Origin of the sequence: Phenylobacterium sp. LjRoot219, assembly GCF_964252995.1 — a bacterium.
In the GTDB taxonomy this organism is placed as follows: domain Bacteria; phylum Pseudomonadota; class Alphaproteobacteria; order Caulobacterales; family Caulobacteraceae; genus Phenylobacterium.
Genome location: NZ_CAXUQI020000002.1, coordinates 572,199 through 682,079, shown reverse-complemented (window position 1 = coordinate 682,079; position 109,881 = coordinate 572,199). Strand labels below are relative to the sequence as shown.

The following is a 109,881-nucleotide window of genomic DNA, read 5'->3' as shown; positions in this document are numbered from 1 at the left end:
CTGAACAACTTCGAGGAGATGCCGGCCTTCGTCGAGCTTGGCCGGCGCCACGCCTGCGATCGCGTGAGCTTCCACCAGATGCTGGACTGGGGAAGCTTCTCGCCCGAGGAGTACGCGGCCCGCGCGGTCCACCGGCCGGAGCACCGCCGCCACCCCGCATTCCTGGCGATGCTGCAGGCTCCCGCCCTGCAGGATCCATTGGTCAACCTGTCCAATCTCACCGAGCTCGCCGCCCATTCCCGGCGCGACGCGAGCCTGGCGACCTGACGGGCGGAGCGAACCATGGCGACGCGGCCGATCGGACAGATCCCCGGCATCCGCGCCGCGCTGGCCGCGCCCTTCAGCCCGGTGCGCGACCTGGTCCAGGACCTGCGCGAAGGCCGGGCGCTGTTCGCCATGGCGCGCGCCCACCTCGGCTTCCTGCCGGTGATGGCGCTGCTCGCCGTGCTCTCGTCGCTGTTCGAGGGGGTCGGCCTGACCCTGGTCATTCCGCTTGTCCAGTCGCTGGGCGACAACGCCCATCCGGCGACCGCCACCGGCTACCTTGGCCTGCTGCAGGGCTTCATCGACCAGTTTCCGCCCGCCAGTCGTACGGCGACGGTGCTGGCGCTGATCTTCGCCGCCGTGGTGGCGAAGAGCCTCTTCAGCTACGCCAACATGGCGGTTCTCGGCGTCGTCTACGGCCGGATCAGCCACAGCCTGCGCACCGCCATCTTCGAGCGGATCCTGTCGATCCCGCTGGCGACGGTCGAACGCCGGCCCGCAGGCAAGCTGCTCAACACCCTCAACAACGAGACCTGGCGGGCGACCGACGCCGTCAACCTGATCTTCGTCACCATCACCAGTCTGGCGACCGCCGTCGTCTTCGCCGGCCTGCTGGTGCTGCTGTCCTGGAAGCTGGCGCTGATCGCCATCGGCTGCATGCTGCTGATCCCGCCGGTGATCCTACTGGTCTCGCGGCGGGCGAAGCGGCTGAGCAAGCAGGCGCTGGAGTGCAACGAGGTCCTGGCGCAGCAGACCTGGTCGACGCTCAACGGCCTGCGGACCATCCACACCTTCGGCCGCGAAGACTACGAGCTGACGCGCTTCGAGAAGATCTCCGACCGCGTGCGCGGGCTGTTCCTGAAGATGGCGCTGGTCAGCGTCACGACCGGGCCGATCACCGAGATCATGGTGGTCGGCGTGCTGGTCCTGCTCATCCTGCTGGTCAGCGCCGAATTCGCCAGCCTGAGCACGCTGGTGGCGTTCATCGCCCTACTCTACCGGCTTCAGCCGAAGCTGGTGTCGCTGATGGGGGTGCAGTCCAGCCTGGCGGGTCTGCACGCCTCCATCGCCGCGGTCAGCGCGGTCCTGCAGGGTCCGCAGCCGCCGATCCGAGCGCCGGTCGCCACGCCGCAAAAGTTCGACGGTCCGGTCTCGTTCCGCCGCGTGACCTTCCGCTACCCGGAGGGCGACGCGCCGGCGATCGCCGAGCTTTCGCTCGCCCTGCCGCAAGCCGGGCTGGTCGCCATCGTCGGCCCCTCGGGCGCCGGCAAGTCGACGCTGCTCGACCTGCTGCTCGGCTTCCAGACGCCGCAATCGGGCGAGATCCGGATCGGCGAAACTCCGCTGACGGACGGGCTGGCGGCCGCCTGGCGCCGCCACGTCGGGGTCGTCAACCAGGACCCCTATATCTTCGACGACACGGTGCGGGCGAACATCCTCTACGGCCGCCCGGAGGCGTCGGAACGCGAGGTCATCCAGGCGGCCCGAGCGGTCGCCGCCGACGACTTCGTCCAGGCTCTGCCGCGCGGCTACGACACCCGCGTCGGCGAGCGCGCCACCCAGCTCTCCGGCGGACAACGGCAGCGGATTGCGCTCGCGCGCGCGCTGCTGCGCGACCCCGCCGTCCTGGTGCTGGATGAAGCGACCAACTCGCTCGACGCGCCGACCGAACGCGTCTTCCAGAACACGCTGCAGGCGTTCGCCAAGCAGCGGGCCGTGGTCATCGTCGCCCACAAGTTCAGCACCGTCGCGATCGCCGACCACGTCGTCGTGCTGCACGACGGCCTGCTGGTCGAACAGGGCGCGCCGGCGGCGTTGCTGCAGGCGGGCGGACCGTTCGCCCGGATGTTCGCCGGCAGCCCCGCCGACCTCCGCGAGACCACCGTCGTGGTGGGGGCGGGCCGCAGATGACCTCGCTCAACCCGCCTTCGCCGTCTCCACGGGTGCGCGAAGCGGTGGCGCGGAGCGTCCTTCACGCGCGCGCCCTGGTCGGCGGCCGCGACTACCAGAGGTTCGTGATCGTCGGCGTCGCGCGCACCGGCTCGACGCTGCTGCTCGATCTGCTGAATGCGCATGGGCAGGTCGTCGCGCTCGGCGAACTCTTCCGCGGCGACGGCGCGATCGGCTGGGACCGCTGGCCGTTCCGCACGCTGCAGAGCCCGAAGCTCTTGCGCTTGCACGAAGCGCGGCCCGTGGAGTTCCTGGAGACAGCGGTGTTTCGGCGGTGGCCGCGCGAGGTCGCGGCCGTGGGCTTCAAGCTCTTCTACTATCACGCGCGCGCCGGTGCCCAGGCGACGGTCTGGGACTACCTCGCGAACGACCCCGACCTCGCGGTCATCCACCTCCAGCGGATGAACCTCCTGGAGCAGTATCTGTCGCTCCGGCTGGCGCACGCCACGAACGTCTGGTCGAGCTTGAAGAGCGCCGCGCCCGCCGAACCCATCCGGCTCAGCGCCGACGATTGCGTCCGCCATTTCCAAGCGGTGCAGGCGCAGGAGGCGGCTTGCGACGCGCACTTCGCCGGCCACCGCATTCTGACCGTCACCTACGAAGACCTCGTCGCCGACCGACCGGCGGCGATGGCGCGCGTCGCCGCTCACCTGGGACTGCGCCCCGGGCCGCTGGAAGCCAAGGTCGTTCGGCAACGCACCCAGCCGCTGTCCCGCGCGATCGCAAATTACGAGGAGCTGCGAGACGTCTTCGCCGGCTCGACCTGGGAGCGCTTCTTTCGCGCGCCGGACACCGCGGCCGGCGAGCAAGAGGCGGCTTGAGCATGGCTGCCGAATATCAAGATCCTGACCGGCGCGTGGTCGACTACGAGGTGTTCTGCCTCGACCCGGAGATCGTCGACCCGTCGCGTTTCCGCCCGCTACGCATCCGGGGGCCGCGCCCCGCGCGCCTCGACGCCGGGGAGTACTTCGTCTGCCTCGGCGCGGCGCAAACGTTCGGCCGCTTCTGCGCCCGCCCCTTCCCGACGCTCCTTTCGCAACGCCTTGGGCTGCCCGTGCTGAACATCAGCCACGGAGGCGCCGGACCATCCTTCTTCAGCCAGCACCCGCAGCCGCTGCTCCGCTATCTGAACGGTGCGCGCTTCGTGGTGCTGCAGGTCATGTCGGGGCGGTCGGAGGGCAACTCACGGTTCGAGAGCCGGGGCGTCGGTCATTACACGCGCCGCTCGGACGGCGCTGAACTGGGCTCCGACGCGGCGTTCGACCACCTGCTCCGCACAGAGTCGCGCGCGGTCGTTTCGCGCGTGGTGCAGGAGACGCGCGCCAACTGGCTGTCCAGCTATCGGCGCATCCTCACCGGGCTGACGGCGCCGACGGTGCTCTTCTGGTTTTCGTCGCGGCGGCCCGACTACCGGCAGAGCTACGACAGCGTCAGCGGCCTGTTCGGGGAGTTCCCGCAGCTGATCGACGCGGACACGCTCCACGTCCTGCGCGCCGAGTGCGACGCGTTCGTTTCGTGCGTCTCACGGCGGGGCTTGCCGCAGAAGCTGTGCGATCGCGAGACCGGCGAAGCGGTCACCATTCGCGACGAGTGGACCGCCACGCCCTGGGAGCTCAACCGGTACTATCCGAGCCCGGAGATGCACCAGGACGCGGCGGAGGCGCTGGAAGCGGCATGCCGCAGAGCCGCCGGGCTCGAGCGATCGAAGGGGGCTGAACCTTCCACCGAGCGCAGAGGAGCGGGCGTGCCGTTCCAGCGCGCGGCGGCGGCCTTGAAGGGCCTCTTCACATGAGACACCTGATCATCAGCCGCGAGCTGCCCCCGGCTTCCTATCCCGCAGGCGGGATCGGGACCTACGTGGCCAACATCGCCAAACTGCTGGCGAAGACCGGCGACACCGTCCACCTGATCGGCGAGCGGTGGGACGGCGCCCCGAAAGCGCGCGAAGCGCACCTGGACGGGCGGATGATCGTTCACCGCATCGGTCCCAGCGACATCCCCATCGCCAACCCGTCGCAAGGCGCCCGGATGAAGCGCGAACTGCAGGGCCTCCGCGAGACCGTTTTTCCCAACCAGTGGTTCGCCTGGAGCGCGGCGCTGCTGGCGGAACGGCTGGTCGAGGAGGAGGGGATCGACCTGATCGAGGCGCAGGAATGGGAAGCGCCCCTCTACTTCTTCCTACTGCGCCGCTCGCTCGGGCTGGGGCCGGATCAGCGACCGCCCTGCGTGGTGCATCTGCATTCGCCGAGCGTCTTCATCCACAAGTTCAACGGCCCCGCCAGACCGCGCGCGAACCTGGAGACGCTGCGCCGGATGGAGGAGTTCTGTATCAAGTCGGCGGACGCCCTGCTCTGCCCCAGCGGCGGATTGGCCCGGGCGGCGGCGCGGCACTACCGCCTCCAGCCGGACTCCATCGAAGTCATCCCGCTTCCCCTCGGCGACGCGCCGCGGATCGAGCGCGACTTCGCGGTCTGGTCCGAAGGATCGATCTGCTACGTCGGACGGCTTGAGCCCCGCAAAGGCGTGATCGAGTGGGTCGAGGCTGCGACCCGGGTCGCCCAGAAGGACGCCGCCGTTCACTTCGACTTCGTCGGCGCCGACAGCTGGAACCTTCAGCAGGACCTGTTGAAGCAGATCGGCCCGGAGCTCGCCCCGCGGTTTCGCTTCCACGGGGCCAGGTCAAAATCCGAGATCGCCCATTACCTCGGCCGGGCGCAGGCCGCCGTCGTGCCGTCCCGTTGGGAAAACTTCCCCAACGTCTGCATCGAGGCGATGGCCTCAGGCCTGCCGGTGATCGCCACGCGCAACGGCGCCATGGCCGAACTGCTGGAGGACGAGCGCAGCGGCTGGCTGGCCGAGGACGCGGGGGTGGCGGGCATGGTCGACAGCCTTGCCGAGGCGCTCAGGCGCTGTCTGGCGACGCCTGGGGCGCGGAAGGCGACGATGGGAGCGGCCGCCGCCCGGACCGCCCGCCGCATTTGCGACAATGACGCCGTGCTCGCCGCGCACGAGCGGTTCCGCAGCAGGGTGGCGGCGCGCGGCGCGATCCGCCTTTTCGCGCCGCGCGCGGCGCCGGACGCGTCGGCGAACGTGGTCGTCTGCGCGGAGACCCTGCTGGTGGCCAAGGGCGTGCTGCGGTCGTTGCAGATGCAGACGAAAGCGCCCAAGGCGATCGCGGTCGTCTACCGGCAGCCAACGCCGGCGGCCTGGCTCAGTGGGCTCCAGCTCGGCGCTGGCGTTGAGGTGGTGCTGGAACATGCCCCCCACTGCGTCGGCACGCAGGGGTGGAACCATGGTTTCACCGTGTTGGCCGCGCGCCAGGCGTCGGACTTCTGGCTCTTCCTGGACGAGCACGATCTCCTGGAGCCGGACTGCATCGAGCGCATGGCCGGCGTCTTCTCCAGCCGGCCGGACGTCGGCGTGGTGACGCCCTGGACGGATCGGACCGGGCCTTGCCGCGGCTTCGATGCGCGTCCCTCCCCGGCCTTGCCCTACCAGATGGCCGCCAACGACGTCGCGCCCGCCAGCGGCTTCCGGGCCGACGCGCTCCATCCCTGTCCGCCGTTCAGGCCCGGCCTGCCGCGCGAGTATGACATCTGGGCGCTGGCCAACGAGGCGATCGTCGGCGGCTGGACCGCGGTCACCCTGCCGGGGCTGTACGCCCGGCGCGAAGCCCCGCCGGCCACGCTGAGCTGGCTCCAGGCGACGTCGCTGCGCGCCATCCGCGCGGAGGCCCTGACCGCCTTCGACAGCGACGAGAACGAACTCGCCCTTCAGCTGGTCGACGCCTACGTGCCCGTGCCGCAGCCGCCGAAGGAGGCGCCGAACGATCAGCGGCTGCGTCGCTATTTCCTCGAAAAGCTCGAAGCGGTGCTGCTCCGGCCCGGGCATGTCATGCGTCGCTGCGTCGGCATGGTGTCAGGCATCTCGCGCGGAGCGTCGTCGCCATGACGCCTGGGGTGTCGGGGCCGCTTCCGGCCATCTCCGTCATCCTCTGCACGCGCAACCGCGCCGCTCTCTTCGACAAGGCGATGGCGAGCGTCGTCGCGCAGGATTTCCCCCGCTCGGCCTACGAGATCGTCGTGGTGGACAACGGCTCGACCGATCATACGGCCGAGGTCGCGCAGCGTTACGCGTCGCAGGCCGAGGTTCGCTACCTGCGCGAAGATCGGATCGGCCTGTGCGTCGCCCGCAACACCGGCTGGCGGAGCGCCGCGGCGCCCCATGTCGCCCTGTTCGACGACGACGCCGTCGCCCAGCCGGGTTGGCTCGCCGCAATCGCCGACGCCTTCGCGCGCTCGCCCGGCGACGTCGGCGTGATCGGCGGGCGCGTGGACCCGGTGTGGCTGGCGCCGCGGCCCGACTGGCTGGCCGACGAGATCGCCGGAGCCTTGACCATCGTCGACTGGGGGCCGGACGAGAAGCCGATCGTCGACCTCCGCCGCGAGTGGCTGGTGGGCGCCAACATGGCGGCCCCGAAAGCGGTCATCGCCGAGGTGGGCGGATTTCATCCCTGGCTCGACCGGGTCGGCGCCAATCTGCTCTCCAGCGGCGACGTGCATCTGCAGATGGAGATCGTGCGGCGCGGGTACCGGTGCCTGTACGTGCCAGCCATGGCCATCGCCCATCTGGCGCCGCCTTCCCGCCTGACCCAGGCCTGGTTCATCAAGCGCTTCTACTGGCAGGGCATCTCCGACGCGGTGATGGAGATCATCGACACCGCACCGTCGCGCAAGCGCCGGGTCGAACTCGCCGCCCGACGGCTGACGCGGCTCGCAAGGTCGCCCGGGAGGTTGAAAGCGCTTTCGCTGCCGACGGCGGAAGCGGCGACGTTTCGGGCCAAGTGCCTCGCCCTCATCGACGTCGGATATGCCTGGGGGATCCTCGGTGCAGCCGGGCGCTGAACGCCCGATCCGGGTGCGGTTTGTCTACACCCCCTACCGGCACTTCGGCGAACACAGCGGTTACCCCTGTTTCGTCCAGCACCTCGATCCGCGCCGCTTCCGCACGGAACGACATGGCGCGGCCGACAGCCACGAGGAGGTTCCGCTCGGCCTTCGGCCGCTGCGGCCATGGCTCCGCGCGACGCTCAAGCGGCGACCGATGCAGTGGTACAAGGTCAGCGACCTGAACGCCGAACTCGCCGCCTTCGGCCGCTGCCTCGCCCAACGGCTGGACCTCGTGCACTTTCTCGACGGCGAGCATTCGGCCCAGTTCCTGCCGCGCCTGCTCGACGCCGTCGGGTCGAAGGTGCTGACGGTGGCCAGCTTTCACCAACCGCCGGAGCTTCTGGAAGAGCTGCTCGACCCGTCCGTTCTCAGCGGCTTCGACCACATCGTGCTCATGTCGCCATCGCAGCGCCGCTTCTTCCAAGGGCGGCTGCCCGACGACAGGATCTCCGTCATCCTGCACGGCGTGGACACCGACTTCTTCCATCCCGACAGCCAGGCGTCGGACCGTCCGACGTTCCGATGCATCACCGCGGGCCATTGGCTAAGGGACTGGGACGTCGTCCGCTCGGTCGCCGAACGGATGCCGGCCGTCGAATTCCACGTCGTGACCGCACGGGAGACGGGGATTGAAGGGCTTCCCAACGTCGTCCGGCATCGCGGGGTCGACGATGAGACGCTCGCCTCGCTGTACCGCGCGGCGGATGTCCTCTTCCTCCCGCTGCTGGACTCCACCGCGAACAACTCGCTGCTCGAAGGCGTCGCCAGCGGCCTGCCGACGATCACCACCGCGCTGGACGCCGTGCGCGCCTATCTTCCCGGGCAGGAGGCCATCCTGACGCCCCCGGGCGACGCCGACGCGGCGCTCGCCGCGCTCAAGCGGTTGCAAGACGATCCGGCGCTTCGTCGGCGTATGGGAGCCTTGGCCCGCGCACGTGCTGAAGCCCTGAGCTGGCGGCTGGTCGCCGCGCAGCACGACGCCCTGTTCACCAGCCTCCTTCAGCACGCGCGAGCGCCAAACGCCTAGTCTTGCGGTGAGCCTCGGCCCATCAGGCCAGCGGACGCCAACGCCTTGGCGATCACCTGCTGGACGTCGGTGGACACGTGAGGCGAGACGGAGGCCATCACGCTCTCGCCCAGCCCCTGTGCGCCGAATGTCGGCTGCTCGGGCGGCGGGGCGCCGACGCGCCATTCATCGGTCGCGGCTGGTTCCGGCGGCGCGAGGCCCCAGAAGCGGGCGATCTCCAGCGACGATGAGACGCCCGCCTCGAGCATGAAGGGCGCCACCTCGCCGATCGGATCGTCGCCGCCTGCGGCCAGGGGCGTGCCGTGGCCGAGACCTGCGAGCAGGTTCAGCTCGATTAGCGGCTCGCCGTCCGCGGCGCGCCACTCCGAGCGGGTCCAGTCGCGGCGGGCGCGAACCGCGTCGGGATGCTCGGCGAGCCCATAGGCTGCGGCCCATTGACGGGCGAGCGCCAGGGCGTTGCTGCTGACGACCGTACCGTCCGCCAGGCCATGCCAGATCGCCAGACGCGGCCTTCGCCGCGGCGCAGGCGCGGCTTGAGCGACCAGCGCGCCCAACTCCCGGCCGCCCAGTTGGGCGCCGCCGTGCATCGCCGCGAAGGCCTCCTGCACATTGCTGGCGAGGCCGAACGGAAGACCGGCCACCACCGCCCCGGCGGCGAAGGTCTCCGGATAGGTGGCGAGCAAGACCGCGGTCATGGCGCCGCCCGCCGAGAGGCCGGTGATGAACACGCGCGCCGGGTCGAGCCGGTGCGTCCGCACCATGTGCTCAATCATCGCGTGGATAGACGCCGCTTCCCCCGAACCGCGGGTGATGTCGCCGGGTTCGAACCAGTTGAAGCAGCGGTTCGGGTTGTTCTCGCTTTCCTGCTCAGGGGCCAGGACCGCGAAGCCCAGACGGTCGGCCAGAGCGAGCCAGCCCGCGGCGCGGGCATGCGGGCCGGCGCGCTGGGTGCAGCCGTGCAGCACGACCACCAGCGGGGCCTCCAGGGCGAGGCTCCCAGGGACATGGACCAGCATCCTGAGGCCGCCAGGATTGAAGCCGAAGCCGCGCACCTCGCTCAGCCCGGCGTCGTCGCCGCTGTCCGACTGTCGCTTCATCGCCTTCCGCAGCCGGGCGAGCCCCGCCGTTGTCGCGCCAAGTCCAGGCATCTGGCAATCCCATTTCCCCGCCGCGCCGCGCGGCCGACCCGACATAATGCTGCAATGCAGCATTCGCTGCGCCGCCAGGACGCTTTTTTCCGACCGCGTCTTCGAAAGCTCAGTCGCGCGCCCGCCGGGAACGCTCCAGCCATGCGTACGCTTTAGCTGCGCACCGCGGCCGAGCCGCTGAAGGAACCCCCATGTCCATATTGGTCTTCGCTATCGTCGTCTTGGTTGTGGCCGCCCTCTTCGCCTGGGCGGTGCAGAAGCTTCCGCTGCCGTCGCCCTTTGGACAGATCATCCAGGCTTTGATCCTGGTCATCGCTGCTGTGGTGATCGCCCAACGCGCCGGGTTGTTCTAAGCGGACGTCTGCCCGGCGTCGCTCACGCCGTCTGCAGCATGCGGCCGTCCTGCTCGCGCAGCCAGTTGTGCGCGTGGGTGGCGGCGATCGCGCCGTGGCCGATCGCGACGCTGATCTGATCCAGCGCGTCGACCACGTCGCCGGCGGCGTAGAGCCCCGGCAGCGCAAGCGCCTGGCCAGCGTCGGTCGGTATGCAACCGGCGTCGGAGAGCCCCATCCCCAGTTGCGCCGCCAGCTCCGAGCGGGGTTCGCACCCCAACGCCGGATAGAGCACGTCGAAGCTGAGCCGGGTGTCGTCCGCCAGGATCACCTGCATTCCGGTCGCGGCCGGTCGGACGTCCACCACCGGCGCATCGCGCACTTGGACGCCGGCGGCGGCCAGTTCGCCACGCTGGGCGTCCGAGAGCTCGCACGCCTCCCGGGCGAGAAGCGTCACCCGGTCGGTATATTCCCGCAGGAAGAGGGCTTCGCGCGCGCCATGGGTGCTGCTCCCCAGCACCGCCACCGCCTTGCGGGTGGCCTCGAAGCCGTCGCAGATCGGGCAGTAGCGCAGGCACGCCAACCGAAGCGCCTCCTCGTGGACCGCCACCGGCAGGTCGATCTCGTTCAGAGCAATGCCGGTCGCCAGGATCACCGAGCGCGCGCGATAGGTCCCCTCGTCCCCGAGCGCCTGGAAGCCTCGGTCCTGGCGCAGCGCTTGGATGCGGTCGCGGCGGATCTCGGCGCCGTAGAGCTGCGCCTGGTCGCGCATCCGCTGCAGCAACTCCGGCCCGGCGACTCCGCCGGGGAAGCCGGGCACATTGCGCGTCAGCGGTATACGCGCCGCGCGGCTCGCCTCGTCATGAACGACCAGGACGCGCCGCCGATATCGCGCGAGATAAACCGCCGCGGTCAGGCCCGCCGGTCCGGCGCCCACAATCAGCACGTCACAATTCTGCTCCGGCCAGCGCATGTGCCCTCCAGGCCGAAGGAGCGCTTGGTCGCCGGGCGAGTTCCAAGCTCGTGGCGCCCGGGGACGGCGCGGCTCACATGAGGAGACCTGGCGAATGAACAGCATTGTGGCCTGGGCGGCCCCGGCGGCGACCATGATCGCCGCCATGATGACCGCCGCCAATCTCGGCGCCCGGGTCACCGGCTGGGGATTCGTCGTCTTCACCCTCGGGTCGCTCGGCTGGTGCGCGATCGCGCTCTCGACGGGCCAGCAGAACCTGCTCTGGACCAACGGCTTTCTGACCCTGGTCAACGGCGTCGGGGTCTGGCGCTGGCTGGGCCGCAAGGCGCGCTACGAGGCGGGCGGTAAAGCCGCCGAGGCCCGCAGCGCCGCCTCGCGCGCCCCGACCCTGATGGCCCTGGGATCGATCGCCGGCGCCAAGCTGACGGGCCCCGACGGCGAGACGATCGGCACCCTGGTCGACGGCATGATGCGCTGCGGCGACGCGGCCCTGGCCTATGTCGTGATGACCGACGGGGGCGTCGCCGGCGTCGGCGAACAGCTCTACGTGCTGGCCGCCGACGAGATCACCTTCGCCGAAGAGCGGATCTCGAGCCGCCTGCCGATCGAGGCGATCCGGCGGCGTGGCCCGGTCCAGCCCGGTCAATGGCCGAGCCGGGTGTGAAACCGCGACCGCTGCGAACTGCTCCCGACGGCCTCGTAATCGCCCACCTTCGCCCCCATCTCTAAGACTTGACCCAACAGCCCGACGCCCAGCCGCTCGCCCCCGACTTCGAGCGGGACCTCATCGCCCTCATTCCGCACATGCGGGCGTTTGCGCGGTCGTTGTGCGGCGACGCCGCGCAAGCCGACGACCTCGCGCAGGACGCGCTCTCCAAGGCGCTCAAGAACCGCGACAGCTATCAGCTGGGCACCAACATGAAGGCGTGGCTCTTCATGATCCTGCGCAACCAGTTCTATTCGGAGAAGCGGCGGTCGTGGCGCGGATCGCAGTTGGATCCGGAGGTCGCCGAACGCACGCTGATCGCCGTCGATGATCCGGAGTCCACGCTGGCGTTGGACGACGTCAGGCAGGCGCTCTTGATGCTGCCGGATACGCAACGCGAGGTTCTGGTGATGGTCGGGGCCGGCGGGTTCTCCTACGAGGAAGCGGCCGAGGTCGCGGGCGTCGCCGTCGGCACGGTGAAAAGCCGGGTCAGCCGCGCGCGGGCGGCGCTGCATCTGATCCTCGAAAGCGGCGCCTTCCGCCGCGACAAGGCTCCAGCGCACGAGGCCATGGCGGCCATCATGGCGGAAGTTCCCAGTCGCTGAGCGGCGCTAATCGCGTCGAAGCGCCGCCCGCCGCTCCTGAAACCAGCCTGGCCGGTCAGGCCAAGGTCCTGACCTTGGGCTCGCGGCTCCATTGCCGGGTGCGCGCCGGCGGCAGGAAGGCCTCCGGTCCGCGCTCGAGACTGACCACCCCCTCGTCGGCGACGACATTGGCCTTGTCCAACAGCGGCTGAGCCGCGGCTGTGAAGCCGATCGCCTTGAGGTGGACGTAGGCGTTTTGCACGAAGTCGATGGCGGCGCTGTCCGCGAGAAGTTGCGCGCAGCCCTCCTCCGACACCACCACGGCGACGGCGTCGAAGATCACCGAGGGCGTGCCCGCCAGCTGGCCGTCGACCGCCAGCGCGCTGCCGCCCTTCAGCTTCACGGCGCCGATCTTCGGGGCGACGATCTTGACGCTGGCGCCTTCGGCTTCGGTGGCTTTACGGATCGCCGTCACGGCGCTGCCGTCCGCGCCGTCGGTGACCAGGACGCCGACCGAGCGCCCTTTCAGGCTCTCCGGATATTTGCCGACGATGCGGAGGGCGGGCGAGGGCTCCATGTCCATTGGCTTGACCGCCGGTTCGGACGCTGCGGGCAGGGTCGCATTCAAGCCCGACGCGACGCGGGCGGCGAGGTCCGGGTCGACGTTCTGCAGGTTGGCCAGGATGCGCGTACGAACGTGCTCGAAGCTGCACTTGGACAGCTCAAAGACCAGGGCGCTGGCCAGGTGCGCCTGCTCGATCGCGGTCTGCGAGCGATAGAACAGCCGGGCTTGGCTGTAGTGGTCGGCGAAGGTCTCCGCGCGCAGCCGGACCTTGGTCGCTGCGGTGGCGGCCGGCGCAGTCCGGAAGCCGCCCTTCGGATCTTCGCGCGGGCCGCCCGCCTCGCCGGCCTCGGCCAGGCTGTTGGGCTCGTAGTTCGCGCGGCCTTTGGGGACCTGCATCTGCATGTGGCCGTCGCGCTGCAGGTTCTGGAAGGGGCAGCCCTTGGCCCGGTTGATCGGCAGCTGGTGGAAGTTGACCGTGCCCAGTCGCGAGAGCTGGGTGTCCTGGTAGGAGAACAGCCGGCCCTGCAGCAGCGGGTCCTCCGAAAAATCGATGCCCGGCGGCACGTTGGTCGGCAGGAAGGCGGCCTGTTCGGTCTCGGCGAAGAAGTTGTCCGGGTTGCGGTCCAGCACCATCCGGCCAATCACCTGGATCGGATGGAGCTCCTCGGGGATCAGCTTCGTGGCGTCGAGGATGTCGAACGGCAGGGCGTCGGCCTCGGCCTGGCTGAGCAGCTGGACGCCGAAATCCCACTCGGGGAAGGCGCCGCTGGCGATCGCTTCGTGCAGGTCGCGGCGGTGATAATCCGGATCGGCGCCGGCGATCTTGACCGCCTCGTCCCAGCAGGTGGACTGGGTCCCCAGCGCCGGCCGCCAGTGGAACTTGACGAAGGTTGCCTCGTCCTTGTCGTTCAGCAGCCGGAAGGTGTTGACCCCAAAGCCCTCCATCATCCGGAAGGAGCGCGGGATCGCCCGGTCGGACATCGCCCACATGATCATGTGGGTGCTCTCCGGCATCAGGCCGATGAAGTCCCAGAACGTGTCATGGGCGCTCGCCGCCTGCGGATAGCCGCGGTCGGCCTCCATCTTCACGGCGTGAATCAGGTCGGGGAACTTGATCGCGTCCTGGATGAAGAAGACCGGGATGTTGTTGCCGACCAGGTCCCAGTTGCCCTCCACCGTGTAGAGCTTCACCGCGAAGCCGCGAACGTCGCGCGGGGTGTCCACCGAGCCGGCGCCGCCGGCGACGGTGGAGAAGCGCGTGAACACCTCGGTGCGCTTGCCCACCTCGGTCAGCACCTTGGCCCGCGTATACTGGGCGAGGGATTTGGTGAGCTCGAAATAGCCGTGCGCCGCCGACCCGCGCGCATGGACGATGCGTTCCGGAATCCGCTCGTGGTCGAAATGCTGGATCTTCTCGCGAAGAACGAAGTCCTCGAGCAGCGAGGGACCGCGCGGCCCGGCCTTTAGCGAGTTCTGATCGTCGCTGATCGGCGCGCCGTGGTTCGTTGTGAGCCGCGCCTCGGGCGCCGACGCGGTCTGGTGGGTCTCGCCACCCGCGCCGGCCTTGAGGCCGCCATTCGCCTGGGAATTCGCCATCGCCATCACACACCAACATCCGACCTTTGCGCGGTCTGAGCGGAGGCAACGCGGAACGCTGGGTTTGGTCGCCGTCTTGACGACTTATCTTCGGACACCCCGTCGGGCGCCGACATTTCCGGGTGCGCGGGAATTCTGCGATGGTCCGCCGCCCCGGGCGGCTGAGAGTGAGCTGATGAGTAACGAATACCGCTGCAACGCCGCGCGCGACGCCGTCGCCACCCAATTTGCGCAGCTGGAGATTCCGCTCCGGTGGACGGACACGGCCTCGCCCCGGCCGATCGACGAACCGATCAAGCCGACCGACCGCGCCACGATGATCCGGCCGATCGATCCGGAAATCCCCCGCGCGGGGCTCGAGGGCGCCGACGTCCGCTGGTGGATGGTTCCCTATTTCCACAAGGGCGACGTTCGGTCGTGGAAGATGATGTCCACCAACGCCCCGCTCGAAACCGTCGACACCTCCCCGACCTTCCGGGAAGCCTACAAGCGGCGGCGCGCCCTGATCCCGACCACGAGCTTCATCGAGTACGCCGAGCCGCCGGGCTGGAAGAAGGGGCGGCCGAAAACGCGGCACGAGATCACCTGGCCAGGCGGCGAGATTCGCTACTTCGCCGGCCTATGGGATCAATCCAGCCCCAGCGACATGGCCGACGGGCTCACGTCCTTTTGTTTCATCACCGGCCCGGGCTGCCCCGACCTCGCGCCGATCCATGACCGAACGCCGGCGATCCTGACGCTGGAGCAGGGGCTCGCCTGGCTCGACCTCGATGGCGCCGGCAAGGCTGCGTTCAGCGAGCCGGCGCCGGCGGGCGCTTACACGGTGACGGTCAGTCCGCGCGAACAGATCATGTCAGCCGCGATGCGCCGCGCGCTGCCCTGAGCGACGACGCCGGTCCCGCCGCCGCCGGCGAGGCGCTTCATTCGCCGGCCTCCACGTCCCACACCAGCGGCAGACGCTTCATGGCGACCAGGCCGGGGACGACGGTGCGATCGGCGCCGGGCTTCATCGTGAACGGCGGGACCCGCCGCAGGAACTCGCCGAGCGCGATGCGCAGTTCGCGCCGCGCCAGGTTCGAGCCCAGGCAGCGGTGCGGGCCGGCGATGAAGGTCAGGTGGCGGTTCGACGTGCGATCCAGCCGGAAGCTGCGCGCGTCCTCGAACTCGGTCGGATCGTAATTGGCCGTGGCGACCAGGCACTGAACCATCTCGCCCTTGCGGATCTGCACGCCGTGAAGCTCGTGGTCCACCTTGGCCATGCGCGCCGAGTTCACGGTCGGGTTCATGCGCAGGAACTCTTCGACCGCATCGGCGTGGGCCTCGGGCTGGTCCCGCAGCCTTTGCTGCAGCTCCGGATCCAGGGCCAGCTGGCGGAACATCAGCGCGCTGGTCGCCGCCACGGTGTCGAGCCCGCCGATCCAGAGGAAGAAGACGATGCCCATGATCTCGTCTTCGGTCAGCGGGCGGCCCTCCACCTCCCCGTGCACGATCCGGCTGGTCAGGTTGTCGCCGGGCGTCTCGCGCATCTCGGCGACGAAGCTGCGCAGGTAGGCGAGGCCGCTCTTGGCGCCCCACTTCATCTGCTCGAGATCGGTCATGTCGTGGAGCATGGCGTAGCCCCAGGACAGAAAATCCTCGAACCGCGCCTCGGGGAAGCCCATCAGCCGCATGAAGACCCGGACCGGGTAGATCCGACCGAAGTCATGGGCGACGTCGCATTCGCCCTTGCCGGCGAAGCCGTCGATCAGCTCCGCCACCACCGCCTGGATGTTGGCGTCGATCTGGGCCACCGCCTTGGGCGAGAACCAGGGGTTCAGCAGGATGCGGTACTTGTCATGCTCGGGCGGGTCAGCCTGCGGCGGCAGCGCCCGGAACGTCTCGCCGATCATGGTCAGGAACGGGAAGATCGCCTCGGAGGAATAGCGGTCGGTGTTCTGGAAGACCTCGCGGACGTCCTCGTAGCGGGTGCAGATCCAGGCGCCGGGCCAGCGGGCGCCCGCCTGCCGGGCCGGAGCGTAGAACACCGGCGGGCATTGCTCGAACACCTCCCACGCCGGCGCGTAGGGATCGTCGAGCGTGGTCGGCCCGAGCATCACGTCGAAGTCGACGATCAGCTCGGGCGGGACGTGGGCGGGGATCGGCAGGGCCGATCCGGCGTGGGCTGCAGTATCCGACATGGCGACTTTCCTTGCTTCCTTCCCGGCAGTCTCTCAGGCGGCGCGCGCCGCCATGGCGCGATCAGCTGATCAGGTTCTCGTCGCGCAGCGTCTCGAGCGCCGCCCGGCGCGCGACGTTCGCCGCCGGGAACCCGGCGTAGGCGGTCGAGTGGTAGATCACCTCCTCGAGCTCCTTGAGCGTGCAGCCGTTCTTCAGCGCGATCGGGAAGTGCACCTTGAGCTCGTCGTGCGCGTGCAGCGCGATCAGGATGCCGAGCGTGACCAGGCTGCGGGCGCGAAGATCGAGACCCTCGCGGACCCAGAGCTTGGCGAACACATTGTCCATCGAGAGCTCGGCGATCTCCGTGCAGAAGTCGGCGCTTTTCTCGGCGCCGATGTCGTCGATCGCCTTGGATTTCCAGCTCTCAAACAGCACTATGGCGGCGCGTCTGCCTTCGTCCTCGGTCACGGTTTCCTCCTGGTTTTTCTGTGAGATCCGACTCGGCGGGGCCTAGGGCGGAAGCCCTTGCAGCCGGTAGGCCTGGACCGCGGTCCCCATCAGCAAGGCGCGGCGCTCGTCCTCCGAATAGGGGCGCGCCAGACATTTGAAGGCGTTCCACAGCACCCGATAAGACATGCAGCGCTTGTCGACCGGGAAGTTGCTCTCGAACATGCAGCGCGACGGCCCGAGCGTGTCGATCGCCTGGCTGACCATCGGCCGATAAAGCGCCGCCAGCTCCTCCGAGGTCGGCGGCGTCGGCCGCTCGCGCAGACCGCGGAACGCCGGCAGCGAGTGGGCCATGAATGGATTGGCCAAGCCGCCGAGCTTCATATGAACGTTGGCGTGCGGCGCCAGCGCCTCGAGGCCGCGCCGCCAGGCCGCCCAGAGCTCGTTTTCCGGCGCTTTCGGCTCCCCGAAGTCGGCGATCGGCGCCAGATGATTGACGATCAGCCGCGCCTCGGGAATGCGGCCGGCCAGCCGTGCGATGTGCTCCAGATGCGCGTGGGTTCGATTGAGCCATGGGGGCGCCTCCTCGACCGCGCTTAACGCCGGAGCGCCCAACCGCCGACCCGCCGGCTCATGCGCCGTCGACGATCGCCTGGACGCTCTCGGCCAGCCAGGTCGCCATGCTTGAATCCGGGCCGCCGCTGTCCGGCACGACGGTGAGCTGGAAGGTGTAGAGAACGAAGCCGCTGCACAGCGCCAGGACCTGCCGCGCCCGCGCCTCGCCGTCCGGCGCGCCCAGCCAGGCCGCCATCGGGACGACCGCAAGCTCCTGCAGCACGCGCGCGGCGATCTCGCGGGCCTCCTCGTGCGCGGTCGCGAGCACGCACATCGCGTGCGGATTCATGTCGTGGTTCGGATCCGTCAGTCGGCCAGCGATGAACGCCCCGTACTGGTCGCGCGGCGGAAACACCGGCTCGGAGCGCAGGGCGTCGCGCAGTGCCGCTTCGAACAGGCCCGCCTTGCTGCCGAAGTAGCGCAACAGGATGGTGGACGAGAGGTCGAGCTCGCCGGCGATGTCTCGTATCCCGCATTCGGAATAGCCTCGCTTCGAAAACACCTGTTTCGCCGCAGCGAGAATTCTCGCCCGCGTAGCCGCGGCGTCGCCCTTGGTCGGTTCTTCAATGGTTTCCATGCGGCGACCAACTTCGGATTGGCGACTGGACAAGGCCAGGTTATCAGTTGATAACATCACATCTAGATAGCGTCTACTATCTAATAAGAGCGCGGGAGGACGAGCATGGCGAATGGACGGTGCGTTGCGATCACGGGCGCCGGGTCGGGCTTGGGCCGCGCGCTGGCCCGCCGTTTTGCTGAGGACGGCGACACAGTGATCCTGCTGGGCCGCACCGGCGCCCGGCTGGAGGCCGTCGCGGCCGAGTTGGGGACCACGGCCCAGGCGATCGTGTGCGACGTCGGCAGCTCGGCTTCAGTGCGAGCCGCCTTCGTCGAGATCGCTGAGCGGCACGGTCGCCTCGACGTGCTGATCAACAATGCGGCGATCTACCAGCCGACCTTCGTCAAGGACGCCACGGACGCCCAGATCGAGGCCGCGCTGACGACGAATTTCGCCGGGCCGATCTACTGCGCGCGCGCCGCCATCCCGCTGATGCGGCCAGGCGGGCAGATCATCAACATCAGCAGCGAGACCGTCGCCCTGCCCCACGCCATGTTCTCGCTCTACCAGAGCAGCAAGGCGGGGCTGGAGCGCTTCACCGAGGCGCTCCGCGCAGAGCTGGAGCCCGAGGGCGTGCGGGTGAACATGGTCCGCGCCGGCCAGATGACCGACGAGGACTCCAAGTCGCCGAGCGACGACCTCGAGGTGCTGCGCCGGTTCGCCGAGGAGAACGCCAAGCGCGGTCTGGATCTCCGCGCCCGGCCGGTCAGCAGCTTCCAGTCCGTCGCCGATTTCATTCGCCTGCTAACCCACCTGCCTGCCGACCTGAACGCGCCGCAGATCGTGCTTGAGGCGCGGCGTCCCTGACGGGCGATCCGAAGACACAGGAAACTTGGTGAGGACAGGCAGATGACCCAGGTGATGAAGGGCGTGCGGATTCTCGAGGTGGCCCAGTTCACCTTCGTGCCCGCCGCCGGCGCCGTGCTGGCCGAGTGGGGCGCGGACGTGATCAAGATCGAGCACCCGGTGCGCGGCGACACCCAGCGCGGCTTCGTCAACCTGGGCGGCCAGAAGGTCGATCCGCTGCGCCACACGCTGATCGAGCATCCGAACCGCGGCAAACGCAGCGTCGGTCTCGATCTCTCGACGGCGGACGGCCAGGCGCTGCTGTACGAGATCGCCAAGACCGCCGACGTCTTCCTGACCAACTACCTGCCGGCGGCGCGGCAGAAGCACAGGTTCGACGTCGAGCACATCCGCGCGGCCAACCCGAACATCATCTACGCCCGCGGCAGCGCCTACGGCGACAAGGGGCCGGAGCGCGAGGTCGGCGGCTTCGACAACACCGCCTTCTGGACCCGCAGCGGCGTCGGCCTGTCGATGTCGCCGGCCGAGCTGGAGGGTCCCCTGTCGCAGGGCATTCCGGCGTTCGGCGACAGCATCGGCGGCATGAACATCGCCGGCGGAATCTCGGCGGCGCTGTTTCACCGGGCGCAGACCGGCCAGGCGGTCGAGCTCGACGTCTCGCTGCTGAGCACCGGCTGGTGGGCCGCCGGCGCGGCGATCTCCCAGGCCACCGAAACCGGCGTCGTCGGCCGCAACCGCATGCCGTCGTCGGGCGCCTCGCCGGGAAATCCCTTCCTGGGCTCCTACCGCACGGCGGACGGCGGCACGATCGTGCTCAACACCCTCACGCCGGGGCCGTACATCCGCGACATCTTCCAGCACCTGGGCGTCCCGGAAGCCGCCGACGATCCGCGCTTCGCCACCGCCGAGGCGCTGATGACCAACTGGGCCGAAGCCAGCGCCCTGTTGGTGATCGCCTTCAGCAAGCAGCCGTTCGCCTACTGGCGGCAGCACCTGAAGACCTCAAAGTGCCAATGGGCGCCGTTCCAGAGCCTGCTGGATCTGACGACGGACGAGCAGGCGCTGGCGAACGACATGATCGTCGAGGTCGAGGCAATCGACGGCGGCGCGCCGATCAAGCTGGTCCGCTCGCCGGTGCAGTTCGACCATGTCACCCACCCGACCGAACGCTCGCCCCAGGCGTCGGAGCACACCGAGACCTTCCTGTTGGAGATGGGCCTCGAGTGGGACCGGATCGAGGCCCTCAAGACCGCCGGCGTGGTCGCCTGAGCTTGCCCCCGGCCCGCCAACCCTGTTGGCGGGCCGCCAGGGTCAGGCCTCGGTGAACGGGTGCGGCAGCTCGCCGGACCGGAAGAGGATCACCGGGTTCTCGTCGTAGTCGCCGAGCTCGGTGTCCGCGGTCGCGGCGAAGGCGACGACGCCGACGCGCAACGGCCCCAGCCGCTCGGCCTTGCGACGCGCCTCCTCGGCGTTCTTGCAGCCCACCTGCTGCTCGGCTTTCAGCCCCCTGCCCCGCCCGCGAACGTAGGACTGCACGATGTAGACGGTTTCCTTGGCCATGGACCTTCACGCGCCGGTTCGGGCCCAAGGTCAACCGTGCAGGCGGCCCGTGACGATCCGGCGCGCAGGCCGGTCCCCGACCGAGGTCAGGTAACCCGCCGCCGCCCTCCGACATGTGCCATAGAGGTAGCGATCCGTGTGCATGGCGGGTCGTCGGGAGACGCCGATGAAACCGCCGCCCAAAAGACCTTTCGAGCCGCAACGCGGCGGCGCCAGCACTACGGTCTACGCGCCGCCCACGCCAAAGGTGTCGCGCCGCAAGCCCGCCAAGGTCCTGACGGCCGCCGAGCGGGCCGCCTTCCTTGCCGCACGCCCCGACCTCAAGCCCAAGCCCTAGGCGATCCTCGCCAGCGCGGGCGATCCGCGGTAGGCCAGACGCATGACGAGCAAGCCTGACGCGCTGCGGCGCCTGATCGACCTGCCTGGCGTGGACGACCTGGAGTACCGGGCGATCCTGAAGCGCGACTTCGCCGAGCCGGAGGCCCGGGCCGAGTTTCCAGAGATCAACGCCTGCGCCGCCGCCCTGTTCGGGCTGACGGCGGACGAGGCCGAGGCGGTGGAGCGGCCGCCGGGCTGGGACGACATCGAGTGCAAGGCGCCCGCCGTGCAGGCCGCCGCCTTCGAGGCCGAGGGCTGGGATGTCACCGACGACAAGCGCCGGCCGCTGCGGGTGCTCGGCCATTTCAGCGCCCCGCTGTGGTTGGCCGTGCGCGGCGTGGCCGGGACCCTGCCCTTCCAGCCGGAGAGCAACGAACCCGAGGCCTGGGTCTCCAAGCTTGCGGCCGAAGCCAAGCGGTTCCGCAAGCGCTAGGCGGCGGGCCGCGGCCGACGCCCGCCGGGGCGCCTCGGCGGGCCTTCAGGCGTTCTTCATCCCGCCACGCGGCAGCCGCTGGAGGATGGAAATGAAGCTCTATTACGCACCCGGAGCCTGCTCCCTCGCCCCGCACATCGTCGCCCACGAGGCCGGGCTCGACGTCCAGCTGGAGAAGGTGGAGTTCCGCTCTGACGGCTCCAAATCGGCCGGCGGCCGCGATTATCGGGAGATCAATCCCAAGGGCAGCGTGCCGGCGCTCGAGCTCGACGACGGCGAGGTGCTGACCGAGAACGCCGTCATCCTGCAGTACCTCGCGTCGCTGGCGCCCCGGGCCGACCTGGGGCCGCCCGCCGACGGCGTGTCGCGCTGGCGCTTCCTGGAACTGCTGAACTTCATCGCCACCGAGCTGCACAAGGGGTTCTCGCCGCTGTTCAAGCAGCCGACGCCCGCGGCGCGGGAGGCGATCGTCCAGGCGCTCGGCCAGCGGTTCGACCTGATGGACCGGCAGCTGGCCGACCGCTCCTACCTGACGGGCGACCGCTTCACGGTCGCCGACGCCTACGCCTATGTGATCCTCAACTGGACCCGCCTCCACCAGATCGACCTGACCCCCTGGCCCTCCCTGCGCGCCTTCATGGAGCGCGTCGAGGCGCGCCCGGCGGTCCAGCGGGCGCGCCGCGAGGAAGGCCTGGACGCGCCCGCGCCATAAGGCGGCGCGGCGCCGTCACCTGCGGCTTGTGAGCTGTACCTCTCCGGGGCCCGAGCGGAACCGGCCGACCGCGGCGGCGTCGAACCCGCGCGCGTGAAACATGCCCAAGGCCGCGTCGCACGCCTCGGGACGGACCGCGAGCAGGAGCCCGCCGCTCGTCTGCGGGTCGCACAAGAGATCTCGCCGCCAGTCCGGCAGGGTGTCCGCCCCGTGCACCGACGCGCCAAAGCTCGCCCAGTTGCGGCCGCTGGCGCCGGTTCGGACGCCGGCCTGGGCCAGCGCCTCGACCCCGGGAAGGACGGCGGGGGCTTCGGCCTCGATCGCCGCCGTCAGGCCGGAGCCGCGCGCCATCTCCAGCGCGTGCCCCAGCAGGCCGAAGCCGGTCACGTCGGTCATCGCGTGCACGCCCGCTAACGCCGCGAGGTCCGGGCCGATGCTGTTGAGCTGGGTGGTCGAGGCGATCAGCGCCGCATAGCCCTGCGCGTCGAGCCGCCCCTGCTTGAAGGCGGCGCTCAGGATGCCGACGCCGAGCGCCTTGCCCAGGATCAGCACGTCGCCCGGCTCGGCCCGGCAATTGGTCTGCACCCGGTCCGGATGGACCAGGCCCAGTGCGACGAGGCCGTAGATCGGCTCGACGCTGTCGATGGAGTGACCGCCGCCGATCGGGATCCCGGCCTCGGCGCAGACCGCGGCGCCGCCGGACAGGATCGCCCGGATCGTCTCGACCGGCAGCTTGTTCACCGGCATGCCGACGATCGCCAGCGCCAGGATCGGCCGGCCGCCCATGGCGTAGACGTCTGACAAGGCGTTGGTCGCCGCGATGCGTCCGAAGTCGTAGGGATCGTCGACCACCGGCATGAAGAAGTCGGTCGTGGCGACCAGGGCCTGCTCGTCGTTCAGCTTCCACACCGCCGCGTCGTCCGCGGTTTCCGTGCCGACCAGCAGGTTCGCGAACGGCGCGGCGGCCGGCGTCGCCGCCAAGATCTGCTGAAGCACGGAGGGCGCGATCTTGCAGCCGCACCCGCCGCCATGGGCGAGGCTGGTCAGGCCGTCCGGGGCTGCGGCGACGACGTCCATCGACGGTCTCCTCCGGTTCAGGCCGGGCCCGAGGTGGGGTATATCAGGGCAAGATGTGCGGTCCCCTGCAAGTCCGATGACGAGCCCGGAGGTGGTGCGCAGCCCGGACGCGGCGACCCGGGCGCAGTTCGATCTCGTCATCGACGTTCGCAGTCCCGGCGAGTTCGCCCTCGACCATGTGCCAGGCGCGGTGAACCTGCCGGTGCTCGACGACGCGGAACGGGCCGAGATCGGAACGATCTACGCCCAGGAATCGCGCTTCAAGGCGCGCCGTGTCGGCGCCGCCTATGTCGCCCGCAACGTCGCGCGCCATCTGGAGACCGCCCTGGCCGACAAGACCGGCGGCTTCCGGCCGCTGCTGTACTGCTGGCGGGGCGGGATGCGCTCGAACGCCATGGCGCTGATCCTCTCTCAAGTCGGGTGGCGCACCGCCGTGCTGGCCGGCGGCTACCGCACCTATCGCCGGGAGGTGACCGCCCGGCTGTACGAAGACGCGCCCGGCATCCAGGCCGTGGTGCTCGACGGCCCCACCGGCTCCGGGAAGACCGCAGTCCTGCACCGGCTGGCCCAGCGCGGGGTTCAGGTGCTGGACCTCGAGGCGCTCGCGGAACACCGCGGCTCGCTGCTCGGCGCCCTGCCCGGGCGGGCGCAGCCTTCGCAGAGGATGTTCGAAAGCCGGCTGCTGGCGGCGCTGGAGGCGATGGACCCCGCCCGGCCGGTGGTCATTGAGGCGGAGTCGAGCAAGGTCGGCCAGCGGATCATCCCGCCGACAGTCTGGCAGGCCATGGCGGCCGCGCCGCAGATCGTGCTGGCCGCCCCAGCGCCCGCCCGGGCGCGCTATCTGGCGGCGGCCTACGGCGGGCTCGCCGCCGACCCGGAGCGGTTGATCGCTCTGCTGCAGCGCCTGCCCAGCCATCCCGGCCCACGGCAATTGGAGAGCTGGCAGAGCCAGCTGGCGGCCGGCGCGCTGGAGGCGCTCGCCGCCGACCTGATCGCGCAGCACTATGATCCCGCCTATCGCCGCTCCAGCCGCAAGCAGGCGCGCGCGCCGCTCGGCGAAGTCGCCATCGACGCCGTCACGCCCAACGACCTCGACCAGGCGGCGGAGGCGGTCGCGCGGCTGCTGGCGCGCCTCGCGCCGCCGCCGCAGTAGAGAAGTCTCCAGCCGCGCTCAGGTCTCCAGGAACGCGGAGGTCACTGCCACATGCTCTTCAGCCGCGCGGCGACGTCGATCCGCGGAGCCGCCGGCTCCTCGCTCGGCGACGTCGGCACGGCGATCGGCCAGGTGGTCTTCTCGAAGTGGCCCAGCAGGCTCTTCGGGATGAAGCGGGTCCGCGAGGCGTAGACGTGGCGATCGCCGAACCTGGGCTGGCCGTGGACGAAGAAGCGCTGCGGCAGCATCAGGTGCAAATCGTCCTTGGCCCGGGTCATGGCCACGTAGAGCAGCCGCCGCTCCTCCTCGAACTCGGCTGAGGCGCCGGTCCCGAGATCCGAGGGCATGCAGCCGTCGACGACGTTCAGGACGAACACCGAGGTCCATTCCTGGCCCTTGGCGGAATGGATGGTCGACAGGATCAGATAGTCCTCGTCGAGCAAGGGGACGCCCGCCTGGTCCGAGGTGGCGTCCGGCGGATCGAGCGTCAGGTCGGTCAGGAACCGCTCCCGCGACGGATAGCCGGTGGCGATCTGCTCGAGCTGCAGCAGGTCGCCGAGGCGCACCTCGCCGTCTTCGTGGATCCGGTCCAGGTGCGGCTCGTACCAGGCCCGCGCCCGCTCCAGCTCCGCCGGCCAGCCCAGGTCGCGCGAGGCGACGTCGGCGATCAGCTCGAGAAAGCCCTGCCAGTCCGGGCCGGCCCGCGGCGGGGCCGGCGCCGAGGCCAGGGCGGTCAGCGGGCTCGGCGCCGCGGAGATGTGGTCCATGACCCGCTGCGCCGAGGTCGGGCCGACGCCCGGCAGCAGCTGCATGACCCGGAAGCCGACCACCCGGTCGCGTGGGTTCTCGACGAAGCGCAGGATCGCCATCACGTCCTTGACGTGAGCCGCGTCGAGGAACTTCAGGCCGCCGAACTTCACGAAGGGGATGTTGCGCCGGGTCAGCTCCACCTCCAGCGCGCCGCTGTGGCTGGAGGTGCGGAAGAGCACTGCCTGCTGCTTCAGCGCCGTGCCCGCCTCGCGCCGCTCCAGCACCTGCTCGACGATGTAGCGGGCCTGGTCGCTCTCGCTGCGCACCGTCACCAGCCTGGGCGGCGCGTCCGAGCTGCGCTCGGTCCAGAGGTTCTTGGTGAAGCGCTCCGAGGCCTGCGCGATCACCGCATTGGCCGCCATCAGGATCGGCTGGGTGGAGCGGTAGTTCTGCTCGAGCGTCAGCACCTGGGCCGGCGGCGAGAAATGGCCGGGGAAATCGAGGATGTTGCGCACCGTCGCGGCGCGGAAGGCGTAGATCGACTGGGCGTCGTCGCCGACCACGGTCAGGCCGCGGCCGTCGGGCTTCAGGGCGAGCAGGATCGAGGCCTGCAGGCGGTTGGTGTCCTGGTACTCGTCGACCAGGATGTGGTCGAAGCGCCCGCCGGCCTCGGCCGCCAGGGTCGGCTCCGACATGGCCTGGGCCCAGTAGAGCAGCAGGTCGTCGTAATCGAGCACGTTCTGGCGCTGCTTCGCCTCGACGTAGGCGCCGAACAAGACCTTCAGCTCCGCCGTCCATTCGGCGCACCACGGGAAGGCCGCTGGCAGCACCGCCTCCAGCGGCGTCTGGCTGTTGACGCAGCGCGAGTAGATCGCAAGGCAGGTCGCCTTCGCCGGAAAGCGGCTGTCGAGCTTGGAATAGCCGAGTTCGTGGCGGACCAGGTTCATCAGGTCCGCCGCATCCTCGCGGTCGTGGATCGTGAAGTTGGTATCGAGGCCGATCTGGGCGGCGATCTCGCGCAGCAGCCGCGCACCGACGCCGTGGAAGGTCCCGGCCCACTCCATGGCCGCGGTCAGCACCGCGGCCTTGTCGCCCATCACCTTGCGGCCGATCCGCTCCACCCGGCGGGTCATCTCGTAGGCGGCGCGGCGCGAGAAGGTCATCAGCAGGATGCGCCGCGGATCGGCGCCGTTGACGATCAGGTGGGCGACCCGGTGGGCCAGGGTGTTGGTCTTGCCCGAGCCTGCGCCGGCGATGACCAACAGCGGTTCGCCGGCCGGCGCGCCGCCCGCCGCCACGCCGTGTTCGACGGCGCGCCGCTGGTTGGGATTCAGGGCGTCGAGGTAGGCGGCCATGGCTTCGGGCGACTCAGAACACTGGAGACCGGCACGATCCCAGTTTCCCGTTTTGTTCGCAAACGCCTTCGCCGCAGCCCTACCCGGCGAGATGCAACCGGGCGCGATGAACCGCGCCGCAAGCCGGTCGTTTGCACAGCCATGATGCGATCCGTCGGCAGGTTCCTGAAGGACAACTCGCTGACCCTGGTGCTCATGCTGCTGTTCCTGATGAGCCTGGCCGGTCAGTGGCTCGCCGGGTGGCGGGTCGAGAACGAGGAACTGCAGCGTCACGGTCCGGCCGGGATCGGCCTGTTCGCCTACCTGCACAGCCCGGGTTTTCTCTCCGCCCTGTTCGAGAACTGGGAGAGCGAGTTCCTGCAGATGGCCGCCTACGTGGTCCTCACGGCGACATTGATTCAGCGGGGATCGTCGGAATCGCGCAAGCCCGACGCCGGTTCGCCGGAAGAGCTTCCAAGCTCCTCGCCGGACGCGCCGCGGTTGGCGCGGGTCGGCGGATTGGCCGGATGGCTTTACGCCCATTCGCTGGGGCTGACGCTCGCGGTGCTGTTCATCGCCTCCTTCGTCCTGCACTGGAGTTTCAGCTTTCGCGCCGCGGCGGCGGAGGCGGCGGAGCACGGCGAGCCGGCCATGACGGCGATCGGCTACCTTGTCGACCCGCAGCTCTGGTTCGAGTCCTTCCAGAACTGGCAGAGCGAGTTCCTGTCGACCGCCGTGCTGGTCGTCCTGTCGATCTTCCTGCGGCAGAAGAACTCCCCGGAGTCCAAGCCGGTCGCCGCGGCCCATGGCGAGACCGGAGCGTGACCGGAACCGCTCAGGGCCCGCGCGCGGCAGCCTGCGGTTGGCTTCACTGGCGCTCGCTGCATGAATTTTGACCGCTTCTTCGCCTGGTCGGGCCCGCTCCGCGGACTCCCTCTGTCGGTGCGCTACCTGCTGGCCACGGCCGTGGTGCTGGCGTTCTTCGCCCTGCGCACCGCCACCGAGGGGACGCTCGGGCACTATCCGTTCCTACTGTTCTTTCCGGCCGTGATCGGCATCGCGCTCGTGCTGGACCGCGGCACCGGGGTGTTCGCCGTCCTGCTCAGCGCCGCGCTCGCCTGGTACTTCTTCATACCGCCCGAAAGGTCGTTCGCTTTGCGGAGCCCTTCCGAGTCCGCGGCGCTCGTCGTCTATCTCCTTGTAGGCCTGTTCCTCGCCGGCGTGATCGAGGCGCTTCGCGCCAACGCCGCACGTCTGCAGACCACCAAGATGGAGCTCGAACGGTCCGACGCGCTGAAGCAGCTCCTGCTCCTGGACGTCAATCACCGGGTCAAGAACCACCTGCTGTCGGTGACGGCGCTGCTGCGCCTGGCCAAGCGCGAGGTCGCCGATCCCGCCGCGCAGCAGGCGCTGGACGCCGCCGCGGGACGCATCGACGTGCTCGGCAAGGTCTACAACCGGCTCCACCTGGGCGAACGGGCGACGGTGGTCTCCTCGCGGGAGTTCCTGGTCTCGCTGGTCGATGACCTGCGCGTCAGCGTCGTCGGCGTCCGGCCGATCGCCCTGCGCAGTCATGTCGAGGAGGTGGAGCTGTCGTCAGCCCAGGCTGTCCCGCTGGGGCTGATCACCAATGAACTGGTCGGCAATGCGCTGAAGCACGCCTTTCCGGACGACCGGCCCGGCGAAATCCTGGTGCGGTTCGAGCACAGCGGCGACTGCTATCAGCTGTCGGTCACGGACAACGGCGTCGGTTCGCCGCAAGACCCCAACGCCGGCGGCGGCACGCGGCTGATGCGGTCGCTGGCGCAGCAGTTGGGCGGCGAGCTTCGCGTCAGCGGCCCGCCGGGCCTGCACGCCGCCCTGACTTTTCCCCTGGAGCCGCCGAACGCCTGATCCGGCCCCGGTTGCTAATGCGCTTTGTCACGGCTCAGCCCTGGCGCCGCTGGTCGCGCCGCCCCATCTAGGGGTCAGCGCCGTCGGGCGTGTGCCGCCACCGCAGCGGTCGATCCCGCCCGATGTGGCGAAGATCCGAGACCATGATGTCCCCGCTCGTTGCAGCGTCCGCGCTCTGTGTGGTGAGCGCTCTCCTCTTGCCGAGGGCCTTCGGCCTGCTCGGCCGGCGGCGGAAGCCACGACCTGCTGCTGAGCTTCAGCCATCCGCTCGGCGCCGACAGGAGGCGACCATGGCCAAAGGCCAGAAGAAATCCAACCGCGAGACCCGCAAGCCGAAACAGGACAAGCCGAAGCCGGCCGCTGCGACGCGCTCGTTCTTGAGCTCGGCGACGGCCGGGGCGGCCCCTTCAGGATCGAAGCGGTGAGCCTGTCCGCCTGGCTGCGCGGGGCGTTTCCGACGGAGGCGGAGGTCCGCGCCGAGATCTGGAGTCTGGGCGCGCGCCATCTCGGATCGCCGCTGGAGGGCGCGCGGGGCGAGCTGAAGTCGCCGGACCTGCCGCGCGAGCGTGCGCAGCTGTTGCGCGCCTGTGTGCGGGAGCTGGAACGCCACTGAAGCCGGCCCGTCGTCCCGCGCGAACTTGCGCGCGGGCGGCGTCGCCAGCCGTGGCTGGCCAGATTTACTTGCGCGCTTTGCGGGCGGCGTAGCGGGCGTCGCGCTTGGCCTTGGCCTCGGCCTTGGTCAGCGCCTTGCGCTCCTTGCGCTCGCCACGCTTGGCGTCCAGCTCGAGCGCGCTCGCGGCCTCCTCGGCCAGGCGCGCGGCTTCGACGGCGTCCGCCGCAGCCTGCTTCTTGGCGACCTTGGCCTCGGTGCGGGCGACCCGCACCTGTTCGAGTTCGTGCTTCCGGGCCTCGGCGCGCGAGACGCCTTCAGGCGCCGTCACGGTCGCCTTAGGGCGAAACTTTGCGAGCAGCGCCGCCTTGGCGTCAGCGGCCCGTTGCAGGCGGTCGGAGAAGCCGGCGCCGTCTAGGGTATTGGTCATGGAGTCTCTCGTTTCGGCGCATCTGGGGCGCTTGGTTTGAAGGCGGCTGAGCAGATGGCCTGAAGGTGGCGGCTGATGCCGCGCGGGGCGAGCAAGGCGTCGACAGCCCGATAGCCGTCAGACTTCAATTGCTGCTTCAGAGTGGCGAGGTCGGGGACCTGGCCAGATCGCGCCAACTGATAGGCGCGTTCAATGGTCGAGAGCGTAATGGTTCAGCAATCGGACGTCGCGGGGAGAAGGAGTGATCCTTCTCCCCGGACAACCGCAATTCTTAGGCGGCTTGCAGCTGGCCAGCGGACATCTTGCCGCTGCGCTGGTCGCGCTCGAGTTCGTAGCCGATCTTCTGGCCTTCGTGGATCGAGCCGAGGCTCGAGCGTTCCACGGCGGAGATGTGGACGAAAACGTCCGGGCCGCCGTCGTCAGGTTGGATGAAGCCAAAGCCCTTGGTCGGGTTGAACCACTTCACGGTGCCAGTCGTCATAGATGTCGTCTTTCAGATGTAAGTTTTCACGCGTCCTGGGATGGACGTGAGATCAAATTTTCGGAGAAGGTCTTGGGAGGCTCGGGGCCCGATCCGAAGAACAAGCGCGGAGGCAACCGAACCAAAACGGCATTCGATTTTGTCAGCATGCCTGAACTTCCGGGCCGACGCCAGATAAATCTCCGAATTTCCGAAATGGCCTGGCGGGACCACCTAAGCGCTGCCGCACTACCGAGGACGAAACGCGTCGGCGCGCGTCAGGTTCCCGGCCCGTCGCGATCCGGCGCGTCCGGCCGCACCGCACGTTGCAGCAGCCAGTCGACCAGCGCCCGCGCCTCGGCGTGGCCCGCGGTGACGCCGACCGCCTCCTCCATCACCAGGATCCGCGACAGCCCGGTGACCAGGACCAGCAGGCCGAGCGGGTCGCAGACGCTGCGGTCGAGGTCCCCGCCCAGCGCCCGCCCCAGGGCCTCGGCCTCGGCCGCGCGCATGGCGTCGCCGGTGCGGACGATCTCGCTGCGGATCTCCTTGCGGTGATTGGCCAGGGCGTAGAACTCGGTGCCGAGACTGGTGTGGGCGGAATCCTTACTGAGGGTCCAGAAGGCCTCCAGCGGCCGCGCCGCGGCCAGCGCGTCGAGCGTCCGCTGATGCGACTGCTCGGCGGCACGCTGGTAGACCGCCAGCAGCAGGTCTTCCGTCGTCGGAAAATAATAGTGGACCAGCGGCGGCTTGAGGCCGGCTTCGAGCGCGACGCGGCGGGTGCTCACCGCGGCGTAGCCTTCCTCCACGATCAGCTTCTCGGCCGTGTCGAGGAGCAGCACGCGTTTCGCCGACCCCTTCGGTCTCGTCCCGGCCATGCCGATCCCTTCGCCCAATGGCGCTGACACCTTGGCTAGCGGCGTGGGCGCGTCGGGGCAAGTCGCCTGTCCCCTCCCGCTTCGCGGCCGGGACCTTGCCGGCGTTCGCCCTTTAGGGGTTAACGGACGTTGCGCCCGGGCGCTCAAGCCGACAAATGGCGCTCCGGCGCCACGGGAGAGACCAATGACGATCGAGAGCGAGGACCAGCTCGACAAGCTGCGGACCGTCGGCGGGCTGGTAGCCCGCACCCTGGCCGCCATGGGCAAGGCGCTGGAGCCCGGCATGACCACCCAGGAGCTGGACGACCTTGGCCGCGCCCTGCTGGAGAAGGAAGGCGCGCGTTCCGCCCCTGAGCTCGCCTACGGATTTCCCGGCGCGACCTGCATTTCGGTGGGGCCTGACTGCGCGCACGGCATCCCGGACGACACGGTGGTGAAGGCCGGCGACCTGATCAATATCGACGTCTCGGCCGAGCTGGACGGGTATTTTGGCGACACCGGCGCGAGCTTCGCTGTTCCGCCGACCAGCGCGCGCATCGAACGGCTTTGCCGCGATGGCCGTCGGGCGATGTGGGCCGGCATCCGGGCCGTGAAGCCTGGCGCCCGGTTGAACGAGGTTGGCCGGTCCATCGAGAGCTTCGCCCGGAAGAACGGCTACAGCCTGGTGCGCAATCTGGCGAGCCACGGCGTCGGCCGTTCGCTGCACGACGAGCCGGCCGAAATCCCCACCTGGCATGAGCCGGGTGACCGCCGGCGGATCTCCGAGGGCCTGGTGTTCACCATCGAGCCGTTTCTATCGCTCGGCGCCGACTGGGTCGAAGAACTGGAAGACGGCTGGACGCTGCGTCCGCCATTGCATCAGGCCACGGTGCAGTACGAGCATACCTTGGTCGCGACCCGCCGAGGGCCGTTGATCCTCACGCTCGCCTAAGCGCTACATCGGCGACCGTCCGCCGCTCGTCCCCGTGAAGGCGGGTCAGGTCGTGCGGTTGCCCATCTCCTCGGAGATGCCGGTGATCGGCGCGTCGCCGGCGATGCGCGCCTGACGGAGCTTGGCCAGGCGGGTGGTCGGCGGCAGCTCGACGGGGACCGGCGGGACCGACTGGCCGCGGCGCTGGGCCTCGTACTCCAGGCGGGCCGTCGCCTTGCGGCGGGTGTCCTCGCTCGGCTGCAGCACCTCCTTGGTGTCCTTGGTGGAGGGATGTTCCGGCAGCGCCCGCTCGACCCGGACCAGGACCGCGTCGCCAGCCGGCGACGCCTCGCCGATGAAGGTGAAGAAGCCGGCGAAGGTCACGCTCGCCTGGCCCTCGCAAACCCACGGCAGGCCGCGCGGCATCGTCAGCCGGAAGCCCGCCTCGACCAGTTCGATCGCCCGCGCCCGCATCGGCGACGGATAGCCGTGCTCGTCCAGCACGCTGAGGTGCGCCGCGGGCACGCGCGCCAGCGCGTCGGCGGCGACCTCCCGCCAGGGCCGCACCGGCCAGGCCGAGGGCTGCATCTTGCCCGACGGCGCCGGGTCGGAGTGCGGATAGGCCGCCGCGGCCGGCGCGCTCCAGACCTGCGGCGGGCCGTCCAGCGCCGCCTGGTTGTCCCACCACCAGATCCGCTCCGGGGTGTTCTCGATGATGATCCGCGACCAGTAGGTCACCGCCTCGCGCGCCTGCGCCCAGGTGACGCCGTGGCTGATGCCCTTGAAGCCGGTCTCCGACAGGTAGCGCACGGTGTTGGCCGCCAGGTCGGCGTCGCGCACCGCCGCGCGCGCGTGGATCGCCACCACCGGCTCGTCGGCCGCGCCCTCGATCAGCAGCCCGACCTTCGGGTCGCGCCGGGCGCGTTCGGCCTTGGCCGGATTGGGCAGGCCCGTGGCGACGTCGATCGTGCCGAGGTCGTCGCTGGGGAAATAGTAGGTGGGCGTATCGATCGGCACGCCGGCGGCGCTGACCGTCGCGAACTCCGCGACGACGCCGGATTCGACGAATTTCCGGATCCGCTCCGGCAGGTCGTTCAGACCGCTCATCCGTTCCTCCCACATCACCGATCCGAGGGCGCTCTCCGACGCCGCGCCGCCATGCTCGCGCGGATCAGACGACCCCACAAACAAAAAGGGCGTGGCCCTGCGACCGCGCCCTTTCGATGATGACGGACTTAGAGGAGGCCCGCGATCAGCCTTCCTTCTTGTTGAGGATGCGCGGCGAGCCCGTGCCCATGAAGGCCGCCAGGTTGCGGTGGGCGTTGGTCACCTTCCGCTCCTGGTGCGGGTTCGGCAGCGCGCCCTTGAAGCCGCGCGACTTCATGCCCTTCTGCACCGCCGCCATGTTCGAGAAGTCCTGGGCCAGCACCATGCCCCACTTCTCGCCGGTCGGTTCGGCGTAGACCCACTCGGTCTTCGGCTCTTGGCCTTCCGGGAAGCGCTCGATCGCATAGGATTCGAAGATGCACTTGTCCGGATTGTCGCCGTACGGCCGCGCGCGATAGCAGAGCGCGAAGGTGATCCCCTGCAGGATGCTCATGTTGGGGAAGACGCTCCAGGCCAGGCCGGCTTCGGCCATCTGTTCGGGAGCGATCGTCGGCCACTCGACGCCGCGCGCCGCATCGTCGGCCCGGGCCGAGGCCAGCCAGTGCTTGATCACGTCCGGCGCCGCCGTGCCTTCCGGCAGTTCGTCGACCAGCCGCTTGGCGGCGTTGACCAGGGTCTCGGTCGTCGAGGCGTTGTTGACCGTGGTGTAGATCTCGTTCTGCAGGTTGTAGGTCGAGACCCGCGGATCGGCGCCCTTGCCGGCGCGGGTGATCGTGCCGCTCTGCTTCATCTTCAGCGCCGGATCGCGCTCGTCGAAGCCGCTGACCCCGTGCAGGCCGTAGGCCTTGGAGTAGGCGTAGTACTGGCCGTGCTCGAGCATCTGGGTGTGGGTGCCCGCCACGTGGTAGGGCTCCATGAAGGCCTCGATCGCGGTCTTCCAGTTGCAGTCGAAGACCACCCACTGGCGCCACTTGTAGCGCATCTTCTCGAACTGGAACGGGCCCAGGACCCGGATGACGTCGCCGAGGTACTCCTGCAGCGACACGGACTCGAGGTCCATGTTGATCCACAGCCAGCCGCCCCAGGTGTCGACCTTCACCGGCGTCAGCGAGGTGCAGTCCTGGTTCAGTCCGCCCTTCCAGTCCTCCTGGTCGAGGATGAAGGTGTTCTTGCCGTCCAGGTCGTAGGTCCAGCCGTGGAAGCCGCAGACGAAGCGGTGCTTCGAGCCAGTGGCGCTGTGCGCGCCGGGCGGGGTGTCGATCAGCCGCCGACCGCGGTGGGCGCAGACGTTGTGAAACGCCTTGAACGCATCAGGCGCGGTGCGGACGACGATGATGGAGTCGTCGCCGATCTCGTAGGTCAGGAAGTCGCCGACCTCGGGAAGTTCTTCGACCCGGCCGGCGTGCTGCCACACCTTCGGCCACAGCCGTTCCTTCTCGGCCTCGGCGTATTCCTTCGAGAGGAAAGCCGTCACCGGATAGGTCAACGTTTCAGCCAGATCCTCAGCGGTGATCTGGACCGGTTCATCGATGTTGATTCCGACCGGCTTGTTCACGATGTCCTCCACAATGATTTTGAGCGCGAAAGCCGGGCGGTCGAGGCGCGGACCAGCGGGCGCGGCTTTCATAACGTCTGGTAGCAACCTGTCGAATTTTGCGCCGCAAGTCATCTCCCGAATGCGCCGCCAGCCGCATCCGCGGCTTGACACCGCCGACGCGATCTTCCGGCCGCGTCGCCTAGAGGTAGGCGCCCGCGACGCAGATTTCACGCCTCCGCGGGGCGGCGGAATGCTCCTGAACCAAACGCCCGGCGTGGCGCCTCGGCGCGCCATGCTCTAACAACGAGGCTTGATCGTGGGGGCTGGCCAGGACCATGGCGCCGGGGAAAGACGCAGCCAATTCTGGCGTCGAGAAGGCCGAGAAGGAAGAGGCTGGGCCGCGGGCGATCCTGCGCGTGCCGGAGGTCCTGATGGCGATCTCCGACAAGCGCGGCGGCAGCACCCTCGCCGAGCTCAGCCAGCGGCTCAAGCTGCCGAAGACCAGCCTGCACCGGCTGCTGCACACCCTGGAGCACGGCGGCTTCCTGATCCGCCAGGCCGGGCTCTACACGCCCGGGCCGGAAAGCTTCCGCCTGGCGCGGCTGATCGCCCAGGCCGCGCCGTCGCAGGATTTTCCGGCCTGCGCGCGGCCGGTGCTCGAATGGCTGGCGCATGAGACCGGCGAGACGGTGACGCTGAACGCGCTGACCGAGCGCGGCACCGAGAGCATCTACATCGACGTCATCGAATCCGAGGCGCCGCTGCGCTTCACGGTCCGCGTCGGCAACCGGCGGCCGCTGTTCAGCGTCGCCTCCGGCAAGGCGATGCTGGCCTTCCTGCCGGCCGACGCCCAGGCGCGCTACCTGGAGCAGACCGAGTTCCTGGAGTTCACCGCCGAGACCACCCACAAGGACGCGATGCCGGCGGTGTTGCGCGCCGCCCGCGAGCAGGCCGTGGTGTTCGACCGCAACGGCATCGTCGACGGCGCCAGCGGCATCGCCAGTCCGGTGTTCGGCCGCGACGGCGCGCTGTTCTGCGCCATCTCGGTGGCCGGCCCGACCGACCGGGTCGAAGCGCACCGCCCGCGGCTCGAACGGCTGGTGCTGGACGCCGGCGAGCGGATCTCGCGGATCCTCGGCTTCAGCGACGAATACCCGCCGCCCGCCGAACCCTGAGCGGCCGGCTCACCGCTCCCACGGCGGCCGGGCCCCGAGCGTTTCGCGCAGGTGGGCGACGAAGGCGTCCACCGCCGGCGGGGTGAAGGCCGCGCGCGGCCGCACCGCGTAGACACCGACGTCCAGCGAGCCCTCGACCTCGGGCAGGATGCGCACCAGCCGGCCGCTGAGCAGCTCGCCGCTGACGTCCCACAGCGAGCGCAGGGCTATGCCGACCCCGGCCACGGCCAATTCGCGCACGACCTCGCTGGAGTTGGTGCGCACGACGCTCTCGCCGGTAACCAAAGCTTCGCGGCCGCCCACCGAAAGCCGCCAAGGCAGACTGCCTCCGGCCGACAGCAGGCGATGGCGGCGCAGGCTGGCGATATCCGGCGGTACGCCCTGGGCGGCGAGATAGGCCGGCGCGGCGCAGAGCACCCGACGGCTGGTCGCCAGCCGTGTCGCCTCCAGGGTCGGCGGCAGCTCGGCGGTGATCCGCACCGCCAGGTCGATGCGGTCCGCCAGCAGGTCGACGTAGGCGTCGGAAAGATCCAGGGACACTGAGATCTTCGGGTGCCGGTCGAGGAACGGCTTCAGCAACGGAGCGACGTGCATCCGGCCGAACGAGGTCGGCGCGCTGACCCGCAACGGCCCCGCCGCGTTGCGCGCCGCGCCGGTCAGTCGGGCCTCCGCCTGCTCCACCGCATCGAGGATGCCGCGGACGTCGCGATAGAAGGCTTCGCCCTGCGCCGTCAGCTCCAGCCGCCGCGTCGTTCGGCGCACCAGCACGACGCCCAGCCGGGTCTCCAGCCGCGCCAGCCGCCGCGAAACCATCGGCGAGGAGAGGCGCAGACGGCGCGCCGCCGCCGCAATGCTGCCGGCGGTCACGACATGGGCGAACAGGGCGAGATCCGGATCGATGGTTTCTTGCATACTGTGCACGACTTCTTTGCGTTTCGTGCATCTACCGCCCGGATGACAGGAGCGGTAGAGGAATCCGCCGCTTCGGGAGGATGACGATGAGCCAGATGATCGAGAAGGCCGGGCTGCAGGTCGCCGAGCCGCTGGTCCGCTTCCTCGAGGACAGGGCGCTGCCCGGCACGGGGGTGACGGCCGAGGCCTTCTGGGCCGGCCTGGCCGACATCTACGCCCGCTTCGCGCCGGAGAACGCCGTCCTGCTGGCCCGCCGCGACGAGCTGCAGGCGCAGATCGACGGCTGGCACGCGGCCCGCAAGGGCCAGCCGATCGACCAAGCCGCCTATCAGGGCTTCCTGCGCGAGATCGGCTACCTCGTGCCCGAGCCGGCGCCGTTCGCGGTCGCGCCGCGTAACGTCGACGCCGAGGTGGCGACGCTGGCCGGGCCGCAGCTGGTGGTGCCGGTGCTCAACGCCCGCTTCGTGCTGAACGCCGCCAACGCCCGCTGGGGCAGCCTCTACGACGCGCTCTACGGCACCGACGCGATCCCCGGCCAGGCTAAGGGCCCGGGCTACGACCCGCCCAGCGGGGCGCAGGTGATCGCCTGGGCCAAGGCCTTCCTCGACGAAGCCGTGCCGCTGGCGGACGGGAGCTGGGCCGAGTTCGCCGGCGGCGACCCGGAGCTCAAGGCCCCGGCGCAGCTGGTCGGCCGGCGCGGCGAGAGCCTGCTGCTGCGCCACAACGGCCTGCACATCGAGGTGGTGGTCGACGGGGCCCACCCGATCGGCCAGGACGACCCGGCCGGCATCGCCGACGTGGTGCTGGAGTCGGCGCTGACCACCATCGTCGACCTCGAGGACTCGATCGCCGCGGTCGACGCGCAGGACAAGGTCGAGGCCTACGCCAACTGGCTGGGGCTGATGAAGGGCGACCTCGAGGCCCGCTTCGAGAAGGGCGGCAAGGTGCTGACCCGCGCGCTCGACGGCGACCGCCGCTACGTCGGCCTCGACGGGGCCGAGCTGGTGCTGCCGGGCCGCAGCTTGCTGTTCGTGCGCAACGTCGGCCACCTGATGACCACCCCGGCGGTGCGGCTGCCGGACGGCCGCGAGGCGCCCGAGGGGATCCTCGACGCCGCGGTCACCAGCCTGATCGCGCTGCACGACCTGAAGCGGCTCGGCCGCTTCACCAACAGCCGCGAAGGCTCGGTCTATATCGTCAAGCCGAAGATGCACGGCCCGGAGGAGGCGGCGTTCGCCAACCGGCTGTTCGACGCGGTCGAGGACCTGCTCGGGCTGGCGCGCCACACGGTGAAGATCGGGGTGATGGACGAGGAGCGCCGCACCTCGGCCAACCTGGCGGCCTGCATCGAAGCGGTGAAGGACCGCATCGTCTTCATCAACACCGGCTTCCTGGATCGGACCGGGGACGAGATGCACACCTCGATGCGGGCCGGGCCGATGATCCGCAAGGTCGAGATGAAGAACGCCGACTGGATCAAGGCCTACGAGGACCGCAACGTGCAGATCGGCCTGGCCTGCGGCCTGTCCGGCCAGGCGCAGATCGGCAAGGGCATGTGGGCGGCCCCCGACAAGATGGCCGACATGCTCGAGCAGAAGCTCGGCCACCCGAAGGCCGGGGCCTCGACCGCCTGGACCCCCTCGCCGACCGCAGCGACCCTGCACGCCACCCACTACCACCGGCTCGACGTGTTCGCCCGCCAGGCCGAGCGCCGGGCCGAGCCGGTCGCCAGCCTCGACCGGCTGCTCAGCGTGCCGGTCGCGTTGGGCCGCAACTTCAGCCCCGACGAGATCCGCGAGGAGCTCGACAACAACGCCCAGGGGATCCTCGGCTACGTCGTGCGCTGGGTCGACCAGGGGGTCGGCTGCTCGAAGGTGCCGGACATCTTCGACGTCGGCCTGATGGAGGACCGCGCGACCTTGCGGATCTCCAGCCAGCACATGGCCAACTGGCTGCTGCACGGGGTGGTCACCGCCGACGAGGTCGAGGCGGCGCTGAAGCGCATGGCGGTCAAGGTCGACCAGCAGAACGCCGGCGATCCGGCCTACCGGCCGATGGCCGGGCGCGAGGCGCAGAGCCTGGCCTTCCAGGCCGCCCGGGCGCTGGTCTTCGAAGGCGTCGCCCAGCCGAACGGCTACACCGAGCCGCTGCTGCACGCCTATCGAGCCAAGGTGAAGGCGGAAGCGTAATCCCAGCTGTCATCCCGGAAGCCGCGTGAGCGGCTGTCCGGGATCCAAGAACACCGGCGTCGCCGGCCTCGGCGCGACCCTCGCCGCGCCGTGTTCTTGGGTCCCGGTCTTCGCTTCGCGAAACCGGGATGACAGCGAGTTCGGCGGGCTACCGCCTCGGATCAATCGTCAGACTGGAGCAGTCCTTGGCTACTTTCGCGCGTCGGCCCAACCCGGTCTTCAGTGACGAATACCGCGCCCTGGTCGCGGTGCTGGCCACCGCCCGCAAACGCGCTGGCGTCACCCAGCGCGGCCTCGCCGACAGGCTCGGCAAGGCCTCCTCCCACGTCCAGCGGATCGAGGGCGGCCAGCGGCGGGTCGACGCGCTCGAGCTCTACCAGATCGCCAAGCTGCTGCAGGTCGACCCCGGCGAGTTGTTCGAGCAGATCGCCGCGAAGCTGGATGAGTTGGAGCCCCTCAGATCGGCAGGCCCGGCCCGGCCTTGATCTCGGACAGCGCCACCGAGGAGGTCACGTCCTGGATCTCCTCCAGCGCCGACAGCCGCTCGAAGAAGAACCGCTCATAGGCGTGGATGTCGCGGGTGACGATCTTCAGCAGGAAGTCGTAGGCGCCCATCAGCACGTGGCACTCGACCACTTCGGGCAGGCCGCGGATCGCCTCGGAGAAGCCGGCGAGGTTGGCGCGGCCGACCGACGACAGCTTCACCAGCGCGAACACGGTCGCGCCGAAGCCGAGTTGCTCCCGATCGAGCAACGCGACCTCGCGGCGAATGACGCCGGCGTCGCGCAGGCGCTGAACCCGGCGCCAGCAGGCCGGCTGCGACAGGCCGACGAGTTCGGCGAGCTCGGCCGTCGAGCGCCGGCTGTCGGCCTGGAGGGCGCGCAGGATCCGCAAGTCCGCATCGTCAATCCCATTCATCTTTTGATCCTAAGGCGCATAGAACTTTCGCGTCATCCGCTATCATCGGTGAGATAGAGAAGAAATCTCACGCGGCGTCAAATAGTCTTCCCGCAGCACATAGGGAGGCCGCCGATGCCCGCCGTCGATTACGTTCGCCATGAGCCGCCGCCGTGCGCCGTCGCACCGGCCTTCGACCTCGCCGTGCGCGTCGGCGACGGCGTCCGCGGGCTCGGCCGGGTGATCAATGTGCTGGCGCTGCTCGACATCACCCCGCTGGAACTGTCCGCCGTCGAGGCTGAGGGCGAGCTCGAAGTGCGGGCGCGGATCACCGCCGAAGGCGACGCTGCCCGGCTCGGGCTGCAGCGGCTGCGGGTCCTGCCCTGCGTCCGCAGCGCCTGGCTGGCGGCGCGGAACGTCGAGGCGGCGCCGTACCTTACGACGGTATGCTGAAGATCATCGGCGAACCCGCGAAATGAACGACTCCGTCCTCCGCAACCGCAGGGCTCTCTCCCTGCATATCCCGCAGCCGGCGCGCCGCCCTGGCGAGCCCGCGGACTTCAGCGGCCTGCGCTTTCCCGCCCCCGGCGAGGCCCGCCGGCCGGACCTGGAGACCCACGCCGCGGACATGCGCGACCTCGCGTTTTCGCTGATCCGGGTGCTCGACGCCGACGGCGAACCGGTCGGGCCGTGGACGCCGGGGCTGACCCGCGACGAGCTGATCTCTGGTCTCAAGATCATGCTGCTGACCCGGGCCTACGACGAGCGGATGTTCCGCGCCCAGCGGCAGGGCAAGACTTCGTTCTACATGCGCTGCACCGGCGAGGAGGCGGTCGCCGGGGCCCAGTCCCTGGCGCTGGAGCGCGAGGACATGTGCTTCCCGACCTACCGCCAGCAGGGGCTGCTGATCGCCCGCGACTACCCGCTGGTCGAGATGATGTGCCAGATCTACTCGAACGCCCGCGACCCGCTGAAGGGGCGGCAGATGCCGGTCATGTACTCCGCCAAGGAGGCCGGCTTCTTCTCGCTCTCTGGCAACCTCGGCACCCAGTTCAGCCAGGCGGTCGGCTGGGCGATGGCCTCGGCCTATAGCAATGACGACAAGATCGCCGCGGCCTGGATCGGCGAAGGCTCGACGGCTGAAGGCGACTTCCACTACGCGCTGACCTTGGCCTCGGTCTATCGGGCGCCGGTCGTGCTGAATGTGGTCAACAACCAGTGGGCCATCTCGACCTTCCAGGGCATCGCTAACGGCGCCGAGGCGACCTTCGCCGCGCGCGGCATCGGCTACGGCGTGCCGTCGCTCAGGGTCGACGGCAACGACTTCCTGGCGGTCTACGCCGCCACCCGCTGGGCCGCCGAACGCGCCCGCTCCGACCTCGGGCCGACGCTGATCGAGCTGGTCACCTATCGCGCCGAAGGCCATTCGACGAGCGACGATCCCACGAAATACCGGCCGGCCGACGAGGCCAGCCTGTGGCCGCTGGGCGACCCGATCCGCCGGCTCGAACAGCACCTGCTGCACAGCGGCGCCCTGACCGAGGCGGACGTCGCGGCGCTGCACACCGAGGCCAAGGCCGCGGTCCAGGCCGCCGGCAAGGAGGCCGAGGCGATCGGCGTGCTCGGCTCCGGCCAGCGGCCGAGCGCCGCCACGATGTTCGACGACGTCTACAAGGAACAGCCCTGGCACCTGCGCCGGCAACGCCAGGAGGCGGGCGTCTGACATGCCGTCGATGACGATGATCCAGGCGCTGAACTCGGCGCTCGACGTGATGATGACCAAGGACCCCGACGTGCTCGTGTTCGGCGAGGACGTCGGCTACTTCGGCGGGGTGTTCCGGGTGACCGAGGGGCTGCAGGCCAAGCACGGCCTGAAGCGCTGCTTCGACACCCCGATCACCGAGGGCGGCATCCTGGCCGCCGCGGTCGGCATGGGCGCCTATGGCCTCCGGCCGGTCGCCGAGATCCAGTTCGCCGACTACATCTATCCCGCCATCGACCAGCTGATCTCCGAGGCGGCGCGGCTGCGCTATCGCTCGGCCGGCCAGTTCAGCGCGCCGCTGGTGGTGCGCACGCCCTACGGCGGCGGCATCTTCGGCGGCCAGACCCACAGCCAGAGTCCTGAGGGGCTGTTCACCCACGTCGCGGGGCTGAAGGTCGTCGTGCCGTCGACGCCGTACGACGCCAAGGGCCTGCTGATCGCCGCCATTGAGGACGACGACCCGGTGCTCTTCCTGGAGCCGAAGCGGCTCTACAACGGCCCGTTCGACGGCCGCCACGACCAGCCGGTGCGGCCCTGGTCGCAGCATCCGGCGAGCGAGACGCCCGAGGGGCATTACCGCATCCCGCTCAGCGAGGCGGCGATCGTCCGACCGGGATCCCAGGCGACGGTGCTGGCCTACGGCACCATGGTGCATGTGGCGCTGACCGCCGCTGAACTCTCCGGCGTCGACGCTGAGGTGATCGACCTGCGCACTCTGTGGCCAGTCGACATCGAGGCGATCACCGCCTCGGTGCGGAAGACCGGCCGCTGCGTGATCGTCCACGAGGCGACCAAGACCAGCGGCTTCGGCGCTGAACTGTCCGCGCTCGTACAGGAGCACTGCTTCTACCACCTCGAGGCGCCGATCACCCGGGTCACCGGCTGGGACACGCCCTACCCCCACGTCTTCGAGTGGGAATACTTCCCCGGACCCGCGCGCCTCGCCGCGGCGCTCCGCCAGGTCATGGAGAGCTGAGCCAATGGCGGAATACGTCTTCCGGACGCCCGACATCGGCGAGGGCGTGGCCGAGGTGGAGATCGTCGCCTGGCACGTGAAGCCCGGCGAGACCGTGGCCGAGGATCAGCCGCTGGTCGACCTGATGACCGACAAGGCGACGGTGGAGATCACCAGCCCGGTCGACGGCAAGCTGGTCTCGACCGCCGGCGAACCCGGCGCGAAGGCCGCCGTCGGCTCGGTGCTGGCGGTGCTCGAGGTCGGGGCCGAGGCGGCGACATCCACGCCGGCAGCCGCACCTGAGCCCACCCGCGCCGTCGAGGCGCCGGTTGCGGCCGCCCCGCCCGCGCCAGCCCCCGCGCCGGTCGCGACGGCTGCGCCGGCCGCCGTGGCGCCGGCCCTGGTCGCCCGCGCCCCGGGCGCCGCGCCGCTCGCCTCGCCGGCGGTGCGCCGCCGCGCACAGCAGTTGGGCGTGCGGCTGCAGTTCGTGCCCGCCACCGGCCCGGCCGGCCGGGTCACCCGCGAGGACCTCGACCGCTTTGTCGCCGCCGGCGAGACGGTCGCCGCGCCGGCCGCCGCGCCCGCCGTGCGCACCGGCGTCGAGGAGGTGAAGGTGATCGGCCTGCGCCGGCAGATCGCCGAGCGGATGAGCGAGGCCAAGCGGCGGATCCCGCACTTCTCCTACATCGAGGAAGTCGACGTCACCGAGCTGGAGCGGCTGCGCGGCGAGCTGAACGCGCAAGCCGCCGACCGGCCGCGGCTGACCCTGCTGCCGTTCCTGATCCGCGCCGTCACCCGCACCCTGCCGCGCTATCCGCAGATCAACGCCACCTATGACGACGAGGCCGGCGTGGTGCGCCGGCACGCCGCGGTGCACCTCGGCCTGGCGACCCAGACCCCGACCGGCCTGGTGGTGCCGGTGCTGCGCCACGCCGAGGCGCTGGACCTGTGGGCGGCGGCCACCGAGATCGCCCGGCTGGCCTCCGCCTGCCGCGCCGGCAAGGCGACCCGCGACGAGCTGAGCGGCTCGACCATCACCCTCACCAGCCTCGGCCCGCTCGGCGGGCTGGCCACCACGCCGGTGATCAACCGGCCGGAGGTGGCGATCCTCGGGCCCAACAAGATCGTCGAGCGGCCGGTGGTGGTCGGCGGCCAGGTGGTGGTGCGCAAGATGATGAACCTGTCGTCCTCGTTCGATCACCGGGTGGTCGACGGTTGGGACGCCGCCGAGTTCATCCAGGCGATCAAGCGGCTCCTGGAGACCCCCGCCCTGCTGTTCGTGGAGGCCCGATGAGCCCGCTTGCCGAAGCCGCGGTGTCCAAGGTCCAGGTGCTGGTGCTGGGCGGCGGCCCGGGCGGCTATGTCGCCGCGATCCGCGCCGGCCAGCTGGGGCTCGACACCGTGCTGGTCGAGGCCGACCGGCTGGGCGGCACCTGCCTGATCCGCGGCTGCATCCCGTCGAAGGCGCTGATCCACGCCGCCGGCGAGTTCGAGGTGCTGCGTCGCGCCCAGGGCGACAACCCGCTGGGCCTGAAGGTCACCGGCGAGGTCGCGGTGGACTTCGCCCAGACCCTGCGCTGGAAGGACGGCATCGTCGATCGCCTGAGCGACGGCGTCGGCGGCCTGCTGCGCCGGGCCAAGGTGCGGGTGGTGCGCGGCTGGGGCAATTTCCGCGACGCGCGCACCTGCGAGGTCACCGGGCCCGACGGCGCGATCCAGGTGATCGAGGCCGAGCACGTGATCCTGGCGACCGGCTCCGAACCGGTCGCCCTGCCGGCCATCCCGTTCGGCGGCGACGTGCTGTCGTCGACCGAGGCGCTGGCGCTGCCCGCCGTGCCCGAGACCCTGGCGGTGATCGGCGCCGGCTACATCGGCCTGGAGCTGGGCATGGCCTTCGCTGCGCTCGGCGCGAAGGTGACGATCGTCGAGGCGCTGTCGCGCATCCTGCCGCAGTACGACCCGGCGCTGAGCGCGCCGATCACCCGCGCGCTGGAGCGGGCCGGGATCGAGGCGCACCTCGACGCCCGCGCGACCGGCTTCGCGGACGGGCGACTGTCCGTCGAGCGCGCCCAGGGCCCGGCGCTGCAGATCCCGGCCGACAAGCTGCTGGTCACCGTCGGCCGGCGGCCGCGGACTGAGGGCTGGGGGCTCGAACGGATGGCGGTCGACCTGGACGGTCCGTTCATCAAGGTCGACGATCGCTGCGCGACCTCGATGCGCAACGTCTGGGCGATCGGCGACCTGGTCGGCGAGCCGATGCTGGCGCACAAGGCCTCGGCCCAGGGCGAGACGGTCGCCGAGATCATCGCCGGCCGCCGGCGCCGGTTCGATCCGGTGGCGATCCCGGCGGTCTGCTTCACCACGCCCGAGGTGGTCAGCGTCGGCGCCTGGCCGGAGCCCGGCCCGGAGGTGATCACCGCGGTCTTCCCGCTGGCCGCCAACGGCCGTGCGCTCAGCCAGGAGGGCGGCGACGACGGCGGCTTCGTGCGCGTCGCCGCGCGCGCCGACGACCATCGCATCCTGGCCTTCGCCGCGGTCGGCCGGCACGTCTCCGAACTGTCCGGCGAGATGACCGCGCTCCTGGAGATGGGCGCGGTGCTGGAGGACGCCGCCGGCCTGATCCACGCCCACCCGACGCAGTCGGAGACGCTCGGCGAGGCCGCGCTGCGCGCGCTCGGCCACGCCATCCACGTGTGACGCGCCGGCGATCCTGCACCAGCACGCGCGCCGCCGCCCGCCTGCCTGCGGACCGCAGCCGGTGGCCGTCTAGGCTCTAGCGACCTGATCAGCCGCCCTTCGCCACCTTCGGCTTCTGGGAGGGATTGAGGATCTTCGCCATCGGCTTTCCCTTGGCGAGGTCGTCGATCAGCTTGTCTAGGTACCGGATCTCTCGCATCAGCGGCTCGGCGACGTCTTCGACGCGAACGCCGCAGACCACGCCGTTAATGTCGGCGCGTGCGGGGTTTGGCGCGGGCGCCTGGCCGAAGAAGGTCTCGAAGTCCGACTTCTCCGCCAAATGCGCGTCCAGCTCCTGCTGACTGAAGCCGGTCAGCCAGAGGATGATCTCGTCGACCTCAGCCTTGGTGCGACCCTTCTTCTCCGCCTTGGCCAGGTAGTGCGGATAAACGCTCGCGAAGCTGGTTGTGTAGATCCGATGCTTGGTCACGATGGCCTGATCCGCCTGGGCGAGCGCTATAGCCTTCAACGGACATTGGCCCTCCCCTCGCCAACTCCGCAACCCGCGGCTTTGCGCAGCCCGCGCTGACCTCCGTCTCACGTTCGCCGGCCCCGACGATTTCGGCTTGCCATATCTATAACTGAATGGTTATGGATCAGACCAATAGCCACCGAGTTATGGATCCGTGCCGACCGATCACGACACCCTGTTCAGGACGCTGGCCGATCCGACGCGCCGGGCCATTTTCGAGCGGCTGTGCCGCGACGGAGAGCAGACGGTCGGGGCGCTGACCGCGCGCGCCGGGGTCTCCCAGCCCGCCGTCTCCAAGCATCTCGCGGTGCTGCGGCAGGCCGGACTGGTGCGCGACCGTCACCAAGGCCGCCAGACCCACTACAGCGCCCAGCCCGGCGCGCTGTCCCCGCTGATCGACTGGACGCACCAGATGGCCGGGTTCTGGGAAGGCCGGTTCGACGATCTCGAAGACCTGCTGAAGAGGATGGATCAATGACTGCTGCGTCGACCGAAGCGCGCTCCGTCGTCGTCGAACGGGACGTGCCGTTCCCGCCGGAGAAGATCTGGCGCGCGCTCACCCAGCCGCACCTGATCGAGGAGTGGCTGATGAAGAACGACTTCGCGCCGGTCGTCGACCACGGCTTCAGCCTGCGCAACGACTGGGGCGCCGTCGCCTGTCGGGTGCTCGCCGTCGAGCCGCACACGACGCTGTCCTACACCTGGGATGCGCTGGGCCTCGAAAGCGTCGTCACCTGGACGCTCACGCCGACCAGCACGGGGACGCTGCTGCGCATGGAGCAGAAGGGCTTCCGGCCGGATCAACGGCAGGCCTTTGGCGGCGCCCAGGCGGGCTGGCCGAAGTTCTTCGACAACCTCGAGCAGGTGCTGGCGCGGACCGAATGACCTCCGCCCGCTCAGTTCAAACCCAAGTCGTCTCCAAGGAGGTCCCATTGAACGGCAACAAGTTGGTCCGGCAGATCCACCGCTGGCTGTCCCTCATCTTTACCGTCGCAGTCATCATCAACATCGTCGCCATGGTCCGGCAGGCGCCCGCCGCCTGGATCGGATTCCTGGCGCTGGTCCCGCTCATTCCGCTGCTGATCACCGGCCTGTACCTGTTCGTCCTGCCCTATGCGACCAGGCGCGCGGCGGCTCCGGGACGCAGGGCGCGGCGCTCCCGCCACGCTAGCTGGGGCTGCGCCGCCAACCTTACCAACTTTTAACATTTGACTGGAGGGGAAGCCTTTAGAAGCGGCGGGCGCGCCCAGGCTCGGGTGGGCCAATTTCAAGAAACTTGGGAAACGTTCGCCGTGGCTCTCCAAACCGCGACCTCGACCGATGTCTCCGCGCCGGACGCGGAGGCGGGCTATCCGTCCCGCCGGCGCGCCTGGTGGACCGTCGGCGTACTCACCGTCCTTAGCTGCCTGTCGCTGCTCGACCGCCAGATCATGGCGCTGCTGGTGCCGGACATCCGCCGCGACCTCGGCCTGACCGACTTCCAGATGGGCCTGCTGCAGGGCGTGGTCTTCTCGCTGTTCTACGTCACCTTCGGCCTGGTGTTCGGCTGGATCATCGACCGCTACTCGCGCCGCAGCGTGATCTACGCGGGCGTCAGCTTCTGGTCGCTGGCCACCGCCGCCTGCGGCCTGGCGGGCAACTTCTTCCAGCTGATGCTGGCGCGCTTCGGCGTCGGCGCCGGCGAGGCGGCCCTGAACCCGGCCGCCTACTCGATCATCAGCGACACCTTCCCGCGGCGGCGGCTCTCGCTGGCGCTGTCGGTGTTCGGCGCCGGGACCTACATCGGCGTCGGCGTCTCGCTGCTGCTCGGCGGCTACCTGATCAGCGCCTTCCCCAAGGAGGGGATCGAGGTCCCGATCCTCGGCCACATCAACGCCTGGCGCGCGGTGTTCCTCACCGCCGGCCTGCCCGGCCTGGTGATCGCGCTGCTGATCTGGACCATGACCGACCCGCCGCGGCGCGAGCGGCTGGCCGGCCCGGCGACCTCGGTCGGCGACACCGTGCGCTACATGCGCTCCCACTGGCGCTTCTACACCGGCCACTTCCTCGGCACCGCGATGCTGGCCGCCTGCGGCTACGGCTTCCAGACCTGGTCGCCGACCTTCCTGCTGCGCAAGTTCGAGATCCCGATCACCCAGGTGGTCAACATCCTGGCCCCGATCAGCGTGATCGGCGGGGTCGCTGGCGGCCTGATGGCCGGGTGGGTCGCCGACCGGCTGTTCGCCCGCGGCGTGCGCGACGCCCACCTGCGCTACTTCATCGCCGCCGGCCTGGCGCAGGCGGTGTTCCTGGTGATGGCGATGACGAGTTCGCGGCTGGAGCTGTTCATCGTCTTCCTGCTGCTGGCCAACCTGATGAGCGGCTATGCCGGCGTCGGCCCCGCGGCGCTGGCCCTGGTGACGCCGAACAACTACCGCGGCCAGATCTCCGCGGCCTATCTGTTCGTGACCTCGCTGCTCGGCACCGGGCTCGGCCCGACCGTCGTCGGCGCCTTCACCACCTATCTGTTCCAGGACGACAGCAAGGTCGGCCTGGCGATCGCGCTGAACGCGGCGATCTGCGCACCGCTGGCCTCACTGCTCTACATCTTCGCGCTGAAGCCGATGCGCGAGGCGGTGGACCAGGTCGAGCGCCGGTCCGCCCCGCCCAGCTCCGCGGCGTAACGCTCAGCGTCGGGGCGGCGGCGAGCCGCCCCGACCGCCGGCCTCAGTGGCTGGCGGCGGCGTGCGCGCCAATCCCAGTCTCCGAGCGCACCTCCTGCTCGTCGAAGCCGGCGCGGTCCTTGGCCCCGGCCGCGCTGCGGTCGGTGACCGAGAACAGCCAGATCCCGGCGAAGGCGAGCGTCATCGAGAACAGCGCCGGCGAGGTGTAGGGGAAGATCGCCGTCTCGTGGCCCAGCACCGCCACCCAGATCGACGGCGAGAGCACCATCAGCACCAGCGCGCTGACTAGGCCGAGCCCGCCGCCGACCACCGCGCCGCGGGTCGTGCAGCCGCGCCACAGCAGGGCTGAGAGCAGCACCGGGAAATTGCCCGACGCCGCCAGGGCGAAGGCCAGCGAGACCATGAAGGCGACGTTCTGGTCCTCGAAGACGATGCCGAGCAGCACCGCCAGTCCGCCGAGCACCAGGGTGGTGATCCGCGACACCCGCAGTTCGCCGGCCTGGTCCGCCTGGCCGCGGCGGAACACCGTGGCGTAGAGCTCGTGCGACACTGCCGAGGCCCCCGACAGTGTCAGCCCGGCGACCACCGCCAGGATGGTCGCGAACGCCACTGCGGAAATGAAGCCCAAGAACAGGTCGCCGCCGACCGCGTGCGCCAGGTGGATGGCCGCCATGTTGCCGCCGCCGAGCAGGCCGCCGCTGGCGGTCAGGAAGGCCGGGTCGGTGGCGACCAGGACGATCGCCCCGAAGCCGATGACGAAGGTCAGCACGTAGAAGTAGCCGATCCAGGTGGTCGCCCAGAGCACCGACTTGCGCGCCTCGCGCGCGTCCGGAACCGTGAAGAACCGCATCAGGATGTGCGGCAGCCCGGCGGTGCCGAACATCAGCGCCATGCCGAAGGAGATCGCCGAGATCGGGTCCTTCAGGAAGTTGCCCGGCCCCATGATCGACAGGCCCTTGGCGGCCGCCTCGTCCGGCCCGGCGCCGGCCTGCGCCGCCAGGATGGTCTTCACCTCGACGGCGCGGCGGAACAGCGCCTCGGGCGAGAAGCCGACGCTGGCCATCACCATCAGGGCCATGAAGCTCGCGCCGGCGAGCAGCAGCACCGCCTTGGTGATCTGCACCCAGGTGGTCGCGGTCATGCCGCCGAACAGCACATAGAGCATCATCAGCACGCCGACCGTCGCCACGGCGTAGCCGTACGGCAGGCCGAACAAGAGCTGGATCAGCTGGCCAGCCCCGACCATCTGGGCGATCAGGTAGAAGATCACCACCACCAAGGTGCTGATCGCCGCGAACACCCGCACAGGCGTCTGCCGGAACCGGAAGGCGGCGACGTCGCCGAATGTGAAGCGGCCCAGGTTGCGCAGCTTCTCGCCCATCAGGAACATGATGATCGGCCAGCCGACCAGGAAGCCGATCGAGTAGATCAGCCCGTCGTAGCCGGCGCTGAAGATCTGCGCGGAGATCCCCAGGAACGAGGCCGCCGACATGTAGTCGCCGGCGATCGCCAGGCCGTTCTGGAAGCCGGTGATGCGGCCGCCGGCGGAGTAGAAGTCGGCGACCGTATGGGTGCGCCGCGCGGCCCAGCGGGTGATCCACAGGGTCAGCGCCACAAAGGCGGCGAACATGGCGATCGCCGTCCAGTTGGTGGCCTGCCGCTCCACCGGCCCCTCCAGGGCCGGCGCGGCGAACGCCGGCGAAGCCAGCAATGTCAGTACAAGGACGATCCGCCTCACGCGCCGGCCTCCGCGACAATCTCGCGGGTCAGCCGGTCGAACTCGCCGTTCGCCCGGACGACGTAGATCGCCGTCAGCACGACGGTGAAGACGATCATGCCGAGGCCGACCGGGATGCCGAGGGAGATGACGCCGTCACCGATCGGCTGGGCGAGGACGGCCTTGTCGAAGGCGATCAGCCCGACATAGCCGTAGTAGGCGACCAGCATCAGCGCCGTCAGCGTCCAGGCCAGCCGGCTGCGGCGGCGCACCAGCAGCGCATATTTCGGATTGGCGCGAATCCGCGCCATCAGTTCAGCGTCCATCGCCCCCCCCGCAATCGAGGAGGCGTGTCCGCGCCCCCGCTCCGAAAGCGGCACTAGATCAAGGCCCTGAACGATCAGTCAAGGCCCGGTCCCGATCGCTGAAGATCCCCGGGATGCCCGTCGCGCCATGCCGCCAGCGGCAGGCGGACGTGGTATCATCGGACAGGAAATAGCCTGGAGGTCGGCATGCTCGCGAACCTCGTGGCGGCTGTTGCACTCCTCGCCGCGCCGGCGGCCGCGGCCGAACCCGCCGCCAGCCAGCGCAGCCGGGACGCGATGGTGGCGAACATCGAGCAGCTGGCGGCGGCGGGCGCGCTCGGCCCATCCCGCCGCCTCGACGGCCGGGTGCTGGCCGCCATGCGCGAAGTTCCGCGCCACCGGTTCGTCCCGAAGCTGCTGCAACCGCTGGCCTACAGCGACACCGCCCTGCCGATCGGCCACGGATCGACCATCTCGCAGCCGTTCATCGTCGCGGTGATGACCGATGTGGCGGCCGTGCAGCCGGGCGACCGGGTGCTCGAGGTCGGCGCCGGCTCCGGCTACCAGGCGGCCATCCTCGCGACCCTCGGGGCCGAGGTGTACACCGTCGAGATCGTTCCGCAGCTGGCGACGAGCGCGGCCGCGCGGCTCCGCGAGCTCGGCTACACGTCCGTGAAGGTCCGGGCTGGCGACGGCTACAAGGGCTGGCCGGAGCACGCTCCGTTCGACGCCATCCTGGTGACCGCCGGCGCGACGCGGATTCCCCAGCCGCTCGTGCAGCAGTTGAAGCCGACCGGCCGGATGGTGATCCCGGCCGGCGACGGGGGCGACCACCAGCAGCTCACCATCGTGACCAAGGCCGCGAACGGCGCGGTCCAGACACGCCGCCTCGGGGCCGTCGCCTTCGTGCCGTTGCGCGAACCCGGGCGATGACCGACGCGCCAGGCGCATCGCCGCGGCCCTCGATCGGCCTCCTGGAGGCGGTGACCATCACCATCGGCATCGTGGTGGGCGCCGGCATCTACCGGACGCCGTCGCTGGTGGCCGGCGCGGCCGACAACGCCGGAAGCGTGCTGCTGGCGTGGGCCGCCGGCGGCCTGATCTCGATCGTCGGCGCGCTCTGCTACGCCGAGCTGGCGGCGAGCTTTCCGCACGCCGGCGGGGACTATCACTTCCTGTCGCGCGCGTTCGGCCGACGCCTGGCGTTTCTCTACGGCTGGGCGCGGCTGTCGGTCATTCAGACCGGCTCGATCGCGCTGCTCGCCTTCGTCTTCGGCGACTACGCCAGCCAGCTCGTGCACCTCGGGCCGTGGTCCGCCTCGGTCTATGCGGCGGGCGCCGTGGCGGCGATCACCGTCATCCAGTGGTGCGGCGTTCGGGCCGGAACCCGCGTTCAGAACTGGCTGACGGGCCTGGAGATCGCCGGCCTGGGCGTGGTCATCGTCGCCGGCCTGATCATCGCGCCGGCCGCGCCGCCTGAGCCGACGGCGCAGGGGACGGGCGAGTTCGGCCTCGTCATGGTGTTCGTCCTGCTGACCTTCGGCGGCTGGAGCGAAGCCGTCTATTTCTCGGCGGAGCTGAAGGGCGCGCGGCGCAGGATGGCGCCGGTGCTCATCTACAGCCTGCTCGTCATCACCGCGCTCTACGTGACGGCCAACGCGGCCTATCTGCGCGCGCTCGGCCTTGCGGGGACGGCGCGGTCCGAGGCGGTGGCCGCCGACGTGATGCAGCTCGCCTTCGGCCCCGCCGGCGCGGCGCTCATCAGCCTGTTCATCGCGACAGCCGCGCTCACCTCGGTCAATGCGACAGTCTTCACCGGCGCACGCTCGGCGTTCGCCTGGGGGCGCGACCACCCCGCCCTGGCCTGGCTGGGCCGCTGGGATCCCGCCGCGGCGACGCCCCGCCACGGGCTCGTCGTCCAGGGGCTGGCGGCGCTGGCCCTGGTGCTGGCGGGCAGCTTTACCCGCGACGGCTTCCGGACGGCGGTGGAGTACACGGCCCCGGTGTTCTGGGCCTTCCTGCTGCTGGTGGGGCTCGCCCTGTTCCGGCTACGCCGGCTCGAACCGCAGGCGGAGCGGCCATTCAGGGTCCCGCTATACCCCCTGCTGCCCGCGGTGTTCGTCGCGACCAACGCCTACCTGCTCTATTCGAGCGTCGCCTATACGGGCCGCGGCGCGCTCTTCGGCCTCGGCGTGGTGGCCGCCGGCGCCGTGCTGCTGAGCCTCCTGCCGACCTCGCGACGGAAGCAGGCGGCGACGGACCGCGGCTCCCCCAGGAGCTGAAGCCCGTCGCGCGCAGGGCTGGTCGTCAGACCGAGCCGGCCTTCTTGGTGGTCGTCGGCTCGTCGGCGCCCGGCATGCCCGGGTGCGGGCCGTAGTCCGGAGAGTCGTAGAAGTCGCCGGTCATGTCGGCCGGCCCGCGGTACTTCAGGCTCCAGTGGCGCCAGGCGAACTTCCAGCCGTCCGCCGTCTCGACGAAGCGCTCGTAATAGACGCCGAGGGTGTGGGCGGTCGCGCCGCTCATCAGCTTGGCGTCCTCGATCACATAGGTGCGGCCGAACGCAGTGCCGTCGCCGACCGTGAGGATCGGCGCGCCGTTCTGGGTGATCACCTTGTCGCAAAGGCCCAGCAGCTTGGCGAACAGCGCCTCGATCTCGCCGCGGCCGCGCACGTGCTGGCCGGCGATCTTCCACTCGCCGTCCTCGGCGAAGCAGGCGGCGAAGCCCTTGGCGTCCTTGCGCCAGACGGTGTCGATGCAGCGGGCCTGCAACTGGCGAATGCCGCTCTCGGCGGCCACAAAATCGGTCATCTTCCCTCTCCTCACAGCGGCGCCGCATAGAAGCAGACGCGGCGCCGGTTCTGAATGCATTTTCTGCAGCCCGCCCCCCGGACCTTAGAGACACAAGCACGGCTATCCCAGCGCGCGTGCTCCGTCGAACACCTGATTGTCCGCCGCCGGCGTCCCCGCAAGATGACCCCGCCAAGCGGTGCTGCAAGTTGCGAGGGCGAGACCGATGAGCGTGCGCCAGGTTCCACCGACAGCGCCCCCGACCTGCGGTCACGCGCGATGTTTCGCCTTGGCCCGGCGAGGGTTCATCGCCGTCGGCGCCGGCGCGGGCCTGGCCTGGGCCTCGGGGCTGGTCCCGAGCAAGTCGGCGGCCCAGACGACGATCAGTCCGGACGAGGCGCTCGCGCGGCTGGTGGCCGGCAACAAGCGCTACGTCGCGGACGACATGACCTCGTACGCCGAAGACCTCGCCATGCAGAAGGCGGACACGGTGGAAAAGCAGGAGCCGTTCGCGGCGGTGCTGTCCTGCGCCGACTCCCGGGTTCCGGTGGAGACGGTCTTCGACCAGACCATCGGACGCCTGTTCGTCACCCGCGTGGCGGGCAACGTCGCCACCACCGAGATCATCGCCTCGCTCGAATACGGGGCCGCGGTCCTCGGGACCCGCATCATCATGGTGCTGGCCCACCAGGGCTGCGGGGCGGTGAAGGCCGCGGTCGGCGGCCAGGCCGTCCCCGGGCAGATCAGCGCGCTCTACGCCCCGCTGCAACAGGCGGTCGCGCAGGGGGGGCGCGACTACGAGGTCACCGCCAAGCTCAACGCCAAGATCCAGGCCAACCTGCTGGGGACCGCCTCCCCGGTGCTCGCGGAGCTGATCAAGAAGGGGAGCCTCAAGATCGTCGCGGGCTACTATGCGCTGGATACCGGAACGGTGACGCTGCTCTGAGCGGGCGGGGCGGCGTGCCGGAGGGAGCCGTGTCAAAGCCGTTCGAGGTCATCGTACCCGCTTCGATGAAGGCGGTATCCGACGCCTACCGCTTCTCGCCCGCCGTGCGGATCAGCGACCTGCTCCACATCTCCGGGATCATCGGGGTCGACGCCCACGGCCGGCTCCTGCCGACTTTCGCAGCCAGGCGGAGAATATCTTCGCGACGCTCGACGATGTCGCAAGCCTCACCTGCTTTCATGCCGGCGACCTGGAGAGCCAGCTGACCCAGGTCGCCGAGGTGCAGGCGGCGCGGCTCGGCGCGCCCTACCCGGCCGTGACGGGCGTCCGCGTTGCGCAACTCGGCCTGCCGGGCGCGCTCCTCGAAATGACCGCCGTGGCTGTCGCGCGAGCCTAGATGGGGTCAGCGCGCGAGGTGGTCGCCAGCGCTGGTCAGCCGCGTCCCGGAAGCGGAAGTTCCGAACTTCCGCAAAGGGTGGAAAGTCCCCGTTGGCGTCCTGCCCGGAACCGGAGGTCGCCGTCGGCTGTCCAGGGTTGCGCGGACGATGGGATCCCCTTTTCCGACCTACTCCCTTTGTCTCACCAATCCAGCACCTCGGGGTTCTCGATCCGCGATCCCGATTGCGAGTCCACTGCGACGCGCGTCAGCCGGCCATCTTTCAGGATCCCGACCATGTAGGCCTGAACGGTCGAGTCGGGGTTGGAGGCGTTTCTCGCGATGCCGGCCACGACCGCCGGTGCGCCCTGCTGTGAGGCTTCGGCCGTGCGGATCGCGTCGGCGAGCGAAATCTTGGCGTCCTGCACGGCGGCCGCGCGCCGTTGGTTCCGCCACGTCAACATCCACGACGGAACCGATGCGCCGGTAAGCTCAACAGCTTGGCCGGTCGGAGTGTCGAGCCGCCAAAACCTGACGTCCGACCCCTTCAACACGATGACGCCGTAGCCCGGAGTACCGGCGACGTTGTTAAAGGTTATCGCGGCCACTCGTCCGCCGTTCAGGGACTCGATGTGGGTCACCGCGTCGGGCAGGGTCTTCGGATCGCCGCTAAAGCCGGTGACGTCGATGCTGAGGTTATTGTTCACCCTGAAGGTCTGGGCGAGAGTTGGCGCTGCAGCGGCCAAGCTGCTGACGGTGGCGATTGCAAGCAGAAGAGCGCGCATGGAGGTCTCCTCGGAGGTTGTGTTCCCCTACCCGGGTTACACCCCTCGGCGACTTCAAAGTCACTCGCGCCGACACCTGAGCTTGGACGGTGGCCCACCTGAGAGCGGACCTCGCGAATGACCGAGACGGTCGCGAGCGCCAAGAGGGCTGGCTCCGAAATCCGGAACTCCGTGGTGCCTCGTTATCGCGTCTCCGCGACATGCACCCCTGCGTACGGCGACCCGCGCTCATAGGAGCACGCATAACCCTTTCGCATGAGGCGTTTGCCAAGAGTACCGCTTGTTTCCCCTGCCCGGGCACGGTTTGAACCACTCGCGCGTAAGCTTCGCATCTCCGAAGCCTGCCCGACGCAATGCCGCCATAGCGTTCCGCTCGTGGCGTGCCCCTGTGTCACTTCATGCCAGATCGGATATCCAACGTAGAAGGCAGCGCCGATCGCGAGCGCGATCAAAAAGTCCTCCTTCTTCGCCCGCCGATCGACAGCAAAGGGCCGCGGACGACCGTCGGTGAGGTCGCGCAATGGATCTAACATCCTTCGAGCTTGCCGCGTCGCCGATTGACGTTCCGCTAAGGGTCGTTAGGGCCAGTTCGCGCGGGACCCGGATGCGGAACCTAGCGAGGTTCCACTGCCCGGCTGGGACCTGACCTCCGCTTCCGGTCATGCGGCGGTGCTCACCGCCTCAGACCGCCCGCACCGGCAGCGCCGTCTTGTAGACCACCGGGCGCAGGGCGAAGCTCGAGGTCACCTGGCCGACGCCGGGGATGCGGGTCAGCTTGCGGCGCAGGAAATCCTCGAACTCGCCGAGCGAGCCGACTAGGACGCGCAGCTGATAGTCCGCCTCGCCGGTCATCAGGTAGCACTCCATGACCTCGGGAAACTCGGCGACGGCCGCCTCGAACAGCGCCAGGTGCCGGTCGTCCTGCTGGTCGAGGCGGATGCGCACGAAGGCGGTGACGCCGAGGCCCACCGCCTCCGGATCGACCAGGGCGACATAGCTGCGGATCACCCCCTCGCTCTCCAGATGGCGCAGCCGGCGCAGGCACGGGCTGGGCGACAAGCCGATCTGCTCGGACAGCTCCTGGTTGGACATCCGGCCGTCGGCCTGCAGCTGCTCGAGGATCTTGCGGTCCAGCTCGTCGAGGCGCGCGGTTGGCATGAGTGAACTGGACCTCAGATCGAGTTGGCAGATTCTGCCAAATATGGGCCATATTGTAGCTGAATTTGCAAGGACCTGTGGCGAGCCGCGGCGCTAAGTTCGCCCCATGACCGACACCATCGCGCCCGACCGCCAGGACACCGTCAAAGCCCTCGACATGCTCGAGACCCGGCTGCGCTGGCTGTCGTCGTGGACCGTGCACAACGCCAACCACCTGCGGGCCAAGCGCGACGGGCTGAAGGTCGGCGGCCACCAGGCGAGCTGCGCCTCGATGACCGCGATCATGTCGGCGCTCTACTTCCATGCGCTGCGGCCGCAGGACCGGGTGGCGGTCAAGCCGCACGCCGGCCCGGTGCTGCACGCCATCCACTACCTGCTCGGCGACCAGTCGCTGGACCAGCTGCAGCGCTTCCGCGGGCTCGGCGGCGCGCAGAGCTATCCGTCGCGGACCAAGGACCAGATCCCGGTCGACTTCTCGACCGGCTCGGTGGGGCTGGGCGTCGCGATCACCGCCTTCGCCAGCCTGGTGCAGGATTACCTGATCGCGCACGGCCAGATGCCCGCGGCCGACGCCGGGCGGATGATCGCGCTGATGGGCGACGCCGAGCTCGACGAAGGCAACATCTACGAGTGCCTGATCGAGGGCTACAAGCACGACCTGCGGAACTGCTGGTGGGTGGTCGACTACAATCGCCAGTCGCTCGACAGCACCACCGCCGACCGGATGTTCCGGCGGTTCGACGACATCTTCCAGACCTGCGGCTGGCGGGTGCTGACCCTGAAGTACGGCAAGCTGCAGCGCGCGGCGTTCCAGCGGCCGGGCGGGCGCACGCTCGAGGAGTGGATCGACAACTGTCCGAACGCCGAGTTCGCCGCCCTCACCTATCAGGGCGGCGCGGCCTGGCGCGCGCGGCTGATGGCCGACATCGGCGACCGGCCCAACGTGGCGGCGCTGCTCGACAGCTTCGACGACGACGCGCTGGCGACGCTGATGACCAATCTCGGCGGTCACTGCGTCGAGACGCTGATCGACGCCTTCGATCAGGCGGCCGACGACATCCCGACGCTGTTCATCGCCTACACCGTCAAGGGCTACGGCCTGCCGCTGGCTGGCCACAAGGACAACCACTCCGGCATGATGACGCCGGACCAGATCGCCCAGCTGCGCGCGTCCCTGAGCATCGCCGAGGGCGAGGAGTGGGAGCCGTGGGGCGGCCTGGGGGCCAACGCCGCGGCGCGGCTGAAGGCCTTCGTCGGCGACAGCCCCTTGGCGCGGACCCGCGCCCAGCCGGCCGCCGAGCCGGTGCCGGTGCCCGCGCGGCTGCCGGTCCCGCCCGGCGCCCAGCAGTCCACCCAGGCCGCATTCGGCCGCATCCTGCTGGACCTCGCCAAGTCCGGCGAGCCGCTCGGCGACCGCATCGTCACCACCGCCCCGGACGTCACCCAGACCACCAACCTCGGGGCCTTCGTCAACCAGCGCGGGCTGTTCCGCCGCCAGGAGCTGGCCGACGTCTTCCAGAAGGCCAAGATCCCCTCGGCCCAGAAGTGGGCGCAGCACGAGGCCGGCCAGCACATCGAGCTCGGCATCGCCGAGAACAACTTCTTCCTGCTGATGGCGGCGCTGGGACTGTCGGCGCCGCTGTTCGGCCAGAGGCTGCTGCCGGTCGGCACGGTCTACGACCCGTTCATCTCGCGCGGGCTCGATGCGCTGAACTACGGCTGCTACCAGGACGCCCGCTTCCTGCTGGTCGGCACCCCGTCGGGCCTGACCTTGGCCGCCGAGGGCGGCGCGCACCAGTCGATCAACACTCCGCTGATCGGCATGGGCCAGCCGGGCTTGACCTATTTCGAGCCGGCCTTCGCCGACGAGCTGGCGCTGATCATGCGCTGGGCCTTCGACCATATGCAGCGGCCGGCCGACGGCGGCTCGGTCTACCTGCGGCTCAGCACAAGGCAGATCCCGCAGATCGAACGCCCGGACGACGGCTGGGAGGCCGACGCACTGAAGGGCGGGTACTGGCTGCGCAAGCCGGGCCAGGACGCCAAGGCCGCCATCGCCTTCACCGGCGCGGTCGCGCCCGAGGCGCTGACCGCCTGGGAGCAGCTGGCCGACGACCTGCCCGGCCTGGGCCTGCTCAACGTCACCTCGCCGGACCTGCTGCACCGCGGCTGGTCGGCCCGCCGCGCCGCCCGCTGGACCGGCAAGAAGCCCGAGCTCAGCCACGCCGAGACCCTGCTGTCGGCGCTGCCGCCGGGCGCCGGCCTGGTCACCGTGCTCGACGGCTCGCCGGGCGCGCTCTCCTGGCTGGGCGGCGTCACCGGCCTGCGCGTCAGCCCGCTCGGCGTCGACCGCTTCGGCCAGTGCGGCGACCTGCCGGATCTCCACCGCACCTATCGGCTGGACGCCGAAGCGATCATTGACGCGACGGCGGAACTGTTCCTGCGAGGCTGACCGCCTTTGCTTCAACCTCCCAAATGGGAGGTTCCCGCCACCCCTCCACGTGCCATCACCTGGGCAACGACAGAGGGATGCGCCGGCGCTTCAGCGCGGCGGAGATTGGCGGAGGAAACCGAGTGGATCTGCAGCTTGCGGGACGGCGCGCGCTGGTGACGGGCAGCAGCAGCGGGATCGGCGAAGCCGTTGCGCGAATGCTTGCGCAGGAAGGCGCCGCGGTCATCGTTCACGGCCGGAACCGCGAGCGGGCTGAAAAGGTCGCCGCGGAGATCCAGGCGGCCGGCGTCGCGATTGGCGATCTCGGCACCGACGAGGGCGCCGCGGCGGTGCACGAAGAAGCCCGCGCCGCGCTCGGCGGATCCATCGAAATCCTGATCAACAACGCCGGCGGCAGCTCCACCGGCAACACCTCGAAGCCGCCGCTGGACATCAAGGTCGAGGACTTTCTGTCGAATTATCACGCCAACATGCTCGGCGCGGTGCGGCTGGCGCTGCTCGCCGTGCCGGACATGGTCACGGCCAAGTTCGGCCGTGTGGTCAACGTCTCCAGCGCCGTGGCGATTCAGCCGAACAATGTCGGCGTCGACTATTCCGCGGCGAAGTCGGCGCTGAACAATTTCACCGTCAGCCTGGCCGGATCGCTGAAGGGCGTCGGCGTCACGGTGAACACCGTCACGCCCGGGGTGATCATGGTGGACGGCCTGGTGCGGTTCGGACGCGCCAAGTTCGGCGACCCCGAGATGTCGTTCGAGGAGATCGCCCAGCGGCTGGCGGACGCGAAGGTGTTCGATCTGCCGCCGGTCGGCCGGCTCGGGCTGCCCAATGAGGTCGCGATGGTGGCCTGCATGCTGGCGAGCCCGGCCCTGGGCTACGTGACCGGGTCGAACTATCGCGTCGACGGCGGACAGGTCCGCTCGGTCGTCTGATGAAAATGGCCGGGCCGACAAGCCACCTCGGCCCGCCGAACAACAGGAAGCGCTCGTAATGGCTCAGAAGACCTATCGCGTGATCCAATGGTGCACCGGCGTCGTCGGCAAGGCGGCGCTGCAGCACTTCATCGAGAACCCGATCTACGACCTGGTCGGCGTCCTGGTCACCAATCCGGAAAAAGTCGGCAAGGACGCCGGCGAGATCGTCGGCCTGCCGCCGACGACCGGCGTGCTGGCGACGAACGATGTCGAGAAGATCATCGCCCTTGAGGCCGACTGCGTGCACTTCGCGCCGATCGTCACCGACGTCGACCTGATCTGCCGCCTGCTGCGGTCCGGTAAGAACGTCGCCTCGGTCGCCGGTCCGTTCTCGCGGCAGCATTACCCGGAGCAGTTCGCGAAGATCGACGCAGCCTGTCAGGAGGGGCAGACCTCCTACCACGCCTGCGGCATTCACCCGGGCTTCTCGGGCGACATCCTGCCGCTGACGCTCACCCGGCTGATGAACCGCGTCGACCACATCCAGGTCACCGAGTTCATCGACAAGATCCGCAACCCGATGGTCTACACCGAGATGATGGGCTTCGGGCGCGACCCGGACGAGCTCCTGGCGAAGCCGAGCCGCTCGCCGGAAGCGCCCTTCGCCTTCGCGGAATCCATGGCGATGGTCGCCGAAGGCCTGGGCAAGACGATCGAGAAAGTCACCACCAAGCTGGAAGTCGCCAAGGCGACCCAGGACATCCCCTACAGCCTCGGCGTGGGCCTGCCCGACACCGGCGTCGTCCGCGAAGGCACGGTGGCCGGCCAGCACTACGAATGGACTGCCTGGGCGGACGGGGCGCCGCTGATCACCTACCATTTCTACTGGACCATGGGCGAACACGTCGAACCGAAGTGGGATCTCGACAGCCGCTATCAGGTGGTGATCGACGGCGATCCGGCGCTCGAAGTGAGGCTGATGGCGCGCCCGGACGCCAATGGCGTGCGCCCGTTCCTGGGTCTGCCGTGGACCGGACTGGTCGGCGCGACGGCGATGGCGGCGATCTGCGACGCCAAGCCGGGCGTGGTCACCCACATCGACCTCGGCGTGGTCCAGCCGCACGGCCTCGTCCGGCGCTGACGCGCCGGCAGCCCCCCGGACTGAACCCGGGTCATCGCCGGACCGCGATGACCCGGGGCTGAGCCGCCACGGCCCCGGCGCGGCCGGCTCTCTAGGGCGTTTCCCACGGCCACCCCAGCATAGCGCCCGAGCGAGCCATCGCTTGCCCGGGTCTATAGCGGGTCGGCGTCGCGCTGACCGCCCCGGTCGCCGCGGCCTTAGCCGAGGAGGCTCCTCATGGCCGAAGACTGGTCCCTCGACGTGCGGAAGTACGTCCCCGACGCCGACCAGGGCGTCATCGACGCGATCGTGCGCTACTGCGGCATAGCCCTGCAGAAGCGGGATTCGTCGCTCGTTTCGTTCACCGAGAAGGTCGAAGTCGACCGGGTCCGCGAGAACTACCTCAAGAAGAAGCTGGGCCTCACCGCCCCGGATTCCGAGCTCGACGCCGGCATCGCTGCGGTGGGCGAGCGCATGAAGGCCGACCACACCAAGAACCGCGTCACGGTCTACTACCTGCTGGCCGAGCGCTTCAGGAAGCTGTCGGTGTTCGGCGGGCGTGACGGGATCGCCGCAGCGCCGGCCGCCGCCTCGGCCGCAGCGATGGGCGTGGCCGCCTCGGCGGTCGCCAGCATGCCCGACCGCCGTCCCGAACGGCCCGCCGCCGCGGCGGTCCCGCCCGCCCAGCCGGCGGCGCAGGCCTTCAGCGCCCGACCCGCCGCGGCCGCCGCCACGCCCGCCGCCGGCGGCATGCCGCGTTGGCTGCCATGGCTCATCCTCGGGATCGCCCTGCTGGCCCTGCTGTGGTGGCTGGTCGCCGGTCGGCAAGCCGCCAGGCCCGTCGCCGAGACCGCGCCGCCCGCCCCAGCAGTCGCGACCGCACCGGCGCCCGCCGCGACCGTCGCTGCGCCGGCCGCCGCGCCCGGCGCGACCACCACCGCGCCGGTCGTCGCCGGCTTCCCGGCCAAGGTCTTCTTCGCCAACGACTCGGCGGTCATCCCGGCCGACAGCGGCCCGGTGATCGAGAAGGCCGCCGCCGCCTTCAAGGCCGACGGCGGCAGGATCGCGGTCACCGCCTACACCGACCGCACCGGCGACCTCGCGCACAATCAGGAGCTGGCGAGGAACCGCGCCGTCGCCGTGCGCGACGCCCTGGTCAACGCCGGGGTGCCGCTGGCCAGCATCGAGATGCGCCCGCCGGCCACGGTCGAGATCGGCGCCGCCAACACGATGGACGCCGACGCCCGTCGCGTCGAAATCGGCCGCATGTAGCTTGGACCGCGGGCCTCCGGCCACGCCGGCGGCCCGCAGCCGCCCTCAGGTGGAGGACCTCCGGCCGCTAGCCCGGGATCGTCTCCTGCACGGTGCGCTCCAGCACCACCAGCGGCGAGGCCCCGCGAAGCAGCACGTCGTGGAAGGTCTTGAGGTCGAACTTCGCGCCGGCCCGGGCCTTGGCCTCCTCGCGCAGCCGCACCCATTCGGTGTGGCCGATCTTGTAGGCGCACGCCTGGCCCGGCCAGACGGCGTAGCGGTCGATCTCGCGCTGCACCCGGCTGCGCGCGTAGCCGGTCTTCTCGACCATGTAGTCGGTGGCCTGCGCGCGGCTCCAGCGCTTGGCGTGCATGCCGGTGTCGACCACCACCCGCACCGCCCGGAACTGCAGCGACTGCAGATAGCCCAGGCGGCCGACCGGATCGCCGTCGTAGGCGCCGAGCTCGTCGGCCAGTTGCTCGGCGTAGAGCGCCCAGCCCTCGGCGTAGGCGGAGAAATTCAGCGCCACCTGGCGCAGCAGCGGGATCTCGGTCGAGGCCCGCGAGATCGCCCCCTCCCATTGGTGGCCCGGGATCGCCTCATGGTAGGTCAAGGTCGGCAGGCTGAACTTCGGCCACTCGGCCGTGTCCTTGAGGTTGATGTAGAACCGGCCCGGCCGCGCGCCGTCCAGCGACGGCGGCGTGGCGTAGCCGTTCGGCGCGCCGGCCTCGATCTCCGGCGGCACGCGGACGATCTCCACCGGCGTCTTCGGCAGGGTGCGGAAGGCGCGCGGCATCTTCCCGCGCATCGCGTCGGTCTGGACGTTCAGCGCCTTCAGCAGTTCGGCGCGGCCGGCGTCGGTGTTCGGGTAGAGCTGATCCGGACGCTTGGCGAGCTCGGCCATCCGCGCGCCGACCGCTCCTTGGGTCAGGCCCTCGGCTTTCAGCAGCAGGTCCATCTGCGCCTCGAGCTCGGCAACCTGCCTGAGCCCGAGGTCGTGCGCCTGTTCCGGCGTCAGCCGGGTGGTGGTCTGGAAGGCCAGCGCGCCGGCGTAGAAGGCCTCGCCGTCGGGGATCTTCCAGATCCCCGGCTCCGGCCGGGCCTGCGGGCGCAGCGCCTCGACCGCGGCGATCTGCCGGTCGAGCGCCGGATAAACCTCGCCGCCGACGATCGCCGCAGCCCGGCGGCCCCAGTCGCCGGCGATCTTCGCCTCCGCCGCCCGCCGGGTCAGCGAGGTGGTCAGGCCGCTCGCCTCCGGCGCCGGGGCGCGCAGCTGCCGCAACTGCGCCAGGGTCGCGTCGAGCACGAAGTCGGGCGCGAGCACGCCGCGCGCGGCGTCCTTGCGGAAGTCCGCGGTGTTGGCGTCGAGCGCGCCGGCGAAGGCCGCGAGCCGGGCCAGATAGGCCTCGGCGTCGCTGGCGGTCTTCACCGGATGCACCGAATCCAGGAAGTCCGGCACGCCCTGATAGGCGCCCGCCAGCTGGCTCAGCACATAGGGCGAGTACGGCGCATAGCCGGCGGTCTCGCCGAACGGGAAACGCTCCCCGCCGTCGACGCCCTGGCGATAGGCGTAGTCGGCCACCTCCAGGTCCGTCCGCCCCATCGGCGACAGCTTCGCCGGGTCGATCGTCGCCAGCCGCGCGAGCCGCGTCTTGTAGGCGGCGATCCAGCGCGCCCGGCCGGCGGAGGACAGGTCGTCCAGCCGGCTGCGCTGGGCGGCGCGCTTGCCGACGTCGACCCCGAACGTCGTCGCGGTCTGCGGCCAGGCGTCGAGGTCCTCCTCCCAGAAGGCGTCCAGCAGCGCCCGCAGCCGGGCGTCTTCGGGCGTCGCAGCCTGCGCCCCGCCCGTCCAGACGCCCGCCAGGGCCAGCGCTGTTGTGCCTTGCAGAAACAGGCGGCGATCCATGGTGCTTTCCCCCGCAGCGGCGACTGCCTGGCAGGGAGCCTAGTGGCTGAGCGCCACCGCGAACAAGGCGCCGCTTGCGGATCGGGGCGCTTCGCCTCGGACCGGGTGTGGCCGCGGCGCCGAGCTGCGCTGAATTGCAACAAAAACAGCGGGGTGTGGCGTGGCCTCTGATTGTCAGCCGCCGCCTCAATCGCTAGTGCGAGTTACTCGCATTCTCTTGGGGCTGACGGTTCATGGGCTATCGGAATTTCGCACTGGCTTCGGCGGCGGCCGCAGCGCTCCTCGGGGCGTCTCCTGCCTGGGCCCAGGCGGCCAATCCGGCGCCGACGTCGGTCAGCGAAGTGGTGGTGACCGCCGGCTCGCAGGTCGAGCTGACCGGCGACTACGCCGGCGGCCAGGTGGCGCGCGGCGGCCGGGTCGGCATGTTCGGCGCGATGGACCTGATGGACACGCCGTTCGTCATCACCAGCTACACCTCGGAGCTGATGCTGAACCAGCAGGCGCGCAGCGTCGCCGACGTGCTGCAGAACGACCCGTCGGTGCGGGTCGCCAAGGGCTTCGGCAACTTCCAGGAGCTCTACGTCATCCGCGGCTTCCCGGTCTATTCGGACGACATGACCTACAACGGGGTCTACGGGATCCTGCCGCGCCAGTATGTGGCGGCCGAGTTCCTCGAGCGGGTCGAGGTCTTCCACGGCGCCAACGCCTTCCTGAACGGCGCCGCGCCGGGCGGCTCGGCGGTCGGCGGCGCCTTCAACCTGGTGCCGAAGCGCGCGCCGGACGCGCCGCTCACCCGCTTCACCGCCGGCTGGGAGACCGGCGGCAGCCTCCTCACCGCGGCCGACGTGGCGCGCCGGTTCGGGCCGGACGGCGACTTCGGCGTCCGCGGCAACCTCGTGCGCCGCAGCGGCGAGACCTCGGTCAAGGACCAGGGCCGCGAGCTGACCGTCGCCGCACTGGGCCTCGACTATCGCGGCGACCGGGCGCGCTTCTCCGCCGACGTCGGCTACCAGGACCACCACATCAAGGCGCCGCGCCCGAGCGTCACCCCGCTCGGCGAGATCCCGGCCCCGCCGGAGGCCTCGTCGAACTTCGCCCAGCCCTGGACCTTCACCGACGAGCGCCAGCTGTTCGGCGTGGCCCGCGGCGAGGCCGACATCACCGACGACCTCAGCGTCTGGGCGGCGGTCGGCGGCCGCGACGGGCGCGAGAAGAACGTGCTTTCCAACCCCTCGGCCTTCGCCGACGGGACCACCACCGCCTACCGCTTCGACAACCGCCGCGAGGACACGGTGATCTCCGCCGACGCCGGGGTCCGGTTCAACCTGACCACCGGCCCGGTCGACCACCGGCTGGTCGGCGCCGGCCAGGCGGTGAAGCTGAAATCGAAGAACGCCTACGCCTTCTCGAGCTTCGCCGGCTTCCCGGGCAGCCTCTATACGCCGACCGTGGTGGCGCGGCCGGCGACCGACTTCTTCATCGGCGGCGTGCTGAACGATCCGCTGGTGACCGAGCGCACCCGCAACACCAGCTTCGCCCTGGCCGACATGATGTCGTTCCTCGACGACCGGGTGCTGTTCACCGCCGGCGTGCGCTGGCAGGAGATCTACACCCGCACCTTCGACTACAACGACGGCTCCGAAAACAGCCGCTACAAGTCCGACGCCTGGACCCCGGCCTTCGCCCTGGTAGTGAAGCCGAACGAGCGGATCTCGGTGTTCGGCAACTACTCCCAGGCGCTGATCCCCGGCCAGACCGCGCCGGACACGGTCGGCGGCGTGCCGGTGCTGAACGCCGGCACGGTGCTCGCGCCGTTCCGCGGCAAGCAGTACGAGCTCGGGATGAAGGTCGACTACGGGACCTTCGGCGGCTCGCTGTCGGCCTTCCAGGTCTCTCTGCCCAGCGCCTTCGTCCAGGACAACCTGTTCCAGAGCAACGGCAAGCAGCGCCACCGCGGCCTGGAGCTCAGCGCCTACGGCCAGCCCGTCGAGAACGTCCGGCTGCTCGGTGGCGCCACCTACATCGACCCGAAAATGACCCGCACCGCGGACGGCGCCCTGGACGGCAATGCGCCGATCGGCGTGCCGGAGTTCACCGCCAACCTCGACCTCGAGTGGGACGTGCCCGCCGTCGCCGGCCTGACGCTGGAAGGCCGGGCGATCTACACCGGCGAGCAATGGGCCAACGCCACCAACACCGTCGAGCTGAAGTCCTGGACCCGCTTCGACCTCGGCGTCCGCTACGCCTTCGAAGCGGCGGACCAGGCGCTGACCCTGCGAGCCCGCGTCGAGAACGTCGCCGACAAGGACTACTGGGCCTCGGCCGGCGGCTACCCGGGAGCGAACTATCTGGTGCTCGGCACGCCGCGCACCTTCATCGTCTCCGCCTCGGTCGACTTCTGATGCTGCGGCAGGAGACCGTGCGCGCCTGGCAGGCGGTCCACACCTGGACCAGCCTGGTGTGCACGGTCTTCCTGCTGATGCTGTGCCTGACCGGCCTGCCGCTGATCTTCCACCACGAGATCGACGACGCGCTGGGCCACGACCGCTGGCGCCCCGCCAACCCCGGGGGGCCGCTGATGACGTACGACCAGGTGCTGGCGACAGCGCTGAAAGCCCGGCCGGGCGAGGCGCCGATCTTCATGAGCTTCGACGACGACCGGCCGGTCGTGAACGTCACCACCGGACCGCGGCCCGACGCGGCCGGCTCGGAGATGCACTTCGCCTCCTTCGACCTGACCAGCGGCCAGGAGGCGCCCCCGATCCCGGGCGGCGGGGTGATGGACTTCATCCTGCAGCTGCACACCGACCTGTTCCTCGGCCTGCCCGGCATGCTGTTCCTCGGCGCGATGGGCCTGGCCTTCGCCGGGGCGATCGTCTCCGGCGTGGTGCTCTACGCCCCCTTCATGCAGAAGCTGCCGTTCGGCGCGGTCCGCGCCTCGCGCTCGCCGCGCGCCAAATGGCTCGACCTGCACAACCTGATGGGCGTGGTCACGGTGGCCTGGGCGCTGACGGTCGGGCTGACCGGCGTCGTCAACACGTTGGCCACGCCGATCGTCGACCACTGGAAGAACACCGAGCTCGCCGCCCTGACCGCCGCCTACGCCGGCCAGCGGCCGGTGGCGCCGAGCGCCTCGCTCGACGCCGCGGTGACGACCGCGCGCAAGGCGCTGCCCGGCATGCAGCTGCAGTTCGTGGCCTTCCCCGGCGGTTCCTACTCCACCGCCCACCACTACGCGGTCTTCTTCCACGGCGACCGGCCGCTCACCAAGCACCTGATCACCCCGGCGCTGATCGACGCCGAGACCGGGGCGCTGACCGCGGTGCGGCCGATGCCCTGGTACGCCAACGCGCTGTCGATCTCCCAGCCGCTGCACTTCGGCGACTACGGCGGACTGCCGCTGAAGCTGGTCTGGGCCGGGCTCGACGTCGTGACCATCATCGTCACCGGCAGCGGCCTCTACCTCTGGATCGCGCGCCGTAAGGTCCGCGCCCGGCGCGCGGCCCCGGTCGCCGCCTGAGATGCGGCGCACCTTCGGTCTTCCCGCCCTGATCGCGCTGTCCAGCGCCGTCGGCCTGGGCGCCGCCCTGCTCGGCGACGGCGTCTGGGACATCCTCGGCGCGGCGCTGCTCACGGCTCCGCTGGCGGTGACCGCCTGGCGCTGGCTCCGGCGGAGCTGACGGCCGCCCGCGCTCGGTTCTCATCTTTCCAACCGGCGCCCGCAAGTTAAGGCTGCGACCCGACCGTCGGGCATGGTGGGTGATCTCGCACGTATCCAGTGTTAGCGTGTGGGACAGCCGCAAAGGCCAGGCGATGCGCAATAACGTCTTCTTCGGATTGCTCGAAACCACGCGCGCCCGCCCCACCTTTCGACTGAGCAGTCGCCCCCACCGGCGGCCAAACCTGACCCTGATCGCCGCCGCGCTCGCGGTTATTGTGGCGGCATTTGGGCAGCCGGCGAAGGCCGCACCGGCCGCCTACCTCGACTGGGTGGTGTTCGCCCCGGGCGGGGTCCAGGCCTGGTCGGCGCGCGCGCCGCTGGTGATGACCGTGTCGATGGGCGCGGCCCCGGCGACACACCTGCTGGCGCGCTCGACCCTGATGGAGGAACAGACCAACCAGCTGTTCGGCGGCGGCGTGCTGACGGTCTGCTCGAAGCCGTTCCTGACCGATTGCGGCCCGGTCGCCGAGGTCGCCGCCGGCCAGCCGGTGCAGCTCTACCTGCACCCGAAGTATCCGCCCGCGCCGGGCAAATACACCGGCACCGTCCAGCTGTTCGCCGCCGAAGGGCGCAGCGAGCCCGCCACGGTGACCGTCTACGTCACCAGCGGGCTCTGGAAGTTCTGGGGGCTGATCGCCCTGGCGCTCGGGCTGGCGGCCTCGGCGATCCTGACCGTCGGCGTGCGCAACGGCCTGCAACGGGCCCAGCTGCTGGCGCCGGCCAATACCCTGGAGGACGCCTTTGCCGACCTCGAAGCCCGGCTGCCCTCGCAGAGCGATCGGGTCGAGCAGACCCGCGACACCATCCGCGCCTGGCGCGAGAACCTCTCGACCCGCCAGCTCGAGGCGGCCGGCTATGTGCCGCGGCGCTTCGCGGTCGCCGCGGCGACGATCGACAAGGCCGCCGCCTATCAGGACTGGCTCAATCGCGGGTCCGCCGCGGCCAGCGCGCTCGACCGGCTGCTCGGCGGGTTCCAGGCGCTGGCGGCCGCCGAGCGGGCGCTGCCGGACGACGCCGATCATTTGGTGCGCTCGACGGTGGAGGCGGCCTGGTCAGAGATCGACGCGTTGTCGGCCAACGCCCGGTCCGACCTGCCGAACGCCGTCGTCATCCCCGAGGTCGACGCAGCGATCGCCGGCGTCCTGACCCAGCTCCGACGCCGGGTTTCCCAGCCGAGCGCCGACCTGCTGCTGCCGCCGCTGCGGCGCAAGTCCGAGCGGATCCGCTTTCAGATCAGCAGCTACAGCCTGGCCACCTGGCTGTTCGTCGCGCTGATCACCTTTGTCGTCGGCGCCTATGCGCTGGTGCTTGCCCGGCCGGAATTCGGCCGGGTGCAGGACTATGTGGTCAGCTTCCTGTGGGCCTTCGCCCTGCCGTCGGCCGCGGCGCAACTGGCGCAGCTGTCGCCGAGCTCGCTGGCGGCGTCGATGGGCGTGGCCCGCCCGACCAGCGGCTGAGCCCCCGGACTGACGGCGTCCAGGGGCTCTCTGCTGTCCTCAGCGCAGCGCGGTCAAAAGCGCGGCGGGCACCAGGCTCGCCGCATCGGCTCGCACCGGGCGCCCGGCGGGCGCGCCATTGTCGTTCGCCGCTGCGTCCGCCGAGATCGAGCGGCTCATCAGCTGGAAGACGGTGCTGCGGCGCGTCCGCACGCCGCGCAGCGCGAACAGGTCCCGCGCGTCGCCCGCCCGATCCACCAGAAAGCGCTCCAGCTCGAGCGAACGCGCGACCTCGCCCGCGCCCTTAATATTCAGCCTTAACGCCCGCCGATCCAGCAACCGGGTCACATACCACGGCATGTGCGTGGGAACCGGGAAGCGATTGTTAGAGTCCACCCCGACGGATCGGTGCTTTTCGATCTGAGACATCACAAAAAACCCTCGCCTGATGCGTGTAATGTGCAGCGAAGATTTACGTTTTGGCAACTCTCTTTTTCGCCATCCAGGCGAATTCTATATAGTTAACTTGCGGGATGAATATTCATCATGAACTCACGCGCGCGCCGTTGAGCAGGGTCGCACGTGGCGCCGACCTGCTTGAGCTGACCGAGGATGATGCGGGAGGGGTGGAACGTCGCCGCAACAGGGCGCGCGGCGGTGAGCCGTATGTTGCGCGAGAGAGCTCCAGAGGTGCTTCTGCGGTGACTAAGCCGTCTTGGTTGCGACGACCCTTTACCGCAGGGCCTCTGCAGGTGACGAGCAAGGCCCGGCTCGTCTGCCAAAACGTGCCCCGTCAGGCTTGGGTTCCTGGGGCGGCGTGACCGATCGCTGGGCTGCGCCAGGCCCGCAACGCCCCACACCATCGGATCATATTGTCTCGCTGGCTCTGCGCCCCGATGGTGGACGCCTCGACGGCCCCTCGAGCGATGGTGGACGGGATGAGAACAGCTGGGCTGGTCCTGGCGACACTGCTGGCCCTCTCGGTGGGCGGCTGCGGGTCGGACAAGCCTGCGAAGCCGCCCCCGCAGGCGATCGCCGCCGCGCATCCGCTGCAGCGCGACGTCGTCGACTGGGACGACTACGTCGGCCGCTTCGAGGCGATCCAGGACGTCCAGGTGATGCCCCGCGTCTCCGGGCAGATCACCCGCATCGCCTTCCGCGAAGGGGTCGAGGTCGCCAAGGGCCAGTTCCTGTTCGAGATCGATCCCCGGCCGTTCCGCGCGGCGCTGGCGCAGGCTCAGGCCAACGCCGCGAAGGCCGCGGCCACGCTCGCCAACGCCCGCACCGAACTCACGCGCGCCAGCGAGCTGTTGCAGGTCCGCGCCGTCAGCCGCGAAGAGTATGAGCAGAAACTGGCGACGCAGCGCTCCGCCGAGGCCGACCTCGAAGCCGCCCGCGCGGCGGTGCAGGCGAGCGCACTGGATCTCGAGTTCACCAGTGTCCGCGCGCCGATCGCCGGCCGCGTGTCCGACAAGCGGGTGTCGATCGGCGACTATGTGACCGCCGGGCAGACCCTGCTCACCCGGGTCGTGACGGTCGACCCGATCTGGTTCAGCTTCGACGGCGCCGAGAGCTTCTATCTCAAGTACATCCGCCAGGCGGAGAGCGGCGAGCGACCTTCGTCGCGCTACGCGCCGAACCCCGTCGAGATCAAGCTGGCGGACGAGGCCAGCTATCGCTGGCAGGGCCGGATGGCCTTCGTCGACAATGCGATCGACACCGCCTCGGGCACGATCCGCGCGCACGCCACGGTGGCCAATCCGCAAGGGCTGCTGGTGCCCGGCATGTTCGGCCGCGCGCGGCTGCTCGGCTCAGGCGCCTACCGCGCCATGCTGGTGCCGGACGAGGCGATCGTCACCGACCAGACTCGCCGCTTCGTCTATGTCGTCGGCCAGGGCGGCAAGGTGGCGATCCGTAACGTCGAGACCGGCCCGCTGGTCGAGGGCCTGCGGGTCATCAAGAACGGCCTCGCGCCAGGCGATCGCGTGGCGCTCGACGGGCTGGCCCGGCTGCAGCCCGGGGCGACCGTCCAGGTGCGGATGACCCAGATCAAGCCGCGCGCCGCCAACGACTCGCCCACCTCGGCGCCGATCACCGCTCCGCAGTCGTTCGAAGCGACCGCGCGGTAGCCGCCGTGCGCTTCCCCCACTTCTTCATCGACCGGCCGATCTTCGCCGCCGTGCTGTCGATCCTGATCACCCTGGTCGGGATCATCGCCTACCCGACCCTGCCGGTCGCCCAGTATCCGGAGATCGCGCCGCCGACCGTGGTGGTCACCGCCTCCTATCCCGGCGCCTCGGCCGAGACGCTGGCGCAGACCGTGGCCGCGCCGCTGGAGGAGTCGATCAACGGCGTCGAGGACATGATCTACATGTCGTCCTCGTCGACCGGCGACGGCACGACCAACATCACCGTGACCTTCCGCCAGGGCACCGACGTCGACCAGGCGCAGGTGCTGGTGCAGAACCGCGTCTCCACCGCCGAGCCGCGGCTGCCCGAAGAGGTGCGTCTGGTCGGCGTCACCGTGCGCAAGAACTCACCCGACCTGCTGATGGTCGCCACCCTGATCTCGCCCGACAATTCGGTGCCGCAGCAGTACCTGTCCAACTACGCCACCCTGCAGCTGATCGACCGGCTGAACCGGGTTCCCGGCGTCGGCGGGGCGCGGCTGTTCGGCGGCCGCGACTACAGCATGCGGATCTGGATCGACCCGGATCGCGCCACCACGCTCAACATGACGGTCGAGGAGGTGATCGCGGCGGTGCGCGGGCAGAACGCCCAGGTCGCCGCCGGCGCCGTCGGCCAGCCGCCGTTCACCCACGGCGGCACGGCGTTCCAGCTCAGCCTGCAGGCCAAGGGCCGGCTGACCACGCCGGAGGAGTTCGGCGGCATCATCATCAAGCGGCTCACCGAGGGCCGGGTGATCCGGCTGCGCGACGTCGCTCGGGTCGAGCTCGGCGCGCAGGACTACAGCGTCGACGCCTTCCTCGACGGCAAGCCGACGGTGGCGATGGCGATCACCCAGCTGCCCGGCTCCAACGCCCTCAGCACCGCCCAGGCCGTGCTGGCCGAGCTCGACGACGCCGCGAAGAGCTTCCCGCCCGGCGTCGCCTATCGCGTGCCGTACAACCCGACCGAATACATCGCCGCCTCGATCGAGGCGGTGCAGCACACCCTGTTCGAGGCGGTGCTGCTCGTCGCCTTCGTCGTGCTGCTGTTCCTGCAGAGCTGGCGCGCGGCGATCATCCCGATCATCGCCATCCCGGTGTCGCTGGTCGGCGCCTTCGCCGCCCTCGCCGCCTTCGGCTTCAGCCTCAACAACCTGTCGCTGTTCGGCCTGGTGCTGGCGATCGGCATCGTCGTCGACGACGCCATCGTCGTGGTCGAGAACGTCGAACGGCTGATGGAGGAAGAGGGCTTAAGCCCGCGCGAGGCCGCGCACCGGACGATGGACGAGGTCTCCGGCGCGCTGATCGCCATCGCCCTGGTGCTGATCGGCGTCTTCCTGCCGACCAGCTTCATCCCCGGGATCTCCGGACAGTTCTACAAGCAGTTCGCGCTGACGATCATGAGCGCGACGGCGATCTCCGCCTTCGTCTCGCTCACGCTGTCGCCGGCGCTGGCCGCGCTGGTGCTGAAGCCGAAGCACGCCGCCCTGCCGGCGCCGGGCTGGCGCGGGACTGCGAGCCGCTTCGCGCGCGGGTTCAACCGCGGCTTCGACCGGCTGTCGGAGCGCTACGGGGCCTACACCGCGCGCGCGGTGCGGACGCTGGGCATCGTCGTCATCGCCTACGCCTGCCTGATCGCCCTGGCCGGGTGGCGCTTCACCGCGACGCCGACAGGGTTCATTCCCGCGCAGGACCAGGGCTATCTGATCACCGCCGTGCAGATGCCGCCCGGCGCCTCGCTGCAGCGCACCGACGAAGTGCTCGGCGAAGCGCAACGGATCGCGCTGCGCAACCCGGCGGCGGAGTCGACGGTGGCGTTCGGCGGTATCGACGGGGCGACCCTGACTAACGCCCCGAACGCCGCGGCAATGTTCGTGGCGCTCAAGCCCAAGGGCGAGCGCGAGCACGCCGACGTGGTCGCCAACCAGCTGCGGAAAGAGCTTTCGGCGATCACCGCCGGCAACATCCTGGTGATCGCCCCGCCCCCGGTGCGCGGCATCGGCACCGGCGGCGGCTACAAGATGATGGTCGAGACGCGCTCCGGCGCGAGCCTGCAGGCGCTGGAGACCGTCGCCACCAACCTGGCGGGGAAGGCCAATCAGACGTCCGGCCTGACCAGCGTCTTCACCCCGTTCGACACCCACACGCCGCGCCTGTACGCCGACATCGACCGCGACCGCGCCGAACAGCTGGGCGTGCCGGTCGAAGGCGTGTTCTCGGCGCTCAGCACCTATCTCGGCTCCACCTACATCAACGACTTCAACTATCTGGGGCGGACCTTTCGGGTCACCGCCCAGGCCGACGCCCCCTACCGCGACGGCGTGGCCGACGTCGGCCGGCTGCGCACCCGCTCGGACGGCGGGGCGATGGTGCCGCTGGACTCGGTGATGAGCCTGCGCAACGACAGCGGCCCCTACCGGGTGGTGCGCTACAACCTCTATCCGGCCGCCGAGGTGCAAGGCGACACCGCCCCCGGCTTTTCCAGCGGCCAGTCGCTGGACACGATGGAGCGGCTGGCGGCGGAGACCCTGCCCCAGGGCTTCGCCTACGACTGGACCGAACTCGCCTTCGAGCAACGCCAGGCCGGCGCGACCGGCGCGATCGCCTTCGCCCTGGCGGTGGCGTTCGTCTTCCTGCTGCTCGCCGCCCAGTACGAGAGCCTGGTCCTGCCGCTGGCGGTGATCCTGATCGTGCCGATGTGCCTGTTGGCGGCGATCCTCGGCGTCAACGTGATGCGGCTGGACAACAACATCCTGACCCAGATCGGGCTGGTCGTGCTGATCGGCCTGGCGGCGAAGAACGCGATCCTGATCGTCGAGTTCGCCAAGCAGAACGAGGAGCGGGGCATGGAGCGGCGCGAGGCCGCCCGGCATGCCGCGGCGACCCGGCTGCGGCCGATCCTGATGACCTCGATCGCCTTCATTCTCGGCACCCTGCCGCTGGTGATTGGCGGCGGCCCCGGCTCGGAGATGCGCCAGGCGCTCGGCGTCGCCGTCTTCTTCGGCATGATCGGCGTGACGCTGTTCGGGCTGCTGTTCACCCCAGCCTTCTACGTCCTCAGCCGCAATTTCGGCGACTGGGCGGCGACTAGGCTGAGGCGGCGTCGGCGGCCGCCTGCGGCCGAGCAACCGACATGAGCCGCGCCCGCCTCTGGCCCTTGCTGCTGGGCGCGGCGCTGGCGGCCGGCTGCGCCGTCGGCCCGAGCTATCGCGCGCCTGGGGCGCCGCCGGCGGCGGCGCTCAAGCTGAAAGAGGCGGACGTCGCCGGCGTCTCGCCCTCGCCGCTGCCGCCGCGCTGGTGGCGGCTGTTCGACGATCCGGACCTCGACCGGCTGGTGGAGAAGGCGCTGGCGCACAACACCGACCTGCGCCAGGCCGCCGCCAACCTGCAACGGGCGCGCGCCGCGCTCTCCGAAGTGCGCGCCGGACGGCTGCCGACCAGCGAGGCCAGCGCCCAGTACAGCCGCGAGCGGGTCAGCGTCGGCAATCTGGGCGCGCTGCCGGTGGACACCGACTTCTACGCCGTCGGCTTCGACGCCTCGTACGAAGTCGACCTGTTCGGCGGCGTCACCCGCTCGATCCAGGCCGCGCGCGCCGACTACCAGGCGGCGCAGGCCGAGGTCGACGCCGCGCGGGTCGCGGTGGCGGCGGAAACCGCGCGGGCCTTCGTCGACGCCTGCGCCTTCGCCGCCCAGGCGGCGGTCGCACGGCAGACGATGGAGCTGCAGGCGAGCACCTTCGACCTCACCAACCGGCTCTACCAGGGCGGCCGCGGCACCGAGCGCGACGTCGCCCAGGCGCAGGTGCTGTTCGAACAGACCCGCGCGCAGGTCCCGACCTTCGAGGCGGAGCGCCGCGCCGCCCTCTATGCGCTGGCCGTGCTGACCGGCGATACGCCCGCCGCCGTCGACGCCGCCGCCGCGCGCTGCACGGAGGTGCCGGCCGCTCGGCGGCCGATCCCGGTCGGCGACGGCCAGGCCCTGCTGGCGCGCCGGCCCGACGTCCGCGCGGCGGAGCGGACCCTGGCGGGCGACGTCGCGCGGATCGGCGTCGCGACCGCCCAGCTCTACCCGAGCATCACCCTGGCCGGGACCGTCACATTCGGCGCGCCGAAGATCGGCGACCTCGGCCGCGAGCAGACGCTGACCTACGCCGTGGGGCCGCTGATCAGCTGGAACATCCCGTTCAACGGCGCGGCGCGCGCCCGGGTGCGCGAGAGCGAGGCTGCGGCCCAGGCCTCGCTGGCCGCGTTCGACGGAACCGTGCTGCGCGCGCTGCAGGAGACCGAGCAGGCGCTCGCCCGGCTGCAGGGCGCCGGCGAACGGGAAGCCGCCCTGGCCCGCGGCGCCGCGGCGAGCGAACGGGCCGCGCGGCTGTCCGACCTGCGGTTCCGCGCCGGGTCCGACAACTTCCTGCAACTGCTCGACGCCGAGCGCGACCGGGCGAACGCGCGCGCCGCGCTGGCCCAGGCCCAGACCGACCGCGCCGCGGCGCAGATCAGCCTGTTCAAGGCGCTCGGCGGCGGCTGGGAATCCGCGCCGGAGATCGCGGCGCGTCCGTTGCCGGCGCACTGAGGCCCGCTCTGCCGCGCACGATCCGATCGACGGGGCCTGCGTGATTATGCTCACCTCGCCCTAGCCCATCAGCAACCTGCGCCGGGAGGCGAATGTCAGCCGTCAGACGGATCTTCGGGTGGCTGGGACGCAAGGCGATCCTCTATGTGGCGATCGTGCTGGCGATCCTGGCGGGCGGGTTTGTGTCGCCATGGCTCAAGCGGGAATGGAACGAGCCCGGCCTTCACCTCGAGCGCGCCGCGCGGCTCGAGACGGCGAAGGAGCGGCTGGAGGCGGCCGGCGATGAAGCCCAACGGCGCCTGTCCGACGCCGCCGCCGCGGCGCAGCGCAAAAGCGTAGGCGAGCTCGATCGCGCGATCGCCGAGGCGGGACGGGCGAAAGCCGCGGCGGAGGGACAGCGGCGCAGCGGCCCGGCCAAGGCGCTCAGTCTGGCGAGGGCGGACGCCGATGTGCTGCTCGAGGACGGCCGACTGGAGCTGGAGATCCAGTATCGTGATCGCGAGATCGCCGGGCTAAAGGCCGCGCGTGACCGGGTGGCGAAGCGCGACCGGCTGGAAGCCTGGCCGACCGACCTCCCTGCGAGACTGACCCAGGCGCAGGCCATGGCTTCCAAGGCGATGGCGTCGTGCCGGTCGGCGACACAGAAGCTGGCGGAATTCGAGGACCGCTGGGAGGTCAAAGCGACCCTCCAACTTTTTGATCAGGAGCGGCACGGCGCTTTGCAGACCGCGGTCCGCGACCGCTGCCGCGCGGCGACGGCGGCTTATCGCAAACAGCGCGAGACGGCGGTCATCCTCCAGCAGCGTGACGACGCCGCGCGAGCCTACCAGCAGGCGGCGGGGTGGGCGGACACCCGGATGCAGGCGGTCACGACCGATCTCGAACGGCAGATCGCCCTAGAGCGCACCAAGGCGCAAGGATCATGGCGGGCGAAGCTGTCGCTTTGGGCGGAGCAGATCCATCTCGCCACCGTGCTCCGGCAGGCCGCCATCGCGCTGGCGCTGATCATCGCCTCGCCGTTTCTCATCCGCCTGGTCTGCTACTTCGTCCTCGCCCCGGCGGCGATGCGGCGGCCCGCGATCCGGGTTCGCCTCCCCGGCGGCCCCGGCGCGGTGATCCCGCCGGCCGATCGTTCGACGACCTCGGTCGGCGTAAGGCTCGCCGCCGGCGAGGACCTGCTCGTGCGGCACGGCTATCTGCAGACCACCAGCGAGGCCGGGGCGAAGGGCACGCAATGGTTGCTCGACTGGCGCCACCCGATCACCAGCATGGCGACCGGCCTGACCTTCCTCAGCCGCATCCGCGGCGAGGGCGAGGTGACGACGGTCTCCGCGGTCCGCGATCCGTTCGCCGAGGTGACGGTGATGACGCTGCCGGACGGGGCGGCCTGCGTGCTGCAGCCGCGCGCCCTGGCGGCGGTCGTGCAGCCGATCGACCGCCGGCTGCGCGTCACCGCCCACTGGCGGCTGGTGTCGCTCAACGCCTGGCTGACGATGCAGCTGCGCTATCTCGTCTTCCACGGACCGGCGCGCCTGGTGCTGCAAGGCGGGCGCGGGGTGCGGGTGGAGCGCGCCGAGCGGGGGCGCATCCTGGGGCAGGCCCAGGTCGTCGGCTTCTCGACCGACCTGGCCTATTCGGTGACGCGCACCGAGACCTTCTGGCCCTACTTCCTCGGCCGCGAGCCGCTGCTCAAGGATCGCGTCGCAGCGGGCGACGGCGTGCTGATCGTCGAGGAAGCGCCGCTGGCGAGCCGGCGCCCGGGCGAGGTCCGCCAGGGGATCGAGGGGATGATCGACGCCGGGATGAAGGTTTTCGGGATGTAGGCTTCATTCGCCAAATCGGACGCGCTGCCGGATATCCCGATACGCCGCCGCTATGAGGGCGCTCAGGGCCGCGGCGTCCGCCGGCTGCTCCGGCCGCAGCTTCACGTGCCGCATGCGCTTGCCGGTCCCCACCAGAAGCCCCGCCGGGTCGTCGAGCATCGCCCCGTGAAAGAAGCCGACGTTCACATGGGCGCTGAACGCATTGACGTAGCCGAACGCAGCGTCGCCCAGGCACGCCGTCGGCGCCCCATCGTGCAACAGCTCGCGAACGTCCGCGCCGCAGCCGCGCATCTGTTCAAACCAGGACTGGGCCATCCGTCGCAGCTCGTCGTCAGGCGCGGCGAACCAGGCCTCGACGCTGGGGTCTCTGCGAACGGCGCTCGGGAACCGCATGAGTTTGCTCACCAGGCCAGAATGTCAGCTGGACGCGTGATGTCGAGGCGCGCGTGAACCCGCGCGACCCGACCGCGGCTTCTGGCGCCCGGCGCCGGGATGGCCCAAATGTCAGCGATGAGCGACCTGCCGCCCGAAGCCCTCACCTCGCCGTCCACGGCGCGCAACCACGAGCCGATCCTGCGGGTCCTGCAGCCGCGCCTGCCGGCCTCGGGCCTGGTGCTGGAGATCGCCGCTGGCGCCGGCGAGCACGCGGTCTATTTCGCCGCGGCCTTCCCGCAGCTGCAGTGGCGGCCGACCGACGCCGATCCGCAGGCGCTGGCCAGCATCGCCGCCTGGCGCGACCATGCCGGAACGCCGAACCTGCTGGCGCCGCTGCGGCTCGACGCCTCCGCCCCGGAAAGCTGGCCGGTCGAGCGCGCCGACGCCGTCGTCAGCATCAACATGATCCACATCTCCCCCTGGGCCGCGACGCAGGGGCTGATGACGGGGGCCGGCCGGGTGTTGCCGCCCGGCGGCCTGCTGGCGCTCTACGGGCCCTACCTCGAGGCCGACACGCCGACCGCGCCCAGCAATCTCGAATTCGACCGCTACCTGCAGGCGCGAAATCCCGCCTGGGGCCTGCGCGACCGCGATGCGGTGGCGGCGCTCGCGGCGACGCACGGGCTGACCCTGGCCGAGCGCATCGCCATGCCGGCCAACAACCTGTCGCTGATCTTCCGCAAGACCTGAGCGGCGCCCCGCATAACGCCGGTTTGACACCCCTGGGCGCGACTCCTAGGCTCGATTTGGCGACGCCAGCGTCACAATATCGAACATCGGGTGGAAACATGAGCGACGCGCTCACCGCGGATGATCCGCGCTACAGCGAGCTTTTCGACGCCGCCAAGGAGGCCGCCGCCTCGAACGACGGCGAGGTCTATGGCGACCTCACCCCGGCGATGAATGCGCTGCGCGACCAAGCCCCCGCGCAAAAGGGCTCGCTGCGCGAACTGCTCGGCCTGCCGGAACATGCCCACGCCTATGACAACGCGCGCGAGCACTACACCATCTTCTCGTTCGCGGCCTGCGACCGGGCGTTCCGCGAGAACCTGCTGTTCTCGTCGGAGGTCTACAAGGAGAGCCCGGGCGTGCGCAGCATGGGCAAGGTGATCCTGTCGATGGTCGGCGACGAACATCGCCGCTACCGCGCCGCCGCCCAGCCGATGTTCCTGAAGCCCAAGGCGATGACGTGGTGGCGGCAGAACTGGATCGACGAGGCGGTCGACGCCCTGCTCGACCGGCTGATCGGCCGCGACACCGCCGACCTGAACATGGAGCTCTGCGCCCGGCTGCCGATGCACGTCGTCACCCGCGGCATCGGCATGGACGGCGACAAGGCGCTGAACTTCCGCGACCACCTGCTGCGGGCCACAATCTCGCGCACGGTGACGATGGAGGAGAAGATGAAGTCGATGGCCGAGGTCGGCCGGATGCTCGGCGAGCTCATCGCCGCGCGCCGGGCGCAGCCGGCCGACGACGTGATCAGCGGCCTGATCGCCGCCGAGTTCGAGCTGGCCGAGGGCGGCACACGCAAGCTCACCGACGAGGAGATCTTCGGCTACTGCCGGCTGATCATGCTGGCCGGCGGCGGCACCACCTGGCGCCAGCTCGGCATCACCATCGACGCGCTGCTGACCCACGGCTTTTGGGACGCCTGCCGCGACGACCGCAGCCTGATCCCGGCGGCGATCGAGGAAGGCGTGCGCTGGCGGCCGACCGATCCGACCTTCATGCGGCTGACCACCGAGGACGTCGAGGTCGAGGGCCTGCGGATCCCCGCGGGCTGCCGCGTCGACGTCTGCCTGGGCGCGGCCAACTGCGACCCGTCGCGCTGGGACGATCCCGACCGCTACGACATCCGTCGCAAGCCGCAGAACCACCTCGGCTTCGCCATGGGCCCGCACCAGTGCCTGGGCATGAACGTCGCCCGCCAGGAGATGGTCTCGGCGCTGAACGGGCTGATGGACCGCTTCCCGAACCTGCGGCTGGACCCCGACGCGGCCGAGCCGGCGCTGGTCGGCGGGGTCGAGCAGCGCGGCATGTCGGCGGTGCCGGTGCGGCTGGCCTAGATCGTCCTGCGCTACACGCCGAGCAGGTCGGCGATCGCGCGGGCGACGTTCTCCAGGGTGTAGGGCTTCTGCAGCACCGGGCGGCCGACGTGCCGCTCGGGCAGGTTGGCCTGCTCGCCGTAGCCCGAGGCGAAGAGAAACGGGACGTTCAGCTCCGCGAGCCGGTCGGCGATCGGATAGCTGGAGCGGTCGCCAAGATTGATGTCCAGCACGGCCACGGTCGGAACCGTCTCCTCGATGGCGTCGAGGCCCGCCTGCACGCTCGCCGCGGTGAGCACCCGCTGCGCCCCCAGGCGCCCGGCGACGTCCTCCGCGTCCAAGGCGATGATCAGGCTGTCCTCCACCAGCAGCAGGGTCTGTCCGGCCAGGACCAGGCGCGGGGCCGCCGCGGCGCGGCCATGGGCGGGGCGCGCGGGGCGGATTGGCGTCAGGCGGTCGGCGGGGGCGTCGGTCACGTGGCGGGCGGGGATGCAGAACCGCGCCTCGACGCCCTGCGGCGCAAAGGTGATCGTCGCCTCGCCCCCCAGGTCGTAGGGAACCGACCGGGCGATGATCGTCGAGCCGAAGCCCTTCCGCTCCGGCGCCTTGACCGGCGGGCCGCCCTGCTCACGCCAGTCGACGATGAGGTCGCCGGCGTCGTTGCGCCGCCAGTCCAGCGTCACCGTGCCATCGACCGACAGGCTGCCGTACTTGGCCGAGTTGGTGACCAGTTCGTGGATCACCAGCGCCATGGTCGCGTAGGCCTGGGGATTGAGTAGCACCAAGCCGCCGGAAACCTGCATCCGGTCGGGTCGATCTGCGAGAAAGGCCGAGGCTTCGGCGTCAATCAGCGCCTGGATCGGCGCCGGTCCCCAGTGGTCGTCGGTGATCTGGTCGTGGGCCCGCGCCAGCGCGTGGATCCGGCCGTCGAGCACCTTGATGAAATCGTCGATGTCGCCGTCGTGGGACTTGGTCTGGCGGATCAGGCCGCGGATCACCCCCAGGATGTTGCGCACCCTGTGGTTCAGCTCCGCGATCAGCAGCTCCTGGCGCTCGCCGGCCTGCCGGCGCTGGGCGGAGGCCTCGTCGGCCATCCGCAGCACGACCTCGATCAGGGTGGCGCGCAGCGTGTCGGCGACCCGCAGCTCCGACGGCGCGAACGGCTTCGAGCGGCCGCGCACCAGCTCCTTCCACTCAGCGAAACTTTCGCGCGGCGTCAGGCGCGGACCGTTCGGACCGTATTCCACCGGCTTGTGCGGATCGCCGCCCCAGCGCACCGAGCGAACGATCTCCTGCCGGAACAGCACGACATAGTCGCGCGCCGCCCGGGAGATCGGGATCGCCAGCATGCCCGCGGCCTGGTCGGCGAACGCTTCGGCGCCCGGCAGGACCGAGGGAATATGATCGGTGGCGAACACCCGTCCGTCGTCGCTGCGCTCGCTCAGCGCGCGGATCAGCCGGCGGAACTCGCCCGGCGGCGGCGTCTGGCCGGAGAAGGCGGCCGTGCCGTTGATCCACACGCCGACGCCGTCCGCCGGGATGGTGTCGGTCAGGATGTCGCCCAGCCAGGCCGGGTCGTTGAGCAGGGGGTTTTCGGAGGCCGCCGCGCCGAGCAGCTGGTCGGAGATTTCCCGCGCACGGCGCTCGAACTCCATCGTTTCGCGCCGCAGCCGGCTCTCCAGGCGCATGGAGAACATCTGGGCGAACAGTTCGCACACGGAGCGCAGCTCGAAGTCGAGGGCCTTCGCGCCGTAGTGATGGCAGGCGAACAGGCCCCAGAGCTTGTCGTCGACGATGATCGAGATCGACATCGAGGCGCCGACCCCCATGTTGCGGAGGTACTCGAGGTGGATCGGCGAGACCGAGCGCAGGATCGACAGCGACAGGTCGAGCCGCCGCCCCTGCGCGTCCAGCTGCGGCATGATCGGCACCGGCGTGGCGTCGACGTCGGCGATCACCCGCAGGAGGTTGCGCTTGTAGAGCGCACGCGCCTGCTTGGGGATGTCGCTGGCCGGGTAATGCAGGCCCCTGAAGGCGCCGATCCCCGGCCGGCACGACTCGGCGACCACCTCGCCGGACTCGTCGACGTCGAAGCGGTAGACCATCACCCGATCGAAGCCGGTCAGGCCGCGCACTACCCGCGCGCCCTCCTGCACGAAGGCCTCGAAGTCTTGCGTGCGATCGACCCGGGCGATCATCGAACGCACGGTGTTGGTCGCGTCGCCGTGCTCGCCGCGGGCCGGCTCGGCCTCGACGACGATGACGTCGCCAGAGACATGCAGAGCCAGGTCGAAAGCGGGCAGATCCTGCTTCAGCCGGCAGCCGAAGATGCGTTCCACCGCGTCGCCGCCGGTGAGCATGGCCGTGCGGTTGCGGATCGCGTGCACCGCGTCTTCGTCGATCAGCGCCCAGAGCGGCGCGCCAAGGGCCTCGTCCGGGCCGACGCCGAGCACCTCGCCGATGTTGGCCGAGACCCGTTCGACGACCCAATGGGGCGTGACCGCGATCAGCACGCCGATCGCCTGGATCGCGCCCAGGATGTGGATCGGCTCGCGGTCGCAGTTGGTGAGGTCGACCTGGCCGGGCCCGGTTAGCTCGTCGCTCAAGCGCCCTCCAGCCGAAGTTGACCCGACGCCGCGAAGGCGGCGAACACGGCCCGCGCGGCGGTGATCGCCGCCGCCAGCTCCGGTTCGGCCTGCAGCTCCCGGTCCATGACCGCGAGCAGGGCGCGCCAGGCCGCCGGATCGGCCGCGCCGCCGAGGAAGCGCCCCGGCGCCCCGGCCGGCAGCCGCCGGGCCAGCAACGCCCCGCCGAACCGCGAGCCCTCCAGCACGTAGATCGCGCCCAGCAGCGCGGCCGGCGACGGCAGGGCGACCGGCGACGGCGCCTCGGTCGGGCGGCCGGCGCCCAGGTCGGCCAGATCCGCCGCCAGCAGCGGCGCCCTGCGCCGCGTCGGCCAATCGTCGAGAAGCTCCGCAGCGCCGGCCGCGGTCAGCGCCTGCTCGAGCGGCGCAAAGCAACCGTACTGGGCCTCGAGAAAGGCCCGATAGTCGCCCGGCTGGCTCAGGTCGAAGCGGGAGTAGATCGCATCCACCGTGGCGTGATCGGCAGAGGTCGCCTCACGCAGGCGAAAACGCGTTGTCCCGGCGGAGGCCGCGGACGCGCGGCCAGGCGAAGGATTTTCAAACGCCAAACTTGAACCTCGAAGAGAAACGGCCGCCTTTCGCATAACAAGCCGGCCTTAGGCTGACCAAACGCCTCGCACACCAGTTTGAGCCCGGCGGACGCTGGCGCCGCCCGGCCCGCAGATCACGCCCACGAAAAGCCGCCGGCGTCGCCGGCGGCTCCATTCCCGAACCTGCCGCTGGACTAACCGTCAGGTTCCGGGAGACCGGCCGAAAGCGGTCGAACGAACGTCTCGGTGGTTTCTCTGGACCTGCGTGCTAGAGCCCAAGCCGCGCGCGAACTTGCGGTTCGATCTGCAGCACTTTGAAACCGCCGGCGTCGGAGAAAAAGATCAGCTTTCGCGCAGGGTCGTAGTAACCCACCCCCGCGTGCACCGGCGTTCCGTGATTGAAATACGCGACCTCAGTCGGCTTCTGCGGGTCGCGGATATCGAAGATCCGCAGCCCGGCGTCGCCGAAATTCACCGCCGCGAACTTGGCGTTCATCGGGTTGTCGATGAGGTGGTAGGCGATCCATGGATCGCGTCCCGACGCCTTGCGGACGTCGCAGAACTCCGGCTCGTTGATGGCCAGTTGCAGCATCGACACGTTTCGCGCCTGTGCAGGGTCGGTGACGTCGCTGACGATCGCCTCGAATCCCCAGCCCAGCGCCGTCGGCCTCGGATAGGGCTGGCAAGTGTCGCCATGCTCCGCCTGGGTCGCGATCCCCTTGGTCCCGCCTTCGTTGGAATGCACGACGTAGTCGCGGCCGCCGACGCGGAACCAGTCGAGCCCGTGGCCCGGACCGTTGACCTGGCCGATAATTTTGGGCGGGCTCTGGGTGATGTCGATGATGCTGACCTTGGGCTGCGGCGCCCAGAGCGCGCTCGTGCCGCCAGCCTGATCGCCGACGTACAGCCGTGTGTCATCGGCGTTGAAGTCCAGCGCGTGGGAGACCTGCGGCCACAGCAGCGAGGCCTGCAGCGGACTGCCGCCCATCGCGTAGTTGGCGCCCCGGGGCGCGGGCCTGGTCGCATCGTCGCAGAGACTGCGCCCGGCCTTGACCGACTGCCGATGCAGCTCCTGCCAGGGGCCAGCAAATTGGGCCGCCACCTCGCAGCGGTAATCGGTGATCTTCCAACTGCTCGGATCGTTGAGATTGGAGAGGTCGACCTCCCAGATGCCGAACGAGGCGTAGAGCTTGGCGCCTTCACGATTGAGCCGGATGTCGTGAGGCAGGTTCTTCCTGGCGACACCGGGGATCGTCGTGTCGGGCCATTTGATCTCGCCCAGCCGCCTGGGGTGCAGGCAGTCGCTGACGTCAAAGACCGAGCTGCCCGAGACCAAGACGGCGCGGTCCTTGGCGACGACGACGCGCATGGACTCCGAGCCCATATGCACCGGCAGCGGAGCGCCAACCGCTACGGGCTTGGTCGGGTTGCTGACGTCGATGACGGAGATCTGGCTGTCGTCCGGCGTGCCGGCCTGACCACGCGCGCGCACATAGACGCACTTGCCGGCGCCCGCGACGTTGCCGACGATCGGCAGCTGGCCGATGAGCTTGACCCCGCAGTTGTAGCTCGCCGTCAGCCCTGCCGGGACCTCGCCCTGGACGCCGGGCTCGCGCGCGTCGCCTGAGCCGCACAGCGCCGGAGAGACACCGGCGTCATGTCGTTGCGCCGGCGACGACGCCGGCGCGGCTTGAGCCATAGCGCCGGTGCTGGCCGCCAGCGCGGTCAGGGCCGCTCCTGTCGCCAGCCGATATGCGGCGGTTCTGAGGGGGTTGGGGCTCACGAACATCTGTCTCTCCCGTCGCGCGGCTTGTCATCGCCGCTTTCTGATCTCTGAGCGCCGGCAGCGCGAGACCACTGTTATGTTATATAACATAACAAGGCGCAACGGGCGGCAAGGGCTTGAGCTTCGGGACTTGGGTCACAGCTGACCCGAGAGCGAGTTCAGAGCACCGGCGGGACCCATCCAACCGACAACGGAGAGCGCCAGGCGGGCACGCCGCATGACAAAGCCGCCGGCGACCAGGTCGCCGGCGGCTCCATTCCTCACGCTCGCGCCGAGCTTAGTCTTCGCTGGCGATCGAGGTGCGGTGCATCATCCGGCCGGACTCCCAGTCGTAGGGGATCACCCGGTGCATGGCGCCGCGGTTGTCCCAGATCACGAAGTCGCCCTGCTTCCAGTGGTGGCGGTAGACGAACTGCGGCTGGCCGGCCCATTCGACCAGGCGCGCCAGGTGCGCGCGGCCGTGCGCCACGTCCATGCCGACGATCCTGTCGGCCGTGGTGCCGATGACCAGGCCCTTGGCGCCGTCCTTCTTCCGGGTGCGGACGATCGGGTGCTCCTTCGGCACGCCGATCTGCAGCTTGTGCTCGTCCTCCGGCGGGATGATGTCGGCGATCGGCCGCAGGCTGGCGGCGACCGTGTGGATGGCGGTGAGGCCCTCCAACCGCTTCTTTTCCTCGTCCGGCAGGGCCGCGTAGGCGGCGAAGGTGTTGGAGAACTCGGTCTGGCCGCCTTCGGCGGCGATCTTGCGCGCCGACAGCAGGGTCGCGTGCGGCGGCGGCATGTCCACCGTCAGGCCGTCCATGTGCCAGAAGAAGGTGCCCAGCACGTATTCCGGCGACTTGTTGACCTTGCGGTCCAGGGTAACCTGGTAGACGTCGTCCTGCTTGTCCGTGGTGGCGTCGCTGGTCAGGTTAATCCGGCCGCCGAGCAGGTCGGTGAAGGCCAACTGCTCTTCATTGCTGAAGTTGACCTCCGGGAAGACCAGCACGCCGCGGGTGTTCAGCATCTCGCGGCACTGGCGCACGACCTCGGGGTCGAACAGCGCTGCGCGCTCGGCGCGGACGATCGAGCCGATCAGCGGCTTGACCTCTTCGAATTCAACTCGGGACTTCTGAGCAACTGACATCAGGTCTGACTCCGGGAAGGAGCGCGCCCAGGCGGTTTCGGCCGCCGTGAGCGCGCGTTGGGTCTCAATTCTGTTCGGCGGCCATGCCGGAAAATCCGACGCAGTAGCCGCCGTCGACCGGCAGCAGCACGCCGGTGATGTAGGACGCCTCGTCGCTGGCCAGGAACAGGGCGGCGTTGGCGATCTCGCTGGCCAGGCCCCAGCGGTCCATCGGGATGCCGGGGAGCTTGAAGATGCCGGGCGGCGGCTCCGGGTGCTCCTTCGACTGTTCGACCAGACCGGTCCAGATCGTGCCGGGCAGGATCGCGTTCACCCGGATGTTGTTCGCCGCGTAGTCGAGCGCGGCGGTCTTGGTCAGCTGGTTCACGCCGGCCTTGGCCGCGCCGTAGATGCTGTGCTTGCGCCAGCCGACGAAGCCCGAGGCCGAGGAGATGTTCACGATCGAGCCGCCGCCGGTCTTCATCATCGAGATGACGCCGTACTTGATGCCGAAGAACACGCCGCGAAGGTTGGTCGAGTGGACGCGGTCCCAGTTCTCGGTCGACTGCTCGTGCAGCAGCGCCATGCCGCCGCCGAAGCCGGCATTGTTCACCAGGATGTCGATGCGGCCGAACTTCTCCTCGGCCGTGGCGATCATCGCCTGGATGTCCTCCTCCTTGGAGACGTCCACGTGCAGCGGGATCGCGCCGTTGCCGATCCGCTCGGCGACCTCGTTCTCCGCGCCGCTGATGTCGGTGCAGAGCACCCGGGCGCCTTCCTTCGAGAAGCGCTCGGCCATGGCCTTGCCCATGCCCGAGCCGGCCCCGGTGATGATGACGTTCTTGTTCGCCAACCGCATGTTCGTCTCCCTTGTCCTTGTTGTCGTTCGTCGAGCTTCGACAACCTTTACGGCATCGGCTCGACGTCAATCGTCGGCTGCACCAGGATCCGCGTGACGTTGGCGCGGCGCGGCAGCTGCACCACCAGCATGATCGCGTCGACGATGTCCTGCGGCTGCATCGCGCCGTCCTTGTGGGTGTGCTGCTGGATCATGTCGCGCCAGGCGGGATCGGAGATGCTGCTGGCGATCTCGGTCGCCGTCGCGCCCGGCTCGACGATCGACACCCGGACGCCCACCGGCCCGCATTCCTGGCGCAGGGATTCCGTGAAGCCGGTCAGGCCGAACTTGCTGGTCGAGTAGGAGGCGAAGCGCCAGCCGGCGCGGCGGCCGGCGGTCGAGGAGATGTTGACGATGTCGCCCGAGCCTTGCGCCTTCATGTGCGGGAAGGCCGCGCGGCAAGTGTAGATCGTGCCCATCAGGTTGATGTCGATCACCCGGCGCCACTGTTCGATCGGCAGGCTCTCGATGCCGCCGGCCTCGTTGACCCCGGCCGAGTTCACCAGGATGTCGAGCCGGCCGAACTTGGCGATGGTGTCCTCGACCGAGGCGGTGGCGTCGGCCTCGATCGACACGTCGCCCGGCAGCGCCAGGGCCACGCCGCCGGCCGCCTCGATGCGCTTCACCAGGTCGTCGAGACGCTCCTTGCGGCGTCCGGAGACGGCGACCTTCGCGCCGGCGGCCGCCAGGTCCAGCGCCGCGGCCTCGCCGATCCCCGAAGAGGCGCCCGTCACCAGCGCGACCTTGCCATTGAGCGTCCCGGACATCGCGCGTCTCCTTGTGTCTGAAATCTAATGGACCGACCCGTCCATTTGAGTGACTTCGCGCCTTTGCGGGGGGCTGTCAAGCGGCCGCCGTGCCCCAAGCCTGCGACCTCGCGGCGCTACCAGAGCGATCGGCTGGCGAGGAAAGCTTCGACGATCTTGGCGACCCGCGCCCGGACCTCGTCGGGGGCGGCCGAACGCACGCCCATGCGGATCTCGTGATAGAGGCCGCGCACCGTGAAATTGAACAGCTCGGCGGCGGCCTCGGGATCGCGGCACGGGATTCCGTCGCGCGCCGCGAACTCGCCGATGTAGCCGGCGATGCGCCCGATGCTCCGCTTCAGCCGGGCGTGCGTCACCTCGGCCAACTCCGGAAGGCGCGGCGCCTCCCAGTCGATGAGCCGGTTGAGGGCGAGATTCTCTGGCTGCGAGGCGTGCAGCACGGTCTGTTCGGCCAGGTGCCGCAGGCTGCTGGCGAGGCTGCGTTCCGACGCCTCGCCGACCGCCTCGTCGACCGCGCCGTAAGCCTCATCCTGCTGCTGGTCGACGATGGCGCGGAACAGCGCCGCCTTGGTCGGGAACTTGGCGTAGAGCGTGGTCTTCGAGACGCCGGCGCTGCGCGCCACCTCCGCCATCGAGGTCGCGCCGTAGCCGTGGGCCATGAAGGCCTCCTGCGCCGCCGAAAGAAGCTGGGCTTCCAGCTCCCGCACGTCCTCCAGCCGCAACCGGCCGCGTCCGCGCCGGGGCACGACGCTGGCGGGCTCCGCGGAAACGGCTGGGACCGGGGGGGCAGTACGAACGCTCGACATCACGCGCGTAGGGTTCCGCAGCGCGGGGAGCGAGGCAAGCCCGGCGTAGCGGCCACCGATGGGACGGGCGATTTTGCGAGGAACGAACAGCCCGGGGCGCCTGTTCGGAGCCCGACCCATGGGAGGTTTCGATGACCGAGACGCATCAAACCCGCGAGATGGCGACGCCCCCGGTCGTGTCGCCGCAGGAATGGAAGGCTGCGCGCGAGCAACTGCTCGCCAAGGAGAAGGCGCACACCCACGCCCGGGACGCGCTGGCCGCCGAGCGCCGGCGCATGCCCTGGGTGGCGGTGACGAAGAGCTATGCGTTCGAGGGGCCGCGCGGCAAGGCCAGCCTGCTCGATCTGTTCGAAGGCCGACGCCAGCTGATCGTCTACCGCGCCTTCTTCGAGCCCGGGGTGGAAGGCTGGCCCGAGCACGCCTGTGTCGGCTGCTCGTTGGTGGCCGACCACGTCGCCCCCGTCGTCCATCTGAACCAGCGCGACACCACGCTGGTGTTCGTCTCGCGCGCGCCGCAGGCCGAGATCGCCCGCCTCAAGACGCGGATGGGCTGGGAGATGCCCTGGTACACGCTCACCGACAACTTCGACGCCGACTTCGGCGTCGACGAATGGCACGGCACCAACGTGTTCTTCCGCGAAGGCGAGCGGATCTTCCGCACCTACTTCATCGACAACCGCGGCGACGAACAGATGGGCGGCGTCTGGAACTACCTCGACATCACCCCGCTCGGCCGCCAGGAGGCGTGGGAGGATTCGCCGTCCGGCTACCCGCAGACCGAACCCTACACCTGGTGGCGGTGGCACGACTCCTACGGCGACAAGAACGCCCCCGGTCCGGGCTAGGCGCGCCCGGCGGGGACCCCGAGGCCCGGCACGGTCTCTGACCGCAGGTAGCTGCGGTCGAGCTCCGCCAGCGAGGTGACGCCGAGCATCGCCATCGCGCCGCTGATCTCGTCGCGCAGGATCTCCAGCGCGCGGGTCGCACCGGCCTGCCCGCCCACCGCGGCACCGTAGAGGGTCGCGCGGCCGATCATCACCGCATCGGCCCCGATGGCGATCGCCTTCAGCACGTCGGTGCCGCGCCGCACGCCGCTGTCGAAGATGATCGACATGCGGTCGCCGACCGCATCGACGATCTCCGCCAACACGTCGATCGAGGCCGGCGAGGCGTCGAAGTTCCGCGCGCCGTGGTTGGAGACGACCAGCCCGTCGACGCCGTGTTCGGCGGCGAGGATGGCGTCCTCGACCGTCAGCACGCCCTTCAGCACCAGCGTCCGTGGCCAGCGGCGGCGCAGCTCCTTGACGTCGTCCCAGGTGACGTTGGCGGCGTTGGCCTGGCGCATCACCTTGCCGGCCCCGCCGGCGACGGCCTCCATCGGATAGTTGGCGAACTGCGGGATGCCGCCAGCCAGGGCGTAACGTCCCATCACCGTGGCCAGCCACGCCGGCTTGCCGAGGAAGTGCCGCGCCAGGGTCGGATTGGCCCGGATCGGGTTGGCCATGCCGTTGCGCTTGTTGAACTCGCGGTTCGGCCACATAGGGGTGTCGACCGTCAGCGCCAGCACCTCGGCCCCAGCCTTCTCGACCCGCTCGACCAGCTGCCAGGAGAGCTCGCGCTTTTCCCACAGGTAGAGCTGCATCCAGAAGCCCGGGTTCACCTCGGCGATCTGCTCGACGCTGGTGGTCGAGCTGGTCGCCAGGGTGAACGGCAGGCCTGCCTTGCCGGCCGCCGCCGCGATCGCCCGCTCGCCCTTGTAGCAGAGCAGGTCGGCGGTGCCGGTCGGCGCGATGATCATCGGCGTCGGCAACTTGCGCCCGAACAGGGTGGTCGACTGGTCGCGCTTGGCGACGTCGCGCAGCGTGCGCGGCGCGAACTTGATCGCCGCCAGCCCGTCGACGTTCTGGCGGACCAGGCGCTCGTCCTCGGAGCCGCGCTCGATGAACTCGAAGATCGCGCGCGGCAGCCTGCGCTGCGCAGCTTCACGCAGGTCCCAGATGTTGTGCGCAGGCTTCAAGTCACAGTCCCATTCTCACGCCGGCCGATTCAGGCCTCAGCGGTCGTCTTCCCAGGTGGCGTCGCGCTGTTCAATGCCGAGGTTCTCGATCACCGCGCGCAGCCCGAGGATGTCGAGCGGCAGTTCGCCGGCGGCGATCCGCGTGCGGAAGCCGACCTCGGCCTGCGCCCGCTTCTCGGCGCCTTCGACCGCGTGCTGCAGCAGCTTGCGCGGGATCACCAGCACGCCGTCGGCGTCGCCGACGATGATGTCGCCAGGCTCGACCAGCACCCCGTCCATCACCACCGGCACGTTGACCGCGCCGGGGCCGCGCTTTTCCGGATGCTCGACCGAGATGTGCGTCGCCCAGACCGGGAAATCCATCTCGCGGATCGCGTCGGTGTCGCGCACCGCGCCGTGCACCACGGCCCCGGCGACGCCCTTCTTCTTGGCGAAGCCGCAGGCCACGTCGCCCCACAGCGCGCCCTGGCTGGTGCCGCCGTTGGTGAACACCAGCACCTCGCCGGCCTGCGCCAGGTTCAGCGCGGCGTGGATCATCAGGTTGTCGCCGGGATAGTTGAACGCGGTGACCGCCGGGCCGCAGACCCGGCCCGGGCCGATCGGCCGCATCTTCGAGCTCATCAGGCACATCCGCCCGGCGACCGCACCGAGCGCTTCGTGCAGGTCGGCGACGCCGAACTTCGCCGCCCGGGCGACCAGCGCCGGGTCGGACGACGGGATGCGGTTGTAGATCACGGATTTGACGGGGTGCATCAGCGGGCTTCCGGGTTGAGCAGGGTTGCGGGGCGGCCGCCGGCCAGGGCGGTCTCGATCACCTCGGCGACAGCCAGCGCCATGCCCTTCATGCTGGCCTCTGTGACGCCGGCCATGTGCGGGCCGAGCACGACGTTCTGCAGCGCGAACAGCGGGTGGTCCGCCGGCGGCGGCTCGTGCTCGAAGACGTCGATGCCGGCCCCGCCGATCGAGTTCGACTTCAACGCGGCGGCGAGCGCCGCCTCGTCGATGATGCCGCCGCGCGAGGTGTTGACGATGACCCCGTGGGCCGGCATCCGCGCCAGCTCCACAGCCCCGATCAGGTTGCGGGTGCCGTCGGTCAGCGGCGCATGCACCGAGATCACCTCGCGGCTCATCAGCTCAGCCAGATCCATCGGGATCACGCCGGCGGCGCGGATCTCGTCGGCCGGGACCATCGGGTCGTAGGCCGCGACCTCGGCGCCGAAGCCGGCGCCGCAGATCTTCGCCGTCACCCGGGCGATCCGGCCGAAGCCGACCAGCCCGACCTTGGCCCCGGTCAGGTCGCGCAGGCGGATCTTCCAGCGCTCGCCGAAGCGGTCCTCGCGCACCAGCGCGTCCATCTCCCGCACCCGGCGCAGCACCGCCAGCATCAGGGTGACCGCGCCTTCCGCGACCGCCGTGGAGTTGTTGCCGCCGGGCGTGTTGGCGACCCAGATCCCGCGCCGGGTCGCCGCCGGGATGTCGATGTTGTCGACCCCGGCGCCGTGCTTGACGATCAGCTTCAGGCCCGGCGCCCGGGCCATCAGCGCCTCGGGCAGGTCGGTGGTGCGGGTGATGTAGATGCTCGCCCGCGCCAGCCGCGGATCCTCAGGCCCCGCTTCCGGCGGGATGATCTCGTGTCCCGCCGCGGCCAGCCGCTCGACGCCGGCGGCGTGGATCGGATCCTGGATGTAGACGACTTCGCTCACGCTCAGAGCCCCAGGTTCTCGCGGAAGGTCGTGCCTTCGTACTCGTTGCGGTAGATGCCGCGCTTTTGCAGGATCGGCACCACCTGGTCCACGAAGTCCTCGACCGACGAGGGCATAATGTGCGGGGTCATGTTGAAGCCGTGGCAGCCGCTTTCGCGCCAGATCGTCTCCATCTGGTCGGCGACCTGCTCCGGCGAGCCGACAAGCTGCGGCATGCCGACCGACAGGCCCCATTTGATCGCCACTTCGCGCAGGGTGAACGGCCGGTCGCCGAGCACGGCGGTGAAGGCCTTCATCAGGCCGCGCGAGGCCTGGGTCTCGACCTCCTGCAGCGGACGGTCGAGGTCATAGGTGCTGAAGTCGACGCCCATGGTGCCGCACAGCCGGGCCAGGGCGCCGTCGAGCGGCATGCGCTCGATCAGGGCGTCCAGCCTGGCCTTCGCCTCCTCCTCGGTGCCGCCGATGATCGGCTGGATGCCGAAGGTCACGCCCGGCGCCTTGACGCCGAGCTCGGCGGCCGCGGCGTTGAGGCCGGTGACGTAGCGCTTCATGCCGGCGAGGTTCGGCTCGATGGCGAACACCACGTCGGCGTGCTGCAGGGCGAACTGCTGGCCGCGTCCCGACGAGCCGGCCTGGAACAGCACCGGCCGGCCCTGCGGCGAGGGCAGCACGGGGCCGACGGTGTTGCAGCGGAAGAATTCGCCCTCGTGCTGGACGAGTTGCACCTTCTCCGGATCAGCGAAGATCCCGGCTTCCTTGTCGGCGCGGATCGCGTCCTCGCCGATGCTGCTCCAGAGCTTGTAGCAGACCTCCATGTACTCGTCGGCGCGGTCGTAGCGCCGGTCGTGGTCCAGCTGTTCGAGGCCGAGCGCGCGGTGCTCGTTGCGCAGGTGGCCGGTGACGATGTTCCAGCCGGCGCGGCCGCCGCTCAGATAGTCGACGGTGGAAAGCTGCCGGACGATGGTCCAGGGCTGGTAGGCGCTGGTCGACATGGTGGTGGCTAGGCCCAGGTGGGTGGTCGCCGCGGCGAGCGCGCTCAGCAGCACCACCGGGTCGTGCGAGGGCCAGCAGACGCCGTAGCGCACCGCCTCGTCGACCCGCTCCTTGTAGCGGTCGAACACGCCGGGCGTGTCGGCGAAGAAGATGCCGTCGAACTTGCCGCGTTCCAGCGTCCGGGCCAGGTCCTGCCACAGCTGCAGGTCGCCCAACGCCTTGACCCGGTTGTCCTTCTGGTCCGCCCAGCTGAGGACGGTGTGGTTGATCGGGGAGTTGATCAGAAAGCTGACCAGATGGATCTGCTTTTGCATTATCGCCGCCTCGTGGCCGGGCTATGGACAGCCGGCTTGAAAGTTCCACCGCCCGCGCTATTCCGATATAGGAACGCAGGTCCGAATTTGGGATTACGGGCGCACCCTCGCCGCGTCAAGGCCCTAGGACCGCACGATCGAGTGTAGGAGACGCCGATGTTCGCAGCCCCGCCCAGCGTCGAGGCCGAGGTTTTCACGAGGATTCCGGAGACATTCGGCCGCGGCGGCGAGCGCTCGCACTGGGCCGACATCCAGTTCCCCGGCCAGCCGACCCCGACCTTCCTCGAAGGGCCGTCCTTCGACCAAGAGGGCAACCTGTGGGTCACCGACATCCCCTGGGGCCGGCTGTTCAAGATCACCCCGGCCGGCGAGGTCTCGGTCGGCGCCGAGTATGACGGTGAGCCGAACGGGCTGAAGTTCCACAAGGACGGCCGCGGCTTCATCACCTGTCACAAGCATGGCCTCATGGTGCTCGATCCCAAGACCGGCAAGGTCGAGCCGTTCATGGAGCGCTCCTGGCTGGAACGCTTCAAGGCGGTCAACGATCTGGTGTTCGCCAGGAACGGCGACATGTACTTCACCGACCAGGGCCAGACCGGGCTGCAGGACCCGAGCGGGCGGCTCTATCGGCTGCGCGTCGACGGCAAGCTGGAGCTGCTGCTGAACAACGTGCCGAGCCCGAACGGCCTGGTGCTCAACAAGGCCGAGAACGCCCTGTTCCTGGCGGTCACCCGCGCCAACCAGATCTGGAAGGTGACCATGCTGCCGGACGGCACGGTCATGAAGGTCGGGGCCTGGGTGCAGATGAGCGGCGGCAGCGGCCCCGACGGGCTGGCGATCGACGAGGACGACAACATCGCCGCCTGCCACGTCGGCTTCGGCGCGGTCTGGCTGTTCAGCGCCCTGGGCGAGCCGTTGCTGCGGATCAACTCGCCGACCGGCATCCTGACCACCAACTGCGCCTACGGCGGGCCGGACAACCGGACCCTGTTCATCACCGAATCGAAGGGCGGCGCGATCCTGAAGGCGCAGATGCCGGTCCCCGGCCGGACGATGTACTCGCACCAGGGCTGAGGCGCGCGCGGCGGTCCCACAGTGTCATCCCGGTTTCGCGGAGCGAAGACCGGGACCCATGAACACGGCGCGGCGAGGTAAGCGCTTGGCCGGCAACTGCTGTGTTTATGGGTCCCGGACAGCCGCTGCGCGGATTCCGGGATGACACAGAGGGGCTGTCGGTTGGCGCTTGGCCGCCTAGTTTGATTTCAGATCAGCGGCGGCTTTGAACCCGTCGAGATCGAAGGTGCTGACGAAGTCCCCGAAGGCGACGACGCCAGCGTCGCATTGAGCATCGACACAGGCGCGGGTGAACCGCACGAAACTGTCTCCGCGGCCGAGCGCCACCGTGCCTACGCCGTACCGCTGCGGTTGTGGATGCCGCGGATCGGACCACCGCACGCCGCAGTAGACGTTCATCAATCCCGAGTGCAGCGGGACGGTGCTGAACTGCGGCGCGGTGCACTCGCTACGACCGACCTCCGCCTTCTGTTCGGTCGCGGCGAAGGCGGTCCGCTGAACGCCCCTTTCGAGCCCTTCCTTGCGCAGCGTGGGAGAGGCTCTCTCGAACGAGACCTCAACCTGCGTGAGCCCGCTCGACGGCGTGCAGTCGTATTCGGCGATCGCGCCGCTTCCATATCCGGCCGGCGGTTTTCCAGCAGCTCCGAGCGGCAAGACGACGGCGAGCCTACATCCCCCGTGAACCCGCGGAAGCCTCACTCCGGTGGGCAGGTGGACCACGGCATCCGCTTCCTGCCGCCGAGCGGTTGCAGCCGATCGACGCCCAGCACCGCAGCCTGCCGCCCTTCCTGCAGCTTGAAGGTCGGCGCGGCCAAGCTCGCGCCGTCGGGCTGGCTTTCGATCTTGATCTGGTGCGCCCCCGCGCCGGACGCGAGGCCGGACCCGGCGACGAGCGCAATAAGGAACGGAAGATGTCGAAGCATCGGAGAAGACCCTGAGGCGCTGCAGCAACAAGCTTTGCTATAGCAGCGTGTCGCCTCGGCGCGTCAGCCCTCGTCGGCGGCGTCCCGGAACCGGAAGACGCCGCCATTGATCCCAGCCCCTACCGGCCCGCCTCCGGGTTCGCCAGCGTCCCCATGATCACCGGGCCGCCCTTGGCCAGCGCCCGTTGATAGGCCGGCCGCGCGCGCATGCGCTCGAGGTGGGCGCGCATGTTCGGGAATTCGGCGATCATGCCGCGGGCGTCGATGATCTCCTCGTAGAAGGCCAGTTGCAGGTCGGCGGCGGTGAACTGGCCGGGGACGATGGTCTCCTGGCCCTCGAGCGCCGCGTCGATCAGCTGCATCGGGATCGCGGCCGCGGCCTCCAGCATCGGCCGCGACGGGTCTTCCGGCGAGAGCCGCAGCAGCCTGAGCAGCGCCACCAGCTGCGCCTTGGCCGAGCCCTCGACGTAAGTCAGCCACTGGAAGAACTGCATCGCCTCGGGGGTGTTCGCCGGCGGCCGCAGCCGGCCCTGACCATAGGCGTCGAGGATGTAGAGGATGATCCCGGTCGACTCGATCATCGCCAGGCCGTGGTCCTCGATGGTCGGCGACTTGCCGGCCGGATGCACGGCTCGCAGGCTGTCGGGCGCGCGCGCTGAGGCCTCGCGCTGATGCGCCACCATCTCGTAGGGCAGGCCCAGCTCCTCCAGCAGCCAGAGGATGACGTGAGAATGCGAGGTGCTGAGATGGTGGACGGTGATCATCGGGGCGCTCCTGAACCCGGAGCCTAGCCCCGCCGCCCGTCCGCGTCTTCTCCGTGGAGGCAGCCCGCCGAGCCTCGGGCTGCGGCCGGGGCCGGAAAGGCCTCGACGGTGACGTGGCTGAGTTCGTGCACGTGCTTCAGCCGCGTGCGCACCTCCGACGCCGGCGCCTCGCCGACGTAACTGACGATCGCCCCGTGCGCCCCGGGCCCCAGCCGCCAGATGTGCAGGTCGGTGATCCGCGCCCCGCCCGGGCCCTCGACTTCGTCGCGCACCTCGCGCTCGAGGCCGGCGTCGGTGGCGTCCAGCAGCACGGCGGAGGTGTCGCGCATTAGCGCCCAGGACCAGCTGGCGATCACCGCCGCGCCGACCAGCCCCATCAGCGGGTCGAGCCAGGTCCAGCCGAGGAAGCGCCCGGCCAGCAGCGCGACGATCGCCAGCACCGAGGTCAGGGCGTCGGCCAGCACGTGGACGAAGGCCGCGCGCAGGTTGTTGTCGTGATGACGTCCCGCGCGGCCGTGGTCGTGGTCGTGGTCGTGGTGCGCGTGGTCATGATCGTGGTGGTCGTGGCCATGATCGTGATGGCCATGGTGATGGTGGCCGCCGCCGAGCAGCAGCGCGCTCACCAGGTTGACCGCCAGGCCGACCACCGCGACCAGCGTCGCCTCGCCGAACGCCACGCTCTGCGGCGTCAGCAGCCGGCCCACCGATTCCCAGGCGATCCCGATCGCCACGACGCCGAGCACCAGCGCCGAAGCGAAGCCGGCGAGGTCGCCGACCTTGCCGGTGCCGAAGGTGTAGCGGCCGCTGCGCGCATGCTTCTTGGCGAAGGCGTAGGCCGCCGCCGCTACGGCCAGCGCGCCCGCATGGGTCGCCATGTGGAAGCCGTCGGCCAGCAGCGCCATGGAGTTGAACAGCGTGCCGGCGACGATCTCGCCGACCATCATGACGGCGGTCAGGGCGACGACCAGCAAGGTCCGGCGGGCGTTGTCGTCATGCCCGGCGCTCAGGAAGACGTGGTCGTGGGTCAACGGTTCGAGCTGTTCGTCGAGGGTCATGACGGGCCTATTTGGCGTAGCGGCGAATGGCGGCGATCACGTCGTCGGCGCCCTGGGCGCGGGCCGCCGGCGTCAGGTCGGGCGCGGCCACGTGCTCGCGCAGGTGCGTCTCCAGGATCTCCTCCATCAACCCGTTCACCGCGCCGCGGATCGCCGCCACCTGCTGCAACACCGACGCGCAGTCCCCGCCGTTGGTCAGCGCCCGCTCCACGGCGGCGAGCTGTCCGGTGAGCCGACGGACCCGGGCGATCAGCTCGGGTTGGGAATTGAGATGAGCCATAGGGTACTCCCCTATAGTATGGGCGGGTCCATCGGCAAGCCGCCGGTCGGTCGACGGTGACACGCCGCTCGCGCGGCGCGCCGGTTCCCGGCATTGTGCATCCTCACCCTTCGCCGGAGCCCAGGGCGTGGACCTTCGCCAACTGCGCAATTTCCTGAAGATCGCCGAGCTGGGTTCGATCACCCGCGCGGCGGATGCGCTGGGCGTCGCGCAACCCTCGCTCAGCCAGCAGGTGCTGCGGCTCGAGGACGAGGTCGGCTTCAAGCTGTTCCGCCGCACCACCCGCGGCGTCACCACCACCGAGGCCGGGGACATCCTGCAGAAGCACGCCCAGCGGATCCTGGAGATCGCCGAACAGGCGGTCGAGGAGATGCAGCAGGTGCGCGACGAAGCCCGCGCCAAGGTGACGGTCGCCATGACCGCCTCGCTCAGCCGCCTGCTCGCCGTGCCGCTGACCGAGGCGGTGATGGAGGAGGCGCCGGCGGTGTCGCTGCGGCTTCGGGAGGGGCCGTCGGGCGCGATCCGCACGATGCTGCAGGAAGGCGGCGCTGATTTCGGCCTGCTCTATGACGTCGAGTCCCTGGACCAGCTCGCGATCCAACGCCTGGGCCGCGAGGAGCTGTACCTGATCGGCCCGCCCGGCCGGCTGGCGGGGATCGACAGCCCGACGGCGATCTCCCTGCGCGACCTGGGCGCGACTCCGCTGATCCTTCCGGCCCCGGCGCACGGCCTGCGGTCCGTCCTCGACCAGGAGGCGCAGCGCCGCGGACTGCGCCTGAAGGTCGCCTCCGAGATCGACTCCCTCGAACATATCGTCGGCCTGGTCGCCGACGGCCGCGGCTTCTCGATCCTCCCCTCCTCGGCCGTCGAGAGCGAGCTTCGCGGCGGCGTGGTCAGCGCGGCGCGGATCGAAGAGGCGATCGGGCGGACGCTCTATCTGGCGCGCCGATCCGGAGCTGCGCCCAGCGACGCGTCGCGCCGGATCGAGGCGCTGGTGATCCGGCTGCTGGCCGGCCGGGTGGGGCGCGACCCGGGGCGTGCGACCGCTACGGACGTTGATCGGCGCGCCAACGCGCAGTAGCGCATCGTGCATGATGCATAGCGCCCCTACCCTGACGGACTTCGTGCACGGCGACGCCACCGGCCTGCTGATCCCGGCGCACGGCGGCGCGCTCGAGGCCGAGGGAGCCGCCTTCCTGACCCGGGCCTTCCAGGCGTTCGGCGCGCTCGAGCCGGACAACTGCGTGGCCCGCATCGCCCGCTTCGAGATCTGCCCCGGCGGCAGCACCGGCCAGAAGTTCTTCCTGTCGGTCGAGTACGAGAAGCCCGAACCGCATCTGCACCGCGAGCTGTTCGTGAAGTTCTCGCGCGACTTCAGCGACACCCTGCGCGACCACGGCCGGCACGAGATGGAGTCCGAGGCGCGTTTCGCGGCGGTCTCGCGCCTGCCGGGCTTTCCGATCAGCACGCCGGCGGCCTATTTCGCGGACTACCGCCAGGCCTGCGGCACCGGTCTGCTGATCACCGAGCGGATCGCCTTCGGCGAGGGCCATATCGAGCCGCATCGCCGCAAGTTCCTCGACTACCAGCTGGCCGATCCGCTGCCCTACTACCGCGCGGTCGTGAAGGCGCTGGCCAGGCTGGCAGGCGCGCACAAGGCCGGCGAGCTGTCGCCGGACATCGCCGCGCGCTTCCCGTTCGACGCCGAGGCGGCCGCCGCCAGCGACAAGATCCGCTACGACGAGCGCCAGCTGCGCGACCTGGTCGCCAAGTACGCCGAGTTCGCCCAGCGCTATCCGCAGCTGCTGCCGGCCAACATCCGCACGCCGGAGTTCGTCGCCAAGCTCGACCGCGAGGTCGGCCCGTTCCTGCAGCACGAGGCGACCATCAAGCGCGCGCTGCAGAGCCAGGGCGACTTCATCGCGCTCTGCCACTGGAACGCCAACATCGACAACGCCTGGTTCTGGCGCGACCCGGCCGGCGAGCTGCAGTGCGGGCTGATGGACTGGGGCCGGGTGCGCCAGCTGAACGTCGCCTTCGCCCTTTGGGGCTGCCTGAGCGGCGCGTCAGTCGAGATCTGGGACCGCCACTTCGACGACCTACTCGCGCTCTTCGTCGACGAGTTCAACGCCCACGGCGGCCCGCGGCTGGATGCGGCGGAGCTGAAGCTGCACCTGCAGCTCTATGTGGCGACGATGGGCCTGGCCTGGCTGATGGAGGCGCCGGCGCGGATCCTCTACCGGCTGCCGGAAGCGGCGACCGCCTCGGGCCCGCAGGATCCGGTGTTCCTGAAGAACGACTCCGCCCGCGGCCAGCTGAACGTGCTGACCGCCTTCCTGAACCTCTGGCAGACGCACGACTTCGGCGCGAGCCTGGAGCAGCTGCTTCAACGCACCTGACTGCCTCCCCTCCCCCTCTGCGAGGGGGAGGTAGTATCCAACCCCGGCGCAGACTATGCATTCTCCATGGGCGGCGAGAGTTAGCGAACCTATGGAGTACCGAACCAAGGAAGAGCAGGTCGCCGATTTCCTGCGCGAGGGCATCATCGCCGGGCGTTTCCCGCGCGGCAGCCGCCTGAAGCAGCTGGAAATCGCCAAGCTCCTGCAGACCAGCATCACCCCGGTGCGCGAGGCGCTGAAGCTGCTCGCCGCCGAGGGCTATGTGGTCGGCGACTCCTACCGCGGCGCGACCGTCGCGCCGTTCGACATCAGCGGCTCCAACGAGATGCTGAACCTGCGCATCCTGCTGGAGACCCAGCTGGTCCGCGCCGCCGTCGAGCAGGCCACCGCCGCCGACATCGAGGAGCTGCGGGCGATGGCGCTGGAGTTCGACCGCGCCGTCGCCGCCAAGCAGAATGAGACCGCCCGGGCGGCCAACTACCGCTTCCACCGGCGGATCTTCGAGATCCCGAACATGCCGCAGACCCTGCATTTCGTGCAGGTGCTGTGGGCGCGCTATCCGTTCGATCTGATCAACAAGATCAAGGGCCGGGTCAGCCGCGCCAACGAAGAGCACGACGAGCTGCTCAAGGCCTTCATCGCCCGCGACTCCGCCGCCGCCATGCTGGCCACTCGCCAGCACATCGAGTCCGGCTGGGTCGAGCTGTTGAATTCGGTGAAAGCGGAAACCGCCGCGGAAGCAGCGGAGCGGGCCGGCGATCCGGACCGCGTGACGGGCTGAACGGCTCCTCGGGGCCAGCGACGACACCACGAGGAGCCGTAGAAGACCAGCGCGGCCCCGTCAGGCCGCGCCGCATCTCCTCTCTAGCCCAGGAGGAAGTCCGACGCGCTGTGGTGGCGCCAGTCCTGCATCCCCTGGTGTTGGTCGTCGTATCCCGCCGAGCTCACCGAAACGTCCGAGGTGGACGCCGTGTCGACCTCGGCGCCGTCCGACTGGCTTCCGGCGAGCCCGCCGAGACCCAGGTAGCCGTGCTCGCCGCCGCTGAGCGTATGGGCGTAGTTGCTGACACCGCCGGACCGGTCGTGGCCGGCGCCTTCGAAGACGCCGTCCTCGCCCGAGCCGCCCGCGGCCGTGTCCTGGCCGCCGCCGAAATGCACGGTGTCGTCGCCGTCGAGGCCGGTCAGGTATTCGTGACCCCCGCCGTGACCGCCGCCCCGACCGCCGCCGCAGCTGGCGTCAGAGGTCGTGCCGTCGTCGGTCGAGGCCCCGGTGTCCGTGGCGTCGGAGACGTCCGTCGTCGCGTCGCCATCCACGTCGGTCGACGTCGAAGCCTCGGTCGTCGTGTCGGTCGAGGTGTCCGAGGTGTCGGTCGAAGTGTCGGTGTCCGTGGTCGTCGTGGAGTCCGTGTCGGTCGACCCTGATGCGTCCGTCGAGGTGTCGGTCGTCGTCGTGTCGCTCGTGTCGGTCGCCGTCGAGGCGTCGGTCGAAGAGTCGGTGTCCGTCGTCGTGGCGTCCGAGCCGGTCGTCGCCGAGGCGTCCGCCGACGCGTCAGTGTCGGTCGCCGCCGAGGCGGAGCCGGTCGCGCTCCACGGCTGCGAGGTGTCGAGGCTGGGCGCGCTGGCCAGGGTGGTGGTGCCGGACTCGCTGACGCCCGAGCCGGAGATCATTTCGTTGGCCCCGTAGACCGAGTTGCCCTCGAACGTGCCCTCCGAGTTGCTGGCGTTCAGCACCACCGCGCCGCGGCCCTCCATCTCGTTGACGATGGTGTTGCCAGTCATCGTCAGCGAGCTGTTGTCGTGCAGGCTGCCCTCGGCGCCGTAGGCGACGATGTTCGGGTTGGCGCTGTTGGCCCCCTGCTGGATGATGTTGTTGGTCAGGGTCGCCTGGCCGCCGTTCGGCAGGTCGACGCTGTAGCTGGCGTCGCCGTCGTTGTCGTAGATCCGGCTGTCGCTGATTTCGGTGACGCTGGCCCGGCTCTTGATCTCGTGGCCTTGCACCGCGTCGTGGAAGTAGCTGTCGCTGATCGTCAGCTTGGCGACGTCATTGACGTACAGATTGTGCGTGTAGCCGTCGCCCGAGCCGTTGTGGTCGAACTCGCTGTTGGTGATGGTGACGGTCCCGGTGTCGGAGGCGTTCGCCAGGATGCCGTTCTGATTGTCGTGGAAGTAGCTGTTGTTCACGACGAGGTTGCCGTCCTCGTAGCGGATGCCCGCGCCGTTGCCGCTCGACACCTCGGCGCCGCTGAATTCGAAGTTGCTGACGGTGACGTCGCCGTTGGTGACCAGAATCCCCTTCTCGTTCGGTATGTCGCCGGTCGCGACCATCTTCACCATGCCACCCACGCCTTCCAGCGTGATGTCGGTATTGATGGTCGCAAAATCGTTCGTGTAGGTCCCAGCTTGAACTTGAACAACATCGCCATCCTGCGATGCCGACACCGCCTCCGCGATAGTTGCGAACTGCATTCCTTGGCCAACGGTTAGAGTCGTCATGCAATCTTCTCACGTCTGTTAATGGGCGCCGTTGCCGACGAGAGGGAAGACTTGCGATGATTGGGGCTCGTATACGGCGCAGCCGGCCAAATTCCTGACATATGGCCAATCTGTCGCACAAATACCTGCAATATATTGCGCAAAATGTCGCGCTGGTCGCGTCACGGCGCCGCACGCAGAGCGGCTTAACCGCCGGCGGGTCCCCGGCAGGTTGTGGATCTGGACCGTCAGGTGGAGCTTCGAAACCGCGGCGGCGGTCTTAGATCTGGCGGGTCTCCGCGCGCGCCAGCACGACGTCGAGCGCAGCCCCGAAGTCGTGCCGCCGCCAGAGGTCGAGGAAGGCGGTGAAGACGTGCAGGAAGCCGCGCACGACCTCGTCGCGGAACAGGATCGGATCGAGCGGACCGCTGGCCTCGGCCGCCTCCGGCAGCCGCGACAGCGCCAGCGTCGGCACGTCCATCATCAGCGCGAGCCCGAGCAGCGCCACCGACAGGTCCAGGTGCAGCCGCAGCTCCGCCGGGTCGAGCCTGGGCCCGCCTTCGGCCTGGAGGGTGTCGACGAACACCGCCAGCAGCTCATCGAGATGCCGCGCCCAGATCTCCGGTCCGGCGCCGCAGAGCCCGCCCCAGAGGCCGACGGCGACGTTCATCTGCCGCACCAGGCCCCAGTCGAGCAGGCCGCACTGCATCTCGCCGTCGGCGTCGCGCCAGAACCAGGCGTTGTCGATATTGGTGTTCCAATGGCACAGCGCGATGAAGTCGCGGTCGGCGTGCAGGAAGCGCCGCACCGCCGCCTCGTGGCGCAGGATGCGGACCGCGTCGCGTTTCAGCCGCGCGATGAACGCCGGCGCGGCGAGCGCGGCGGGCAGCAGCTGCGGGCAATGTTCGGCGAAGGCGGCGAAGCGGGCCACCCGCTCGCGCAGCTGCGCCTCGTCGAGGCTGATCGGGTGCTCGGCGGCGACCGCCGCGGCGTCGAAAGGGAACAGCCGCTCCAGCTGCGGCGACAGCCGGCCGGCGTGATGCGCGGCGGCCAGCCGGGCCAGCGCCGCAAACGTCGCCCGGTAGTGCGCCAGCGGATCGGCCAGCTCGTGGTCCATGCACTTGCGCCGCAGCGGCTCGACCCCGCCTTCGCCGAAGGCGATCCGCTGGGTGATCAAAAGGCCGGTGCCGGACGCCGCCTGGAAGTCGGCGAAGTAGGCGGCCGGCGTCGCCACGGGAAAGCCGGGGTGGCGCGACAGATCGGCCAGCCGCACCTCCGACTCCAGCTCGTGCCGGCGACGGTCGCGGAAGACGTCTTCGAAGTCGCGGGAGAACTTCACGAACAGGTCGGCGTGCAGGCCGGGTTCGGCCGTCGCATACTCGACCGACAGCAACAGCTTGTGCCCGGAATTGCCGCCCGCGAACGGCTCGAGCCGGGTGATCCGCGTCACCCGGTTGTCCGACGACAGCGCCCCGAACGCCCGGAAGGCGTCGGTCAGAAACTCTGCGCCCGCCGCGCGCAGCGCCTCGGCGTGGGCCGGCATGGCGAGGCCGGTGGCGTCGCCGCGGACAAAGTCCACGGCCTCGGGTTCGTCGTATCTCATCATCCCGCGCAGCAGCTCCGGCCCAAGAGCTACTTAGCGGGCGGGATGCGGCTCGGCGACCTCCCCGACGCGCGCCAGATCGACCCGCAGCTCGTATCGGAAGCCGTCCGGTGGGTAATCCCATTCCACAGACGTGGCGAACCCGCGGGCCAGGTCCTGCAGAATGCTGCTGCCGAACCCGCGGCGGGTCGGGGGCGAGACCTTTGGCCCGCGGAGCTCCTTCCAGATGAAGGTGAAGCTTCGTTCGTCGGCCTCGCGGCGGCAGGTGATCTCCACCCGCCCGTCCGGCCGGGACAGCGCGCCGTACTTCAGCGCATTGGTGGTCAGCTCGTGGATGATCAGCGCAAAGTCCTGCGCCGCCCGCGCCGACAGCCGCAAGTCGTAGCCGTCATCGTCGATCTGGTGCGCGAAGCCGCGGAGTTCGTCCTCGAGGATGCCCTTGAGCGGCGCCGTGATCTCGGCGCTGAGCACGTCCTGCGTGCGGGCGATGGTCTCCAGCATGCCGAGGAACGCCTGCTGGTCGTCGCGCGGCAGGGTCCGCCGGGCCAGGGTCTGCACGATGGTCAGCAGATTGCGCGCGCGATGGCGGATCTCGTCGGCGACCACTTCGCGCCGCTGCAGCGCCCGACTCTCGCGCAGGTCCGTCAGCGTCGCCAGAGCGCCGGTGAAGCCGAAGGCCTCAAACGGGGTGAGGCCGATGTCCAACGGGATGTCGGCGCCGCCCTTGGATCGGCCGACGAACTCGCGGGGCACGCGCGGCCGCCGCGCATCCCGCCCCCCCATGTAGCGGCGCAGCGCCTCGGCGTGTCCGGCGCGCATTCCCTCGGGGATCAGGATCTCAACGGCCTGGCCGCTCAGTTCGGCGCGGCTGTAGCCGAACAGGTCCTCGATCCGGGAATTGACGAAGTTGATGATCCCCGCCTCGTCCACCAGCATCACGCCGACCGGCTGCGCCTCGAGGATTTGCTGGGTCGCCTCGGCCTGCTGCGAGATCCGGTCGACCGCGTCGTTGAGCAGGGCGATCAGGACGACCAGGATCCCGCCCGAGATCAGGAACATCAGGGTCGAGACCATGGCCTCGGAGCCGAGCACCCAGGTGAACCTCGGCTGCATGATCAGCAGGTTCGCCGCCAGCGCCGAGAGCAGGAGCGCCAGGGTCCCCGGCCAGGCGCCGCCCAGCAGCGCCGCCAGCGCGATCGCCGGGTAGAAGGTCGTGAAGGTGACGGGCGCCAGCAGCCCGGAGAACTGGAAGCGGAGGAAGGTCGCCACGGCGACGCCGGCCGTCGCCAGCAGATAGGCGGCCACTCGCCGCCGCCGCACCTGACGGATCGGCTCGAACCGCCGCAGGAACGGGTCGGGCGAGAGGATCACGCGGAGCCTCGACTAGGCCGACGTCAAAACGCCGTCGACGCCGCACGCACTTTGACGGCGCTCATTGTCTCACCGCCAACACCTGGGTCAATTCACCGGTCCGGAGCCGGAGCAATGCGTCGCCGCGCCGGCTCACGCCAGGTGCCGACTGACCAGCGGCGACAGGCTGGTGGCCACTGGCACCGGCAGCCGCCGCCACAGCTGGATCATGCCGGCGTAGCGCGGGTTGGTTGGATTGACATTGGGCAGCGCGTCCCCGCGCAGCAGCCGGAACTGATGCGTGATCGGCCGCGGCTCGAAGCCCCAGTTGCACTTGAAGCTGAACGGGCCGGTGCCGACCTTGCTGCGGCCGAAGTCGAACACCGTCTTCCCGCGGTCGACGGCCCGGCGCATCAGCAGCCAGTACATCAGGTCGTTGGCGCCGCTGCGCCGCGCCGCCGGGTGGCTGCCCGTGTAGTAGGGCAGCACGTGATCCTTGTAGTAGTAGCTCAGCACGCTGGAGATCGGACGGTCGCCCGCATAGACGGTGAGCACCTCGCAGTCCTGCCCGAACGCCTGCAGCAGGCGCTCGAAGTAGCGCGGCGGCAGGGCCGGCGTGCCGTGATCGCGCATGGTCCGCGCATAGAGCGGATAGAAGGCCTCCGCGGTCGGCTCGACCCGGCTGCACAGGCCGCTGGCCAGAGCCTTGCGCACCACCGCGCGCTGCTTGCGCGGGATCTGCTTGAGGTTCTCGGCTTCGCCCGGCGCGATCGGCCCGTGAAAGCCCGCGTAGAGATCGCTCTTGGCCGTCCAGCTCGCGGCCGCCTTCGGCGTGTCGCGCAGTTCGACATAGTCCACGCCCAGCTTGCGGCCGAGGTGTTCCGCCTGATCGAGCAGATCGTGCAAGGAGCCCTCATCCTCGGCGATCGGCCCGCCGCCGACGCAGAAGCCGTTGGCGATCAGGGCGTTGCCGAACAGCCGGCTACGCACCTCGACCAGCGGCAAGACGCCGCTTACCGCCCCGTTGCGGCGCGCCGCCAGGTGATGGCTCGAATGGCCGAAGACCTCCTTGGCCACCGATCCCCAGCCGGAGAGGTGGAAGAAGCTGCCGCCGGAATGGCGGCCGACGAATTCGTCCCAAGCGATCTCTGGCGGCATCACGTTTTTTTGGCCCCGGGCCTGGCTTTCGATGTTCGGGCGAGCAAGCGCAGCTGTCAGCATCGCGTCATGATGTAAGCTTCACCTTGGCAGGCCTTAACGAAAGATACTCTGGGGCGCCGATATTCAACTCATGCGCGAGATACAATCTGAGGTCTGGTGAGGCATTCGAATAAGTTGTGGTCGAGTGGCGGCCGATCAATGGATGGTCTTGTCTACGCGCCGAACGCGAACTCTATGTATTTACCCTTGGTTGCACGGCGAACGGCGGACAAATGCTGCTCCGGCTCCCGCCGGCCGGCGCGGCGGCCGCCGCGCCGATTGTGCAGCCCGTTCAACATTTGAGATCCGGGCCGTCCTCGGATCGTGCTCAAGCTCTGCGCGCGGCGGCCAGGCCGCGGCCATCGGCGAGATGGAGCTCGGGCGTGAAGCACACACAGATCGACGGGGCGGCGTCGGCGGTTGACCCGACGCGCCGGGTGCGCGCCGTGGTGGCGAACGCCTTCATCGCGGTGGCGGCGGCCCAGGACCGCGTGCTGCAGCCGCTGGCCGACGATCTTGCGCTGATCGACAGCGGCCTGGATTCGCTCTGCATCGCCATCATCGTCGCCCAGCTCGAGCACGAACTCGGGCTCGATCCGTTCACGGACCTGGACGACGCCCAGTTCCCGACCGACTTTGGCGACTTCGTCCGCCTCTACGAAGCCGCGCATCGCCGCTAGCGCCGGCCTTCGCCGGCGTTCGCTGACGCGCCGCCGATCCGCGTCCGCAGATCGCGCGCGAGCGCCGCCACGCGCGGTTCGCGCATGATGGTGAAGTGGTTGCCGTCCAGGACCACCGCCTCGGCCTGCGGCGCGACGCAGCGCCATCGCGCGAGGTACTGCGGCAGCCGGTGCGCCGGCGTGATGCGGGCTTCGTAAACGATGACCGGGCCGTCCCACGCCTGCGGCGCGTACGCCTTCAGCGCATCGCCGAGCCTGGCCATGAACTGCTGCTGCGCCGGCGGGTAACGGTGCAGATCGACCAGGCCCTTCAGGCCCGGGGTCGGCTGGGGGCCGCCCAGCAGCGCCGCGCGCCGCAGCCGCACCAGGATCGATCGGAACCGGCGCAGCGAGCTGGCCCGGAAGCGCGGCTCCATCGCCCGCGTGTCGCGCCACCACGCCGGCAGCCGGGCCAGGACGGCCAGCAGGTAGCGCGGATCCCAGCGCCGCAGCCCGGCGCGGTCGAGCTCCGGCGCGCCGTCGATCGCCACCAGCAGCGCGACGTTGCGGCCGCGCGCCCGCAGCTGGTGGGCGATCTCCAGCGCGATCACCGCGCCGGCCGACCAGCCGGCGAGCACCAGGTCCGCGCTCGGCGGCGCCTCGGCGATGACCGTGGCGTAGTGGCCGGCCAGCGAGCAGACCGAAGCGCCAAAGGCGGCGTCCTGCATCCGCTCCGGCGGCGCCTGCACGCCGAACACCCGCACCTCTTCGCCCAGATGCTGCGCCAGCGGCACGAAGTCGGTGCCCCCGGCGCCGGTGATCGAGTGGATGCAATACACGGCTGGCTTGTGAGCCTCGGCGGCGGCCGCGCTGGCGTTCAGCGGCAAGATGATCTGGGCGTTCTTCTTCGGGACCCGGGCGAATAGAGCGCGGGCCGCGGCCTGGGGCGCGGTCGATCCGCCGGAGGCCGGCGATGTCATTCGGCCCTCGATGGGGTTCGCCGCAAGGCGTTGCTGCAACGTCGACGCCAGGGGCTCGAAGCGACTTGTCCCAGCCGTGCTTCTGTTTCGCTCAACACGGCGCCTCCGCGGATAGACAACGCTAGTTGCACCACCAGAAATCGGACCCGCAGCACCAAAAGAGGCCTAGCGGTTGTACTTTGATCGTACGAGCTGCGCGGACCGGCGCCCTCCTACCGCCAAAGTTGCATCTGGCCGCCCCGGACCGAGGCGGCCGCCACAGGCGGTTTGGTTCCGATGGACGCACGCGCTCCCAAGCCCGAGCAGGCTCGCCCGCCCCGCGCTCCGTTTCCGGTCGTCGCCGCGATGGCGCGGGCGCCGGCGCGCGGCGACGCGGCGTTCGGCCCGCGGATCCCCGTGACGCAGGTGCTGGCCCTCGACGCGGTCGAGATGCTGACGGCCTATGACCCGCCGGCGCGCACGGCGATGCGGGCGATGGCCCGCTATGTCACCGAGTTCCTGACCTCGGAGCATCGCGCGCTCGGCCGCGCCGGCGCCGTCTGCCCCTTCGCCCGCCAGGCGGCGGCCGAGAAGCTGATCCGCATCACCGCCTGCTCGAGCCTCGACGAGGCGACGATCGTCGAGGGCGTCGCGCAGCTGCGCGGCGAGTTGGCGGACCTGTCGCGCTGGCCGGGCAGCGGCAAGGGCCCGCGGCATCGGGCGATCGTCGCGGTCTTTCCGCAGCTGGTCGAACCGGACGGCGCCAGGTTGATCGAGCGCATCCAGAAGCGGCTCAAGCCGTCCTTCGTCAAAGGCCGGCTGATGATCGGACAGTTCTATCCCAGCTGCGCGGAGCCGGGGTTGCGGAACCCGGCGTTCCGGCCGCTGCAGTCGCCGGTGATCAGCCTGGCGATGCGCGACATGACCATCTTCGACGCGCCGTTCATGCTCGACCGCGCCGAGTACGTGGACGCCTTCGTCGCGGCGTTCGGCGCCCCCGGGGAGAACATGATCGCCAAGGCGGTGCGGGCGCGCGGCCGCCTGGGCCACGACGGATGACCCCGGAGCCGGTCGCCCCGACGTCGCCGCGGCTGGACGGGCTGTTCGCCGCGCAGGTCCGCCGCACCCCGGACGCCGTCGCCGTGCTCCACGCCGGCGCCCGCCTCAGCTACGCCGGGCTCGACGCCCAGGCCACGATGCTCGCCCAGCGGCTGCAGGACCTCGGCGCCGGTCCGGGGACGCTGGTCGGCGTCTGCATGCGGCGCACGCCGCAGCTGATCGCGGCGCTGCTCGGCGTGCTGAAAGCCGGCGGCGCCTACCTGCCGCTGGATCCGGCCTATCCGACCGAACGCCTCGACTACATGCTGGCCGACAGCGGCGCCGGCCTGCTGCTCACCGATAGCGACGCCAGCCGCCGCCTGGCCTTCGACGGCGTCCTGATCGACCTGCGCGCATCCGCGGCGGCAGAGGTCGTGCAGCCTAAGCTTCCGCCCCGGCGCGCTACGCCGGACCTCGCCTACGTCCTCTACACCTCCGGTTCGACCGGGCGGCCGAAGGGGGTGATGCTCGGCCACACCGCGGCGAACCTGATCGCCTGGGCGCGGGCGACCTTCACCGCCGGCGAGCTCGCCCGCGTCGCGGCGACCACCTCGATCTGCTTCGACCCCTCGGTGTTCGAGATCTTCGCGCCGCTCTGCCACGGCGGCACGGTCGTCCTCAAGCCGACCGCGCTCAAGCCGTTCGCCCCGGACGAACGGCCGACCCTGCTGAACTGCGTGCCCTCGGTCCTCGCCGAGCTGTGCCGCATGGGGGCGATCCCGGACAGCGTGCGGGTGATCAACGTCGGCGGGGAGCCGCTGAAGGCCGCGCTGGTGCGGGAGGTCTATCGCCGCACCCAGGTGACGGCGCTCTACAACCACTACGGCCCGACCGAGGCCAC

At 70.0% G+C, this 109,881-nt stretch carries 106 protein-coding genes and 1 pseudogene (2 of these 107 running past the window's edge); 60 read left to right on the top strand and 47 right to left on the bottom strand.

The window, feature by feature from the left end:
* The 7 genes in view from ACSQ14_RS21250 to ACSQ14_RS21220 are tightly spaced (at most 32 nt apart) and all read left to right on the top strand, a layout consistent with a single transcriptional unit that may run on beyond the window.
* On the top strand, positions 1 to 267 hold the end of the coding sequence (locus ACSQ14_RS21250; RefSeq protein ID WP_436016240.1) for an SPASM domain-containing protein. Its footprint begins 945 nt before the window's first position; 267 of the gene's 1,212 nt are visible here — the last part of the coding sequence; the start codon falls outside the window, past its left edge; it ends in the stop codon at positions 265 to 267.
* 15 nt (positions 268 to 282) lie between these two features.
* Positions 283 to 2,175 carry an ABC transporter ATP-binding protein gene (locus tag ACSQ14_RS21245; protein ID WP_436016239.1) on the top strand — a complete coding sequence of 631 codons (1,893 nt, stop codon included), beginning with the start codon at positions 283 to 285 and terminating at the stop codon, positions 2,173 to 2,175.
* A 32-nt stretch (positions 2,176 to 2,207) separates the two neighbouring features.
* On the top strand, positions 2,208 to 3,035 hold the full coding sequence (locus tag ACSQ14_RS21240) for a Stf0 family sulfotransferase (protein ID WP_436016238.1): 828 nt from the start codon (positions 2,208 to 2,210) through the stop codon (positions 3,033 to 3,035).
* A gap of 2 nt (positions 3,036 to 3,037) precedes the next feature.
* Complete coding sequence (locus ACSQ14_RS21235; protein ID WP_436016237.1) at positions 3,038 to 4,006, top strand: DUF6473 family protein; 969 nt, start codon at positions 3,038 to 3,040, stop codon at positions 4,004 to 4,006.
* Positions 4,003 to 6,165 carry a glycosyltransferase gene (locus ACSQ14_RS21230; protein WP_436016236.1) on the top strand — a complete coding sequence of 721 codons (2,163 nt, stop codon included), beginning with the start codon at positions 4,003 to 4,005 and terminating at the stop codon, positions 6,163 to 6,165. The genes ACSQ14_RS21235 and ACSQ14_RS21230 overlap by 4 nt, the downstream gene beginning before the upstream one ends.
* Positions 6,162 to 7,118, top strand: coding sequence for a glycosyltransferase family 2 protein (locus ACSQ14_RS21225; protein ID WP_436016235.1), 957 nt, complete (start codon positions 6,162 to 6,164; stop codon positions 7,116 to 7,118). Before ACSQ14_RS21230 ends, ACSQ14_RS21225 begins: the two co-directional genes overlap by 4 nt.
* Positions 7,102 to 8,190, top strand: coding sequence for a glycosyltransferase family 4 protein (locus ACSQ14_RS21220; RefSeq protein WP_436016234.1), 1,089 nt, complete (start codon positions 7,102 to 7,104; stop codon positions 8,188 to 8,190). Before ACSQ14_RS21225 ends, ACSQ14_RS21220 begins: the two co-directional genes overlap by 17 nt.
* Here ACSQ14_RS21220 and ACSQ14_RS21215 read toward each other — a convergent pair.
* Positions 8,187 to 9,338 carry an extracellular catalytic domain type 1 short-chain-length polyhydroxyalkanoate depolymerase gene (locus ACSQ14_RS21215; RefSeq protein ID WP_436016233.1) on the bottom strand — a complete coding sequence of 384 codons (1,152 nt, stop codon included), beginning with the start codon at positions 9,336 to 9,338 and terminating at the stop codon, positions 8,187 to 8,189. The two genes, ACSQ14_RS21220 and ACSQ14_RS21215, sit on opposite strands and share 4 nt — an antisense overlap.
* A gap of 191 nt (positions 9,339 to 9,529) precedes the next feature.
* On the opposite strand from ACSQ14_RS21215, the gene ACSQ14_RS21210 reads away from it, so the two are divergent.
* Positions 9,530 to 9,691: a hypothetical protein gene (locus tag ACSQ14_RS21210; protein WP_436016232.1), complete on the top strand. Its 162-nt coding sequence runs from the start codon at positions 9,530 to 9,532 to the stop codon at positions 9,689 to 9,691.
* A 22-nt stretch (positions 9,692 to 9,713) separates the two neighbouring features.
* Here ACSQ14_RS21210 and ACSQ14_RS21205 read toward each other — a convergent pair whose 3' ends face one another.
* Positions 9,714 to 10,616 carry an NAD(P)/FAD-dependent oxidoreductase gene (locus ACSQ14_RS21205; RefSeq protein WP_436016231.1) on the bottom strand — a complete coding sequence of 301 codons (903 nt, stop codon included), beginning with the start codon at positions 10,614 to 10,616 and terminating at the stop codon, positions 9,714 to 9,716.
* A 121-nt stretch (positions 10,617 to 10,737) separates the two neighbouring features.
* On the opposite strand from ACSQ14_RS21205, the gene ACSQ14_RS21200 reads away from it, so the two are divergent.
* Together ACSQ14_RS21200 and ACSQ14_RS21195 are read left to right on the top strand one after the other, a co-directional pair.
* Positions 10,738 to 11,307 carry a hypothetical protein gene (locus ACSQ14_RS21200; protein WP_436016230.1) on the top strand — a complete coding sequence of 190 codons (570 nt, stop codon included), beginning with the start codon at positions 10,738 to 10,740 and terminating at the stop codon, positions 11,305 to 11,307.
* A gap of 68 nt (positions 11,308 to 11,375) precedes the next feature.
* A complete protein-coding gene (locus ACSQ14_RS21195) occupies positions 11,376 to 11,954 on the top strand; it encodes a sigma-70 family RNA polymerase sigma factor (protein WP_436016229.1) in 579 nt (192 codons plus the stop codon).
* 55 nt (positions 11,955 to 12,009) lie between these two features.
* Here the strand turns inward: ACSQ14_RS21195 and ACSQ14_RS21190 are convergent, their stop codons facing one another.
* Positions 12,010 to 14,094, bottom strand: coding sequence for a catalase (locus ACSQ14_RS21190; protein ID WP_436017592.1), 2,085 nt, complete (start codon positions 14,092 to 14,094; stop codon positions 12,010 to 12,012).
* A gap of 175 nt (positions 14,095 to 14,269) precedes the next feature.
* Between ACSQ14_RS21190 and ACSQ14_RS21185 the strand changes: the two genes are divergently transcribed.
* Positions 14,270 to 14,977 carry an SOS response-associated peptidase gene (locus ACSQ14_RS21185; RefSeq protein ID WP_436016228.1) on the top strand — a complete coding sequence of 236 codons (708 nt, stop codon included), beginning with the start codon at positions 14,270 to 14,272 and terminating at the stop codon, positions 14,975 to 14,977.
* Between the two features lie 37 nt (positions 14,978 to 15,014).
* Here ACSQ14_RS21185 and ACSQ14_RS21180 read toward each other — a convergent pair whose 3' ends face one another.
* From ACSQ14_RS21180 to ACSQ14_RS21165, 4 genes are all read right to left on the bottom strand, one after another.
* On the bottom strand, positions 15,015 to 16,271 hold the full coding sequence (locus ACSQ14_RS21180) for a cytochrome P450 (protein WP_436016227.1): 1,257 nt from the start codon (positions 16,269 to 16,271) through the stop codon (positions 15,015 to 15,017).
* Positions 16,272 to 16,332: 61 nt separating this feature from the next.
* Positions 16,333 to 16,719, bottom strand: coding sequence for a carboxymuconolactone decarboxylase family protein (locus ACSQ14_RS21175; RefSeq protein WP_436016226.1), 387 nt, complete (start codon positions 16,717 to 16,719; stop codon positions 16,333 to 16,335).
* Positions 16,720 to 16,761: 42 nt separating this feature from the next.
* The gene (locus ACSQ14_RS21170; RefSeq protein ID WP_436016225.1) at positions 16,762 to 17,313 is read right to left on the bottom strand and encodes an amidohydrolase family protein; all 552 of its coding nucleotides are present in this window, start codon (positions 17,311 to 17,313) and stop codon (positions 16,762 to 16,764) included.
* 16 nt (positions 17,314 to 17,329) lie between these two features.
* Entirely contained in the window at positions 17,330 to 17,890 is a 561-nt protein-coding gene (locus ACSQ14_RS21165) for a TetR/AcrR family transcriptional regulator (protein ID WP_436016224.1), read from the bottom strand.
* A gap of 105 nt (positions 17,891 to 17,995) precedes the next feature.
* Here ACSQ14_RS21165 and ACSQ14_RS21160 point away from each other — a divergent pair, with 105 nt between their 5' ends.
* Entirely contained in the window at positions 17,996 to 18,739 is a 744-nt protein-coding gene (locus tag ACSQ14_RS21160; RefSeq protein WP_436016223.1) for an SDR family oxidoreductase, read from the top strand.
* Positions 18,740 to 18,781: 42 nt separating this feature from the next.
* The gene (locus tag ACSQ14_RS21155) at positions 18,782 to 20,008 is read left to right on the top strand and encodes a CaiB/BaiF CoA transferase family protein (protein ID WP_436016222.1); all 1,227 of its coding nucleotides are present in this window, start codon (positions 18,782 to 18,784) and stop codon (positions 20,006 to 20,008) included.
* A gap of 42 nt (positions 20,009 to 20,050) precedes the next feature.
* On the opposite strand, the gene ACSQ14_RS21150 is transcribed toward ACSQ14_RS21155, so the two are convergent.
* Positions 20,051 to 20,299 carry a hypothetical protein gene (locus tag ACSQ14_RS21150; RefSeq protein WP_436016221.1) on the bottom strand — a complete coding sequence of 83 codons (249 nt, stop codon included), beginning with the start codon at positions 20,297 to 20,299 and terminating at the stop codon, positions 20,051 to 20,053.
* A gap of 166 nt (positions 20,300 to 20,465) precedes the next feature.
* Here ACSQ14_RS21150 and ACSQ14_RS21145 point away from each other — a divergent pair, with 166 nt between their 5' ends.
* From ACSQ14_RS21145 to gstA, 3 genes are all read left to right on the top strand, one after another.
* Positions 20,466 to 20,636: a hypothetical protein gene (locus ACSQ14_RS21145; RefSeq protein ID WP_436016220.1), complete on the top strand. Its 171-nt coding sequence runs from the start codon at positions 20,466 to 20,468 to the stop codon at positions 20,634 to 20,636.
* A gap of 42 nt (positions 20,637 to 20,678) precedes the next feature.
* The gene (locus ACSQ14_RS21140; protein ID WP_436016219.1) at positions 20,679 to 21,110 is read left to right on the top strand and encodes a hypothetical protein; all 432 of its coding nucleotides are present in this window, start codon (positions 20,679 to 20,681) and stop codon (positions 21,108 to 21,110) included.
* A gap of 91 nt (positions 21,111 to 21,201) precedes the next feature.
* A complete protein-coding gene (gene gstA / locus ACSQ14_RS21135; protein WP_436016218.1) occupies positions 21,202 to 21,822 on the top strand; it encodes a glutathione transferase GstA in 621 nt (206 codons plus the stop codon).
* A 15-nt stretch (positions 21,823 to 21,837) separates the two neighbouring features.
* Here the strand turns inward: gstA and selD are convergent, their stop codons facing one another.
* On the bottom strand, positions 21,838 to 22,899 hold the full coding sequence (gene selD, locus ACSQ14_RS21130; protein WP_436016217.1) for a selenide, water dikinase SelD: 1,062 nt from the start codon (positions 22,897 to 22,899) through the stop codon (positions 21,838 to 21,840).
* 76 nt (positions 22,900 to 22,975) lie between these two features.
* Between selD and mnmH the strand changes: the two genes are divergently transcribed.
* Positions 22,976 to 24,052 carry a tRNA 2-selenouridine(34) synthase MnmH gene (gene mnmH / locus ACSQ14_RS21125; protein ID WP_436016216.1) on the top strand — a complete coding sequence of 359 codons (1,077 nt, stop codon included), beginning with the start codon at positions 22,976 to 22,978 and terminating at the stop codon, positions 24,050 to 24,052.
* A 41-nt stretch (positions 24,053 to 24,093) separates the two neighbouring features.
* Here mnmH and ACSQ14_RS21120 read toward each other — a convergent pair whose 3' ends face one another.
* Positions 24,094 to 26,157, bottom strand: a complete 2,064-nt coding sequence (locus ACSQ14_RS21120) for an ATP-dependent helicase (RefSeq protein ID WP_436016215.1) — start codon at positions 26,155 to 26,157, stop codon at positions 24,094 to 24,096.
* Between the two features lie 141 nt (positions 26,158 to 26,298).
* On the opposite strand from ACSQ14_RS21120, the gene ACSQ14_RS21115 reads away from it, so the two are divergent.
* From ACSQ14_RS21115 to ACSQ14_RS21100, 4 genes are all read left to right on the top strand, one after another.
* Complete coding sequence (locus tag ACSQ14_RS21115; protein WP_436016214.1) at positions 26,299 to 26,961, top strand: DUF6766 family protein; 663 nt, start codon at positions 26,299 to 26,301, stop codon at positions 26,959 to 26,961.
* A gap of 60 nt (positions 26,962 to 27,021) precedes the next feature.
* Positions 27,022 to 28,029: a sensor histidine kinase gene (locus tag ACSQ14_RS21110; RefSeq protein ID WP_436016213.1), complete on the top strand. Its 1,008-nt coding sequence runs from the start codon at positions 27,022 to 27,024 to the stop codon at positions 28,027 to 28,029.
* Positions 28,030 to 28,319: 290 nt separating this feature from the next.
* On the top strand, positions 28,320 to 28,454 hold the full coding sequence (locus ACSQ14_RS21105) for a hypothetical protein (protein WP_436016212.1): 135 nt from the start codon (positions 28,320 to 28,322) through the stop codon (positions 28,452 to 28,454).
* Positions 28,451 to 28,642 carry a hypothetical protein gene (locus tag ACSQ14_RS21100; protein ID WP_436016211.1) on the top strand — a complete coding sequence of 64 codons (192 nt, stop codon included), beginning with the start codon at positions 28,451 to 28,453 and terminating at the stop codon, positions 28,640 to 28,642. The genes ACSQ14_RS21105 and ACSQ14_RS21100 overlap by 4 nt, the downstream gene beginning before the upstream one ends.
* 64 nt (positions 28,643 to 28,706) lie before the next feature.
* On the opposite strand, the gene ACSQ14_RS21095 is transcribed toward ACSQ14_RS21100, so the two are convergent.
* From ACSQ14_RS21095 to ACSQ14_RS21085, 3 genes are all read right to left on the bottom strand, one after another.
* Positions 28,707 to 29,069, bottom strand: a complete 363-nt coding sequence (locus ACSQ14_RS21095) for a DUF6481 family protein (protein WP_436016210.1) — start codon at positions 29,067 to 29,069, stop codon at positions 28,707 to 28,709.
* A 271-nt stretch (positions 29,070 to 29,340) separates the two neighbouring features.
* Complete coding sequence (locus ACSQ14_RS21090; RefSeq protein WP_436016209.1) at positions 29,341 to 29,550, bottom strand: cold-shock protein; 210 nt, start codon at positions 29,548 to 29,550, stop codon at positions 29,341 to 29,343.
* Between the two features lie 257 nt (positions 29,551 to 29,807).
* The gene (locus ACSQ14_RS21085) at positions 29,808 to 30,407 is read right to left on the bottom strand and encodes a TetR/AcrR family transcriptional regulator (RefSeq protein WP_436016208.1); all 600 of its coding nucleotides are present in this window, start codon (positions 30,405 to 30,407) and stop codon (positions 29,808 to 29,810) included.
* A 184-nt stretch (positions 30,408 to 30,591) separates the two neighbouring features.
* Here ACSQ14_RS21085 and map point away from each other — a divergent pair, with 184 nt between their 5' ends.
* The gene (gene map / locus ACSQ14_RS21080) at positions 30,592 to 31,338 is read left to right on the top strand and encodes a type I methionyl aminopeptidase (protein WP_436016207.1); all 747 of its coding nucleotides are present in this window, start codon (positions 30,592 to 30,594) and stop codon (positions 31,336 to 31,338) included.
* Between the two features lie 45 nt (positions 31,339 to 31,383).
* Here map and ACSQ14_RS21075 read toward each other — a convergent pair whose 3' ends face one another.
* On the bottom strand, positions 31,384 to 32,424 hold the full coding sequence (locus tag ACSQ14_RS21075) for a pyridoxamine 5'-phosphate oxidase family protein (protein WP_436016206.1): 1,041 nt from the start codon (positions 32,422 to 32,424) through the stop codon (positions 31,384 to 31,386).
* A 145-nt stretch (positions 32,425 to 32,569) separates the two neighbouring features.
* A complete protein-coding gene (locus tag ACSQ14_RS21070; RefSeq protein WP_436016205.1) occupies positions 32,570 to 33,979 on the bottom strand; it encodes an aromatic ring-hydroxylating oxygenase subunit alpha in 1,410 nt (469 codons plus the stop codon).
* A gap of 317 nt (positions 33,980 to 34,296) precedes the next feature.
* On the opposite strand from ACSQ14_RS21070, the gene ACSQ14_RS21065 reads away from it, so the two are divergent.
* A complete protein-coding gene (locus ACSQ14_RS21065; RefSeq protein WP_436016204.1) occupies positions 34,297 to 35,136 on the top strand; it encodes an IclR family transcriptional regulator in 840 nt (279 codons plus the stop codon).
* 9 nt (positions 35,137 to 35,145) lie between these two features.
* Here ACSQ14_RS21065 and ACSQ14_RS21060 read toward each other — a convergent pair whose 3' ends face one another.
* On the bottom strand, positions 35,146 to 36,048 hold the full coding sequence (locus ACSQ14_RS21060) for a LysR family transcriptional regulator (protein ID WP_436016203.1): 903 nt from the start codon (positions 36,046 to 36,048) through the stop codon (positions 35,146 to 35,148).
* An 86-nt stretch (positions 36,049 to 36,134) separates the two neighbouring features.
* On the opposite strand from ACSQ14_RS21060, the gene ACSQ14_RS21055 reads away from it, so the two are divergent.
* Both ACSQ14_RS21055 and ACSQ14_RS21050 read left to right on the top strand, forming a co-directional pair.
* Positions 36,135 to 38,237, top strand: coding sequence for a malate synthase G (locus ACSQ14_RS21055; RefSeq protein WP_436016202.1), 2,103 nt, complete (start codon positions 36,135 to 36,137; stop codon positions 38,235 to 38,237).
* Positions 38,238 to 38,422: 185 nt separating this feature from the next.
* Positions 38,423 to 38,722 (top strand): helix-turn-helix domain-containing protein, encoded by a 300-nt coding sequence (locus ACSQ14_RS21050; protein WP_436016201.1) that lies wholly within the window; start codon positions 38,423 to 38,425, stop codon positions 38,720 to 38,722.
* On the opposite strand, the gene ACSQ14_RS21045 is transcribed toward ACSQ14_RS21050, so the two are convergent.
* Positions 38,694 to 39,155, bottom strand: a complete 462-nt coding sequence (locus ACSQ14_RS21045) for an Lrp/AsnC family transcriptional regulator (protein ID WP_436016200.1) — start codon at positions 39,153 to 39,155, stop codon at positions 38,694 to 38,696. The genes ACSQ14_RS21050 and ACSQ14_RS21045 overlap by 29 nt on opposite strands.
* Before the next feature lie 114 nt (positions 39,156 to 39,269).
* Here ACSQ14_RS21045 and ACSQ14_RS21040 point away from each other — a divergent pair, with 114 nt between their 5' ends.
* The 5 genes from ACSQ14_RS21040 to lpdA are packed head-to-tail and all read left to right on the top strand — an operon-like array spanning position 39,270 to position 44,548.
* The gene (locus tag ACSQ14_RS21040; protein ID WP_436016199.1) at positions 39,270 to 39,587 is read left to right on the top strand and encodes a hypothetical protein; all 318 of its coding nucleotides are present in this window, start codon (positions 39,270 to 39,272) and stop codon (positions 39,585 to 39,587) included.
* Positions 39,588 to 39,609: 22 nt separating this feature from the next.
* Positions 39,610 to 40,857, top strand: a complete 1,248-nt coding sequence (locus ACSQ14_RS21035; protein WP_436016198.1) for a thiamine pyrophosphate-dependent enzyme — start codon at positions 39,610 to 39,612, stop codon at positions 40,855 to 40,857.
* A 1-nt stretch (position 40,858) separates the two neighbouring features.
* Positions 40,859 to 41,872 carry an alpha-ketoacid dehydrogenase subunit beta gene (locus ACSQ14_RS21030; protein WP_436016197.1) on the top strand — a complete coding sequence of 338 codons (1,014 nt, stop codon included), beginning with the start codon at positions 40,859 to 40,861 and terminating at the stop codon, positions 41,870 to 41,872.
* A gap of 4 nt (positions 41,873 to 41,876) precedes the next feature.
* On the top strand, positions 41,877 to 43,145 hold the full coding sequence (locus ACSQ14_RS21025; RefSeq protein ID WP_436016196.1) for a dihydrolipoamide acetyltransferase family protein: 1,269 nt from the start codon (positions 41,877 to 41,879) through the stop codon (positions 43,143 to 43,145).
* Positions 43,142 to 44,548, top strand: a complete 1,407-nt coding sequence (gene lpdA, locus ACSQ14_RS21020; RefSeq protein ID WP_436016195.1) for a dihydrolipoyl dehydrogenase — start codon at positions 43,142 to 43,144, stop codon at positions 44,546 to 44,548. Before ACSQ14_RS21025 ends, lpdA begins: the two co-directional genes overlap by 4 nt.
* Before the next feature lie 88 nt (positions 44,549 to 44,636).
* Here lpdA and ACSQ14_RS21015 read toward each other — a convergent pair whose 3' ends face one another.
* Positions 44,637 to 45,017: a DUF2200 domain-containing protein gene (locus ACSQ14_RS21015; RefSeq protein ID WP_436016194.1), complete on the bottom strand. Its 381-nt coding sequence runs from the start codon at positions 45,015 to 45,017 to the stop codon at positions 44,637 to 44,639.
* 196 nt (positions 45,018 to 45,213) lie between these two features.
* Here ACSQ14_RS21015 and ACSQ14_RS21010 point away from each other — a divergent pair, with 196 nt between their 5' ends.
* From ACSQ14_RS21010 to ACSQ14_RS20995, 4 genes are all read left to right on the top strand, one after another.
* Positions 45,214 to 45,537, top strand: coding sequence for an ArsR/SmtB family transcription factor (locus ACSQ14_RS21010; protein ID WP_436016193.1), 324 nt, complete (start codon positions 45,214 to 45,216; stop codon positions 45,535 to 45,537).
* The gene (locus tag ACSQ14_RS21005) at positions 45,534 to 45,944 is read left to right on the top strand and encodes an SRPBCC family protein (RefSeq protein WP_436016192.1); all 411 of its coding nucleotides are present in this window, start codon (positions 45,534 to 45,536) and stop codon (positions 45,942 to 45,944) included. The genes ACSQ14_RS21010 and ACSQ14_RS21005 overlap by 4 nt, the downstream gene beginning before the upstream one ends.
* A 47-nt stretch (positions 45,945 to 45,991) precedes the next feature.
* The gene (locus ACSQ14_RS21000; RefSeq protein WP_436016191.1) at positions 45,992 to 46,264 is read left to right on the top strand and encodes a hypothetical protein; all 273 of its coding nucleotides are present in this window, start codon (positions 45,992 to 45,994) and stop codon (positions 46,262 to 46,264) included.
* Positions 46,265 to 46,351: 87 nt separating this feature from the next.
* The gene (locus tag ACSQ14_RS20995) at positions 46,352 to 47,722 is read left to right on the top strand and encodes a spinster family MFS transporter (protein ID WP_436016190.1); all 1,371 of its coding nucleotides are present in this window, start codon (positions 46,352 to 46,354) and stop codon (positions 47,720 to 47,722) included.
* Positions 47,723 to 47,765: 43 nt separating this feature from the next.
* Here ACSQ14_RS20995 and ACSQ14_RS20990 read toward each other — a convergent pair whose 3' ends face one another.
* Both ACSQ14_RS20990 and ACSQ14_RS20985 read right to left on the bottom strand, forming a co-directional pair.
* Positions 47,766 to 49,460, bottom strand: coding sequence for a cation acetate symporter (locus ACSQ14_RS20990; RefSeq protein WP_436016189.1), 1,695 nt, complete (start codon positions 49,458 to 49,460; stop codon positions 47,766 to 47,768).
* On the bottom strand, positions 49,457 to 49,765 hold the full coding sequence (locus ACSQ14_RS20985; RefSeq protein WP_436016188.1) for a DUF485 domain-containing protein: 309 nt from the start codon (positions 49,763 to 49,765) through the stop codon (positions 49,457 to 49,459). Before ACSQ14_RS20985 ends, ACSQ14_RS20990 begins: the two co-directional genes overlap by 4 nt.
* A 186-nt stretch (positions 49,766 to 49,951) precedes the next feature.
* On the opposite strand from ACSQ14_RS20985, the gene ACSQ14_RS20980 reads away from it, so the two are divergent.
* Together ACSQ14_RS20980 and ACSQ14_RS20975 are read left to right on the top strand one after the other, a co-directional pair.
* Complete coding sequence (locus tag ACSQ14_RS20980) at positions 49,952 to 50,677, top strand: protein-L-isoaspartate(D-aspartate) O-methyltransferase (protein WP_436016187.1); 726 nt, start codon at positions 49,952 to 49,954, stop codon at positions 50,675 to 50,677.
* Positions 50,674 to 52,026, top strand: coding sequence for an APC family permease (locus tag ACSQ14_RS20975; RefSeq protein WP_436016186.1), 1,353 nt, complete (start codon positions 50,674 to 50,676; stop codon positions 52,024 to 52,026). Before ACSQ14_RS20980 ends, ACSQ14_RS20975 begins: the two co-directional genes overlap by 4 nt.
* 25 nt (positions 52,027 to 52,051) lie before the next feature.
* Here the strand turns inward: ACSQ14_RS20975 and ACSQ14_RS20970 are convergent, their stop codons facing one another.
* Complete coding sequence (locus ACSQ14_RS20970; RefSeq protein ID WP_436016185.1) at positions 52,052 to 52,552, bottom strand: YybH family protein; 501 nt, start codon at positions 52,550 to 52,552, stop codon at positions 52,052 to 52,054.
* Between the two features lie 268 nt (positions 52,553 to 52,820).
* Here ACSQ14_RS20970 and ACSQ14_RS20965 point away from each other — a divergent pair, with 268 nt between their 5' ends.
* Complete coding sequence (locus tag ACSQ14_RS20965) at positions 52,821 to 53,477, top strand: carbonic anhydrase (RefSeq protein ID WP_436016184.1); 657 nt, start codon at positions 52,821 to 52,823, stop codon at positions 53,475 to 53,477.
* Between the two features lie 29 nt (positions 53,478 to 53,506).
* The gene (locus ACSQ14_RS20960) at positions 53,507 to 53,743 is read left to right on the top strand and encodes a RidA family protein (RefSeq protein ID WP_436016183.1); all 237 of its coding nucleotides are present in this window, start codon (positions 53,507 to 53,509) and stop codon (positions 53,741 to 53,743) included.
* Positions 53,744 to 54,056: 313 nt separating this feature from the next.
* Here the strand turns inward: ACSQ14_RS20960 and ACSQ14_RS20955 are convergent, their stop codons facing one another.
* Entirely contained in the window at positions 54,057 to 54,638 is a 582-nt protein-coding gene (locus tag ACSQ14_RS20955; protein ID WP_436016182.1) for a hypothetical protein, read from the bottom strand.
* Between the two features lie 681 nt (positions 54,639 to 55,319).
* The gene (locus ACSQ14_RS20950) at positions 55,320 to 55,796 is read right to left on the bottom strand and encodes an Lrp/AsnC family transcriptional regulator (protein WP_436016181.1); all 477 of its coding nucleotides are present in this window, start codon (positions 55,794 to 55,796) and stop codon (positions 55,320 to 55,322) included.
* Between the two features lie 106 nt (positions 55,797 to 55,902).
* Between ACSQ14_RS20950 and ACSQ14_RS20945 the strand changes: the two genes are divergently transcribed.
* The 4 genes from ACSQ14_RS20945 (at position 55,903) to ACSQ14_RS20930 (ending at position 61,551) form a co-directional block, all read left to right on the top strand.
* Positions 55,903 to 58,248: a transketolase gene (locus ACSQ14_RS20945; protein WP_436016180.1), complete on the top strand. Its 2,346-nt coding sequence runs from the start codon at positions 55,903 to 55,905 to the stop codon at positions 58,246 to 58,248.
* A gap of 122 nt (positions 58,249 to 58,370) precedes the next feature.
* Positions 58,371 to 59,177 (top strand): SDR family NAD(P)-dependent oxidoreductase, encoded by an 807-nt coding sequence (locus ACSQ14_RS20940; protein WP_436016179.1) that lies wholly within the window; start codon positions 58,371 to 58,373, stop codon positions 59,175 to 59,177.
* Positions 59,178 to 59,235: 58 nt separating this feature from the next.
* Positions 59,236 to 60,300, top strand: a complete 1,065-nt coding sequence (locus tag ACSQ14_RS20935) for an NAD(P)H-dependent amine dehydrogenase family protein (RefSeq protein WP_436016178.1) — start codon at positions 59,236 to 59,238, stop codon at positions 60,298 to 60,300.
* Between the two features lie 216 nt (positions 60,301 to 60,516).
* Complete coding sequence (locus tag ACSQ14_RS20930; RefSeq protein ID WP_436016177.1) at positions 60,517 to 61,551, top strand: DUF2853 family protein; 1,035 nt, start codon at positions 60,517 to 60,519, stop codon at positions 61,549 to 61,551.
* Positions 61,552 to 61,618: 67 nt separating this feature from the next.
* Here the strand turns inward: ACSQ14_RS20930 and ACSQ14_RS20925 are convergent, their stop codons facing one another.
* A complete protein-coding gene (locus tag ACSQ14_RS20925) occupies positions 61,619 to 63,436 on the bottom strand; it encodes a DUF885 domain-containing protein (protein ID WP_436016176.1) in 1,818 nt (605 codons plus the stop codon).
* A gap of 233 nt (positions 63,437 to 63,669) precedes the next feature.
* Here ACSQ14_RS20925 and ACSQ14_RS20920 point away from each other — a divergent pair, with 233 nt between their 5' ends.
* The 4 genes from ACSQ14_RS20920 to ACSQ14_RS20905 all read left to right on the top strand — a co-directional run bounded on the left by ACSQ14_RS20920 (position 63,670) and on the right by ACSQ14_RS20905 (position 68,614).
* The gene (locus ACSQ14_RS20920) at positions 63,670 to 65,838 is read left to right on the top strand and encodes a TonB-dependent receptor (protein ID WP_436016175.1); all 2,169 of its coding nucleotides are present in this window, start codon (positions 63,670 to 63,672) and stop codon (positions 65,836 to 65,838) included.
* On the top strand, positions 65,838 to 66,956 hold the full coding sequence (locus tag ACSQ14_RS20915) for a PepSY-associated TM helix domain-containing protein (protein ID WP_436016174.1): 1,119 nt from the start codon (positions 65,838 to 65,840) through the stop codon (positions 66,954 to 66,956). Before ACSQ14_RS20920 ends, ACSQ14_RS20915 begins: the two co-directional genes overlap by 1 nt.
* 1 nt (position 66,957) lies before the next feature.
* Positions 66,958 to 67,116, top strand: a complete 159-nt coding sequence (locus tag ACSQ14_RS20910) for a hypothetical protein (protein ID WP_436016173.1) — start codon at positions 66,958 to 66,960, stop codon at positions 67,114 to 67,116.
* Between the two features lie 256 nt (positions 67,117 to 67,372).
* Positions 67,373 to 68,614: a hypothetical protein gene (locus ACSQ14_RS20905; protein ID WP_436016172.1), complete on the top strand. Its 1,242-nt coding sequence runs from the start codon at positions 67,373 to 67,375 to the stop codon at positions 68,612 to 68,614.
* A gap of 39 nt (positions 68,615 to 68,653) precedes the next feature.
* Here ACSQ14_RS20905 and ACSQ14_RS20900 read toward each other — a convergent pair whose 3' ends face one another.
* A complete protein-coding gene (locus ACSQ14_RS20900; protein ID WP_436016171.1) occupies positions 68,654 to 69,022 on the bottom strand; it encodes a hypothetical protein in 369 nt (122 codons plus the stop codon).
* Positions 69,023 to 69,531: 509 nt separating this feature from the next.
* Here ACSQ14_RS20900 and ACSQ14_RS20895 point away from each other — a divergent pair.
* The 4 genes from ACSQ14_RS20895 (at position 69,532) to ACSQ14_RS20880 (ending at position 77,157) form a co-directional block, all read left to right on the top strand.
* The gene (locus ACSQ14_RS20895) at positions 69,532 to 70,722 is read left to right on the top strand and encodes an efflux RND transporter periplasmic adaptor subunit (RefSeq protein ID WP_436016170.1); all 1,191 of its coding nucleotides are present in this window, start codon (positions 69,532 to 69,534) and stop codon (positions 70,720 to 70,722) included.
* Between the two features lie 5 nt (positions 70,723 to 70,727).
* On the top strand, positions 70,728 to 73,898 hold the full coding sequence (locus ACSQ14_RS20890; RefSeq protein ID WP_436016169.1) for an efflux RND transporter permease subunit: 3,171 nt from the start codon (positions 70,728 to 70,730) through the stop codon (positions 73,896 to 73,898).
* Positions 73,895 to 75,334: an efflux transporter outer membrane subunit gene (locus ACSQ14_RS20885; protein WP_436016168.1), complete on the top strand. Its 1,440-nt coding sequence runs from the start codon at positions 73,895 to 73,897 to the stop codon at positions 75,332 to 75,334. Before ACSQ14_RS20890 ends, ACSQ14_RS20885 begins: the two co-directional genes overlap by 4 nt.
* Before the next feature lie 92 nt (positions 75,335 to 75,426).
* Entirely contained in the window at positions 75,427 to 77,157 is a 1,731-nt protein-coding gene (locus ACSQ14_RS20880) for a hypothetical protein (protein WP_436016167.1), read from the top strand.
* A gap of 3 nt (positions 77,158 to 77,160) precedes the next feature.
* Here ACSQ14_RS20880 and ACSQ14_RS20875 read toward each other — a convergent pair whose 3' ends face one another.
* Positions 77,161 to 77,550 carry a DUF1801 domain-containing protein gene (locus tag ACSQ14_RS20875; RefSeq protein ID WP_436016166.1) on the bottom strand — a complete coding sequence of 130 codons (390 nt, stop codon included), beginning with the start codon at positions 77,548 to 77,550 and terminating at the stop codon, positions 77,161 to 77,163.
* A gap of 108 nt (positions 77,551 to 77,658) precedes the next feature.
* On the opposite strand from ACSQ14_RS20875, the gene ACSQ14_RS20870 reads away from it, so the two are divergent.
* Both ACSQ14_RS20870 and ACSQ14_RS20865 read left to right on the top strand, forming a co-directional pair.
* Complete coding sequence (locus ACSQ14_RS20870; protein WP_436016165.1) at positions 77,659 to 78,282, top strand: DUF938 domain-containing protein; 624 nt, start codon at positions 77,659 to 77,661, stop codon at positions 78,280 to 78,282.
* A 98-nt stretch (positions 78,283 to 78,380) separates the two neighbouring features.
* Positions 78,381 to 79,661: a cytochrome P450 gene (locus tag ACSQ14_RS20865; protein WP_436016164.1), complete on the top strand. Its 1,281-nt coding sequence runs from the start codon at positions 78,381 to 78,383 to the stop codon at positions 79,659 to 79,661.
* A 779-nt stretch (positions 79,662 to 80,440) separates the two neighbouring features.
* Here the strand turns inward: ACSQ14_RS20865 and ACSQ14_RS20860 are convergent.
* The 7 genes and pseudogenes from ACSQ14_RS20860 to ACSQ14_RS20830 all read right to left on the bottom strand — a co-directional run.
* Positions 80,441 to 82,246 (bottom strand): annotated as a pseudogene (locus ACSQ14_RS20860) (HWE histidine kinase domain-containing protein); the annotation flags it as partial.
* A complete protein-coding gene (locus tag ACSQ14_RS20855; RefSeq protein WP_436016163.1) occupies positions 82,243 to 82,734 on the bottom strand; it encodes a biliverdin-producing heme oxygenase in 492 nt (163 codons plus the stop codon). The gene ACSQ14_RS20855 and the pseudogene ACSQ14_RS20860, both read right to left, overlap by 4 nt.
* Before the next feature lie 349 nt (positions 82,735 to 83,083).
* Positions 83,084 to 84,604, bottom strand: coding sequence for an LVIVD repeat-containing protein (locus ACSQ14_RS20850; protein ID WP_436016162.1), 1,521 nt, complete (start codon positions 84,602 to 84,604; stop codon positions 83,084 to 83,086).
* Positions 84,605 to 84,878: 274 nt separating this feature from the next.
* The gene (locus ACSQ14_RS20845) at positions 84,879 to 85,727 is read right to left on the bottom strand and encodes a TauD/TfdA dioxygenase family protein (RefSeq protein ID WP_436016161.1); all 849 of its coding nucleotides are present in this window, start codon (positions 85,725 to 85,727) and stop codon (positions 84,879 to 84,881) included.
* A 64-nt stretch (positions 85,728 to 85,791) separates the two neighbouring features.
* Positions 85,792 to 86,565, bottom strand: a complete 774-nt coding sequence (locus ACSQ14_RS20840; protein WP_436016160.1) for an SDR family NAD(P)-dependent oxidoreductase — start codon at positions 86,563 to 86,565, stop codon at positions 85,792 to 85,794.
* A 47-nt stretch (positions 86,566 to 86,612) separates the two neighbouring features.
* A complete protein-coding gene (locus ACSQ14_RS20835) occupies positions 86,613 to 87,371 on the bottom strand; it encodes an SDR family oxidoreductase (RefSeq protein WP_436016159.1) in 759 nt (252 codons plus the stop codon).
* A gap of 116 nt (positions 87,372 to 87,487) precedes the next feature.
* On the bottom strand, positions 87,488 to 88,117 hold the full coding sequence (locus ACSQ14_RS20830; protein ID WP_436016158.1) for a TetR/AcrR family transcriptional regulator: 630 nt from the start codon (positions 88,115 to 88,117) through the stop codon (positions 87,488 to 87,490).
* A 191-nt stretch (positions 88,118 to 88,308) separates the two neighbouring features.
* Between ACSQ14_RS20830 and ACSQ14_RS20825 the strand changes: the two genes are divergently transcribed.
* Positions 88,309 to 89,022, top strand: a complete 714-nt coding sequence (locus ACSQ14_RS20825) for a DUF899 domain-containing protein (RefSeq protein ID WP_436016157.1) — start codon at positions 88,309 to 88,311, stop codon at positions 89,020 to 89,022.
* On the opposite strand, the gene ACSQ14_RS20820 is transcribed toward ACSQ14_RS20825, so the two are convergent.
* Genes ACSQ14_RS20820 through ACSQ14_RS20805 form a run of 4 tightly spaced genes read right to left on the bottom strand, consistent with a single transcriptional unit; the run spans position 89,019 to position 93,204 of the window.
* Positions 89,019 to 90,194, bottom strand: a complete 1,176-nt coding sequence (locus tag ACSQ14_RS20820) for an alpha-hydroxy acid oxidase (protein ID WP_436016156.1) — start codon at positions 90,192 to 90,194, stop codon at positions 89,019 to 89,021. The two genes, ACSQ14_RS20825 and ACSQ14_RS20820, sit on opposite strands and share 4 nt — an antisense overlap.
* 36 nt (positions 90,195 to 90,230) lie before the next feature.
* Complete coding sequence (locus tag ACSQ14_RS20815; RefSeq protein ID WP_436016155.1) at positions 90,231 to 90,947, bottom strand: 4-carboxy-4-hydroxy-2-oxoadipate aldolase/oxaloacetate decarboxylase; 717 nt, start codon at positions 90,945 to 90,947, stop codon at positions 90,231 to 90,233.
* Positions 90,947 to 91,897, bottom strand: coding sequence for a hydroxyacid dehydrogenase (locus ACSQ14_RS20810; RefSeq protein ID WP_436016154.1), 951 nt, complete (start codon positions 91,895 to 91,897; stop codon positions 90,947 to 90,949). The genes ACSQ14_RS20815 and ACSQ14_RS20810 overlap by 1 nt, the downstream gene beginning before the upstream one ends.
* Before the next feature lie 2 nt (positions 91,898 to 91,899).
* Positions 91,900 to 93,204, bottom strand: a complete 1,305-nt coding sequence (locus ACSQ14_RS20805) for an NtaA/DmoA family FMN-dependent monooxygenase (protein ID WP_436016153.1) — start codon at positions 93,202 to 93,204, stop codon at positions 91,900 to 91,902.
* A 156-nt stretch (positions 93,205 to 93,360) separates the two neighbouring features.
* Between ACSQ14_RS20805 and ACSQ14_RS20800 the strand changes: the two genes are divergently transcribed.
* On the top strand, positions 93,361 to 94,278 hold the full coding sequence (locus ACSQ14_RS20800; RefSeq protein ID WP_436016152.1) for an SMP-30/gluconolactonase/LRE family protein: 918 nt from the start codon (positions 93,361 to 93,363) through the stop codon (positions 94,276 to 94,278).
* A gap of 177 nt (positions 94,279 to 94,455) precedes the next feature.
* On the opposite strand, the gene ACSQ14_RS20795 is transcribed toward ACSQ14_RS20800, so the two are convergent.
* The 5 genes from ACSQ14_RS20795 to ACSQ14_RS20775 form a co-directional block, all read right to left on the bottom strand.
* Complete coding sequence (locus tag ACSQ14_RS20795; RefSeq protein ID WP_436016151.1) at positions 94,456 to 94,998, bottom strand: hypothetical protein; 543 nt, start codon at positions 94,996 to 94,998, stop codon at positions 94,456 to 94,458.
* A complete protein-coding gene (locus ACSQ14_RS20790; RefSeq protein WP_436016150.1) occupies positions 94,974 to 95,201 on the bottom strand; it encodes a hypothetical protein in 228 nt (75 codons plus the stop codon). The genes ACSQ14_RS20795 and ACSQ14_RS20790 overlap by 25 nt, the downstream gene beginning before the upstream one ends.
* Positions 95,202 to 95,320: 119 nt before the next feature.
* On the bottom strand, positions 95,321 to 95,965 hold the full coding sequence (locus ACSQ14_RS20785) for a glutathione S-transferase family protein (RefSeq protein WP_436016149.1): 645 nt from the start codon (positions 95,963 to 95,965) through the stop codon (positions 95,321 to 95,323).
* 23 nt (positions 95,966 to 95,988) lie between these two features.
* Complete coding sequence (gene dmeF / locus ACSQ14_RS20780; RefSeq protein ID WP_436016148.1) at positions 95,989 to 97,020, bottom strand: CDF family Co(II)/Ni(II) efflux transporter DmeF; 1,032 nt, start codon at positions 97,018 to 97,020, stop codon at positions 95,989 to 95,991.
* 7 nt (positions 97,021 to 97,027) lie between these two features.
* Positions 97,028 to 97,300: a metal/formaldehyde-sensitive transcriptional repressor gene (locus ACSQ14_RS20775; RefSeq protein WP_436016147.1), complete on the bottom strand. Its 273-nt coding sequence runs from the start codon at positions 97,298 to 97,300 to the stop codon at positions 97,028 to 97,030.
* Positions 97,301 to 97,427: 127 nt separating this feature from the next.
* Here ACSQ14_RS20775 and ACSQ14_RS20770 point away from each other — a divergent pair, with 127 nt between their 5' ends.
* From ACSQ14_RS20770 to ACSQ14_RS20760, 3 genes are all read left to right on the top strand, one after another.
* On the top strand, positions 97,428 to 98,381 hold the full coding sequence (locus ACSQ14_RS20770; protein ID WP_436016146.1) for a LysR family transcriptional regulator: 954 nt from the start codon (positions 97,428 to 97,430) through the stop codon (positions 98,379 to 98,381).
* Positions 98,382 to 98,391: 10 nt separating this feature from the next.
* Positions 98,392 to 99,699: a hypothetical protein gene (locus ACSQ14_RS20765; RefSeq protein WP_436016145.1), complete on the top strand. Its 1,308-nt coding sequence runs from the start codon at positions 98,392 to 98,394 to the stop codon at positions 99,697 to 99,699.
* Between the two features lie 91 nt (positions 99,700 to 99,790).
* Positions 99,791 to 100,480 carry a GntR family transcriptional regulator gene (locus ACSQ14_RS20760; protein ID WP_436016144.1) on the top strand — a complete coding sequence of 230 codons (690 nt, stop codon included), beginning with the start codon at positions 99,791 to 99,793 and terminating at the stop codon, positions 100,478 to 100,480.
* Positions 100,481 to 100,563: 83 nt separating this feature from the next.
* Here the strand turns inward: ACSQ14_RS20760 and ACSQ14_RS20755 are convergent, their stop codons facing one another.
* The 4 genes from ACSQ14_RS20755 to ACSQ14_RS20740 form a co-directional block, all read right to left on the bottom strand.
* Entirely contained in the window at positions 100,564 to 102,033 is a 1,470-nt protein-coding gene (locus ACSQ14_RS20755; protein ID WP_436016143.1) for a right-handed parallel beta-helix repeat-containing protein, read from the bottom strand.
* A gap of 418 nt (positions 102,034 to 102,451) precedes the next feature.
* Positions 102,452 to 103,774 (bottom strand): hypothetical protein, encoded by a 1,323-nt coding sequence (locus ACSQ14_RS20750; protein ID WP_436016142.1) that lies wholly within the window; start codon positions 103,772 to 103,774, stop codon positions 102,452 to 102,454.
* A 33-nt stretch (positions 103,775 to 103,807) separates the two neighbouring features.
* Entirely contained in the window at positions 103,808 to 105,145 is a 1,338-nt protein-coding gene (locus ACSQ14_RS20745; RefSeq protein WP_436016141.1) for a sensor histidine kinase, read from the bottom strand.
* A gap of 132 nt (positions 105,146 to 105,277) precedes the next feature.
* Positions 105,278 to 106,282, bottom strand: a complete 1,005-nt coding sequence (locus ACSQ14_RS20740) for a FemAB family XrtA/PEP-CTERM system-associated protein (RefSeq protein WP_436016140.1) — start codon at positions 106,280 to 106,282, stop codon at positions 105,278 to 105,280.
* A gap of 425 nt (positions 106,283 to 106,707) precedes the next feature.
* Between ACSQ14_RS20740 and ACSQ14_RS20735 the strand changes: the two genes are divergently transcribed.
* A complete protein-coding gene (locus ACSQ14_RS20735) occupies positions 106,708 to 107,004 on the top strand; it encodes a hypothetical protein (RefSeq protein ID WP_436016139.1) in 297 nt (98 codons plus the stop codon).
* On the opposite strand, the gene ACSQ14_RS20730 is transcribed toward ACSQ14_RS20735, so the two are convergent.
* Positions 107,001 to 107,963, bottom strand: coding sequence for a thioesterase domain-containing protein (locus tag ACSQ14_RS20730; protein WP_436016138.1), 963 nt, complete (start codon positions 107,961 to 107,963; stop codon positions 107,001 to 107,003). The two genes, ACSQ14_RS20735 and ACSQ14_RS20730, sit on opposite strands and share 4 nt — an antisense overlap.
* A gap of 276 nt (positions 107,964 to 108,239) precedes the next feature.
* Here ACSQ14_RS20730 and ACSQ14_RS20725 point away from each other — a divergent pair, with 276 nt between their 5' ends.
* Together ACSQ14_RS20725 and ACSQ14_RS20720 are read left to right on the top strand one after the other, a co-directional pair.
* Positions 108,240 to 109,001: a DUF6875 domain-containing protein gene (locus ACSQ14_RS20725; protein ID WP_436016137.1), complete on the top strand. Its 762-nt coding sequence runs from the start codon at positions 108,240 to 108,242 to the stop codon at positions 108,999 to 109,001.
* A protein-coding gene (locus ACSQ14_RS20720; protein ID WP_436016136.1) for an amino acid adenylation domain-containing protein crosses the window boundary here: on the top strand, positions 108,998 to 109,881 show its 5' portion. The gene runs 583 nt beyond the window's last position; 884 of the gene's 1,467 nt are visible here — the first part of the coding sequence; the start codon lies at positions 108,998 to 109,000; its stop codon lies off the right edge, out of view. The genes ACSQ14_RS20725 and ACSQ14_RS20720 overlap by 4 nt, the downstream gene beginning before the upstream one ends.

Excerpts from the sequence above, each read along its gene's own strand:
- ACSQ14_RS20880 (WP_436016167.1), top strand. The coding sequence starts at position 75,427 with ATGTCAGCCGTCAGACGGATCTTCGGGTGGCTGGGACGCAAGGCGATC.
- ACSQ14_RS20775 (WP_436016147.1), bottom strand. The coding sequence starts at position 97,300 with ATGGCTCATCTCAATTCCCAACCCGAGCTGATCGCCCGGGTCCGTCGG.
- ACSQ14_RS21095 (WP_436016210.1), bottom strand. The coding sequence starts at position 29,069 with ATGACCAATACCCTAGACGGCGCCGGCTTCTCCGACCGCCTGCAACGG.
- ACSQ14_RS20755 (WP_436016143.1), bottom strand. The coding sequence starts at position 102,033 with ATGGTGAAGATGGTCGCGACCGGCGACATACCGAACGAGAAGGGGATT.
- ACSQ14_RS20900 (WP_436016171.1), bottom strand. The coding sequence starts at position 69,022 with ATGTCTCAGATCGAAAAGCACCGATCCGTCGGGGTGGACTCTAACAAT.
- ACSQ14_RS20955 (WP_436016182.1), bottom strand. The coding sequence starts at position 54,638 with ATGCGCGCTCTTCTGCTTGCAATCGCCACCGTCAGCAGCTTGGCCGCT.
- ACSQ14_RS20945 (WP_436016180.1), top strand. The coding sequence starts at position 55,903 with ATGACCGACACCATCGCGCCCGACCGCCAGGACACCGTCAAAGCCCTC.
- dmeF (WP_436016148.1), bottom strand. The coding sequence starts at position 97,020 with ATGACCCTCGACGAACAGCTCGAACCGTTGACCCACGACCACGTCTTC.
- ACSQ14_RS21190 (WP_436017592.1), bottom strand. The coding sequence starts at position 14,094 with ATGGCGAATTCCCAGGCGAATGGCGGCCTCAAGGCCGGCGCGGGTGGC.
- ACSQ14_RS20875 (WP_436016166.1), bottom strand. The coding sequence starts at position 77,550 with ATGCGGTTCCCGAGCGCCGTTCGCAGAGACCCCAGCGTCGAGGCCTGG.
- mnmH (WP_436016216.1), top strand. The coding sequence starts at position 22,976 with ATGACGAGCCCGGAGGTGGTGCGCAGCCCGGACGCGGCGACCCGGGCG.
- ACSQ14_RS20950 (WP_436016181.1), bottom strand. The coding sequence starts at position 55,796 with ATGCCAACCGCGCGCCTCGACGAGCTGGACCGCAAGATCCTCGAGCAG.
- ACSQ14_RS20815 (WP_436016155.1), bottom strand. The coding sequence starts at position 90,947 with ATGCACCCCGTCAAATCCGTGATCTACAACCGCATCCCGTCGTCCGAC.
- ACSQ14_RS20805 (WP_436016153.1), bottom strand. The coding sequence starts at position 93,204 with ATGCAAAAGCAGATCCATCTGGTCAGCTTTCTGATCAACTCCCCGATC.
- ACSQ14_RS21030 (WP_436016197.1), top strand. The coding sequence starts at position 40,859 with ATGCCGTCGATGACGATGATCCAGGCGCTGAACTCGGCGCTCGACGTG.
- ACSQ14_RS20730 (WP_436016138.1), bottom strand. The coding sequence starts at position 107,963 with ATGACATCGCCGGCCTCCGGCGGATCGACCGCGCCCCAGGCCGCGGCC.
- ACSQ14_RS20935 (WP_436016178.1), top strand. The coding sequence starts at position 59,236 with ATGGCTCAGAAGACCTATCGCGTGATCCAATGGTGCACCGGCGTCGTC.
- lpdA (WP_436016195.1), top strand. The coding sequence starts at position 43,142 with ATGAGCCCGCTTGCCGAAGCCGCGGTGTCCAAGGTCCAGGTGCTGGTG.
- ACSQ14_RS20885 (WP_436016168.1), top strand. The coding sequence starts at position 73,895 with ATGAGCCGCGCCCGCCTCTGGCCCTTGCTGCTGGGCGCGGCGCTGGCG.
- selD (WP_436016217.1), bottom strand. The coding sequence starts at position 22,899 with ATGGACGTCGTCGCCGCAGCCCCGGACGGCCTGACCAGCCTCGCCCAT.
- ACSQ14_RS20925 (WP_436016176.1), bottom strand. The coding sequence starts at position 63,436 with ATGGATCGCCGCCTGTTTCTGCAAGGCACAACAGCGCTGGCCCTGGCG.
- ACSQ14_RS21060 (WP_436016203.1), bottom strand. The coding sequence starts at position 36,048 with ATGCAAGAAACCATCGATCCGGATCTCGCCCTGTTCGCCCATGTCGTG.
- ACSQ14_RS20800 (WP_436016152.1), top strand. The coding sequence starts at position 93,361 with ATGTTCGCAGCCCCGCCCAGCGTCGAGGCCGAGGTTTTCACGAGGATT.
- ACSQ14_RS20840 (WP_436016160.1), bottom strand. The coding sequence starts at position 86,565 with ATGCGGTTGGCGAACAAGAACGTCATCATCACCGGGGCCGGCTCGGGC.
- ACSQ14_RS20750 (WP_436016142.1), bottom strand. The coding sequence starts at position 103,774 with ATGAGATACGACGAACCCGAGGCCGTGGACTTTGTCCGCGGCGACGCC.
- ACSQ14_RS21145 (WP_436016220.1), top strand. The coding sequence starts at position 20,466 with ATGAAACCGCCGCCCAAAAGACCTTTCGAGCCGCAACGCGGCGGCGCC.
- ACSQ14_RS21230 (WP_436016236.1), top strand. The coding sequence starts at position 4,003 with ATGAGACACCTGATCATCAGCCGCGAGCTGCCCCCGGCTTCCTATCCC.
- ACSQ14_RS21160 (WP_436016223.1), top strand. The coding sequence starts at position 17,996 with ATGGCGAATGGACGGTGCGTTGCGATCACGGGCGCCGGGTCGGGCTTG.
- ACSQ14_RS20920 (WP_436016175.1), top strand. The coding sequence starts at position 63,670 with ATGGGCTATCGGAATTTCGCACTGGCTTCGGCGGCGGCCGCAGCGCTC.
- ACSQ14_RS20790 (WP_436016150.1), bottom strand. The coding sequence starts at position 95,201 with ATGCTTCGACATCTTCCGTTCCTTATTGCGCTCGTCGCCGGGTCCGGC.
- map (WP_436016207.1), top strand. The coding sequence starts at position 30,592 with ATGACGATCGAGAGCGAGGACCAGCTCGACAAGCTGCGGACCGTCGGC.
- ACSQ14_RS21035 (WP_436016198.1), top strand. The coding sequence starts at position 39,610 with ATGAACGACTCCGTCCTCCGCAACCGCAGGGCTCTCTCCCTGCATATC.
- ACSQ14_RS21055 (WP_436016202.1), top strand. The coding sequence starts at position 36,135 with ATGAGCCAGATGATCGAGAAGGCCGGGCTGCAGGTCGCCGAGCCGCTG.
- ACSQ14_RS21165 (WP_436016224.1), bottom strand. The coding sequence starts at position 17,890 with ATGGAAACCATTGAAGAACCGACCAAGGGCGACGCCGCGGCTACGCGG.
- ACSQ14_RS20725 (WP_436016137.1), top strand. The coding sequence starts at position 108,240 with ATGGACGCACGCGCTCCCAAGCCCGAGCAGGCTCGCCCGCCCCGCGCT.
- ACSQ14_RS21150 (WP_436016221.1), bottom strand. The coding sequence starts at position 20,299 with ATGGCCAAGGAAACCGTCTACATCGTGCAGTCCTACGTTCGCGGGCGG.
- ACSQ14_RS21185 (WP_436016228.1), top strand. The coding sequence starts at position 14,270 with ATGAGTAACGAATACCGCTGCAACGCCGCGCGCGACGCCGTCGCCACC.
- ACSQ14_RS21090 (WP_436016209.1), bottom strand. The coding sequence starts at position 29,550 with ATGACGACTGGCACCGTGAAGTGGTTCAACCCGACCAAGGGCTTTGGC.
- ACSQ14_RS21085 (WP_436016208.1), bottom strand. The coding sequence starts at position 30,407 with ATGGCCGGGACGAGACCGAAGGGGTCGGCGAAACGCGTGCTGCTCCTC.
- ACSQ14_RS21040 (WP_436016199.1), top strand. The coding sequence starts at position 39,270 with ATGCCCGCCGTCGATTACGTTCGCCATGAGCCGCCGCCGTGCGCCGTC.
- ACSQ14_RS20870 (WP_436016165.1), top strand. The coding sequence starts at position 77,659 with ATGTCAGCGATGAGCGACCTGCCGCCCGAAGCCCTCACCTCGCCGTCC.
- ACSQ14_RS21245 (WP_436016239.1), top strand. The coding sequence starts at position 283 with ATGGCGACGCGGCCGATCGGACAGATCCCCGGCATCCGCGCCGCGCTG.
- ACSQ14_RS20765 (WP_436016145.1), top strand. The coding sequence starts at position 98,392 with ATGATGCATAGCGCCCCTACCCTGACGGACTTCGTGCACGGCGACGCC.
- ACSQ14_RS21110 (WP_436016213.1), top strand. The coding sequence starts at position 27,022 with ATGAATTTTGACCGCTTCTTCGCCTGGTCGGGCCCGCTCCGCGGACTC.
- ACSQ14_RS20865 (WP_436016164.1), top strand. The coding sequence starts at position 78,381 with ATGAGCGACGCGCTCACCGCGGATGATCCGCGCTACAGCGAGCTTTTC.
- ACSQ14_RS21115 (WP_436016214.1), top strand. The coding sequence starts at position 26,299 with ATGATGCGATCCGTCGGCAGGTTCCTGAAGGACAACTCGCTGACCCTG.
- ACSQ14_RS20930 (WP_436016177.1), top strand. The coding sequence starts at position 60,517 with ATGGCCGAAGACTGGTCCCTCGACGTGCGGAAGTACGTCCCCGACGCC.
- ACSQ14_RS21155 (WP_436016222.1), top strand. The coding sequence starts at position 18,782 with ATGACCCAGGTGATGAAGGGCGTGCGGATTCTCGAGGTGGCCCAGTTC.
- ACSQ14_RS21120 (WP_436016215.1), bottom strand. The coding sequence starts at position 26,157 with ATGGCCGCCTACCTCGACGCCCTGAATCCCAACCAGCGGCGCGCCGTC.
- ACSQ14_RS20895 (WP_436016170.1), top strand. The coding sequence starts at position 69,532 with ATGAGAACAGCTGGGCTGGTCCTGGCGACACTGCTGGCCCTCTCGGTG.
- ACSQ14_RS20835 (WP_436016159.1), bottom strand. The coding sequence starts at position 87,371 with ATGTCCGGGACGCTCAATGGCAAGGTCGCGCTGGTGACGGGCGCCTCT.
- ACSQ14_RS21045 (WP_436016200.1), bottom strand. The coding sequence starts at position 39,155 with ATGAATGGGATTGACGATGCGGACTTGCGGATCCTGCGCGCCCTCCAG.
- ACSQ14_RS21005 (WP_436016192.1), top strand. The coding sequence starts at position 45,534 with ATGACTGCTGCGTCGACCGAAGCGCGCTCCGTCGTCGTCGAACGGGAC.
- ACSQ14_RS21200 (WP_436016230.1), top strand. The coding sequence starts at position 10,738 with ATGAACAGCATTGTGGCCTGGGCGGCCCCGGCGGCGACCATGATCGCC.
- ACSQ14_RS20910 (WP_436016173.1), top strand. The coding sequence starts at position 66,958 with ATGCGGCGCACCTTCGGTCTTCCCGCCCTGATCGCGCTGTCCAGCGCC.
- ACSQ14_RS20970 (WP_436016185.1), bottom strand. The coding sequence starts at position 52,552 with ATGACCGATTTTGTGGCCGCCGAGAGCGGCATTCGCCAGTTGCAGGCC.
- ACSQ14_RS20915 (WP_436016174.1), top strand. The coding sequence starts at position 65,838 with ATGCTGCGGCAGGAGACCGTGCGCGCCTGGCAGGCGGTCCACACCTGG.
- ACSQ14_RS21105 (WP_436016212.1), top strand. The coding sequence starts at position 28,320 with ATGGCCAAAGGCCAGAAGAAATCCAACCGCGAGACCCGCAAGCCGAAA.
- ACSQ14_RS21075 (WP_436016206.1), bottom strand. The coding sequence starts at position 32,424 with ATGAGCGGTCTGAACGACCTGCCGGAGCGGATCCGGAAATTCGTCGAA.
- ACSQ14_RS20740 (WP_436016140.1), bottom strand. The coding sequence starts at position 106,282 with ATGCCGCCAGAGATCGCTTGGGACGAATTCGTCGGCCGCCATTCCGGC.
- ACSQ14_RS21065 (WP_436016204.1), top strand. The coding sequence starts at position 34,297 with ATGGCGCCGGGGAAAGACGCAGCCAATTCTGGCGTCGAGAAGGCCGAG.
- ACSQ14_RS20825 (WP_436016157.1), top strand. The coding sequence starts at position 88,309 with ATGACCGAGACGCATCAAACCCGCGAGATGGCGACGCCCCCGGTCGTG.
- ACSQ14_RS21225 (WP_436016235.1), top strand. The coding sequence starts at position 6,162 with ATGACGCCTGGGGTGTCGGGGCCGCTTCCGGCCATCTCCGTCATCCTC.
- ACSQ14_RS21210 (WP_436016232.1), top strand. The coding sequence starts at position 9,530 with ATGTCCATATTGGTCTTCGCTATCGTCGTCTTGGTTGTGGCCGCCCTC.
- ACSQ14_RS21140 (WP_436016219.1), top strand. The coding sequence starts at position 20,679 with ATGACGAGCAAGCCTGACGCGCTGCGGCGCCTGATCGACCTGCCTGGC.
- ACSQ14_RS21215 (WP_436016233.1), bottom strand. The coding sequence starts at position 9,338 with ATGCCTGGACTTGGCGCGACAACGGCGGGGCTCGCCCGGCTGCGGAAG.
- ACSQ14_RS21235 (WP_436016237.1), top strand. The coding sequence starts at position 3,038 with ATGGCTGCCGAATATCAAGATCCTGACCGGCGCGTGGTCGACTACGAG.
- ACSQ14_RS21180 (WP_436016227.1), bottom strand. The coding sequence starts at position 16,271 with ATGTCGGATACTGCAGCCCACGCCGGATCGGCCCTGCCGATCCCCGCC.
- ACSQ14_RS20845 (WP_436016161.1), bottom strand. The coding sequence starts at position 85,727 with ATGTCAGTTGCTCAGAAGTCCCGAGTTGAATTCGAAGAGGTCAAGCCG.
- ACSQ14_RS20975 (WP_436016186.1), top strand. The coding sequence starts at position 50,674 with ATGACCGACGCGCCAGGCGCATCGCCGCGGCCCTCGATCGGCCTCCTG.
- ACSQ14_RS20850 (WP_436016162.1), bottom strand. The coding sequence starts at position 84,604 with ATGTTCGTGAGCCCCAACCCCCTCAGAACCGCCGCATATCGGCTGGCG.
- gstA (WP_436016218.1), top strand. The coding sequence starts at position 21,202 with ATGAAGCTCTATTACGCACCCGGAGCCTGCTCCCTCGCCCCGCACATC.
- ACSQ14_RS21025 (WP_436016196.1), top strand. The coding sequence starts at position 41,877 with ATGGCGGAATACGTCTTCCGGACGCCCGACATCGGCGAGGGCGTGGCC.
- ACSQ14_RS20785 (WP_436016149.1), bottom strand. The coding sequence starts at position 95,965 with ATGATCACCGTCCACCATCTCAGCACCTCGCATTCTCACGTCATCCTC.
- ACSQ14_RS20980 (WP_436016187.1), top strand. The coding sequence starts at position 49,952 with ATGCTCGCGAACCTCGTGGCGGCTGTTGCACTCCTCGCCGCGCCGGCG.
- ACSQ14_RS20760 (WP_436016144.1), top strand. The coding sequence starts at position 99,791 with ATGGAGTACCGAACCAAGGAAGAGCAGGTCGCCGATTTCCTGCGCGAG.
- ACSQ14_RS20985 (WP_436016188.1), bottom strand. The coding sequence starts at position 49,765 with ATGGACGCTGAACTGATGGCGCGGATTCGCGCCAATCCGAAATATGCG.